General features: G+C 42.5%; 132 protein-coding genes, 1 pseudogene, 1 riboswitch and 1 other annotated feature (2 of these 135 running past the window's edge). Of the genes and pseudogenes, 100 read left to right on the forward strand and 33 right to left on the reverse strand.

Annotation, left to right across the window (positions count from 1 at the left end; translation table 11 throughout):
* Positions 1-585, reverse strand: the 5' portion of a protein-coding gene (locus ERX40_RS06955) for a TerC family protein (RefSeq protein ID WP_133417778.1). It extends 201 nt beyond the left edge of the window; 585 of the gene's 786 nt are visible here — the first part of the coding sequence; its start codon is at positions 583-585; its stop codon lies off the left edge, out of view.
* 323 nt (positions 586-908) lie between these two features.
* On the opposite strand from ERX40_RS06955, the gene ERX40_RS06960 reads away from it, so the two are divergent.
* The gene (locus ERX40_RS06960) at positions 909-2,909 is read left to right on the forward strand and encodes a catalase (RefSeq protein ID WP_133417779.1); all 2,001 of its coding nucleotides are present in this window, start codon (positions 909-911) and stop codon (positions 2,907-2,909) included.
* A gap of 37 nt (positions 2,910-2,946) precedes the next feature.
* Here ERX40_RS06960 and ERX40_RS06965 read toward each other — a convergent pair whose 3' ends face one another.
* The 3 genes from ERX40_RS06965 to ERX40_RS06975 all read right to left on the reverse strand — a co-directional run bounded on the left by ERX40_RS06965 (position 2,947) and on the right by ERX40_RS06975 (position 5,963).
* A complete protein-coding gene (locus ERX40_RS06965) occupies positions 2,947-4,032 on the reverse strand; it encodes a hypothetical protein (protein WP_133417780.1) in 1,086 nt (361 codons plus the stop codon).
* A 132-nt stretch (positions 4,033-4,164) separates the two neighbouring features.
* The gene (locus tag ERX40_RS06970) at positions 4,165-5,346 is read right to left on the reverse strand and encodes an NAD(P)/FAD-dependent oxidoreductase (RefSeq protein ID WP_133417781.1); all 1,182 of its coding nucleotides are present in this window, start codon (positions 5,344-5,346) and stop codon (positions 4,165-4,167) included.
* The gene (locus ERX40_RS06975) at positions 5,343-5,963 is read right to left on the reverse strand and encodes a DedA family protein (protein ID WP_133417782.1); all 621 of its coding nucleotides are present in this window, start codon (positions 5,961-5,963) and stop codon (positions 5,343-5,345) included. Before ERX40_RS06975 ends, ERX40_RS06970 begins: the two co-directional genes overlap by 4 nt.
* Before the next feature lie 162 nt (positions 5,964-6,125).
* Here ERX40_RS06975 and ERX40_RS06980 point away from each other — a divergent pair, with 162 nt between their 5' ends.
* Positions 6,126-6,458 carry a hypothetical protein gene (locus tag ERX40_RS06980; protein ID WP_165980696.1) on the forward strand — a complete coding sequence of 111 codons (333 nt, stop codon included), beginning with the start codon at positions 6,126-6,128 and terminating at the stop codon, positions 6,456-6,458.
* Between the two features lie 22 nt (positions 6,459-6,480).
* Here the strand turns inward: ERX40_RS06980 and deoD are convergent, their stop codons facing one another.
* A complete protein-coding gene (deoD, locus tag ERX40_RS06985; RefSeq protein WP_133417784.1) occupies positions 6,481-7,197 on the reverse strand; it encodes a purine-nucleoside phosphorylase in 717 nt (238 codons plus the stop codon).
* A gap of 131 nt (positions 7,198-7,328) precedes the next feature.
* On the opposite strand from deoD, the gene ERX40_RS06990 reads away from it, so the two are divergent.
* Positions 7,329-8,210 carry an SDR family oxidoreductase gene (locus tag ERX40_RS06990; protein WP_133417785.1) on the forward strand — a complete coding sequence of 294 codons (882 nt, stop codon included), beginning with the start codon at positions 7,329-7,331 and terminating at the stop codon, positions 8,208-8,210.
* A 28-nt stretch (positions 8,211-8,238) separates the two neighbouring features.
* On the opposite strand, the gene modB is transcribed toward ERX40_RS06990, so the two are convergent.
* Both modB and modA read right to left on the reverse strand, forming a co-directional pair.
* Positions 8,239-8,895, reverse strand: a complete 657-nt coding sequence (gene modB / locus ERX40_RS06995; RefSeq protein WP_133417786.1) for a molybdate ABC transporter permease subunit — start codon at positions 8,893-8,895, stop codon at positions 8,239-8,241.
* The gene (gene modA / locus ERX40_RS07000; protein WP_133417787.1) at positions 8,876-9,607 is read right to left on the reverse strand and encodes a molybdate ABC transporter substrate-binding protein; all 732 of its coding nucleotides are present in this window, start codon (positions 9,605-9,607) and stop codon (positions 8,876-8,878) included. Before modA ends, modB begins: the two co-directional genes overlap by 20 nt.
* A 145-nt stretch (positions 9,608-9,752) precedes the next feature.
* On the opposite strand from modA, the gene ERX40_RS07005 reads away from it, so the two are divergent.
* The 5 genes from ERX40_RS07005 (at position 9,753) to ERX40_RS07025 (ending at position 13,946) form a co-directional block, all read left to right on the forward strand.
* Positions 9,753-10,901, forward strand: a complete 1,149-nt coding sequence (locus ERX40_RS07005; RefSeq protein ID WP_133417788.1) for a zinc-dependent alcohol dehydrogenase — start codon at positions 9,753-9,755, stop codon at positions 10,899-10,901.
* Between the two features lie 80 nt (positions 10,902-10,981).
* Positions 10,982-12,121, forward strand: coding sequence for an acyl-CoA dehydrogenase family protein (locus tag ERX40_RS07010; RefSeq protein WP_133417789.1), 1,140 nt, complete (start codon positions 10,982-10,984; stop codon positions 12,119-12,121).
* Between the two features lie 7 nt (positions 12,122-12,128).
* Positions 12,129-12,407 carry a TroA family protein gene (locus tag ERX40_RS07015; protein WP_133417790.1) on the forward strand — a complete coding sequence of 93 codons (279 nt, stop codon included), beginning with the start codon at positions 12,129-12,131 and terminating at the stop codon, positions 12,405-12,407.
* 216 nt (positions 12,408-12,623) lie between these two features.
* Entirely contained in the window at positions 12,624-13,175 is a 552-nt protein-coding gene (locus ERX40_RS07020) for a biotin transporter BioY (RefSeq protein WP_133417791.1), read from the forward strand.
* Between the two features lie 24 nt (positions 13,176-13,199).
* Positions 13,200-13,946, forward strand: a complete 747-nt coding sequence (locus ERX40_RS07025; protein WP_133417792.1) for a GNAT family N-acetyltransferase — start codon at positions 13,200-13,202, stop codon at positions 13,944-13,946.
* A 12-nt stretch (positions 13,947-13,958) separates the two neighbouring features.
* Here the strand turns inward: ERX40_RS07025 and fdhD are convergent, their stop codons facing one another.
* Positions 13,959-14,744: a formate dehydrogenase accessory sulfurtransferase FdhD gene (gene fdhD / locus ERX40_RS07030; RefSeq protein ID WP_133417793.1), complete on the reverse strand. Its 786-nt coding sequence runs from the start codon at positions 14,742-14,744 to the stop codon at positions 13,959-13,961.
* Between the two features lie 284 nt (positions 14,745-15,028).
* On the opposite strand from fdhD, the pseudogene ERX40_RS07035 reads away from it, so the two are divergent.
* The 3 genes and pseudogenes from ERX40_RS07035 to ERX40_RS07045 all read left to right on the forward strand — a co-directional run.
* Positions 15,029-15,289, forward strand: a pseudogene (locus ERX40_RS07035) (MFS transporter); the annotation flags it as partial.
* Positions 15,289-16,287 carry a ThiF family adenylyltransferase gene (locus ERX40_RS07040; protein ID WP_133417794.1) on the forward strand — a complete coding sequence of 333 codons (999 nt, stop codon included), beginning with the start codon at positions 15,289-15,291 and terminating at the stop codon, positions 16,285-16,287. The pseudogene ERX40_RS07035 and the gene ERX40_RS07040, both read left to right, overlap by 1 nt.
* Entirely contained in the window at positions 16,284-16,781 is a 498-nt protein-coding gene (locus tag ERX40_RS07045; protein WP_243713015.1) for a MogA/MoaB family molybdenum cofactor biosynthesis protein, read from the forward strand. Before ERX40_RS07040 ends, ERX40_RS07045 begins: the two co-directional genes overlap by 4 nt.
* Here ERX40_RS07045 and moaC read toward each other — a convergent pair whose 3' ends face one another.
* Entirely contained in the window at positions 16,782-17,261 is a 480-nt protein-coding gene (gene moaC / locus ERX40_RS07050; protein ID WP_133417796.1) for a cyclic pyranopterin monophosphate synthase MoaC, read from the reverse strand.
* Positions 17,262-17,320: 59 nt separating this feature from the next.
* Between moaC and ERX40_RS07055 the strand changes: the two genes are divergently transcribed.
* From ERX40_RS07055 to desA, 7 genes are all read left to right on the forward strand, one after another.
* The gene (locus ERX40_RS07055; protein ID WP_133417797.1) at positions 17,321-18,565 is read left to right on the forward strand and encodes a molybdopterin molybdotransferase MoeA; all 1,245 of its coding nucleotides are present in this window, start codon (positions 17,321-17,323) and stop codon (positions 18,563-18,565) included.
* On the forward strand, positions 18,559-18,999 hold the full coding sequence (gene mobB / locus ERX40_RS07060) for a molybdopterin-guanine dinucleotide biosynthesis protein B (protein ID WP_133417798.1): 441 nt from the start codon (positions 18,559-18,561) through the stop codon (positions 18,997-18,999). Before ERX40_RS07055 ends, mobB begins: the two co-directional genes overlap by 7 nt.
* 14 nt (positions 19,000-19,013) lie before the next feature.
* Positions 19,014-19,460: a molybdenum cofactor biosynthesis protein MoaE gene (locus tag ERX40_RS07065; RefSeq protein WP_133417799.1), complete on the forward strand. Its 447-nt coding sequence runs from the start codon at positions 19,014-19,016 to the stop codon at positions 19,458-19,460.
* Complete coding sequence (locus ERX40_RS07070) at positions 19,460-19,693, forward strand: MoaD/ThiS family protein (protein WP_133417800.1); 234 nt, start codon at positions 19,460-19,462, stop codon at positions 19,691-19,693. Before ERX40_RS07065 ends, ERX40_RS07070 begins: the two co-directional genes overlap by 1 nt.
* On the forward strand, positions 19,690-20,241 hold the full coding sequence (mobA, locus tag ERX40_RS07075; protein ID WP_133417801.1) for a molybdenum cofactor guanylyltransferase: 552 nt from the start codon (positions 19,690-19,692) through the stop codon (positions 20,239-20,241). The genes ERX40_RS07070 and mobA overlap by 4 nt, the downstream gene beginning before the upstream one ends.
* Before the next feature lie 4 nt (positions 20,242-20,245).
* Entirely contained in the window at positions 20,246-21,259 is a 1,014-nt protein-coding gene (moaA, locus tag ERX40_RS07080; protein WP_133417802.1) for a GTP 3',8-cyclase MoaA, read from the forward strand.
* A gap of 241 nt (positions 21,260-21,500) precedes the next feature.
* Positions 21,501-22,499 (forward strand): Delta(5) desaturase DesA, encoded by a 999-nt coding sequence (desA, locus tag ERX40_RS07085; RefSeq protein WP_133417803.1) that lies wholly within the window; start codon positions 21,501-21,503, stop codon positions 22,497-22,499.
* 39 nt (positions 22,500-22,538) lie between these two features.
* Here the strand turns inward: desA and ERX40_RS07090 are convergent, their stop codons facing one another.
* The 5 genes from ERX40_RS07090 to ERX40_RS07110 form a co-directional block, all read right to left on the reverse strand.
* Complete coding sequence (locus tag ERX40_RS07090; RefSeq protein WP_243712989.1) at positions 22,539-23,726, reverse strand: MFS transporter; 1,188 nt, start codon at positions 23,724-23,726, stop codon at positions 22,539-22,541.
* Positions 23,710-24,153, reverse strand: coding sequence for a MarR family winged helix-turn-helix transcriptional regulator (locus ERX40_RS11440; RefSeq protein WP_133417805.1), 444 nt, complete (start codon positions 24,151-24,153; stop codon positions 23,710-23,712). The genes ERX40_RS07090 and ERX40_RS11440 overlap by 17 nt, the downstream gene beginning before the upstream one ends.
* A 102-nt stretch (positions 24,154-24,255) precedes the next feature.
* Positions 24,256-25,716 carry an NAD-dependent succinate-semialdehyde dehydrogenase gene (locus tag ERX40_RS07100; RefSeq protein WP_424960724.1) on the reverse strand — a complete coding sequence of 487 codons (1,461 nt, stop codon included), beginning with the start codon at positions 25,714-25,716 and terminating at the stop codon, positions 24,256-24,258.
* 237 nt (positions 25,717-25,953) lie between these two features.
* Positions 25,954-26,676 carry a M50 family metallopeptidase gene (locus tag ERX40_RS07105; protein WP_165980697.1) on the reverse strand — a complete coding sequence of 241 codons (723 nt, stop codon included), beginning with the start codon at positions 26,674-26,676 and terminating at the stop codon, positions 25,954-25,956.
* A gap of 69 nt (positions 26,677-26,745) precedes the next feature.
* Entirely contained in the window at positions 26,746-28,008 is a 1,263-nt protein-coding gene (locus tag ERX40_RS07110) for a DUF1958 domain-containing protein (RefSeq protein ID WP_165980698.1), read from the reverse strand.
* Between the two features lie 288 nt (positions 28,009-28,296).
* On the opposite strand from ERX40_RS07110, the gene ERX40_RS07115 reads away from it, so the two are divergent.
* The 12 genes from ERX40_RS07115 to ERX40_RS07165 all read left to right on the forward strand — a co-directional run bounded on the left by ERX40_RS07115 (position 28,297) and on the right by ERX40_RS07165 (position 41,967).
* Positions 28,297-29,514: a NupC/NupG family nucleoside CNT transporter gene (locus tag ERX40_RS07115; protein WP_133417809.1), complete on the forward strand. Its 1,218-nt coding sequence runs from the start codon at positions 28,297-28,299 to the stop codon at positions 29,512-29,514.
* Between the two features lie 366 nt (positions 29,515-29,880).
* Entirely contained in the window at positions 29,881-30,111 is a 231-nt protein-coding gene (locus ERX40_RS11445) for an L-lactate permease (RefSeq protein ID WP_243712991.1), read from the forward strand.
* Between the two features lie 162 nt (positions 30,112-30,273).
* Complete coding sequence (locus ERX40_RS07125; RefSeq protein ID WP_133417810.1) at positions 30,274-31,224, forward strand: L-lactate dehydrogenase; 951 nt, start codon at positions 30,274-30,276, stop codon at positions 31,222-31,224.
* A 133-nt stretch (positions 31,225-31,357) separates the two neighbouring features.
* Positions 31,358-32,191: a YitT family protein gene (locus ERX40_RS07130; protein ID WP_133417811.1), complete on the forward strand. Its 834-nt coding sequence runs from the start codon at positions 31,358-31,360 to the stop codon at positions 32,189-32,191.
* Between the two features lie 9 nt (positions 32,192-32,200).
* Positions 32,201-32,938 carry a glucosamine-6-phosphate deaminase gene (locus ERX40_RS07135; protein WP_133417812.1) on the forward strand — a complete coding sequence of 246 codons (738 nt, stop codon included), beginning with the start codon at positions 32,201-32,203 and terminating at the stop codon, positions 32,936-32,938.
* 440 nt (positions 32,939-33,378) lie between these two features.
* Positions 33,379-34,182, forward strand: a complete 804-nt coding sequence (locus ERX40_RS07140) for an ABC transporter ATP-binding protein (protein ID WP_133417813.1) — start codon at positions 33,379-33,381, stop codon at positions 34,180-34,182.
* Between the two features lie 87 nt (positions 34,183-34,269).
* The gene (locus ERX40_RS11275) at positions 34,270-34,416 is read left to right on the forward strand and encodes a hypothetical protein (protein WP_165980699.1); all 147 of its coding nucleotides are present in this window, start codon (positions 34,270-34,272) and stop codon (positions 34,414-34,416) included.
* A gap of 83 nt (positions 34,417-34,499) precedes the next feature.
* The gene (locus ERX40_RS07145) at positions 34,500-35,540 is read left to right on the forward strand and encodes a GTPase domain-containing protein (protein WP_165980700.1); all 1,041 of its coding nucleotides are present in this window, start codon (positions 34,500-34,502) and stop codon (positions 35,538-35,540) included.
* Between the two features lie 41 nt (positions 35,541-35,581).
* The gene (locus ERX40_RS07150) at positions 35,582-36,718 is read left to right on the forward strand and encodes an ABC transporter ATP-binding protein (RefSeq protein ID WP_133417815.1); all 1,137 of its coding nucleotides are present in this window, start codon (positions 35,582-35,584) and stop codon (positions 36,716-36,718) included.
* 95 nt (positions 36,719-36,813) lie between these two features.
* A complete protein-coding gene (locus tag ERX40_RS07155; RefSeq protein ID WP_133417816.1) occupies positions 36,814-38,484 on the forward strand; it encodes a glycoside hydrolase family 13 protein in 1,671 nt (556 codons plus the stop codon).
* Positions 38,485-38,643: 159 nt separating this feature from the next.
* Positions 38,644-41,163, forward strand: a complete 2,520-nt coding sequence (locus ERX40_RS07160) for a thermonuclease family protein (RefSeq protein WP_133417817.1) — start codon at positions 38,644-38,646, stop codon at positions 41,161-41,163.
* A 78-nt stretch (positions 41,164-41,241) separates the two neighbouring features.
* Complete coding sequence (locus tag ERX40_RS07165) at positions 41,242-41,967, forward strand: VOC family protein (RefSeq protein WP_165980701.1); 726 nt, start codon at positions 41,242-41,244, stop codon at positions 41,965-41,967.
* On the opposite strand, the gene ERX40_RS07170 is transcribed toward ERX40_RS07165, so the two are convergent.
* Entirely contained in the window at positions 41,958-42,212 is a 255-nt protein-coding gene (locus tag ERX40_RS07170; RefSeq protein ID WP_133417819.1) for a hypothetical protein, read from the reverse strand. The two genes, ERX40_RS07165 and ERX40_RS07170, sit on opposite strands and share 10 nt — an antisense overlap.
* Before the next feature lie 80 nt (positions 42,213-42,292).
* Between ERX40_RS07170 and ERX40_RS07175 the strand changes: the two genes are divergently transcribed.
* A complete protein-coding gene (locus ERX40_RS07175; RefSeq protein WP_133417820.1) occupies positions 42,293-43,537 on the forward strand; it encodes a lipid II:glycine glycyltransferase FemX in 1,245 nt (414 codons plus the stop codon).
* A gap of 30 nt (positions 43,538-43,567) precedes the next feature.
* Here ERX40_RS07175 and ERX40_RS07180 read toward each other — a convergent pair whose 3' ends face one another.
* Entirely contained in the window at positions 43,568-43,855 is a 288-nt protein-coding gene (locus tag ERX40_RS07180) for a hypothetical protein (protein WP_133417821.1), read from the reverse strand.
* A gap of 172 nt (positions 43,856-44,027) precedes the next feature.
* On the opposite strand from ERX40_RS07180, the gene ERX40_RS07185 reads away from it, so the two are divergent.
* The gene (locus ERX40_RS07185) at positions 44,028-47,183 is read left to right on the forward strand and encodes an efflux RND transporter permease subunit (protein WP_133417822.1); all 3,156 of its coding nucleotides are present in this window, start codon (positions 44,028-44,030) and stop codon (positions 47,181-47,183) included.
* A 47-nt stretch (positions 47,184-47,230) separates the two neighbouring features.
* Positions 47,231-47,329, forward strand: a riboswitch (SAM riboswitch).
* 55 nt (positions 47,330-47,384) lie between these two features.
* Positions 47,385-48,542, forward strand: a complete 1,158-nt coding sequence (locus ERX40_RS07190) for an aminotransferase class I/II-fold pyridoxal phosphate-dependent enzyme (RefSeq protein ID WP_133417823.1) — start codon at positions 47,385-47,387, stop codon at positions 48,540-48,542.
* A gap of 36 nt (positions 48,543-48,578) precedes the next feature.
* Here ERX40_RS07190 and mspA read toward each other — a convergent pair whose 3' ends face one another.
* The 3 genes from mspA to ERX40_RS11280 are packed head-to-tail and all read right to left on the reverse strand — an operon-like array spanning position 48,579 to position 50,189.
* Positions 48,579-48,896 (reverse strand): membrane stabilizing protein MspA, encoded by a 318-nt coding sequence (mspA, locus tag ERX40_RS07195; RefSeq protein ID WP_133417824.1) that lies wholly within the window; start codon positions 48,894-48,896, stop codon positions 48,579-48,581.
* A complete protein-coding gene (locus ERX40_RS07200) occupies positions 48,893-50,074 on the reverse strand; it encodes an MFS transporter (RefSeq protein ID WP_243712993.1) in 1,182 nt (393 codons plus the stop codon). Before ERX40_RS07200 ends, mspA begins: the two co-directional genes overlap by 4 nt.
* A complete protein-coding gene (locus tag ERX40_RS11280) occupies positions 50,028-50,189 on the reverse strand; it encodes an SE1832 family protein (protein ID WP_165980702.1) in 162 nt (53 codons plus the stop codon). The genes ERX40_RS07200 and ERX40_RS11280 overlap by 47 nt, the downstream gene beginning before the upstream one ends.
* A 177-nt stretch (positions 50,190-50,366) precedes the next feature.
* Here ERX40_RS11280 and ERX40_RS07205 point away from each other — a divergent pair, with 177 nt between their 5' ends.
* A complete protein-coding gene (locus tag ERX40_RS07205; RefSeq protein WP_165980703.1) occupies positions 50,367-51,473 on the forward strand; it encodes a metallophosphoesterase in 1,107 nt (368 codons plus the stop codon).
* Here ERX40_RS07205 and ERX40_RS07210 read toward each other — a convergent pair.
* From ERX40_RS07210 to ERX40_RS07230, 5 genes are all read right to left on the reverse strand, one after another.
* Positions 51,439-51,843: a hypothetical protein gene (locus tag ERX40_RS07210; RefSeq protein ID WP_133417826.1), complete on the reverse strand. Its 405-nt coding sequence runs from the start codon at positions 51,841-51,843 to the stop codon at positions 51,439-51,441. The two genes, ERX40_RS07205 and ERX40_RS07210, sit on opposite strands and share 35 nt — an antisense overlap.
* 76 nt (positions 51,844-51,919) lie before the next feature.
* A complete protein-coding gene (locus ERX40_RS07215) occupies positions 51,920-52,705 on the reverse strand; it encodes a glucose 1-dehydrogenase (protein WP_133417827.1) in 786 nt (261 codons plus the stop codon).
* A 16-nt stretch (positions 52,706-52,721) separates the two neighbouring features.
* Entirely contained in the window at positions 52,722-53,579 is an 858-nt protein-coding gene (locus ERX40_RS07220; protein ID WP_133417828.1) for a GRP family sugar transporter, read from the reverse strand.
* Positions 53,580-53,688: 109 nt separating this feature from the next.
* The gene (locus ERX40_RS07225) at positions 53,689-54,507 is read right to left on the reverse strand and encodes a GNAT family N-acetyltransferase (RefSeq protein ID WP_165980704.1); all 819 of its coding nucleotides are present in this window, start codon (positions 54,505-54,507) and stop codon (positions 53,689-53,691) included.
* Between the two features lie 2 nt (positions 54,508-54,509).
* Positions 54,510-55,301, reverse strand: a complete 792-nt coding sequence (locus tag ERX40_RS07230; protein WP_133417830.1) for an HAD-IIB family hydrolase — start codon at positions 55,299-55,301, stop codon at positions 54,510-54,512.
* 103 nt (positions 55,302-55,404) lie between these two features.
* Between ERX40_RS07230 and ERX40_RS07235 the strand changes: the two genes are divergently transcribed.
* Complete coding sequence (locus ERX40_RS07235) at positions 55,405-57,522, forward strand: DNA topoisomerase III (protein WP_133417831.1); 2,118 nt, start codon at positions 55,405-55,407, stop codon at positions 57,520-57,522.
* Positions 57,523-57,676: 154 nt separating this feature from the next.
* Positions 57,677-59,014, forward strand: coding sequence for an NCS2 family permease (locus tag ERX40_RS07240; RefSeq protein ID WP_133417832.1), 1,338 nt, complete (start codon positions 57,677-57,679; stop codon positions 59,012-59,014).
* Positions 59,015-59,219: 205 nt separating this feature from the next.
* On the opposite strand, the gene ERX40_RS07245 is transcribed toward ERX40_RS07240, so the two are convergent.
* Positions 59,220-59,609, reverse strand: coding sequence for an MFS transporter (locus ERX40_RS07245; RefSeq protein ID WP_133417833.1), 390 nt, complete (start codon positions 59,607-59,609; stop codon positions 59,220-59,222).
* 346 nt (positions 59,610-59,955) lie between these two features.
* Here ERX40_RS07245 and rpsJ point away from each other — a divergent pair, with 346 nt between their 5' ends.
* The 38 genes from rpsJ (at position 59,956) to ERX40_RS07435 (ending at position 80,757) form a co-directional block, all read left to right on the forward strand.
* Positions 59,956-60,264 carry a 30S ribosomal protein S10 gene (gene rpsJ, locus ERX40_RS07250; protein ID WP_133417834.1) on the forward strand — a complete coding sequence of 103 codons (309 nt, stop codon included), beginning with the start codon at positions 59,956-59,958 and terminating at the stop codon, positions 60,262-60,264.
* Between the two features lie 25 nt (positions 60,265-60,289).
* Entirely contained in the window at positions 60,290-60,952 is a 663-nt protein-coding gene (gene rplC / locus ERX40_RS07255; protein ID WP_133417835.1) for a 50S ribosomal protein L3, read from the forward strand.
* Positions 60,953-60,976: 24 nt separating this feature from the next.
* Positions 60,977-61,600 carry a 50S ribosomal protein L4 gene (gene rplD / locus ERX40_RS07260; protein WP_133417836.1) on the forward strand — a complete coding sequence of 208 codons (624 nt, stop codon included), beginning with the start codon at positions 60,977-60,979 and terminating at the stop codon, positions 61,598-61,600.
* On the forward strand, positions 61,600-61,875 hold the full coding sequence (rplW, locus tag ERX40_RS07265; RefSeq protein ID WP_133417837.1) for a 50S ribosomal protein L23: 276 nt from the start codon (positions 61,600-61,602) through the stop codon (positions 61,873-61,875). The genes rplD and rplW overlap by 1 nt, the downstream gene beginning before the upstream one ends.
* Positions 61,876-61,910: 35 nt before the next feature.
* Entirely contained in the window at positions 61,911-62,741 is an 831-nt protein-coding gene (gene rplB, locus ERX40_RS07270; RefSeq protein ID WP_133417838.1) for a 50S ribosomal protein L2, read from the forward strand.
* Positions 62,742-62,806: 65 nt separating this feature from the next.
* Positions 62,807-63,085, forward strand: coding sequence for a 30S ribosomal protein S19 (gene rpsS, locus ERX40_RS07275; protein WP_133417839.1), 279 nt, complete (start codon positions 62,807-62,809; stop codon positions 63,083-63,085).
* Between the two features lie 24 nt (positions 63,086-63,109).
* Positions 63,110-63,451 carry a 50S ribosomal protein L22 gene (rplV, locus tag ERX40_RS07280; protein ID WP_133417840.1) on the forward strand — a complete coding sequence of 114 codons (342 nt, stop codon included), beginning with the start codon at positions 63,110-63,112 and terminating at the stop codon, positions 63,449-63,451.
* Positions 63,452-63,478: 27 nt separating this feature from the next.
* Complete coding sequence (gene rpsC / locus ERX40_RS07285) at positions 63,479-64,132, forward strand: 30S ribosomal protein S3 (protein ID WP_133417841.1); 654 nt, start codon at positions 63,479-63,481, stop codon at positions 64,130-64,132.
* A 2-nt stretch (positions 64,133-64,134) separates the two neighbouring features.
* Positions 64,135-64,569: a 50S ribosomal protein L16 gene (gene rplP, locus ERX40_RS07290; RefSeq protein WP_133417842.1), complete on the forward strand. Its 435-nt coding sequence runs from the start codon at positions 64,135-64,137 to the stop codon at positions 64,567-64,569.
* On the forward strand, positions 64,559-64,771 hold the full coding sequence (rpmC, locus tag ERX40_RS07295; protein ID WP_133417843.1) for a 50S ribosomal protein L29: 213 nt from the start codon (positions 64,559-64,561) through the stop codon (positions 64,769-64,771). Before rplP ends, rpmC begins: the two co-directional genes overlap by 11 nt.
* Before the next feature lie 22 nt (positions 64,772-64,793).
* The gene (gene rpsQ / locus ERX40_RS07300) at positions 64,794-65,057 is read left to right on the forward strand and encodes a 30S ribosomal protein S17 (protein ID WP_133417844.1); all 264 of its coding nucleotides are present in this window, start codon (positions 64,794-64,796) and stop codon (positions 65,055-65,057) included.
* 29 nt (positions 65,058-65,086) lie between these two features.
* Entirely contained in the window at positions 65,087-65,455 is a 369-nt protein-coding gene (rplN, locus tag ERX40_RS07305; protein WP_000615921.1) for a 50S ribosomal protein L14, read from the forward strand.
* Positions 65,456-65,481: 26 nt separating this feature from the next.
* On the forward strand, positions 65,482-65,787 hold the full coding sequence (gene rplX / locus ERX40_RS07310) for a 50S ribosomal protein L24 (RefSeq protein ID WP_133417845.1): 306 nt from the start codon (positions 65,482-65,484) through the stop codon (positions 65,785-65,787).
* Positions 65,788-65,811: 24 nt separating this feature from the next.
* Complete coding sequence (rplE, locus tag ERX40_RS07315; RefSeq protein ID WP_133417846.1) at positions 65,812-66,351, forward strand: 50S ribosomal protein L5; 540 nt, start codon at positions 65,812-65,814, stop codon at positions 66,349-66,351.
* Between the two features lie 29 nt (positions 66,352-66,380).
* A complete protein-coding gene (gene rpsN, locus ERX40_RS07320; protein ID WP_133417847.1) occupies positions 66,381-66,566 on the forward strand; it encodes a 30S ribosomal protein S14 in 186 nt (61 codons plus the stop codon).
* Positions 66,567-66,596: 30 nt separating this feature from the next.
* Positions 66,597-66,995: a 30S ribosomal protein S8 gene (gene rpsH / locus ERX40_RS07325; protein ID WP_096077492.1), complete on the forward strand. Its 399-nt coding sequence runs from the start codon at positions 66,597-66,599 to the stop codon at positions 66,993-66,995.
* A 29-nt stretch (positions 66,996-67,024) separates the two neighbouring features.
* Positions 67,025-67,561, forward strand: a complete 537-nt coding sequence (gene rplF / locus ERX40_RS07330) for a 50S ribosomal protein L6 (protein WP_133417848.1) — start codon at positions 67,025-67,027, stop codon at positions 67,559-67,561.
* A gap of 27 nt (positions 67,562-67,588) precedes the next feature.
* Complete coding sequence (gene rplR, locus ERX40_RS07335) at positions 67,589-67,945, forward strand: 50S ribosomal protein L18 (protein WP_133417849.1); 357 nt, start codon at positions 67,589-67,591, stop codon at positions 67,943-67,945.
* An 18-nt stretch (positions 67,946-67,963) separates the two neighbouring features.
* The gene (gene rpsE / locus ERX40_RS07340) at positions 67,964-68,461 is read left to right on the forward strand and encodes a 30S ribosomal protein S5 (RefSeq protein ID WP_133417850.1); all 498 of its coding nucleotides are present in this window, start codon (positions 67,964-67,966) and stop codon (positions 68,459-68,461) included.
* Between the two features lie 13 nt (positions 68,462-68,474).
* Entirely contained in the window at positions 68,475-68,654 is a 180-nt protein-coding gene (rpmD, locus tag ERX40_RS07345) for a 50S ribosomal protein L30 (protein ID WP_133417851.1), read from the forward strand.
* Between the two features lie 26 nt (positions 68,655-68,680).
* Complete coding sequence (gene rplO, locus ERX40_RS07350; protein ID WP_133417852.1) at positions 68,681-69,121, forward strand: 50S ribosomal protein L15; 441 nt, start codon at positions 68,681-68,683, stop codon at positions 69,119-69,121.
* Positions 69,121-70,410, forward strand: a complete 1,290-nt coding sequence (gene secY / locus ERX40_RS07355; protein ID WP_133417853.1) for a preprotein translocase subunit SecY — start codon at positions 69,121-69,123, stop codon at positions 70,408-70,410. Before rplO ends, secY begins: the two co-directional genes overlap by 1 nt.
* Before the next feature lie 15 nt (positions 70,411-70,425).
* Positions 70,426-71,073 carry an adenylate kinase gene (locus ERX40_RS07360; RefSeq protein ID WP_133417854.1) on the forward strand — a complete coding sequence of 216 codons (648 nt, stop codon included), beginning with the start codon at positions 70,426-70,428 and terminating at the stop codon, positions 71,071-71,073.
* 181 nt (positions 71,074-71,254) lie between these two features.
* The gene (infA, locus tag ERX40_RS07365) at positions 71,255-71,473 is read left to right on the forward strand and encodes a translation initiation factor IF-1 (RefSeq protein ID WP_133417855.1); all 219 of its coding nucleotides are present in this window, start codon (positions 71,255-71,257) and stop codon (positions 71,471-71,473) included.
* Between the two features lie 32 nt (positions 71,474-71,505).
* On the forward strand, positions 71,506-71,619 hold the full coding sequence (gene rpmJ / locus ERX40_RS07370) for a 50S ribosomal protein L36 (protein ID WP_003720928.1): 114 nt from the start codon (positions 71,506-71,508) through the stop codon (positions 71,617-71,619).
* 19 nt (positions 71,620-71,638) lie between these two features.
* The gene (gene rpsM / locus ERX40_RS07375) at positions 71,639-72,004 is read left to right on the forward strand and encodes a 30S ribosomal protein S13 (protein WP_133417856.1); all 366 of its coding nucleotides are present in this window, start codon (positions 71,639-71,641) and stop codon (positions 72,002-72,004) included.
* A gap of 22 nt (positions 72,005-72,026) precedes the next feature.
* Positions 72,027-72,416, forward strand: coding sequence for a 30S ribosomal protein S11 (gene rpsK / locus ERX40_RS07380; RefSeq protein ID WP_133417857.1), 390 nt, complete (start codon positions 72,027-72,029; stop codon positions 72,414-72,416).
* 79 nt (positions 72,417-72,495) lie between these two features.
* A complete protein-coding gene (locus tag ERX40_RS07385; protein ID WP_133417858.1) occupies positions 72,496-73,440 on the forward strand; it encodes a DNA-directed RNA polymerase subunit alpha in 945 nt (314 codons plus the stop codon).
* Positions 73,441-73,458: 18 nt separating this feature from the next.
* The gene (rplQ, locus tag ERX40_RS07390; protein ID WP_133417859.1) at positions 73,459-73,827 is read left to right on the forward strand and encodes a 50S ribosomal protein L17; all 369 of its coding nucleotides are present in this window, start codon (positions 73,459-73,461) and stop codon (positions 73,825-73,827) included.
* Positions 73,828-74,110: 283 nt separating this feature from the next.
* The gene (locus ERX40_RS07395) at positions 74,111-74,899 is read left to right on the forward strand and encodes an energy-coupling factor transporter ATPase (RefSeq protein ID WP_243712995.1); all 789 of its coding nucleotides are present in this window, start codon (positions 74,111-74,113) and stop codon (positions 74,897-74,899) included.
* Positions 74,896-75,747, forward strand: a complete 852-nt coding sequence (locus tag ERX40_RS07400) for an energy-coupling factor transporter ATPase (protein ID WP_133417861.1) — start codon at positions 74,896-74,898, stop codon at positions 75,745-75,747. The genes ERX40_RS07395 and ERX40_RS07400 overlap by 4 nt, the downstream gene beginning before the upstream one ends.
* Positions 75,740-76,537 carry an energy-coupling factor transporter transmembrane component T family protein gene (locus tag ERX40_RS07405; protein ID WP_133417862.1) on the forward strand — a complete coding sequence of 266 codons (798 nt, stop codon included), beginning with the start codon at positions 75,740-75,742 and terminating at the stop codon, positions 76,535-76,537. The genes ERX40_RS07400 and ERX40_RS07405 overlap by 8 nt, the downstream gene beginning before the upstream one ends.
* A gap of 9 nt (positions 76,538-76,546) precedes the next feature.
* On the forward strand, positions 76,547-77,371 hold the full coding sequence (gene truA, locus ERX40_RS07410; protein ID WP_133417863.1) for a tRNA pseudouridine(38-40) synthase TruA: 825 nt from the start codon (positions 76,547-76,549) through the stop codon (positions 77,369-77,371).
* A gap of 117 nt (positions 77,372-77,488) precedes the next feature.
* Positions 77,489-77,926, forward strand: a complete 438-nt coding sequence (rplM, locus tag ERX40_RS07415) for a 50S ribosomal protein L13 (protein ID WP_133417864.1) — start codon at positions 77,489-77,491, stop codon at positions 77,924-77,926.
* A gap of 19 nt (positions 77,927-77,945) precedes the next feature.
* The gene (gene rpsI / locus ERX40_RS07420; protein WP_133417865.1) at positions 77,946-78,338 is read left to right on the forward strand and encodes a 30S ribosomal protein S9; all 393 of its coding nucleotides are present in this window, start codon (positions 77,946-77,948) and stop codon (positions 78,336-78,338) included.
* A 362-nt stretch (positions 78,339-78,700) separates the two neighbouring features.
* A complete protein-coding gene (locus tag ERX40_RS07425; protein ID WP_133417866.1) occupies positions 78,701-79,213 on the forward strand; it encodes a GrpB family protein in 513 nt (170 codons plus the stop codon).
* A gap of 151 nt (positions 79,214-79,364) precedes the next feature.
* The gene (locus tag ERX40_RS07430; RefSeq protein WP_165980705.1) at positions 79,365-80,222 is read left to right on the forward strand and encodes a metallophosphoesterase family protein; all 858 of its coding nucleotides are present in this window, start codon (positions 79,365-79,367) and stop codon (positions 80,220-80,222) included.
* Between the two features lie 91 nt (positions 80,223-80,313).
* Positions 80,314-80,757: a GNAT family N-acetyltransferase gene (locus ERX40_RS07435; protein WP_133417868.1), complete on the forward strand. Its 444-nt coding sequence runs from the start codon at positions 80,314-80,316 to the stop codon at positions 80,755-80,757.
* Between the two features lie 156 nt (positions 80,758-80,913).
* Here ERX40_RS07435 and ERX40_RS07440 read toward each other — a convergent pair.
* The 4 genes from ERX40_RS07440 to ERX40_RS07455 form a co-directional block, all read right to left on the reverse strand.
* A protein-coding gene (locus ERX40_RS07440) for an IS3 family transposase (RefSeq protein WP_133417869.1) occupies positions 80,914-82,058 on the reverse strand; the annotation gives its coding sequence in 2 pieces (ribosomal slippage) (positions 80,914-81,812 and positions 81,812-82,058; 1,146 coding nt in all).
* Between the two features lie 38 nt (positions 82,059-82,096).
* Positions 82,097-82,762, reverse strand: a complete 666-nt coding sequence (locus ERX40_RS07445) for a hypothetical protein (RefSeq protein ID WP_133417870.1) — start codon at positions 82,760-82,762, stop codon at positions 82,097-82,099.
* A gap of 205 nt (positions 82,763-82,967) precedes the next feature.
* Positions 82,968-83,765: an exonuclease/endonuclease/phosphatase family protein gene (locus ERX40_RS07450; protein WP_133417871.1), complete on the reverse strand. Its 798-nt coding sequence runs from the start codon at positions 83,763-83,765 to the stop codon at positions 82,968-82,970.
* Positions 83,766-84,077: 312 nt separating this feature from the next.
* Positions 84,078-84,278, reverse strand: a complete 201-nt coding sequence (locus tag ERX40_RS07455) for a hypothetical protein (protein ID WP_133417872.1) — start codon at positions 84,276-84,278, stop codon at positions 84,078-84,080.
* A 198-nt stretch (positions 84,279-84,476) separates the two neighbouring features.
* On the opposite strand from ERX40_RS07455, the gene ERX40_RS07460 reads away from it, so the two are divergent.
* The 15 genes from ERX40_RS07460 to ERX40_RS07525 all read left to right on the forward strand — a co-directional run bounded on the left by ERX40_RS07460 (position 84,477) and on the right by ERX40_RS07525 (position 97,895).
* Positions 84,477-85,367 (forward strand): NgoPII family restriction endonuclease, encoded by an 891-nt coding sequence (locus tag ERX40_RS07460; RefSeq protein ID WP_133417873.1) that lies wholly within the window; start codon positions 84,477-84,479, stop codon positions 85,365-85,367.
* Positions 85,364-86,392: a DNA cytosine methyltransferase gene (locus tag ERX40_RS07465; RefSeq protein ID WP_133417874.1), complete on the forward strand. Its 1,029-nt coding sequence runs from the start codon at positions 85,364-85,366 to the stop codon at positions 86,390-86,392. Before ERX40_RS07460 ends, ERX40_RS07465 begins: the two co-directional genes overlap by 4 nt.
* Positions 86,393-86,431: 39 nt before the next feature.
* On the forward strand, positions 86,432-87,850 hold the full coding sequence (locus ERX40_RS07470) for an RNA-binding domain-containing protein (protein ID WP_133417875.1): 1,419 nt from the start codon (positions 86,432-86,434) through the stop codon (positions 87,848-87,850).
* A gap of 632 nt (positions 87,851-88,482) precedes the next feature.
* Complete coding sequence (locus ERX40_RS07475) at positions 88,483-89,658, forward strand: DUF418 domain-containing protein (RefSeq protein WP_133417876.1); 1,176 nt, start codon at positions 88,483-88,485, stop codon at positions 89,656-89,658.
* Between the two features lie 209 nt (positions 89,659-89,867).
* On the forward strand, positions 89,868-90,071 hold the full coding sequence (locus ERX40_RS07480; RefSeq protein WP_133417877.1) for a hypothetical protein: 204 nt from the start codon (positions 89,868-89,870) through the stop codon (positions 90,069-90,071).
* Positions 90,072-90,092: 21 nt separating this feature from the next.
* A complete protein-coding gene (locus tag ERX40_RS07485) occupies positions 90,093-90,734 on the forward strand; it encodes a hypothetical protein (RefSeq protein ID WP_133417878.1) in 642 nt (213 codons plus the stop codon).
* A 124-nt stretch (positions 90,735-90,858) separates the two neighbouring features.
* Positions 90,859-91,073 (forward strand) — a binding site (T-box leader).
* A 41-nt stretch (positions 91,074-91,114) separates the two neighbouring features.
* On the forward strand, positions 91,115-92,788 hold the full coding sequence (gene argS, locus ERX40_RS07490; RefSeq protein WP_133417879.1) for an arginine--tRNA ligase: 1,674 nt from the start codon (positions 91,115-91,117) through the stop codon (positions 92,786-92,788).
* A gap of 38 nt (positions 92,789-92,826) precedes the next feature.
* Positions 92,827-93,840, forward strand: coding sequence for a S66 family peptidase (locus ERX40_RS07495; protein ID WP_341777480.1), 1,014 nt, complete (start codon positions 92,827-92,829; stop codon positions 93,838-93,840).
* 28 nt (positions 93,841-93,868) lie between these two features.
* Complete coding sequence (locus ERX40_RS07500) at positions 93,869-94,249, forward strand: NUDIX hydrolase (protein ID WP_133417881.1); 381 nt, start codon at positions 93,869-93,871, stop codon at positions 94,247-94,249.
* A 6-nt stretch (positions 94,250-94,255) separates the two neighbouring features.
* On the forward strand, positions 94,256-94,756 hold the full coding sequence (locus tag ERX40_RS07505; RefSeq protein WP_165980706.1) for a hypothetical protein: 501 nt from the start codon (positions 94,256-94,258) through the stop codon (positions 94,754-94,756).
* 172 nt (positions 94,757-94,928) lie between these two features.
* Positions 94,929-95,135, forward strand: a complete 207-nt coding sequence (locus ERX40_RS07510; protein WP_133417883.1) for a hypothetical protein — start codon at positions 94,929-94,931, stop codon at positions 95,133-95,135.
* Positions 95,136-95,195: 60 nt separating this feature from the next.
* Positions 95,196-95,333, forward strand: a complete 138-nt coding sequence (locus ERX40_RS11285; protein WP_165980707.1) for a hypothetical protein — start codon at positions 95,196-95,198, stop codon at positions 95,331-95,333.
* A 115-nt stretch (positions 95,334-95,448) separates the two neighbouring features.
* The gene (locus ERX40_RS07515; RefSeq protein ID WP_243712998.1) at positions 95,449-96,366 is read left to right on the forward strand and encodes an ABC transporter ATP-binding protein; all 918 of its coding nucleotides are present in this window, start codon (positions 95,449-95,451) and stop codon (positions 96,364-96,366) included.
* The gene (locus ERX40_RS07520; protein ID WP_133417884.1) at positions 96,359-97,348 is read left to right on the forward strand and encodes an ABC transporter permease; all 990 of its coding nucleotides are present in this window, start codon (positions 96,359-96,361) and stop codon (positions 97,346-97,348) included. Before ERX40_RS07515 ends, ERX40_RS07520 begins: the two co-directional genes overlap by 8 nt.
* 130 nt (positions 97,349-97,478) lie before the next feature.
* Positions 97,479-97,895: a hypothetical protein gene (locus ERX40_RS07525; protein WP_133417885.1), complete on the forward strand. Its 417-nt coding sequence runs from the start codon at positions 97,479-97,481 to the stop codon at positions 97,893-97,895.
* Between the two features lie 280 nt (positions 97,896-98,175).
* Here the strand turns inward: ERX40_RS07525 and ERX40_RS07530 are convergent, their stop codons facing one another.
* Positions 98,176-98,718 (reverse strand): DUF4334 domain-containing protein, encoded by a 543-nt coding sequence (locus tag ERX40_RS07530; RefSeq protein ID WP_133417886.1) that lies wholly within the window; start codon positions 98,716-98,718, stop codon positions 98,176-98,178.
* Between the two features lie 258 nt (positions 98,719-98,976).
* Here ERX40_RS07530 and ERX40_RS07535 point away from each other — a divergent pair, with 258 nt between their 5' ends.
* Positions 98,977-99,327 (forward strand): DoxX family protein, encoded by a 351-nt coding sequence (locus ERX40_RS07535; protein ID WP_133417887.1) that lies wholly within the window; start codon positions 98,977-98,979, stop codon positions 99,325-99,327.
* Positions 99,328-99,396: 69 nt separating this feature from the next.
* On the opposite strand, the gene ERX40_RS07540 is transcribed toward ERX40_RS07535, so the two are convergent.
* The gene (locus ERX40_RS07540; RefSeq protein WP_133417888.1) at positions 99,397-99,792 is read right to left on the reverse strand and encodes a hypothetical protein; all 396 of its coding nucleotides are present in this window, start codon (positions 99,790-99,792) and stop codon (positions 99,397-99,399) included.
* 332 nt (positions 99,793-100,124) lie between these two features.
* Between ERX40_RS07540 and ERX40_RS07545 the strand changes: the two genes are divergently transcribed.
* From ERX40_RS07545 to ERX40_RS07590, 10 genes are all read left to right on the forward strand, one after another.
* Complete coding sequence (locus tag ERX40_RS07545; protein ID WP_133417889.1) at positions 100,125-100,907, forward strand: transglycosylase family protein; 783 nt, start codon at positions 100,125-100,127, stop codon at positions 100,905-100,907.
* 456 nt (positions 100,908-101,363) lie between these two features.
* A complete protein-coding gene (locus ERX40_RS07550; protein ID WP_133417890.1) occupies positions 101,364-102,185 on the forward strand; it encodes a hypothetical protein in 822 nt (273 codons plus the stop codon).
* A 198-nt stretch (positions 102,186-102,383) separates the two neighbouring features.
* Positions 102,384-103,385, forward strand: coding sequence for an alpha/beta fold hydrolase (locus ERX40_RS07555; protein WP_165980708.1), 1,002 nt, complete (start codon positions 102,384-102,386; stop codon positions 103,383-103,385).
* A 183-nt stretch (positions 103,386-103,568) separates the two neighbouring features.
* Positions 103,569-105,053, forward strand: a complete 1,485-nt coding sequence (locus ERX40_RS07560) for an IucA/IucC family protein (protein ID WP_165980709.1) — start codon at positions 103,569-103,571, stop codon at positions 105,051-105,053.
* Positions 105,054-106,658, forward strand: coding sequence for an IucA/IucC family protein (locus tag ERX40_RS07565; RefSeq protein WP_133417893.1), 1,605 nt, complete (start codon positions 105,054-105,056; stop codon positions 106,656-106,658). It begins immediately after the preceding gene.
* Entirely contained in the window at positions 106,645-107,793 is a 1,149-nt protein-coding gene (locus ERX40_RS07570; RefSeq protein ID WP_133417894.1) for an MFS transporter, read from the forward strand. The genes ERX40_RS07565 and ERX40_RS07570 overlap by 14 nt, the downstream gene beginning before the upstream one ends.
* Positions 107,762-108,886 carry an alanine racemase gene (locus ERX40_RS07575; RefSeq protein ID WP_133417895.1) on the forward strand — a complete coding sequence of 375 codons (1,125 nt, stop codon included), beginning with the start codon at positions 107,762-107,764 and terminating at the stop codon, positions 108,884-108,886. The genes ERX40_RS07570 and ERX40_RS07575 overlap by 32 nt, the downstream gene beginning before the upstream one ends.
* A 78-nt stretch (positions 108,887-108,964) precedes the next feature.
* Positions 108,965-109,906, forward strand: coding sequence for an ABC transporter substrate-binding protein (locus tag ERX40_RS07580; RefSeq protein ID WP_133417896.1), 942 nt, complete (start codon positions 108,965-108,967; stop codon positions 109,904-109,906).
* A complete protein-coding gene (locus tag ERX40_RS07585; RefSeq protein WP_243713000.1) occupies positions 109,896-110,864 on the forward strand; it encodes a FecCD family ABC transporter permease in 969 nt (322 codons plus the stop codon). The genes ERX40_RS07580 and ERX40_RS07585 overlap by 11 nt, the downstream gene beginning before the upstream one ends.
* On the forward strand, positions 110,861-111,850 hold the full coding sequence (locus ERX40_RS07590) for a FecCD family ABC transporter permease (protein ID WP_133417897.1): 990 nt from the start codon (positions 110,861-110,863) through the stop codon (positions 111,848-111,850). The genes ERX40_RS07585 and ERX40_RS07590 overlap by 4 nt, the downstream gene beginning before the upstream one ends.
* A 43-nt stretch (positions 111,851-111,893) precedes the next feature.
* Here ERX40_RS07590 and ERX40_RS07595 read toward each other — a convergent pair whose 3' ends face one another.
* A complete protein-coding gene (locus ERX40_RS07595) occupies positions 111,894-112,370 on the reverse strand; it encodes a GNAT family N-acetyltransferase (protein ID WP_133417898.1) in 477 nt (158 codons plus the stop codon).
* A gap of 421 nt (positions 112,371-112,791) precedes the next feature.
* On the reverse strand, positions 112,792-113,126 hold the final stretch of the coding sequence (gene brnQ / locus ERX40_RS07600) for a branched-chain amino acid transport system II carrier protein (RefSeq protein ID WP_133417899.1). Its footprint extends 1,009 nt past the window's final position; 335 of the gene's 1,344 nt are visible here — the last part of the coding sequence; its start codon lies beyond the right edge, outside the window; the stop codon is at positions 112,792-112,794.

Consider the following 113,126-nt stretch of genomic DNA (forward strand, 5'->3'; position numbering starts at 1 on the left):
AAGAGACGGGTATTTAGCAAGAATCGCAACAAAATAATTGGCAGCAAATCGCATCAGAATAACACCGATCATACCGCCCGTGAACATCACGGCAAATTGGCCGACGTTCATACCCATGAAGTCAGGTCCGACCTGCGGGAGAGTTAATGCAATGGCAATCGCTGCAAGCATGGAATCAATCGCAAAAGCGATATCTGCCAGTTCAACTTTAAGGACGGTCATCCAGAAGCCGCTTCCTTTAGTGGCGTTTTCCTGTTGTTCAGCAGCATCAGGAACAGCTGGTTCATCTGAATCTTTATGTTTGAAATAATCAATCAGATTCTTGATGGACATAAAGATCAGATAAGCAGCACCTAACGCCTGGATCTCCCAGTACTGGGCGAGAATTGCAATCATGAAAAGAGAAATCATGCGGAAGATGAACGCGCCGATTAGCCCGTAGAATAAAGCTTTCTTACGTGCTACCGGTTCTAAATGTTTGACCATAACAGCCATTACGATAGCATTATCAGCAGCAAGCAGACCTTCCAGCACGATTAAGACGACGAGTACCCATAGATAAGAAATTAATATACTTGGATCCATTCAAGGAGCCTCCTCAATTGATTTTTAACAATAAAAAAACCTATGCCAAATATGGATGGCAAAGGTCTCACTGAACAAAGTTCTATAATTCCGGAAAGCAGTTGCCTTCGTGCTGACGAAATGATACCAGAAATAAATCCTGAGTTACTCCTCTTTAATATCAGTCTCCGGTTATTGTTTTCTATATAATACCACAATCGAATAACAGAAAAAATATATAAAGCTTATGAAAAAGAATAGAGATGTTATATATCGGGTTTAGTCGGGTATACAAATGAAGTATAAGTAGTTTTAATAAGAAAATTTGAGGAGGAAATGAACAGATGACTAATGAGAAAGACAAACAGTTACAGGCACACACAGTCGATGTTACTCAACCCGCTCCATTAACAACGAATCAAGGATTAAAGATGGCAGAAGATGAGTTCACTTTAAAAGCAGGTGAACGTGGTCCGTCTTTACTGGAGGATTTTCATTTCAGAGAAAAAATGACGCACTTTGACCATGAGCGTATTCCTGAAAGAATCGTCCACGCCCGTGGATTTGGTGCGCATGGTGAGTTTGAATTATATGAGGACTTAAGCAAGTATACAAAAGCTAAATTCCTAAATGATACCTCTAAGAAAACGCCTGTTTTTGTACGGTTCTCTACAGTAGCAGGTTCAAAAGGATCACCGGAAACAGTCCGTGATGCGCGCGGTTTCGCGACTAAATTCTATACTGAAGAAGGGAACTATGACTTAGTCGGCAACAATATCCCCGTCTTCTTCATTCAGGACGCAATCAAATTCCCGGACTTAGTGCATTCATTCAAGCCTGAACCTCATAATGAAATCCCGCAGGCAGGTACAGCGCATGATACGTTCTGGGATTTCTTCGCTCAGAATCCTGAATCTACTCATATGACGATGTGGACGATGAGTGACCGCGGTATTCCTAAGAGCTTCCGTACAATGGAGGGCTTCGGGGTTCATACATTCCGTCTGATCAATAAAGAAGGCCAATCTCATTTCGTTAAATTCCACTGGAAGCCACTCCTCGGGACGCATTCATTAGTATGGGACGAAGCACAGATTATTGCTGGTAAAAACATTGATTTCAACCGTGAAGATTTGTACGAAGCAATCGACAAAGGTGACTATCCTGAATGGGAGCTCGGACTTCAGATCTTACCTGAAGAAGATGAATTTAAATTCGATTTCGATATCCTTGATCCGACTAAAGTATGGCCGGAAGAAGACGTACCGGTTCAACGTATCGGTAAAATGACTTTAAACCGCAACGTTGATAATGTGTTCGCTGAAACAGAACAAGTCATGTTCAGTCCAGCACACGTTGTGCCGGGTATTGATTTCAGTAATGACCCGTTGTTACAAGGCCGTCTCTTCTCTTATACAGATACACAGTTATTGCGTTTAGGGGGTCCGAATTTCCATCAGATTCCGATTAATGCGCCGATCTGTCCGTTTGCGAACAATCAGCGTGATGGCTTACATCAGCACCAGATTCATAAAGGCATGACAAGCTATCATAACAATGCCATCAATAACAATGAACCGCATACAACACCTGTTGAAGAGGGCGGCTTTGAACCTTACTATGAACGCATTGAAGCCCATAAAGTACGTGCAAGAAGTGAAAGTTTCCTTGATCACTGGTCACAGGCTAAAATGTTTCTGAACAGTTTATCAGCACCAGAGCGTCAGCATTTAACTGATGCCTTCAGTTTTGAAATCGGTAAATGTAAGTTAGACTTCGTCAAGCAGAACGCGGTCAATAACTTGAATAAAGTCGACAGAAAACTGGCTGAGGAAGTGGCACTGCGTGTAGGTGCTGAAGTACCGACAGCTGATGAAGAGTCTAAAGAAACACAAGCTTCTAAAGCATTAAGTACTTTGGATACAGTTAAAAAACTGGATACATTATCAGTAGCCGTCTTTGTTACAGCAGATTCAGATCCAAAACAGATTGAAAGCTATGTGAAAGAGTTGGCTGCGAATAAAGTGAATTATAAATTAGTATCCGACCGTGCAATGAAACTAGGGGACCTTAAAGTCACTGAAACATTTGACACAGTCCATTCCACATTATTCGATGGTATCTTAGTTGCAGATGCAGTCGAACCTTTAATGCCGCCAGTGAAAGATTCAATTGAAGCGGCTAATCGTCACTACAAGACAATCGGTTATACACAAAAAGTAGGATCCTTGATCACTCAGACAGCTGTTAAAGAAGGGCAGCCAGGTATTGTCTTAGTAGGTGCAGATTTAAAAGACTACTTAAACAATTTAGTTGAACAACGTCACTGGGCACGAAAGCTTTAAGAGTTCATAGAACGCAAAAAAGGATTAATCATCATGATTAATCCTTTTTTACTGCCTTTATCTCATTGATAGTGACAATTTTGTTCATTTTGATGGAGCGTTTCATCTCTTCTTGCTGTATAGCCATCTCTTCAATTTCCAAGGGCGTGTGACCTGCCAGTATCCATTGTCTGGTGTGATTGAACATATTACGGTAAAGTCTGTTAAACGTCTGTCTTTCTTCGCGTGAAAAAAGCCCTTTAATCAGCTCGCCTATTTCTTGAGAGGCACTCTCAAAGTCAGGTGCACCCATTGTATAAACTTGTATGCCTTCGATCAGGTGATCCCACTCTTCCGGGGATAGAGATGTATTCTTCTTCAGAAAATTCACCAGTATCTTCATCTCCGGTGTCTGCAAGTGATGATCCGGCCCTATGTAATCATATACTTCTCGTGGGTCCTTAAATTCATAGTAAGGAAACTGTTTTAAATCATGGAAATCATTTTTATCCTCGACCCATGAATCCAGTAATGAATCGACGATATAACCTTCATAGACGGACATATCGTAAATAGATAAAAAGAGGTCGATACTATCCGGCTCAAAAGATTGCCGGTAAACTTTCTCATAATGTGATTCAAGATGGTCACGGGACACAAAGCCATAAAGCATCAGATTGCTTGTAATAAACGTCAGATCCTGCTCATATTTTTCTTTTTTATTTTCAATCGTCTGCATGGGTAATTGCAGCAGAGATGTGTAGGTGTCATGAGGAATAACTAATTTTTCGTCAATGTCAAATACGATAAGAGCTGCTGTCATCTGTTCCATATCTTCCGGTGCAAGATTCAGAACATTATGTTTGGCTGATAAAGCATCCTGCAGCAAGCGGAACTCAGATTCATTTTGAATGAGCATCTCATAATAAAGACTGTCTTTCTTATGAAAGCGCTCAGATAATAAGGTGATTAATTCATTCTTGGAGGTTTTCTCATCGAACTCAAGTTGATAGTACAGGGCACTGTCTCGAAGATAGTCGAGAGACAACTTCTGTAAGAGTTGATCGAATGATTGATTATCATACGTTTCTTCATACGCACTTAATATTTTTTTATTAAAAGGGGTCAGGAATTTACGGAACATCAGGCCACTTCCTTTATTTAGTGTATTAATAGTATTGTAACTAATTTCAGGAAATGAATATAGTAGAAATGATATTAAGCGATTTCTCGTATGATACAAAAAAGACGCCTTTTATGGACGTCTCTCTTCTCTTTAGCTTCTTCCTTTCAGCATGCCTTGCCAGTACATCAGTGGAATGCCTCTTTTCTTCAGCTGATAAAGAAGAGGATTTGTTTTAGACTGGTCAATCGGCATGGATTCTTTCGGTTTCATATCGTAACCGAATTCTGCCATAATAGCCTGTCCATATTCAGTTGCAATCGGACAGACAGTCAGCCCGTCATAGCGAGCTTTTAATTTCTTTCCTTTGATCTGAGCAATCAGATTTTTTGCAAGAACAGGTGCCTGCTTGCGAACTGCAGCACCCATTTTAACAGTCGGTAAATTCGTACAGTCACCCAGTGCAAACACATTTTGATGGCGGACATGCTGCAGTGTATACATATCAACGTCCAGCCAGCCGTTCTCATCACTTAAGGAAGACTGCTTCACGACATCTGGTGCACTCATCGGTGGTGTGACAAGCAGCATGTCAAAAGGCATGCTGTATTGTTCGCCTGTTCTCAGATTCTTGAAAGTCGCCATCTGATTCGGACCATCAACCGCGATGAGGTCATGCTGTAAATCATAACTGATCCCCTTTTGTTTTATGTACTGCTCAATCTGTCTTCTATATTTTTCAACAGGAAAGAGTGTATCATGTGCATTCTTCAGTATCAGGTCAGGTCGATTTTTTTTATTCTTCTTGAAGAATTCATCAAATGTGAAGAGAGAGTTTTCTGGTGCCACGCCTCCTTTAATAGGAGTGGCAGGTTTAGTAACAATGACATTGCCTGTTTTCACCTTTTTCAGTGACTGATAAGTATAGTCGACATAGTCATATAGATAATTGGTGCAGACCTGATTTTTGCCGAGTGTTTCAGTCAGACCATCAATCTTATCAAAATCAAGCTGGATACCGAGCGCTACAACCAGATATTCATAGTTGAGCTGACTGTTATTATCCAGACGAATGATTCTTTCAACGGGCTGGATAGCGGTCACTTTCTGCTGAATAAAGTCTGCACCTTTCGGGATGACTTTTTTCATTTTTTTACGTGTATGTTCTTTAGTTTCAGCACCGCTACCGACAAGTGGCCAGGCAGGCTGATAAGCATGATAATCTGCATGGTCAACGATAAGGATATCTTTGATACCTGCCTTAACTAATCGGCTGGCTGTTGAGATACCCCCTGATCCGCCACCTAATATAACGACTTTGTATTGTTTACTCATGATTGTTCCTCCTTCGGTTTTCTGTTGAATAGATAAATGATGAATACGAGCAGACCCAAGCCCATCAATATATAGAAGGATGTTGAATATTTATCAAAGGTATGGACTACCTGTTCCCAGTTCTCTCCGAGTGTCAGACCCAGGTAGATGAGAACAGCATTCCAGATTAATGTACCAGCCGTTGTGTATAGCGTGAATGTCAGTAGATTCATGCGGTTGAGACCTGCTGGAACTGAAATCAGGCTGCGCACAAGTGGGACGAAACGACATAAGAAGACAGCAATTCCGCCGTATTTGTTAAACCAGTTGTCTGCTTTATGCAGATCAGCTTTTGTCAGACGGAGGAATTTACCATAACGTTCAACGATTGTCTCCAGTCGTCTTAAACCCAGCACTCGGCCGAGATAATAAAGTAATAAAGCGCCTGCCACTGCACCCAGTGTGGAGGCGACCAGCATGCCGATGAAACTGAGTTGAGGTGACTGTGTCACCATAAAACCACCGAATGTTAAAATCACTTCTGAAGGGATGGGAGGAAATATATTCTCGAGTAAAATTAAAAGGAATACACCGATGTAACCGAACTGCTCCATTACATTCATAATCCACTGCTGCATAGTAAGCTCCTTTAACTGTATTTATACCCTGAGTGTAACGAATCAGTCATCTGAAAGCTAATATTACGATATTTTACAGCACATATTCAGGATGAAAAATAGATGTGATGGGAAACTTATTAATGGGTATAGATGATAGACAATAAAAGGAGGTCATTTAAAATGGCAGAATTATTCAATGAATCAGAACTCAGTCCGGCAGAGAAAAGAGGACCCGGCGTTGTCGGCATTATCGAATTTGCAGTGGGTGATCAGAAGGAATTCACCGGGGAATATATCCCGACTGATATGCGTTTCTTTATGGTGGCGGATATGAATGGACAGCCTTATCAGCGCGTAATCAGCTATGATGATATCAAAAGTGTTGAAGTGGAAGACAGTGCAGTGACGGTTCATTTTGATATGGGGCCGATCAGAATCCGTGATATCGGCAACGGGACGGCACAGGTTTTTGCGGACTTCGTGGACGAACAGCTGGGAAGACGCAAAAAATAAAAAGCCCCGCGGGGCTTTTTTATTATTCGACGATTTCAAGCGCGATTTCCATCATCTTCGTGAATGAGGTCTGACGTTCTTCTGGCGTTGTTTCTTCGTGAGTGAGTAGGTGGTCACTGACCGTGAAGATGCCGAGCGCACGGACATCACTGCCCGCGTAAGCAGCATTCATATAAAGACCTGCAGATTCCATTTCAACGGCTAAGATACCCATTGAACGCCATTTATCTGTTGCCTGTGCGTTCGCATTGTAGAAAATATCCGATGACAGTACATTACCGACGTGATTCGGTACACCTTTCTCGTCAGCTAACTGCTTGGCACGAGCCAGTAACTCATAGTTTGCAATCGGTGCAAAGTGACCCGGTAAACCATACTGAGCGACATAGTTGGAATCAGTAGAAGCACCTTGAGCGATAATAACATCGTAGACATTGATGCCTTCCTGCATAGCGCCACATGAACCGACACGGATTAAGTTCTTAACGCCGAATGTGTGGATGAGTTCATATGAGTAGATGCCGATAGAAGGAATGCCCATACCAGTACCCATGACAGAGATTTTCTTGCCTTTATATGTTCCAGTGTAACCGAACATATTACGGACTTCATTGAACTGGACGACATCCTCTAAATAAGTGTCTGCAATGAACTTGGCACGAAGTGGGTCTCCTGGTAAGAGGACAGTTTCAGCAATCGGATTATTTTCTGGTTTGATATGCGGTGTAGATTTTGTCATAGCGCATTCTCCTTTATTATGTTGTCTTTAACTTCAGTCTACCGATAGGTCAGTATTTTTTCAAGGAAAGATATCATGTTTAAAATAATGACACGGTGAAATACTAGTACTATAAAAAAGGAGTGATAGGGATGACAAGTGAAAATCCATTGACTAAATATTACGACGGCAAATTCGAAAAACAGGAACAGGAAGCACCAGGTCTACAGCAGAAGATGACACCTGTTCCTGATTGCGGTGAAACTTCATATACAGGGACGGCTAAACTGAGAGGGAAGAAAGCACTTGTAACAGGTGGTGACTCAGGTATCGGACGTGCTGCAGCAATCGCTTACGCGAAAGAAGGTGCAGATGTAGCCATCAATTATCTGCCGGCTGAAGAAGCGGATGCACAGGAAGTGAAAGAAGTCATTGAAGCAGCGGGACAGAAAGCAGTACTGATTCCTGGTGATCTACGTAATGAAGCTTTCAATAAAGAGCTTGTGGAACAAGCCGTTGAAGAACTCGGTGGTCTTGATATCCTTTGTAGTGTCGCTGGTGAACAGACTGCTGTCGAGAAGATAGAAGACCTGTCGACTGAGCAGTTACGTTCTACATTCGAAACAAATGTTTATTCGCTGATCTGGACGATTCAAGCAGCACTGCCTCATTTAAGAGCAGGTGCATCTATCATCACCACTTCATCGGTGCAGTCGTACAATCCAAGCAAGAACTTAGTGGACTATGCCGCGACGAAGAGTGCGATTGTTTCTATTACAAAATCACTTGCAACGCAGCTCGGCGAGAAAGGGATTCGCGTCAATTCAGTAGCGCCAGGTCCTATCTGGACAGCCTTGCAGATTACAGGCGGGCAGCCGCAGGAGAAAATACCTGAGTTCGGTCAGAAAGTGGCGCTGCAGCGTGCAGGTCAGCCAGTTGAACTGTCAGATGTCTATGTCTTCTTAGCATCCGATAATGCAAGTTACGTCACGGGACAAGTATATGGTGTTACTGGCGGTGTACAGATCAACTAAAAAAGAATGGGTGAAGAACCCATTCTTTTTATATGCGTTTTTTTAAGTTCTGGATGAGCAGCATCAGAATAAACGATAAGGCAACCATCAGTATCACCCACGCACCTGCCAGCTGTAATTCATTGTTATCAATTGCAATATAGATTGCGGTCGGCATCGTCTGGGTGACACCGGGAATATTGCCCGCAAAAATCAATGTGGCGCCGAATTCACCGAGCGCGCGCGCGAACGCGAACAGCACGCCGGTTAAAAGTGCATTTCTTGATAACGGCAGTACAATGCGGCTGAAGATAGTCCATGTACCGGCACCATCCACTTTAGCGGCATCTATTATGTCAGTCGTCACATTATCGATGCCGATTTTAAGCGATTGATACATCAGGGGCACGGCGACGACTGTCGCAGCCATCACCGCAGCATATATCGTGAAAACAGGACTGAAACCGAGCACAGTACCAAGTCCCTGCCTGCCGAATGCAAAAAGCAGGAGAAATCCGACGACAGTTGGCGGCAGCACCATCGGCAGCATGATAAGTGTCTCAACGATGGATTTCCCAGGAAAAGAAGCGTCCATCAGGAAGACGAAGAAAATTCCAATGATCAGGCTGATCAAGGTAGCGATAAGAGAAACTTTCAAAGAGATGAGAATAGGGGACAGAAAAGCATCACTTAACAGTAAAGCCATAGGATTCATAGACCTTCTTCGCAGTTTCTGACTGCAGGTATTGATAGAACTGCTGATTCTCAGCGTTTTCCTTGATGAGTGCTAAAGGATAAGTGATAGGTTGATGAAGTTCATCCTTAATTACCAGATCTGCGTTCTTCGTGTCTGTTGAATAGACGATAGCAGCATCAACATTACCCGTCTCAGTATAAGTCAGTGCCTGTCTGACGTCTTTTGTATAGACCAGCTTATCTTTCAGAAGAGACCATAGATGCGATTTCTCTAATGCCTCTTTTGCATATGCGCCTGCCGGGACGGTTTCAGGTGTGCCGATCGCTATTTTTGATATAGTTTTACTTTTTAGGTCAGTGAGCTGCGTCAGGTTTTCTTCGGATACGACAACAAGGTGATTCGCCAGTACTGTTTTCTGCTTATCCTTTTTGATTTCGCCCTCTCTGACAAGATCATCTACTTTGTCCTGAGCGGCTGAGAAGAAAAGGTCGACAGGTGCTCCTGCTTTAATCTGGTTAGCAAGTGAGCCTGAAGCGCCGTAATTGAATTTGATATCAATATTCTGATGCTCTTTCTCATACTTTTCTTCGAGGTCACCGAGTACATCCTGCAGACTCGCAGCTGCAGATACAGTAATTGTCTGTCGATTCTGTTCAGATGTCTGAGAAGCAGCACATCCACTTAGCAGAAGTAATGAAGTTAATAAAAGTGTCTTTTTCATGCTGTCCTCCACACACAAGTTTATCCCTATTATACCGAAGAAAGTGCATTTTGAAATGGAAAAGAAAATGGACTGTTAGCTGTCAGATGAGTTTAAATGTCTGAATACGGGTATAGTATAAAAAACAATAAAGAGGTGTGTGACTATGAAAGCAGTTACGTTCCAAGGTAAGAAGAAGATGGAAGTTCAGCAGGTGAAGGACCCGATTATTGAAGCACCGACTGATGCAATCATCAGAATTACAGCGACAGGTATCTGTGGCTCTGACTTACATCTATATCACCAAGGTGACATGATGATGGAACCAGGATTTGTTATCGGTCATGAACCGATGGGCATCGTGGAGGAAGTCGGCAGTGCCGTCACAAAGCTTAAAAAAGGCGACCGCGTTGTTATTCCGTTCAACATCGGATGCGGAGAATGTTACTACTGTACACATGAGATGGAATCACAATGTGATAACTCAAATGACGAACAGGTGAACTGGAAGATGGATAACGGTGGCTTGTTCGGTTTCGGTAAAATGCATGGTAACCACTGGGGCGGTCAGGCTGAATATCTGAAAGTGCCCTATGCGGACTTCTCTTCATTCATTGTTCCTGACAGCGATATGAAAGATGAGCAGGTACTGTTCTTATCAGACGTAGTACCTACTGCTTACTGGAGCGTTGAGCATGCAGGTGTAAAAGCAGGGGATACTGTTATTGTTCTCGGCTGTGGTCCGATCGGCCTGATGGCGCAGAAATTTGCAAAATTAAAAGGGGCGGGCCGTGTTATCGCAGTGGATAATGTGGAACATCGTTTAGAGCATGCGAAGAAATTCAATCAGGTTGAAGTCTACAACTTCGATAAGGAAAAAGAAATCGGTAAGTTACTTCGTGAAGAGACGAAAGGCGGCGCTGATGTCGTGATCGACTGTGTCGGGATGGATGGACAGGTCAAGCTGACTGAACGCGCGACGAATTTAATCACACCTCAGCGGGGGACAATCAGTCCGATTGAAACAGCTGCAGAAGCAGTCCGTAAGTTTGGTACGATTCAGCTGACGGGCGTCTATGCAACACCCGCAGCCAATTTCCCGCTACCCCTGATTTTCAATCGTAACGTTCAAGTGAAGACAGGTCAGGCACCAGTCATTCACTTAATGCCGAAACTCTATGAGATGATTCGCGATGAAGTCTTTGACCCGACTGAAATCATCACACACAATATGACACTCGATCAGGCTGCAGAAGCGTATGAGATCTTTGATCAGAAGAAAGATAACAACATCAAAGTAGTGCTTAAGCCTTAATCGCTGAAAACCGACTTCTTAAGTCGGTTTTTTTGTTTGCACCTATTTTTCAGTGGTAGTATGTCTATGAGGTGATTATAATGGACCGTGATTTATTTATTGCAACAGATGCCGAGAAGAAGTGGCTGCAGTTATTTGAAGAGAATAAGGAATGGATCAAAGTGTCCGCGAAAGAAGCAGACTTGAAAGGAGAACTGAATCATCAGCTGATTGACTGGCTGACCGACGAAGGTTATAACCGTCTGACCTTACCTGAATCACGCGGTGGCTTCGGCTGTGCTGTCAAGTCGTGTCTGCTCATTCAGGAAGCCCTGGCCTATTATGATGAGGCAACAGCGCTTAGTATCGGCTGGCATTTAGGTGTTGTCGGTGAAGTATTTGAATTCGGCCTGTGGTCGGAAGAGATGATGGACCAGTTTGCAGAAGATATCAGAGCGGGTGGAATGACAAACCGTGTTGTTTCAGAAGCGGCAATGGGCAGTCCGACACGTGGCGGACGACCAGGAACGAATGCTGTTCGGCATGAAGGAGGCTGGCTGCTTAATGGTGTGAAGACTTATGTATCGATGAGCCATCGTCTGACGCATTATCTTGTAGGTGCCTATGTCGAGGAAGAAGAAGGCATGTGTTTCTTCTACGTACCTGCTGACAGAGCGGGCTGCAGCATTGTGGAGACGTGGAATGTCATGGGAATGCGAGCAACAGCAAGTCATGACCTTGTGCTGGAAAATGTTGTTGTTCCGGAAGGCGCGATGGTGGAAGGTAAACGCGAGAAAAAAGAGAATCCTTGGCTCATGCATATACCCGCTGTCTATCTCGGTATCGCCCAAGGTGCAGCAGATGAAGCAGCTGAATTTGCACTGCATCATTCACCTAATTCTATTGAAGGTGTCATTGCTGATATTCCGCATATAGAGACGAAACTCGGACAGATGGAACTGAAATTGATGACTATGCGTCATTTTCTATATCATGCAGCTGAACTTCATTCAGCGGGTAGACAAATGTTGCTGCCTACATTCAGTGCTGCGAAATACAATGCAGTGAATATGGGACTGGAAGTAGTCGATATCGCCATGCGTATCATCGGGGGGCAGAGTCTGGATAAAGAAGGCGTTATTGAGAGACGCTACCGGAGTATGAGAGCGGGTTTGCATAATCCTCCTATGGATGATGCTGTACTTGCGCTGCTGGTACGGACAGTCAAAGAGAAAGGGTGACCCCTGCTTGCATGAAGCCCTAAATTTAGGTGCTGATACGACCTATACAATCTATCAGTTCTTCCGGAAAGATATTGATGCTTATGGCGATAACTGGGGACACGGTTCGGAGATCATCTACCAGGCATTTGATCGGAAAATGCAGGCGGATGTTGAAAAAGATTTTAAGCCTACAGGATGGAAGAAGATTTCCGCTGAAGAAATCAGTAAATATGCAAGTGATGTTGTGCTGTTTTCAAGTGACGCAGGGAAAGATATGAACAGCATTGTAAAATCAAACGTCTAAAAAAATGGACGCTGTTAAGAATAATCGGATAATTCAATGATCCGATTTCACTCGATCATCAGCGTGAAGTATTAAAAGAAGAATTAATGAAATTAAAATAATCCCGACAAGAAGATTCGCTGCGGCGAGTCTTCTCTGAGACAATCGTCAACTTTTTATTTTATTAAGTTAACATTTGAGTTATAATCAGCTTATTGTCTGAAAGGAGAGTTAGATTTGAAAACAAAAGATTTAGTGATTGTTGCCATGTTCACTGCATTGATCGCAGTACTGGGTCTATTGCCCGCCATCAACCTAGGTATCGGGGTACCCTTTACTTTTCAGAATTTAGGCTATATTTTGGCGGGGTGTCTACTGGGTAGTAAACGTGGCGGTTTAAGTGTCCTGTTATTTGTTATTTTAATTGCCATGGGCTTGCCGTTATTATCAGGTGGACGCGGTGGATTCGGCTTATTCTTCGGCCCGACAGGCGGTTATATTCTGTCGTTTCCGATTGTTGCTTATTTAATCGGCCTGCTGACAGAGCGTCGATTCCATGATATGAGTGTCTGGAAAATCTTTCTTATCAATGCACTGATCGGTGCATTGCTCTGCAATCTGATCGGTGGTATATTCATGGCTTTCAACTTACATATGCCGATTCTTAAAGCACTTAAAACAGTTATCGTCTTTATCCCGGGTGACCTGGTGAAGGGCCTCATCGCAGCGATATTAGCTGTGCGACTGCAGAAAGTTCCTTCCATCAGACGTTTCCTTAATACGGTATAATCAATCGTCAGGAGGGGAAGTCACATGGTTTCATTCAAGGATACAAAGCAAGAAGGAGAATTCTATCAGGACTATGGTCGCTTTGTGCACTACCATACGCCGTCCCAGCTGATTCGTTACTATTCGAACTTCTTTCTGTATGACGAGGTCCCGGATTTAGCGACGTTCAAAGCGGATGAAAAACTCCAGTCTGATTTTCACGAAGCAAGAGGGCAGCACCATCTGTTATTTATTTTTCCTGACAATGTTGAACTGCCGCATGATCTGATGCTGTATGCAGAGTCAGCGAGTTATAAGCTTGAGAAGATGGAACTGTACCGGACTGATAACCTGACTTTGAAGAAGCGGTCCGGCGATGTCAAGGTGGTGTCAGAAAACGATGAGATATTTGCTGATTTTCTCAAAGTCTGCCGTGCAGGAGAACTGGAATACGGCGAGGAATTTGCAGATCTGAAAGAAGAGATGCATACAAGAGATCTTGAGGATGATTCGATTATTCAGCTGGTCGCCTATCATGAAGATCAGCCGGTCGGTAAACTTGAGGCGATTATCAACGAAAGTATTATTGAACTGGATGATTTCTATGTACTCGAAGGCTTCAGAGGTCTCGGTATTGGCAGCGCTCTGCAGCAGCAAGTGCTCACATTCGGTAAGTCATTGTTATTGATTGCGGATGGCAACGATACACCGCGGGAAATGTATGAAAGACAAGGTTACCGTAAAATCAGTGAAAGGTACGAATTACTCAAAGTAAAAAGCTCGAGCGACTAAACTCGAGCTTTTTTATATGATGCGTTCTGAGTGACTATATATATTGAAAGACTGATTTCTGATGAAGCCGACTGCCGTGATGTTCAGATCATCAGCAAGCCGGATGGCGAGGTCGGTCGGTGCTGATTTTGACAGAATGATGCCAACGCCTATTTTAGACGCTTTAATCAGAATTTCCGAGGAAATACGGCCTGAGAAAATCAGAACCTTATCGCGGATTGGAATCCGCTGCTGAATGCAGTAACCGAACAGTTTGTCGAGGGCGTTATGACGGCCGATATCGGACCGATGGATATAGAAATCCTTGCCGTCGCTGATAGCTGCATTATGCAGGCCCCCCGTCTGCTTGAAGTCTGTACTTTCTTCCTGCAGTGCTTTCATCATTCTGAAGATTTCGTCTGCTGTTATTTTTGTAGTAGTCATCGATACTTTAGAAGTCGCTGCATCATTCACGAAATAGAACTGCCGGCTTTTACCGCAGCAGGAGCTGATCATGCGTTTTGTATAATGACCGTAGTGCTGCTCAATATCACGATTCAATGTGATATGACAGAACCCTTTGCTGTCGTCCAGATGAATATCCTTTACATCTGCCTGCCTGAAGATGACGCCTTCAGATGCAAGAAAACCGAGGACAAGTTCTTTTAAGTGAGTAGGGCTGCAGACAATAGTCGCAAATTCCTGCTGATTCACGTACAGAGTCAGAGGAAATTCAGTTGCGATATTATCAGTCTGTTCTATGAAGTGGCCGTCATGATACTTAATGATGGGCTGATGGTATGTAATATCTTTCTGCAAAACAAACCTCTCCTTTACCCTTATAAGTATACCCTAACTAGTCAGTGATGAGACAAAAATCTAGGAATATGCTGCTGTAAATCTGAAAGTGTCGTGGTTTTGTCTCAAACTGCGGCATTTTCTTTTTGTATTGATAAGTATCCGTTTTTACTTCACGTGAAACAAAATTTGCTGTCTAAGACGCTGATAACAAAAAGAATCATTCGATAACATTGTTCGTCTGGCATTCGAACTTGCTCTCAAGTTCTGCCAAAGGTCAGGAATACCTCATGAAACACCTGCAGATTTTCTTCTTCACAGCAGGCATCGCAGCATGTGCCGGTCTCGGCAATGGACTCATCTCTTCGTCCTACTCGGATGCAGGAACTGTTAACGGCATCGTTTCGATGATGGGCGGACTGGGCGGCTCCGCTCCGCCGCTCGTGATTGCAGCGATGACAAGTGCTTTCGGTACAAATAAGCTCGCTTTCTTCTTTCTGGTATTGTTTGGTATAATAGCCTTACTCACAATGATGTGGATGGATAAAAAAGAACAGAGGACTTAATGATGAATCGCTATGACAGACAACAGAAATTTAAAGGTATCGGCACTTCTGGTCAACAGCTGATTGAAGAGAAGACGGTCGGTATTATCGGTATCGGTGCACTCGGGACCCATACTGCAGATACACTTGCACGTGCTGGTGTGAAGAAGCTGATTCTGGTTGACCGGGATTACGTGGAAACATCGAACCTGCAGCGTCAGACGCTTTTCAGTGAGCAGCATGCGGATGATATGATGCCGAAAGTCATAGCTGCCCGTAACGAGCTGCAGAAAATCAGAACAGATCTGGAGATAGAGATCTATATTGAACACTGTGATGCGCCGCTTCTTGAAGCGGCGTTTTCGCAATGTGATCTGCTCATTGATGGTTCTGATAACTTTGATGTGCGTCAGGCAGTGAATGACTTCAGCTATAAACATCATATTCCATGGATTTACGGGGCATGTGTGGAGTCGACTTATGTCGCATGCCCTTTTATTCCAGGTGTGACACCTTGTTTCAACTGTGTGATGGGGATGCTGCCGGTGATGAACCGGACATGCGATACAGTCGGCGTCATTGAGCCGGCCGTCAGTCAGGCGACGAGCTATCAGTCGATGTATGCACTGAAGATTCTCACTGAACAGCCGTTCGAACCAAGACTGATCTTCGGCGATATATGGGCGCTGGAACATAGTGCGATGAAGTTCGGCCGCATGTATCAGGAGTCTTGTACAACATGCGGGGCACATCCGACATATCCGCATCTTCAGAACAGAAGCATTCAGACGATGCTCTGTGGGCGTGATACAGTGCAGTTCGTATCACCGGTTACTGAGACAGGGCAGCTGACTGATTTTCTGTCAGGCCTCAACATCAAGTATCAGGAGACTTCTTATTTTGTGAGGTTCTATGTGGCTGACAAACCAGTGATCTGGTTCAAGGGCGGGCGGCTGCTCGTCCATGAGGTGAAGAGCGTCGCAGAAGGACAGAAAGTTTATTATCAATTATTTGGATAGGTGATTATATGCATACGAATGATTATAGAAAGATTAAAGCGGCTGTCATCACAGTAAGTGATACGCGTACGGTTGAGACAGACACAGGCGGCCGAACAGTAAGAGAGCACCTTGCAGAAAACAGGATTGAAGTTTCAGACCACCGTATCGTCAAGGATGACTTCACTCAGATTCAATCAGCTGTAGAAGAGCTGATCGGTCAGGTGGACGTGATCATCACAACGGGAGGGACCGGTGTGGCGCAGCGTGACGTGACCATTGAAGCCGTACGTCCGCTGATGGACAAGGAGATGGAAGGATTCGGTGAGATTTTCCGGTACTTAAGCTACACGGAGGATGTCGGTACAAGAGCGATTCTGTCCCGCGCATTCTGCGGAACGAAGAACAAGACGGTGATTTTCTCTATACCAGGTTCAGTCGGTGCGGTCAATCTTGCAATGAAAAAGCTCATCACACAAGAGGTCTTCCACATTGTGCATGAGCTGAATAAATAACTAGCGACTGAAGTCACCGTTTTTACCGCCGGATTTTGACTGAAGGTAAGTCGGTCCGATGATCATACCTTTATCGACCGCTTTCGTCATATCATAGATGGTCAGTGCAGTGACAGAGGCGCCGGTCAAGGCTTCCATCTCAACGCCTGTCATGCCCTTTGTCTTGACCATGCATTCAATCTGCAGCACGTACTTGTCATCTGCAGTCTGCCAGTGGAAGTGGATATCGATTCCACTTAACTGCAGCGGATGACACATCGGGATGATGCGCGATGTGTCTTTCGCCGCCATGATGCCTGCGACCTGGGCGACAGCGAGGACATCGCCTTTTTTGGCGGTATGATTGATAATCTGGTCGTAGATGATGTCATTGACTTCAATAGAACTGATAGCAGTGGCTGTGCGCGTTGTCACTTCCTTATCTGAGACATCGACCATGCGTGCACGGCCTTCTTCATTGAAGTGTGTTAATTGATTCATTCGCTTCATCCTTTCGTTTATAATTATTATAGCTTATCACTAAAGAAAGTGGGATGACTATGCTGGAAAAAAGAACACTTATTGACGTGCAGGATGCTGTAGAGCGCTGCATGGCAAACGCTGGAGAAATGCCGATCATCTCTGTCGGACTGGAAGAGAGTCTGGGCTATTATCTGGCTGAAGATATAATCGCGACTTATGACATTCCGATGTTCGACAAGTCGCCTTATGATGGTTATGCGATCAGCAGTACCGCAAGCAACGGGGCAAACGGAGAGAACCGTGTTCACTTCAGAACAATTGATCATATTGGTGCTGGGTCAGTCAGTAATAAGATTTTAACTGCTAATGAAGCGGTTCGTATCATGACCGGTGCACCGATTCCTGATGGTGCAGATGCAGTCGTGATGCTCGAACAGACTGTTCAGACAGCTGAGGGCTTTACCCTCCGTAAGACATTTGAGTCAGGAGAAAATATCTCGAAACAGGGCGAGGAATGTAGAGCAGGCGACGTTATTCTGAGCGCTGGAACCTTGATTACACCTGGTGTCATTGCAGTGCTCGCGACTTTCTCATACGCCGAAGTTCCTGTCAGACAGAAACCGTCAGTTGCGCTGATTGCGACGGGGAGTGAACTGGTGTCACTGGGAGAGGAACTCGCACCGGGCAAGATCCGTAATTCAAACGGTCCGATGATTGCCGGACTGCTGAATGAGATGGCTGTTCAAACAGAGAGCTACAAAGTGACTGAAGATAACTATGAGCATCTGCTGGCAATCGTTCAGGAGGCACTGGAGAAACATGATATTGTTATTACAACGGGCGGTGTCTCTGTCGGTGACTTCGACTATATGCCTGCGATTTATAAGGCGCTTGCAGCAGATGTTCTCTTCAATAAGGTGGCCATGCGTCCGGGCAGTGTGACGACTGTAGCGGTTAAAGACAGACAGATGCTCTTCGGTTTGTCAGGCAATCCGAGTGCCTGCTATTCAGGCTTTGAACTTTTCACGAAGCCGGTGATCAAAAAGATGTCGGGTGCAGCACATGCACATGCGCCGGTTATCAAAGCACAGCTCTCTCTGGACTTTAAGAAGGCGAACCCGTTCACGCGCTTTATCCGTGCGGAACTGGATATTGTGAACAATACAGTTAAACCGGCCGGCTTCAATAAAAGCAATGCAGTCGTTGCCATCGCCAAAAGTAACAGCATGATTATTTTACCGGGCGGCACACGTGGATTTGAAGCAGGTGACGAAGTGGATGTCATGCTCACCCGTCTAGCTGATCAGGCGCAGTCATGGTAAGGATCCTGCAGGTTGTCGGTTATAAGAAGAGTGGCAAGACGACGGTCGTCAATCAGCTGATTGCCGCGGCTAAACAGCAAGGCTTGACGGTCAGTGTCATCAAGCACCATGGTGATCAATCAGGGCAGGAGATCGATATCCCGTTGAAACGTGATCACCTCACTTATATGGCGAGCGGTGCTGATGAGAGTATCGTTGAAGGGTATGATTATGTTCATAAGCTGTCCCGGCCGAAATCTCTGGAACGTATCATCGCTGAAGACATCACATCCTCACCTGATCTGATTCTTATTGAAGGTTATAAGCATGCAGACTATGATAAACTGGTCCTGCTGAGAACTGCCGAGGACACAGCGTTACTTGACCTGAAATATATCAGACAGGTCATTCAGACAGAGGATATTCCAGCCATTGATTTCAGTCAATTTATATAGTAAGGATGAAGACGATGAAGCAGTTTGAAGTAGTGGAACATGAATTAATACCAGATGATTATCGTCTGTTTACGGTCAATCCGAAGCAGGGTGCAGTGTGTCTGTTTATTGGAATCGTCCGCGAGTGGACGAAAGGCATCCGGACTGACTATCTCGAATACGAAGCATATAGACCGATGGCGGAGAAAAAACTTGCAGCAATCGGTGATGAGATCAACGCTAGATGGCCGGGAACAGTTGTCAGCATCGGGCATCGTATCGGTGCACTTGATATTTCAGATATCGCAGTGGTCATCGCTGTCTCATCCCCGCACCGTAAGGACAGCTATGCGGCAAACGAATATGCGATTGAGCGGATAAAAGAAGTGGTGCCTATATGGAAGAAAGAAATCTGGGAAGACGGCGAGGAATGGATGGGCGGCCAGCGTGGCTACCATTCTTCCTATCGGGAGGAATCATGATGAAAGTCTTATATTTCGCGCATACGAAAGAAATAGTGGACCGCAGGGAAGATCAGTTCACATTTACGGAACCGGTGACTGTTGAAGCATTTCGTGCTCACCTCTATATGACTTATCCGAAACTTCAAGGAGAGAAGTTCCAGCTGGCGGTCAACGAGGAGTTCGTACGTGAAACAGATATGATCATGCCGCATGATGTGGTGGCATTGATTCCCCCTGTGAGCGGCGGATGATCGGTGTAATCTTAGCGGGCGGTGAATCGAGACGGTTCGGCAGCCAGAAAGCTTTTCATATGCTTGACGGCAAACCGTTCTATCAGCATATTCATGACACCATGGTAAAAAGCGGCTGCTTTGAAGCAGTCGTCATCAATACCAATGAGGTGCTTGCCAGTCGGTTCAGTATGCCGGTTATTGTCGATGACAGCCAATATGCAGGACTGGGACCGCTCACTGGTATATATTCAGTGATGAATGAAGTGCCATACGAAAGTTATTTTGTCATATCGGTTGACACCCCGTTCATCACCACGAGAGCGATTGAGCATCTCATCAGTCATTACCAGGGAAATATAACGGTTTATAGAGATAGTGAACAGATTCATGCCACAATAGGCATCTATCCTGTCACTCTGAAAACCATGATAGAACACCAGCTTAAGACGCGTTGCTTAAGCATACGCCAGCTATTTGATGAGCAGACGAAATATATAGATGTAGGTGATATACCGGGACACTGGTATGCCAATATCAATCACCCGGAAGATTTGAAAGGAGTGTGAAGGTATGACAGAACAGATAACAGATAAGCTCGGACGACCGATCAGAGACCTCAGGATTTCCGTCACTGACCGCTGTAATTTCCGCTGTACTTACTGTATGCCAAAAGAGATATTTGGTGATGATTATGTTTTTATGCCTAAAGATGAATTACTCTCCTTTGAAGAACTGGTCAGAATTGCGACGCAGTATGCAGCACTTGGCGTTAAAAAAATCCGTCTGACAGGTGGAGAACCCTTATTACGACGCGACCTGCCTGATTTAATCCGGCAACTGAACAAGATTCCAGGTATTGAAGATATCGGTCTGACAACGAATGGCTTGCTACTGAAGAAACACGGCCAGGCGTTATATGATGCAGGACTCAGACGACTGAACGTCAGTCTGGATGCACTCGATGAGACGTTTGAACAGGTCAATGGCCGTGGTATCAAGGCAGATACTATTCTGGAGCAGATAGACTATGCGAATACACTCGGATTTGATATCAAGGTCAATATGGTCATCCAAAAAGGGATGAATGAGCATCAGATGGTACCGATGGTGAGCTATTTCAGAGAGAAGAAAATCACGCTCAGATTCATTGAGTTTATGGATGTCGGCAACGATAACGGCTGGAACTTCGATAAAGTCATCACGAAAAGTGAGATGATTGACTATCTGTCAGAAGTATTTGATATCGCACCTGTACCCCCGAAATATTTCGGCGAAGTGGCGAAGTATTATCAGCATGATAATGGGGCCAAGCTCGGCTTTATTACCAGTGTATCCGAGTCATTCTGCTCAAGCTGTACACGTGTACGACTCAGTTCAGACGGCAAGATCTTCGGCTGCCTTTTTGCGACAGGAGGATTCGATTTAAAACGATTGATACGTCGCGGCGTAACAGATGACGAGCTGCGGGGGAAACTTATTCAGTTATGGGCTCGAAGAGAGGACCGTTATTCCGATGAACGCACAGAGGAAACGGTGAAGAACAGACAGAAAAAGAAAATCAATATGAATTATATTGGAGGCTAAGGCCTCTTTTTTTGTTATATTACAATATTGAATATAGAAATGAAAACCATTATCTGTTTAGATTTATTATTTTTAATATATAATACTATAGTAATTAGCATCTGTTATTAGTATCTGGTATAAATTTGCAGTGTTTTTCAAATAAGATGAGTGTATAATAAAGAGGATAACAAAGCTGAGTTTATTTCTTACTTTTCCTTCACAGTAGACCGGTTTCATATTATTTTATTAGAGGTGAATTATGGAAAGAGAAAAAAAGTTACAGCTTAGAAAGTCGATCAAACCTTACGAACGGACAAGCCTGCAGATCAGCATCATTCAGATTCTGAATACGTTAGTTCCTTATGTATTACTGATTGTGCTGGGATTCATCTTATATAGCGTGTCACCATGGCTGTCTATTCTTTGCGGGTCAGTGGGCGCATTCTTCCTGGTCCGCAGCTTTATTATTTTTCACGACTGTACACACGGCTCATTCTTCAAAAGTAAGAAAGCCAATAAAATTCTGGGCAATATCACAGGTTTTCTGACATTATTTCCTTATGAGAAGTGGCGTAGAGAGCATATCACTCATCACGCAACAAGTGGGAACCTTGATAAAAAAGGAACAGGCGATATCTGGATGATGACGATTGAGGAGTATAAAGAAGCTGAACCGATGAAGCGTCTCACTTACCGCATGTACCGCCATCCCTTTGTGATGTTTGTATTAGGACCTATCTACTTGCTTTTCATTACGAATCGTATTAATGTCAAAGATGCAAAGCCTGAAGAAAAGCGTAATACTTATCTTCATAATCTGGCCGTACTTGTTGTTTATGGCCTGCTTATCTATTTGATCGGTCCCGCAAGATTTTTCAGCGTTATGGGTCCTGTTCTCTTTATCGGCGGGATGCTTGGTATCTGGATGTTCTATATCCAGCATACATTTGAAGATTCTTACTTCGAGGATGAGAAGGAATGGGATTATGTTAAAGCAGCTGTAGAAGGTAGTTCGTATTATCATCTGCCGAAACTTTTCCAGTGGCTGACAGGTAACATCGGTTATCACCATGTGCATCATTTAAGTCCGCGAATTCCGAACTATATGCTTGAGAAGGCTCACAATGAAGTGACGCCGCTGCAGCATGCAACGACAATTGGTATCCGTAAAAGCTTTGAATCATTGAAGTATAAACTGTATGATCCAGAGAATAAACGTTTTATCACTTTTGGTGAATATAAACGTTATGCAAAATAAAAATAAGCGTCTCAACCGCAGCGGTTGAGACGCTTATTTTTATTGCTGTTCATATACGTTCGCTTTACGCCCATGCAGGAAATAGTACAGAACTAATCCGATAAGAGCGAGAACACTCATCAGGCGATATAAACCATGCATACCGACTGACGGGATGAGGTAGCCGAGGCCATAAGGGCCAAATCCTAAAGAAAAATCCAGGAAGATGAAATAAGTCGAAGTAGCCAGACCGATTTTATGCGGGTCTGTCACTTTGATGGCCACTGCCTGGGCAATAGACTGAATATTACCATAGCCGAGACCAATAAATATCGCACTGACGAGAAGCAGGGCTGCATGATGTGTGAAGCTGAGGAGCAGTAGACCGATGATAAAGCTGATGAATGCAGGAATGATGACGATGTTTGTACCCTTCGTATCCATTAATCGGCCCGTGATAGGACGTGAGATCAATACAGCAATCGCATAGACCAGGAAGAAGAAGCTGCCTGCTGTCATAAGATGATTCTCTGCAGTGAAGAGTGAAATGAAACTTAGGATACTGGAGTAAGCCATTGCTGCGACGAGCACAACCGCTGCGATAGGTAATGCGTTTTTATCGATAAAGTCACCGAGGCGGAACCCTTTATGCATATTTTCTGCTGGTATTAATTCTTCATCGACTTTGACGAGGAATAACAGCAACAGTGCAACAACCGCAAGTGCCAGACAGACAATGAAAAGCTGCTGAAACGAAATGAACTGAAGTAATGTGAGTCCGAGGAAGGGTCCGACTGCGGTTGAAAGAACAGTGCTCATACTAAAGTAACTGATGCCTTCACCGCGTCTGGTCACAGGTGTGATATATGCGGCGATTGTCCCGGTCGCCGTAGAGGCAACACCGCTACCGACTCCATTGATCAGTCTCATGATCAGCATCAGTGTTAAGTGGTCAGAAATGATATAAAGCCCTGTAGTAACCGTAAAAATCATTGTACCGATCACAAGAATTTTTTTCTGACCGAGAATATCGATGTATTTCCCTGCCCAGAACCGGCCGATTAAGCTGCCTATAATGAAGATTCCGGATACAAGACCGGCGATACTCGTACTGACATGATAGGCTTCAACGGCATAACCGCCGATTGTGACGAGTAATAAATACATTGATAACATGATGATAAAATTGATTAAAGACACGAAGATAAAGTTTTTAGTCCATAAGGGTTGTTTAATGTGTTCGTCCAATACGTTCTTCCTTCCCGGATTCCAGATGTTTATATATTTTCTCAAGCTGTTCGGTAACAACTTGTAATTCTTCAATTTCTCCCGATATATCCTTCTGTTTCTGAATAACATCTTTGAGCATCATCTCATAATGCTGTTTGCCGAAATCAGTGAGATTAAGTATTTTTTCGCGCTTATCCTTTCCTTCTGATGTCTGAATCAGATTCAGTTCAATCAGTTTGTGAATAACTTTTGTGGCAGTGGGTTTTTCGATTTTTCTGCTACGTGCCACTTCAACAAGAGTCGTAGGCTCCTTTTTAGCAATTTCCTTGAAGATCAGCCACTGCGCTGAGGATAACTGATGTGTGGTCAGAAGAGCATTCATATCTTCCACATATAAACGACGTATATCGAGCAGTAAATCGAAGAATTTCTGTGTCTGTTCCAAATCATCACCCCCCTTTTTGTTTAGTTAGTATAACTAACTATATCAGAACGATAAAGATTGTCAATAAAAAAATCGGATACAGAAGTATCCGATGAGAGGTTATTAGATGAAGCGTGTATTGACGAATTTTTCGATGACATATTCTTTCAAGCCCAGATGACTGTTCTCACGGCCGAAGCCGGAGTGCTTCACGCCGCCGAACGGTGTTTCAGGTTGTGAAATCGTTACCGCATTGATGCCGACCATACCATATTCCAGACGTCTGGAAATTTCCTGAATGACTTTTGCGGATGATGCGAACGCATAAGATGCAAGACCGAATTCAGTATCGTTAGCCATTTCAATCGCGTCATCAAGATCTGTATAACTAATAAGCGGGAGAACCGGTCCGAATGTCTCCTGGTAGAAGATGTTCATTGAACGATCAACATGATCAAGTATAGTTGGCGCATAGAATGTCCCTTTGGCGTAATCACCATCCTTCAGACGTTCGCCGCCGAGCAGAATCTCTGCACCTTTTGATTTAGCATCGTCAATCTGCTCCTGGATTTTATCGATTGCATCTTCACGAATCAGTGGACCGATATCATTAGCCGCGTCCATACCGTTACCGACTTTAAGTTGTTTAACTCGTTTGATTAATTGGTCAGTGAACTCTTTTTTAATACTCTCGTGTATGAAGATGCGGTTTGGCGAGACGCAGACCTGACCATTATTACGAAACTTCGCGGAAGTGAGCCCTTCGACTGCCTGTTCGATGTCAGCATCTGCATGAATGATGAACGGTGCGTGGCCTCCCAGTTCAAGCGAGATTTTCTTCAGCGTATCTGCGGACTGTTTGTACAGTTCTTTACCGATTGGCGTTGAACCAGTGAATGTGAGTTTACGGACTGTATCAGAATCAGTCAACGTCTTGCCGATTACTTTTGAGCTGCCCATCACCAAGTTAACGACACCTGCAGGAAGTCCTGCTGCTTCAAACTGTTCAAAGATAGCCAGTGCAGTAAGCGGCGTGTCACCTGAAGGCTTCAGCACCACTGTGTTACCTGCCGCCAGAGCTGGAGCAAGTTTACGGGTCACCATACCTGCCGGGAAATTCCACGGTGTAATCGCGCCGACAACACCAATCGGCTGATAGACGATCTCAAATTTATGATCATTCGGCGCAGGAATCAATTCGCCGTACAGTCGACGGGATTCTTCAGCATTCCATCTGAAGAGGTCGGCACCACCGGCTGATTCTGCCTGTGATTCCTTGAACGGCTTACCTTGTTCAATAGTCATAACTTCTGCGATATAATCTGCATTCTCTTCAAGGAGATCAGCGACTTTGTTGAGCAACTTGACTCTGTCTTTAAGTTCCATATCGCGCCATGCAGGATACGCTTTCTCAGCTGCTTCAATTGCGCGCTTCGTCTCGGCCTCACCCGCCTGTGCGACCTCTGCAATGACTTCTCCAGTCGCCGGATTGGTGACTTCCTTCGTCTCTTTGTCGTCACCATCAACCCATTTTCCATCTATAAATAACTGAGTATGAACCTGTTTAACTGCTTCACTCAATATAAACCCTTCTTTCGTTAAAGTGATGAATTAATAATTCCCGCTTCAAGATATCATAAACGTTGTATAATCCGGATAATATAGTGACGGAGGAAAATATGAAAGAAATAAAAAAACGTGATCCCGTTTGTTATCATGATTACTGTCTGTACTACTGGTTGTGGAACAAAGAGCGATTTACGGGCATTTTACAGAAATAATTTCAAAAAAAATTCTTCTCTTCCAGAACCATGTCCTTCTTTATATGATTAACTGGATAGCCACATATAAAGCACCGAGATGAACTGCTATAAAAAGTAAGTAATAGATAAATACAGGCAGCCGGGTCATCCGTCCTAATAAGGCCCCGTCCCAATCTGGATGATGTTCTTTAAAGTAGACTGCGGTAATGGTCAGGGAGGATAACAGTGTATCTGCCAGCAGCACACTAGTGATCAGCTGATAGATAATATCATTCATCAGCTCATATTGATACTGTGGATGTGCTGTTAAAAAATAAATGAATGTAGCAAGAACAATGGTAATGATCAGTGGCAGCCATTTTCGTGATGTCTTGAGGAAGTAATAACTGAACACAATAATCAGTAGTGTCCAGAAGATGACCGGATAACTGTACTGCAGACACAATATGCCTGCTATCAGCATCAGTGGAGGGAATAAGTAGCCCCCGAGCACCGTCATGAACTGATTGAAGTTTCCTCTGGTTGTAGTGACCGCAAATCCAGTTCGTCTTGTTTCTCTTCTTTCATGTCTGCTCGTCACGATGACTATATCTTCGACCTTGCCGCCCGTCAGCTGACAGAAGAGGGCATGTCCGAATTCATGCAGCAGAGTAGGAATAAAATGAATCCACCGCAGTAGAAAGTGATGTCTGTATCGTAAGTTGATTAAAGCATATATCAAGGCAATGCTGATAATCAGCCAGGGGTTAATCGCTATAGGTGAAACTAGAAAGTCTAACATCTCATCCTCCTTTATAAGAAATTTAGCATAAAATAAGATGCATCTCATCGGTCGTGAGATGCATCTTTGCTATTTCTGATTCTCCTGATTCCACAAATCCCGGAAAAGATGTGGTTTTAGCGCATAGATCATCAGCAGAATACCGCTTAAAATTGATAAAGTGATGCCCCCGATAATCCAGCCGTAGTTATCGTTGATGAACTTGCGCATGGCGTAGCGCTGATAATCCTCGTATTTCACTGTCGGCGGCTGATATCCAGCATCGATGAACTGCCGTTGATAATCGTAATGAACTTCGCCGTTCCGGTATTTAAGCGTCCCTTTCGTCTTGTGATCGACGAGGTCGTATAAATCGTTATAAACGTAGACTTCCCGATCACCGACTTTATGCTTACCTTTCGTCAGCACTTTCTTGAAGGAATAGCGTGCGTAGACATCGTCCATGATGGCATTCGCCATGATGTTGCGGTTGAATTCGGCAGGTGGATCGTACCAGTCCATGACACCCATCATGACCAGAATAATGCGCAGCTCTTTTTTCTTGCCTGTAAGGGTCGTATTGAAGCCGGCTGTGTCACTGGAACCTGTCTTCAGACCATCTACCCCTTTATAACCCAGCTTTGCCCCTTCAAGGGAATGGTTATAAGTATGGAAGGTTTCCTCGTACTCTGTACCTTTTTTCACTGTTACGACTGGTTTACGCGTATAGTGCAGAATATCAGGATGTTTTTTCAGGAGCTGGTGTGTCAGAATAGCGTAATCCTTGGCAGAAGAAATATTATCCTCGTCTTGTGGATAGCCTTTCGCCTTATACTGCAGCATCAGGTTATTAGGAGCGCCGACAGGATTATAAAAATGCGTCTCTGTCATATGAAGTGCTTTAGCCGTCTTGTTCATCAGATCAATGAATTTCGTATCATCCTTATAGACAAGAGAAGAGAGCATATAAGTCGCTGAATTAGAGGAAGCAGTGAGGGCCGTCTGCAGCAGTTCATCCACTGTATAGGTCGCGCCGAGCCTGAAGTGGTTATTACTCAGCATCGGCAGCCGTGAGATATCATAGAACTTCTCATTTACCTTCACTGTCGTCTGCTTCGTAAACTTACCCTGATCCATTGCTTCATAGACGAGATAAATCGTCATTAACTTCGACATAGAAGCGGGCGGCCATTGAGTAGATGGATCATCTGCATAAAGAATCTGCCCGTTCTTCTGAGCAATAACTATCGTGCCGTGAGGTTCGTACTGTTCACCTATCTGTTTGCCCTGTTCATTGGCAATCTCAACAGGTGATCTGGCATCAGCAACTGGACTGACTAGTAAAAAAATCATTAATAGAGACAGCAGTAACTTGGTAGAAATTTGCATCATAAAACCTCGTTTATTAGATGTAGTCATTTTATATTATCATAACTTCAGCAAGTCATTTGTATTTATACGATAACTCGGAAAAGTTTATAGGGGAGGCATCTGTGAGAGTGATGCGAAGTTGATAACATTCGATTTACAAGCGATTTCACCACTTATGTTCATCATATCGTTCGTTTATTTAAAAATATTTATACCCATTAACTCTTAAACAATGCTATAATTTTGCTATCAAATTTAAAGGTGGAAAATATGAATCTCTATTTATTGCTCAACATTTTAGGTCTCTTTGTTTTTATACTTGTTGCTTACCTTTTCTCACGCGATAAAAAGAACATCAACTGGAAAGCAGTTGCCGTCATGCTGGTCGTCAACCTATTCCTGGCATGGTTCTTCACTCAGTTCCCGTGGGGACGTCAAGCTGTCAAAGCGGTAGCTGATGGCTTCAGCTGGATGCTGCAGGCTGCTTATGTCGGTATCGGCATGCCGTTCGGCAGCTGGACTGCTGGTGGTCCTGGGAAAATGGATATGGCTGTATCTGCGTTACTCCCTATCCTCTTCGTTGTCCCGTTATTCGATATCCTGATGTATATCGGTGTACTCCCGCTCATCATCAAATGGGTGGGCTGGGTGATCTCCAAGATTACAGGTCAGCCGAAATTCGAATCATTCTTCTCAGTGGAGATGATGGTTCTTGGTAATACAGAAGCACTTGCCGTCTCAAATGCACAGGTCCGTGAAATGAACGCAGCCCGTGTCCTGACGATTGCATTAATGTCTATGAGCTGTATCTCAGGTTCAATCGTCGGCGCATACGTAACGATGGTGCCAGGTGAACTCGTGTTAACAGCGATTCCGCTGAATATCATCAATGCAATCATCATCAGTACCATCTTAAATCCGGTCCATGTGACGCCTGAAGAAGACTATATCGTTGAAATCAATAACGAAAAACGTCAGCCGTTCTTCTCATTCTTAGGAGACTCAGTTCTTGGAGCAGGGAAGTTAATCCTGATCATCATCGCATTCCTGATCGCATTCGTTGCACTCGCACATTTCGTCGATATGTTATTATCACTGCTTGACCGTTTTACACACGCTCAGATCCGTCTGGCAGATATCCTCGGTTTCTATATGGCTCCATTTGCGATGCTTCTCGGTTTACCTTGGGATGAGGCCAAAGTGGTCGGTGGCCATATGGCAACTAAAATTGTAACGAATGAATTTGTTGTTATGCTTAGTATCCAGGATGCTCTGAAAACAATGCCTGAGCATATGAAAGCCGTTCTTGTGACGTTCCTGATCTCATTTGCCAACTTCTCAACAGTTGGTATGATTATCGGTACACTGAAGGGTATTGTTGATGTGAAGACATCTGACTTTGTCAGCAGATACGTGCCGATGATGTTACTGGCCGGTATTTTAGTATCCCTGCTGTCAGCTGCCTTTGTCGGATTATTTGTCTGGTAATTTTACAACAACTTCATATAGGATCAATAAGAGGTTAATAATTCAGTCGTATACTTAAGGTGTTCAGAGAGAATGAAAAAGGAGGCTTTTTCATGACTAACCGCATGCTGAGAGATTTACGCCGCAGATTAAAACAATCCCTTATTCCGAAGCAGCCGACAGCCGTCTGCTGATAGACTGACCTCCCAGAGGTCAGTCTTTTTTATTACAGTCATTTATGAAATCGCATACTATCGCATAAAACTGAGAACGCTTACTTATAATTATTGTGATTTATATCACAATAAAATATTGAAAATCTTGTAAAGATGCGCTATTATAATATTGTGAAAAAGATAACAAACTGGTCTTATGAATATTTATTAAGTGCAAGAAATTCATATGTTTGTACATTCGTTCGATCCATTCAGTAATATCAGCTTATCCGCTCTTGTAGCAGCAGTGCCTATTCTGTTATTTTTACTCTGTCTGACTCTTTTCAGAATGAAGAGTATCCATGCAGCGATACTGACACTGATTGTGACGCTCATCATTACACTGGGTATCTTCAGGCTGTCGCTGCAGGTGTGTTACAAGGCATTATGCCTATCATTATGATAGCAGTCTGGTTATATCAAGTGACAGAGAAAAGTGGAAAGTGCCAGGTTATTCAGGACAGTATAGCACTGAAATATAGCATCGCTGTTTGTATGTGTCTGGACCTGGATTCTAAGTATGGTATTTTAAAGTTGAGGACACTAATGAAAAGGAGCATAAACCATGAATGAAATTAAAAGGAATAAAGTTGTTCTAGTCGGAAACGGTGCTGTCGGATCAAGTTACGCTTTCTCAGTTCTGAATCAAGGCGTCTGCGATGAACTATTTATGATAGACTTAAATGAAGAACGCGTGCTGGGAGATGTAATGGACCTGAACCATGGTATGTTATACGCCCCAAGTCCCATTAAAATCAAAGCGGGCACTTATAAAGACTGTCGTGATGCTGATATCGTTGTCATCTGTGCGGGAGCTGCGCAGAAACCTGGAGAAACACGTTTAGATCTTGTCGGCAAAAATATTAAAATCTTCAAGTCGATCATTGAAGAAATTATGGCATCGGGCTTTGACGGTATCTTCCTTGTCGCTTCAAACCCAGTTGATATCTTGACGTACGCAACGTGGAAATTCTCTGGTCTTCCAAAAAATCGGGTCATCGGTTCAGGTACTATTTTAGATACTGCTCGCTTCAGATATCTGCTCAGTGAAGAATTTGATGTAGCACCTTCAAGCGTCCATGCAAATATTATCGGAGAGCATGGAGATACGGAACTTGCAGTGTGGAGTGGTGCGAATATCGCAGGCATCTCACTGAAGCATTTACTTGAAAAGCATCCTGAGAAACAGGGTCGTATGGAAGAAATCGATATAGATGTGCGTGATGCGGCTTATAAAATCATTAAAGCTAAGGGTGCTACTTATTACGGAGTAGCAATGGGCTTGATGAGAATCACAAAAGCGATATTAAGCAATCAGGACGTGGTTCTGACAGTGTCTGCTTATCTGGAAGGTGAGTACGGGCAGAGTGATGTCTATATTGGCGTGCCTGCTGTCATCAACCGTAACGGTATCAGACAAATCGTAGAATCCCCGTTATCTGAAGATGAACAGGAGAAGTTTAATCATTCGGTGAAAGTGTTGAAAGAGACACAGAAGCCGTTTTTTGAACAATAATAGATGGTAAGAAGCGCTGATCGATAGACCGGCGCTTTTTTATCAATCAGTATCTAAGTGATCCCGGTTGTTTATAGTCGTGTTTATAAGGTAAAGTAGTCATGGACTACTAAGTAGGAAAGTGAGTGTTAATATGAAGATTTCTCTGAAAACCGTACTGATTGTGATACTCGGTTCTTTTATTTTTTCTCTGGCTGTCAATATGTTTATTATCCCTGCCAATTTAGGTGAAGGGGGTGTCACGGGACTGTCACTGATTTTCTTATATGCCTTTGGCTGGTCGCCCGCCATTTCCACGCTGCTGATGAACCTGATACTTCTGGCGGTGGGTTATAAGTTTCTATCGAAGCGTTCTATGATTCTGACAGTCGTTTCGATTATTTCATTGTCTGTGTTCCTGCATCTGACTGAAACATGGCAGCTCCATCTGGATCAGGTGCTGGTCGCGACGATTTTCGGCGGCTTTATGGTCGGAATCGGTATCGGTCTGATTGTTATGGTCGGCGGTACCACAGCAGGTACAACTATTCTGGCGCGTATTGCCCATAAATACCTGGATGTCAGTACTTCATACGCTTTACTCTTCTTCGACTTGATTGTTGTCGCCATTTCATTGACGGTCATGCCGATTGAAAAAGCGTTGCTCACCACACTCAGCCTTTATATCGGTACGAAAGCGATGGATTTCATCATAGAAGGGACGAATCCTAAAAAGGCGATTACAATCATTTCACAGAATCCGGAACCGATTGCCAAGATGCTGGATGAAGAAATTGGGCGCGGGGTCACTTTACTGAGCGGTAAAGGGTATTATACGAAGCGCGAGACAGACGTGCTGTACTGCGTCATTAATAAACTTCAGCTGACTAAGACAAAACGTAATATCCATAAAATCGATCCCCATGCTTTTGTGGTCGTCCATGATGTAAGAGACGTGCTCGGCAATGGTTTTATTACAGAACACTAGGAGGCAGACATGAAATTCATGAACTTAGGTCATCGGGATCATGCAAGTCGTTACGTCGCAACAGAAATGTTCAAGGAAATTCACTTTAATCAATGTACGTTACTGGGTCTTGCGACAGGTGGCACAATGGAAGAGATGTATAAGGAACTGGTATACCTTCTGAAAGTGAACCGTACAGATATCTCCTGCCTTGAGACTTTTAATCTGGATGAATATTTCAACCTGGACTCAAATGATCCTAACAGTTATATGAGTTACATGAAAAAGCACTTCTTTGAGCCGGTCGGCATGAACGATTCACAGTTTCATCTGCCGGATAATGATCTGACTGATGTTGAGGAAGACAATCTTCGCTATGATCAGGCCATCCGTGAAAAAGGTCCCCTGCACATTCAGCTGCTTGGCATCGGTGTCAACGGTCATATCGGATTCAATGAACCGGGTACACCATTCGACAGTAAAACGAGAGTGGTTGAACTGACAGAAGAGACGATAGAGGCCAATGCCCGCTTCTTTAAGGACAAAGAGGACGTGCCTGCGAAAGCGGTCTCGATGGGTATTGAGACCATTCTGTATTCTAATCGCATTATTATGCTGGCGCTCGGCGAAAAGAAAGCACCGATAATGGCGAAGCTCCATCAGATGACTGAACCTGACATCATGATTCCTGCCAGCAGTCTGTTCAGCCATTCTGATGTTGAGATTGTAATGGATGATGAAGCAGCCAGTCTGATTGAATTGAAATAAAGAAGCCCGTTCATCTTTCGCTTTAGCCACGAAAGATGAACGGGCTTTTATTACGACAGCATATGAGACATCAGTTCTTCATTTTTCTCCTTGAAGACTTCATTATGCCTGGAGACTCCTGTGCAGCTGGGTCCATATAAGTCTTAGCGAGGTTCGCGTGTACGGCAATGATGGATGATAACAGATTCTATCCTCTACCTGCAGGGAATGGATGATTTTCCCGACATCTCTGCCACCCTCTGATATTCGATAATGCGGACTGTCGTGCCGCGAAGGCCTGCATAGAAAGCAGCGTATAGACCAGCACCGATAATAGTTATATCTATTAAATGGTTCAATATAAGAACGCCTTACCTTGTTAAGTTGCGTTGTCCTATATTATCCTATAAAATAAGTGCATTGATAATGATTATCACTTAAATAAGTGAAGGCGGTTTAAAATGGAAAGATTATCTGGAGAAAGAATCACAATCAGCTACGGTGAACGAGATATCGTCAAAGAACTGACAGTCGCAATCCCTGACGGAAAGATTACATCAATTATTGGACCGAATGGCTGCGGTAAGTCAACATTACTGAAGGCATTGGCACGTATTATTCCAGTTAAAGACGGTCAGGTCGTCTTGGACGGCCGGAATATCCACCAGCAGTCCACTAAAGAAGTCGCACGTAAAATAGCGATACTGCCCCAGTCACCTGAAGTGGCGGATGGTCTGACGGCAGGGGAACTGGTCAGTTATGGCCGCTTTCCCTATCAGAGCGGATTTGGACGGCTATCAAAGGAAGATAAAGAGATGATCGACTGGGCGCTTTATGCGACCGGCACATATGAATTCAAACATAGGGCTGTCAATGACCTGAGTGGCGGCCAGCGTCAGCGTGTCTGGATTGCAATGGCGCTTGCGCAGAAGACGGATATCATCTTCCTGGATGAACCGACCACTTATCTTGATATCTCTCATCAGCTGGAGATTCTGGACCTCGTGCAGACATTGAACCGTGAACAGGGCACAACGATTGTTATGGTGCTGCATGACATCAACCAGACCATCCGGTTCTCTGATCACCTGATCACCATGAAAAAAGGGGATATCATCAAGCAGGGGACGCCACTAGAAGTTCTGACCCACGAAGTACTGGAAGAAGTCTTCAATATAGATGCGGAACTGAGCACTGATCCACGCACAGGCAAACCTCTGCTCGTTACCTATGACTTACTCTGTAAACATTACACAAGGATTTAATAATGAGTTCAAGACATTTCACGCCAAGTTTCTCTTTGGCGATAGTCATGATTCTGACGTTGCTGCTGTGGAAGTATGAACTATTAAGTGCAGCAAGGTGCCTTAAGCCCTTGTTACTATCAGAACACTGAAGTTCATAATATCATCCGTGATATCCGCGTACCTCGTAAGCTTATTGTCGGTATGATTGACAGTCTGAGCGGCGCCCCTTATTTCCTTTATTTGATGAACTGAAGGAGTTAGAGCTGATACAACGATGGATTTACTGTTATAGTTATAGGGTACTTAACCGTAAATAGATAATTGGAGTGATGAAAATGATCAATCATCCCTTGGTGAAAGCATATAGAAAGTTTGTAGCAAACCGTACGCCGCATGCTGTCGGTTTTATCGGTCAGCCGGACGCAGGTAAGAGCAGTCTGATTAATAAACTGCTTCCGAATGCAGAAGCATATGCCGGCGTTCACACCGATGCAACGCTGACCGCACAGTCCTATGACTATCCGGTATTCGGGGAATTAGTGGATTTTCCAGGCGTAGGCACAGAAGAGGTCACACTTTCTCAATATAAAAAAATGATCAAGACTAGTGATATTACCACTTTTTACTATGTATTCGGCAGCAAAATCCGCGAAACAGATATGGAGCTGATTAAATACCTCAGTAAAGAGGAGAAGGAAGTTCATTTCATCTATAATAAAGTGGATGCATTGATTGATGTCAATCATGTAGAGTCACTGGAATCGTTGAAACATACGAAGAATACGGAGCTGAAAGTCATGCTGCGCCCTTATATCAAGACGCAGAAAGATTATCTGTTTGTCAGTGCGCTGAGTGGTGAAGGTATCGAAGCGATGCAGGCGCGGGTAAAGACATTATTCGAGAAACAGCATGAGGAGTATGTGGAGAATTATCAGAAAGAGGAAATGAAAGAGAGTTATCTGAATTATAAGGTCAACAGTGTCTTCCCTAAACTCTTTACCCCTGCCTTGAAAGAGGTGATCTCAAGGCAGAGTTATTCTGTCCTAGAACGCACCATACGCAGCCACTTCAAAGTAGAAGCGGATGACGTCTATGATAAATTTAATATGTGGCCATCGATCAAGAAGCATATTAAAGAGCAGAACAACCAGGAAACTACCTTTACACAGATGATGGATTTTGCCAAGATGATACAGGTAATCCGCAGTGCGTTCAAACTTAAATCACTGAATCCTGTACAATCCATTCTAGGCTCACTGCTCGAGATAGGACTGTCGCAGGCCTTTCCGGCAGTTCAAGGGATCATCAATTATACCAATGATATAAAGGAAGTAGCGCGTCATATCCTCGACCGCTCCACCCCTTCCTATCGATAAGAACTCGCTAACATATGTGGTGGGTGTAAGGGGGAAATTAAATGGCAGAACTTATACTGGATCACATCAAAAAAACTTATGACGGCGGCAACACAGTTGTTAAAGACTTCAACTTACACATCCATGATAAAGAGTTTATTGTCTTTGTTGGACCATCAGGTTGTGGTAAATCTACAACGCTACGTATGATTGCGGGACTTGAAGACATTACAGATGGCGAATTTATGATTGACGGTGTGCGCATGAATGACGTACCTCCTAAAAATCGTGACATCGCCATGGTCTTCCAGAACTATGCATTATATCCTCATATGACTGTCTATGATAATATGGCGTTTGGCCTTAAACTCCGTAAAACACCTAAAGATGAAATTAAAAGACGTGTTCATGAAGCAGCTGAAATACTCGGGTTGACTGAATATCTGAACCGCAAGCCGAAAGCATTATCAGGTGGGCAGCGTCAACGAGTGGCATTAGGACGTGCCATCGTACGTGAAGCAAAAGTATTCCTTATGGATGAGCCGCTTTCTAATTTAGATGCAAAGCTTCGTGTACAGATGCGTGCTGAAATATCAAAGCTCCATAACAGACTTCAGACGACGACTATCTATGTCACTCATGACCAGACAGAAGCCTTAACCATGGCTACAAGAATTGTAGTCCTTAATCAAGGTGATATTATGCAGGTAGGGTCACCAAAAGAAGTCTATGATTTCCCGGAAAATATCTTCGTAGCCGAATTCATTGGTTCACCACCGATGAATATCTTCGATGCCAGAATATCAGATAATCAGCTTCACATCGGACAGTATACGTTCGATATCCCTGCCGCTACACTCCGTAGCTTGGAAGCGAAAGGTTATAAGGACAAAGAAGTGAAGTTTGGTATCCGGCCTGAGGATATTAACGACGAACCCGTTTTCATCCAGTCATCTGAAGGCAGCTCATTTGAGACGAAAGTCACAGTAAGTGAATTGCATGGTGCGGAGATAATGGTATACGGAACCTTTGAGAATCAGGAGTTTATTTCTAAGCTGGATGCGCGTAATAATTATCAGCCGGGCGACGTAGTGCGTCTCGCAATGGATATGAACAAGGCACATTTCTTTGATAAGGAAACGGGGAATCGCATTCGTACTGCAGCTGAAGACCGCCGGATTGAAGCAAAGAATATTTAAATAGAAATATAAATCTCAACTTTTTTAATTGAACTGACATTAGAAAGCTGTTAGCATGCAGGTGTTGACAGCTTTTTATTTGGGAGGACCATGAAATGGAACGTATTTGGTGGAAGGAAGCGGTGTGTTATCAAGTCTATCCGCGGAGCTTTAAAGATTCAAATGGAGATGGGATTGGTGACATCAACGGCATTACAGAAAAACTTGATTATCTGCAGGATTTAGGAATAGATGTTATCTGGGTGAGTCCGATATACAAATCTCCTAATGACGATAATGGCTATGACATCAGTGATTATCAGGCTATTATGCATGATTTCGGTACGATGGAGGACTTTGACCGTCTGCTGTTCGAAGTGCATGCGCGTGGAATGAAACTGATTATGGATTTAGTCATCAATCATACCAGTGATGAACATCCATGGTTTGTTGAATCACGTGTAGCGAAAGATAACCCGAAACGTGACTGGTACATCTGGCAGGATGGGAAAGACGGTAAGGAGCCGAATAACTGGGCGAGTATTTTTGAAGGCTCTGCATGGGAGTATGATGCGACAACAGACCAGTACTTCATGCATGTCTTCAGTCGTAAACAGCCGGATTTGAACTGGGAGAATGCTGAGATGCGTGAAACGATCTATAACATGGTCAACTGGTGGCTCGATAAAGGCATCGATGGTTTCCGTGTAGATGCTATCAGTCACATCAAGAAGTCATTTGAGATGGGCGACCTGCCAAACCCTGATAACCTGAACTTTGTTGAGTCATTCGATGCCCATATGAATCAGCCGGGTATTCATAAATATCTGGAAGAGCTGAAAGAGAAGACATTTTCTAAATATGACATTATGACAGTCGGAGAAGCAAATGGCGTGACGACTGACGATGCAGACGTCTGGGTCGGTGAAGAGAATGGCAAGTTCAATATGGTCTTCCAGTTTGAACATCTCAATCTCTGGGACCATAATATCGGAACCAGTTTCGATATACTCGGTTATAAACAGGTGCTTGCGCAATGGCAGAAGGGCCTTGAGAATAAAGGCTGGAATGCACTTTTTATTGAAAATCACGACCGCCCGCGTGTACCATCAACATGGGCTGACGATAAAGTTCACTGGTTTGAAAGTTCAACGAGTCATGCCACTGTCTATATGCTGCTACAAGGTACACCGTTCATCTATCAAGGTCAGGAAATCGGTATGACGAATTATCCGTTCCAGGATATAGTGGAATTCGATGATGTTCATGCCAAGAATATCTACAATAATGAACTGATCAATGGAGCGACAAAAGAAGAGGTTATCGAAATGCTGCAGCGCATCAGCCGTGATAATTCACGGACCCCGATGCAGTGGGATGCGACAGAGAACGCCGGCTTTACGACGGGCCGCCCATGGATGAAAGTCAATCCGAATTATCCTTACTTAAATGTTGCACATCAGATGGAACGGGAAGATTCCATTCTGAATTATTATAAGAAACTGATTGCCTTCAAAAAAGAGAATCTTATCATGACTTACGGTATATTTGATCTTGTTTATCCTGAAGATCCGTCAGTATTTGCTTATACGAGAACGTTGGAGGATGAAAAAGTACTTGTGATCGGTAATCTGACTAATCATCAAGTAGAGCTTGATGATTCTGATGACTTACAGTTTGATCCTTCTCAACTGGTGCTGGCAAACTATGATTATGCATATGATACAGAAGTGACAGACAGCATCCAGCTGCAGCCATACGAAGCAAGGGTATATCGTCTCGCTTAAAGTGAATCAATAACAAACAGTCCTGCAGAAAAATGGCCGGACTGTTTTTGTTAAGCAATTTTTTACATTCTTAATCGTATGTTTACAGCATTTAAATACTATCTCCATATTGGACTGTTAAAATGATGAAGCATTCATTCACAATAAGAGGAGAAAAAAATGAAAACTATCTTTAAAGCCATCTTATCCCTGATGATGGTATTATCATTAGTTCTGTCATTTACCGTTCAAAACGCTCAGGCAGCAGGCAAGTTGATTATCTCAGAATATATCGAAGGCACAGGTTATAACAAAGCAATCGAAATTTACAATCCGACGATAGAAGCAGTCGATTTATCGACGTACTCACTTGTCAGCTTCATCAATGGTGCAAGCGAGACAACAGGTACGGTTTCAGAACTTAAATTAAGCGGCACACTTGCTCCAGGCGAAGTGCATGTTATTGCTAATCAGAATGCAGCAGCAGAAATTCTGGCGCAAGCTGATCTGAAGACAGGTTCAACAGCCATGAACTTCAATGGTGACGATACACTTGTTTTATTTGAAAATTATAACGCGGCAATTAAAACCGGCGAAGTGAGTGATTCTATCGGTCAGGTAGGCGTTGACCCAGGTACAGCATTCGGGTCAGCAGCGTCAACGTCGGATATGACACTCGTGCGCACAGCGGATAATCTTGTGGCCGATACAGATGTCCATAATATATATGACCCGGCAGCGCAGTTCGCTGCGTTACCGAAAGATACATTGACCGAACTCGGAACTTTCAGTGCAGAGGTGACACCACCGGCACCAGAAGTTCCTCAAGCTGAGTATCATGTGAATGTCGTTCGTGTCGTAGACGGTGATACGATCAAGATCACGCCGAACATTATGGGTTCTGATACGATTCGTTTTGTGAACATCGATACACCGGAAACTTATCACTTGTCCTCATACGATCCGGCCCTGATTGATACAGACTTGAACCAGAATCAGAAATATCATGGTGAGCAGGCAAAGAAAGCTTTGAATGATATGTTAGCTGCAGGTACAGCTGTCACTGTGAAAGTTAATCAGGATAATATTACAGATGCTTACGGACGTGTATTAGGTCAAGTCGTCAGAGAAAGCGATAACCTCAATACAAACCTTGAAATGGTTAAACTCGGAATGGCCTCAACTTACTTCATCTGGCCGGTAGCGAATATGGAAGACTACAATATGTTCCAGACTGCAGTGGCAGAAGCACAGGCACAGAACATCGGTATCTGGCAGAAAGAACATCCCCTCCTTGAATTACCGTTTGAATTCAGAGCACGTTACGATCAGAAGGGCTTACAGCGTTATGTAGGTGATTCAGCGACTAAATTATATTATGCACCTCAGGACTTTGCGAAAGTGCCGGTTGAACATAGAATCTTCTTCTCACAAGAAGAAGCCATCGCTCAAGGTTATACAGTAGCTCCGGATACAATAGTACCGGCAGAACCTGTTGATGCAGCAGCTGAAGAGATGACCATCAAAGAAGCGAGAGAGGCGGGTAAAGGCACAAACGCTATCGTAACAGGAACCGTAACGTATATCGATGGCTATAACATCTATATTCAGGACGAAACAAGCGGAATGGTAGTCCGCAGTAAAACAGTTAAACCGGTTATTGGTGAGGTCATCACAGCAACCGGTTCAACGACTGAATATTATGGCCTTTACCAAGTTGAAACTGAAGATATTAAAGTAGCAGCTCAAAAAACGATTCAGCCTGCAGTCACTGCACTTGACCAGATCGGTGAGGAGACAGAAGCTGAATATATCGCAATTGAAAAAGTGAAAGTAGAATCAGTCAACACTTATAATGAATACACGGTGACAGATGCAGCAGGTCATCAGTTCCTCGTCAAGACGACAGAGCCACTTGAAATCGGCGCGACATATGACCGAATCGAAGGTGTCGTCACTTACAGCTTCAATGCTTATAAGTTATTACCTACATCAAGCATCAAAACTGCAGAAGCACCGACGACAGAAGTACCGACGACAGAAGCACCGACAACAGAAGTACCGACGACAGAAGCACCGACAACAGAAGGACCGACGACAGAAGGACCGACAACAGAAGCACCGACAACAGAAGGACCGACAACAGAAGGACCGACGACAGAAGTACCGACAACAGAAGCACCGACGACAGAAGCACCGACAACAGAAGGACCGACGACAGAAGTACCGACAACAGAAGCACCGACAACAGAAGCACCGACAACAGAAGGACCGACAACAGAAGCACCGACAACAGAAGGACCGACAACAGAAGCACCGACAACAGAAGGACCGACAACAGAAGTACCGGCTGTTAAGCACAATGTAAAAGGTTTCGTATTCTTTGATCAGAACAATAACGGTAAATATGACCGACCTGACCGCAAATTATCTGATGTCAGAATCGATGTCTATCAGAATGGGAACCTTGTGGAAACAGTAAAAACTGACAGACAGGGTCGTTATTCAATCACAGCTGCAGAAGGCCGTTACATTCTTGATTTCAATGCGCCTGAACATTTGATTGAAACATTACAGAATGCTGCTGAGGAAGCTATTGACTCTGATATCAACGATGGTAAAGTGACGGTTGATGTAACGAAAGATATGAACGATGTGACAGCCGGCTTTGGCAAAAATGTCGGTAAACTTAGAAAATAATATCGTTTTCCGTGAGAAAACACCTTTTAAGGTGTTTTCTTTTGTTTTCTTAATTACAATATAATGGAGGTGAGGATAATGAAGTTACAATGGGACCATATTATTCACTATATTGACGGTCTGTCGTCTTTTCAGTTTCCGGACGCGCTGCTTCAGCTTGTGGAGGGTGGATGTCATGAACAGCTGGGTACGTTCAACCGTCTGAGTTACACGGATCTCAGCTATATCGAATATATAGATGTGTTTGATAAAGAGGTGCTGAGAAAGGCTGCAGCGATCGATGAGCAGCGGTTAAGTTTTGCAGCCACTTTAGAGAGAACAGATTACGAGGAAGGATGGAAAAGACTTTGTTTCCGGACTGATGATATTGAATCACTCAATGATCATTTTATTTCGTGCGGCTTATCGACAATCGGACCGAGTAAGATGTCTCGTACCAAACCGGACGGTGAAGTGATCAGCTGGCAGTTGCTCTATATCAATGATGACAGAATGGACCGTGAACTGCCGTTCTTCATCCAGTGGGGCGAAGATGATGCTTTCCGAGCTGAACAGCTGCAACCCCACTTTCAGTCGGCGCGTGTAGCAGATATAGCGATCATGACGCAAAATAAAAGCCAGTTCATCCAAAACTGGATGGACTGGTTCAATGCACAATCGAAAGGTAATCAGCTGCTGATTCCTGATGGGCCCACATTCACCCTTCTTGAAGGAGACAGAGAGCGCATAGAATCCATCACACTCTCAGGTATACAACATCCTTCACTGGAAGTGCACGGTGCCATCTATCATTTTCAGACATAGACATAGTGGTAGATATGCAGCACGATAAGTGAAATATGATAAGCAGCAATCAAAAGTGTTATAATAGCGAACGTAAAGTTAAGTTGATCTCTGCGTACAATCAGAAAGAGCACACTGATAATTAATGCAAGAGCTGCAACGATGATATGAACATCAATATGGTCAACCGATTGATGACCTTGCATCAAAAAGATGAACACCAGATTAACCAGAGAAACGACAGCAAGCAGTATATTTTTAAACATAGAGACCTCTTTCTTTATTTAATGAGGTCATTATATCAAATAAGAAGTGAAGATGCTTGATATATGAAAGGAAGAGAACAATGACAGTTGAACGTTTGACAATAACAGACGAAACGCACGATGCTTTTGTAAAGGCACATCCACATGGTGACCTGCTGCAGCTATCGAAATGGGGAGAAGTCAAAAAATCAGCCGGCTGGACCAGCAGACGCATCGCAGTGGGGAGAAACGGTGAAGTGGCCGGGGTCGCACAGCTGCTCTTCAAGAAAGTGCCGAGACTGCCTTATACGCTGTGCTATGCTTCAAGAGGATTTGTCTGTGATTATCGGGACCACGAAGTAGTTGAGGCACTGCTTGCACAGGCGGTTGAAGTGGCACGGTCAGAACGGGCTTATTCTATCAAAATCGATCCGGATGTTGAAGTGACTGAAGTGGCCGGACTGGTTGATTATATGGAGTCCATCGGCTTTAAGCATAAAGGCTTTGAAGATGGTCTCAGCAAAAACTATATTCAGCCGCGTATGACGATGATCACAAATATCGACCAGAATGATGAGGGCCTGATCAAGAGCTTTGAGCGTAACAACCGTTCACGTGTCAAACTCAGTCAGAAAAAAGGGACGAATGCCTATATCGCCGGTCGTGAAGACTTGCAGATTTTTGCAGATCTGATGCAGGAGACCGGATCGAGAGACGGCTTTCTGACACGTGATGTTTCGTATTTCCAGAACATTTATGATGCACTTAATCCGGATGGCGACGCAGAACTGGTGCTGGTGAAACTTGTACCGGGTGAAGTGCTGCCAAAACTGCACGAAGAATATAAAACACGCGCAGAGAAAAAAGAACGACTGGGACAGAAAGAGAAGAGCCAGAAAATTGACAATCAGCTAAAAGATCTTGAAATTCAGATGACTAAGCTGCAGAAGCAGATTGATGAACTGACGGAAATGGAGAAAACAAATCCGGAAGGAAAAGTGCTGTCGGGCGCCATTCTGACATTCTCAGGTCATAAAGCTTATTATCTGTACGGAGCATCAAGCAACGAATACCGTGACTATCTGCCGAACTATAATATGCAGCTCTCAATGATGTGCTATGCACGTGAAAAAGGGGCGAAGACCTATGATTTCGGAGGCACGAGCAATCACCCTGACAAAGATTCAGAGTATTTCGGTCTCTGGCAGTTTAAGAAGATGTGGGGAACGAGACTCAGCGCGAAAATCGGTGAATTTGATTATGTCCTGAATCCTTATGTATATCAGCTGATTGAACAGGTGAAACCACGAGTCATGAACTTCAGAAGAAAATTAGGCCGCAGATAAAAGAGTCACATCCAGCTGGATGAGACTCTTTTAGCGTATATCGAGATAAAGAAACGGATTAAAAAAAGTGGTATAGAGCAGAAAAATCAAACTGACTGAACTGCTGATGGTCAGCAGGATGGTAAGAATACGATAGGGAAGGTCTTTTTCGCTCAGATTTAGTTTGGAGAAATGGTAGCGCAGTCCGATAAACAATGAAATCAGACAGAATATAATCCAGAAGTAGCTGGTGAAGAAAATAATACCGCTATTGATGAAATAACCCGCTACTAATACGATGTGCATTAAGATTGATAATAGCATCAGAACTTTTTGCATCTAATCCCTCCATTCTTATTCATTTTAATGTAAAAATTGAAGAAGTGATAGCGAAATATAGAATTGGACAACAATATGCAAAAGAATGATAAAATCTGGGTTTGATTATTAGTAATGTAAAAATATTTAAGCTATATTACTTATAGAGAACGAATTATTTAGGAGGCAAGTTGTGATAAAGAAAATTATTGATTTCTCGTTACATAACAAACTGGCACTCTGGCTGATGACATTGTTACTTGCAGTGGCGGGTATTTATTCAGCTATGACGATGAAGGAAGAGATGTTACCTAGTATATCTTCACCCGTGCTGACCGTCACGACACCATATCCAGGTGCAACACCGGAAGCAGTGCTTGAGAATGTCACTGACCCGATTGAGAAGAAAGTGAAAAGTATGGAAGGGGTTGACACTGTATCCAGTCAGTCGATGCAGAATGCTTCGGCAATCACCCTGCAGTACGATTTCGGCACAGATATGGATAAAGCCGAAAAAGATGTCCAGGAAGCGATAGATTCACTCGATTTACCCGAGAGCGTTCAGGATACTAAAATCGATCGTATCTCCATGTATACATTCCCGATCATCAGCTACTCATTTTCAAATGATGACAATGATATTAAAGCACTGACTGAAAAGATTAAGGATGATCTGATTCCGCAGCTTGAGGGAGTGGAAGGCGTTTCAAGCGTCTCATTCTCAGGACAGGAAGTAGAACAGGTTGAACTTCAGTTTGATGACAAGAAACTGGCGGACAAAGGTCTGACTGAAGAATCTGTTCTCCAGTTCATTAAAGGTGCAACAGCCAATGCGCCCCTCGGCCTATACACGTTCGGCAACGATCTGAAATCCATTATAGTGGATGGGCAGTTCACCTCAGTTGATGCACTGAGATCACTGAAAATTCCAGCCACAGGCAAACAGACCGGGGCAGGTACTGCAGCCCAGCAGGCACCCGGGCAGGCACAAGCACAGATGACGCCTGAACAGGCTGAAGCAATAGCTGAGAAAATGAGAAATGCTAAAATACCGACAGTTGAACTCAGTGATATCGCAACAATTAAAAAAGTTGAAAGTCGTGAATCCATTTCTAAGACGAACGGTAATGATTCATTAAGTATCCAGCTTGTTAAGTCTGACAATGCCAATACAGTCAGCGTAGCCAATGACGCTAAAGAAATCGTTGATGGTTATGTCAAAGAGAATAAAGACCTCAACGCACTGCTGATGATGGACCAGGCTAAACCGATTCAGGATTCGATCAAGACGATGGTGGAAAAAGCAGTCATCGGTGCCATTTTCGCAGTCATCATGATTCTTATCTTCTTACGTAATATTCGTTCTACCTTTATCGCAGTCGTGTCTATTCCAATGTCCATTCTGATTGCGCTCTTAATTCTTAAGCAGTTAGGCGTCACACTGAATATTATGACGCTCGGTGCTATGACTGTTGCGATCGGTCGTGTGATCGATGACTCTATCGTCGTAATCGAGAATATTTTCCGGAGAATGTCACTTAAGAATGAACGCCTTCAAGGTGCTGCGCTGATTGCTGACGCAACTCGTGAGATGTTCATTCCGATTATGTCATCAACGATGGTGACAATTGCTGTATTCCTCCCGCTTGCGCTCGTATCAGGTTCTATCGGTGAACTGTTCCGTCCGTTCGCACTGACAGTCGTGTTCGCCTTGCTGGCATCACTCCTGATTGCCATCACGATAGTACCCATGCTTGCTCATATATTCTTCCGTAACAGCATCAGAGGCCATCACGACGAAAAACCAGGCCGCATCGCGCACTTCTACCGCAATGTTCTTGAATGGTGTCTCAACCATAAGTGGGTGGTTGCTTTACTGAGTACATTGCTGCTTGCCGGCAGTCTGATGCTTACACCATTTGTAGGAACCTCATTCATCTCAACAGGTGAAGATAAAATGCTTGCACTCACTTATAAACCTGAACCAGGTGAGACGGAGGAAGAAGTGGTCGCACATGGTGATGAAATTCAGAAAGTGCTTGCCAAAAATAAACACGTTAATAATATTCAATACTCAGTTGGTGGTAAAAACCCATTCAGTCCGGTTGCTTCAAATGATATGGCCATGATGGTTGAGTATGATAAAGATACGCCGGACTGGGGTGAGGAACCGGAAAAAGTACTGAATAAGATTGCCACGTTCAATCATCCCGGCTCATGGAAGAATCAGGACTTCGCAACAGGTGGTGCTTCTAATTCGGTATCAGTATCTGTGATAGGGCCTTCAACGAAAGATATCCGTAAAACCGTGCAGGACGTCGAAGAGGTAATGAATGAACAGAAGACATTATCAAATGTCAATTCATCTCTTTCTAAAAGCTACGAAGAGTATACAATCAAGGTGGACCAGAACAAACTGGCTGAAAGAGGTCTGACGGCAGGACAGGTTGCCATGAAACTCAATGAGCATTCACTTGGTACAGTCGTCACTAAGGTCGGAAAAACAGGAAATTCCACAGATGTTATTCTGACGAAAGGTCAGGAGACAAATTGGACCGAAGCCAAACTTGAGAATACGACACTCACATCACCGACAGGTAAAGAGATTAAGCTGAGCGATATTGCTCAAATTGAAAAAGGTGAGTCTTCAGATACAATTATGCGTAAGAATGGAGATATATCTGCTACTGTAGACGGTAAGATCAAAGCGGATGATGTCGGTAAAACGACTGCTGAAGTATCAAAAGCACTTGAAAAAATCGATAAACCTGACAATGTTAGTATCAAGGTTGGGGGCACAAGTGAAGATATCGGTGAAAGTTTCTCACAACTAGGTCTTGCTATGCTTGCTGCTATCGGTATCGTCTACTTGATCCTGGTACTGACCTTCAAGGGCGGACTTGCACCGCTTGCCATCCTGTTTTCGTTACCATTCACAATCACCGGTGTGATCGTCGGTCTGCTGTTATCAGGAGAAACCTTATCTGTACCTTCGATGATTGGTCTGTTGATGCTGATTGGTATCGTTGTAACAAACGCCATTGTACTGGTCGACCGGGTCATCCATATGGAAGATAGAGGTCTGTCGACCCGTGAGGCTTTACTCGAGGCAGCTTCGACCCGTGTCCGTCCGATTCTGATGACGGCACTGGCAACTGTTGGGGCCTTGTCTCCACTGCTTATCGGTGGTGACGGTTCCGTCCTGATCAGTAAGGCGCTTGGTGTAACAGTGATCGGTGGACTGGTTTCATCGACACTGCTGACATTACTGGTTGTACCTGTAGTCTATGAAGTGCTGATGAAAATCAAGAATAGACGTCGTCGTTCTGAAGTGACTGAGGTCAGATAAAATATTGACCCCGGGCTTTAGAAGGATTATAGTAAAAATAATTCAATAACTTATTCAGAGAGATGGAGGGACTGGCCCATTGAAATCTCAGCAACCGGCAGCTGCACGGTGCTAATTCCAGCAAGCGGATGCTTGATAGATAAGTGACAGATGTCATCGCTATTAAGCGGTGACATTTTTTTATGGGGAGGAAGGCGACAGATGAAATATACAGACATACTGAACGAAATTCCTGATAGTTATTTTGGCAAGACGATGGGACGTAAGCTTGAGATAGGAGAAAAGCCGCTGATCAATATGGCGGTCGGTATACCCGATAAACCCGCACCTGTCGAAGTGATAGCAGCCATGCAGCAGGCAATCACAGACCCGACCAACAATAAATACGGGGTATTCCGGGGAAAGGAAGCGTTCAGGTCAGCTATACAGACTTTCTATAAAGAGACATACGGCGTTGAGCTGAATAAGGATGAGGAAATCTGTATACTCTATGGCACGAAGAACGGACTGGTCCATCTGCCGCTCTGTACCATCAATCCGGGTGACGGTGTACTGCTGCCAGACCCGGGCTATACCGATTATCTTGCGGGCGTCATTCTTGCACGCGGCGAGCATTATGACCTCCCGCTATATGAGGAGAAGCATTACCTGCCTGACTTTGATGATGTCGATGCAGCAGAACTGGCCCGTACCAAGCTTATTTATCTGAACTATCCGAGCAATCCAACTGGAGCTGTTGCGACAAGAGCGTTCTTTGATGCGGCAGTTGAGCGCTTCAGAGGAACTGAGACAAAAATTGTCCATGATTTCGCTTATGCAGCGTTCGGATTCAATCAGAAAAATCCAAGTATTCTCCAGTCACCAGGCGCGAAGGAAGTAGCGGTGGAAATCTATTCACTGTCAAAGGGGTTCAATATGTCAGGCTTCCGTGTCGGCTTCGCTGTCGGCAATAAGGAAATGATTGCCGGACTCAATAAGCTGCAGGACCATACACAGGTCGGAATGTGGGGAGCGCTGCAGGATGCAAGTATCGCAGCACTCGAGCTCGGACAACCTTTCCTCGATGAACAGAATGAACTGTTCAGAAAGAGGAGGAATAAAGTGATGGGTATACTGACGGAAAACGCGATACCCTTCAGTCCGCTTGAGGGAGGGATTTTCTTGTGGCTGAAGACCCCGGAAGGCTATGATGGTGAGGCATTCGTTGACTATCTGCTGCAGGAACAGTCATTATTAGTCACGCCTGGTATCCCGTTCGGTGAGAGAGGACGAAATTATGTCAGAGTATCGCTTGCAGTGGAAGACAGTCTGCTGGATACTTTTCTGGAAAGGCTCCTTGAAGAGAAAGATCTGTATTAATCAAGAAACGGTTAGCCCTGAGAAGGACTAACCGTTTTAAATTGACAGTAGAAAGGCCGTTGCGATAATCATCGCCGCCATTGCGACAGTGAAGATATGTAGAATCTGCTGGCCTTTCATATCGTGGATCTTAGCCTTGAAGGCAGTGATCTCGATATTGATGACGAGACAGATGACCAGCAGTATCACCCACAGTGAACCCGGAAGACCGGACAGCCATGTGGAGGCGAAGATGATCAGCGCCATACCGAAGATGAGACGTGCAGCCTGTGTCGGTCTCATATTGAGCTGATAGATGCTTAAATAGGAGACGAGAAGATAAGTGACGATGAATAACGTCAGTAATAGTATCATGCAGTTAGTCCTTTCCTGAAGTAAATCGCAATCATAATAAGGGCGAGAAGGCTCGTCAGGGCACCGATGAAGAAAGGCAGGCTGAGACTATAGGTCATCAGACCGGTGAAGAGCAGAGGTCCGATGATCCGACCGAGACTGTCCAGCGAATAGCTGACGCCTGTCAGTTTGCCCATATTACTTGATGAAGTTGATTTAGTCAAAGTTGATGTCAGAAGCGTGCGGACGAGTGCGTTACCGGACATCAGCAGAACGAGACAGACGCCTGCATAAAAGAGATTCATCGTAAAAGGCAGCATGATGAAGGCGATGCTGGTGATAATCTGCCCGGTGACCATGACACGTTTTTCCTGTCCGTGCTTTACTTTGCGCAGGTAACCCCCTTGGAGAAGGGCATTGACAAGACCGCCGATCATAAAGAGCATGCCCATCTGTGTCGGTGTGATGTCGATTCGTTCAATTTCAAGGAGCTGGAATGAGCTTTCCATGCCGCTCATGGTCATTGTGACAATTAAAGTGCTCGCGAGGAGAATCAGAATAGGTGTCGTATAGCTGAGCTTCGTCCTGTTGTGCTGTCGGGTCTTGTGATGATGCGTCTCAGGCAGAGAGAGCAGGACTGCTATGATGATGACGACCAGTATAACCGTTGTGACAAAGTAAGGGAGCTGATAGGAATAACCGGCAAGGAGACCGCCGACCGCCGGACCAAAAATAAAGCCGAAACCGATCATCATACCCATCAGACCCATATAGCGGTTGCGTTCTTCCGTTGTTGTAACATCTGCGACAATACTGGTCGTCGTCGAGAAGCAGGCACCGGAGAACAGACCGCCGATAATACGGGATACATAGAGCAGTGCGAGATTATCAATAAATAATCCGAATGTCAGAAAGCTGACAGCAAACCCGGTCAGACCAATGACCAGAATCTTTTTACGGCCGAGCTGATCTGACAGCTGTCCCCAGACAGGGGCAGCGATGAATGACGCGATGGAATAGACTGACAGCAGAAGTCCCATATGGAAGGCATTCAGCCCCATACTTTTGACCAGGGCCGGAATGACCGGAATCACGATGCTGAAGCCGAAATAGATGAAGAACTGGATGGCCATCAATATCGTGAAAAATGACTTAATTGAGCTGTTCACGGACCTGTCTGATTTCTTCTTCGAGTTCAATAAGGCGCACCTCCAACTTATCTGCAGCATTGCCAGTGGACTGGACTTTTTCTATATCGCCCTGGATGCGGACGTATTCCTCTTTGAGTTCTGTTAACTGATATTTTAAATCCATATTATTCTCCTTTAACCCTGGTGTATATCTATTATAAGCTATAATGAAGAAGACTTGAAAGAGGTGGCTTTAAATGACAAAGAAAATTAAGATGATTGTCAGTGCCGGTCAGCGTGGTACACAGATGAAATTGAATCCTGCCGACTTGCTGACAGCACAGCTGAAAGAGGTGATCCGGTGAAACTGAAAGATAAGCTGATTCAGCTTGATATCAGAGGCAGACGGACGATTGTCATTTCCGATATTCACGGCGAACTGGCATTATTCAAGCAGCTGCTTAAGAAAACCGGCTGGTCAGACGATGATAGGCTGATCATCAACGGCGACATCCTGGATAAGGGTCAGGATAGTTTAGGGACGATGAAATTTATCCGTGAACTTGCTGAAAGTGACAATGTGTATGTCATTGAAGGTAACTGTGACCGCTTCTTTGATGAGCTGGAGGCCGATTGGCTGTATGCGTATATGGACTGTCGTCACACTGCCGCGCATGAATTCCTGCGGGAGACGGGGACAACACTTGAAGATTATCCTGCACAGAGTGACTTTGCCCGTGCTGTGCTCGAACAGTACGGTGACTTTCAGCAGTGGTTCAGAAACCTGCCGACAGCAATCGAGACAGAGGACTATCTGTTTGTCCATGCGGGAATAGAGGCTGATTACCTTGAGACGCCGAGAGAAGTCGCGCTGACGATGCCTGAATTCTATAGCCGGACCCATCACCTGGACAAGACCGTAGTGGTCGGCCATTATCCCGCAGCCAACTTTGTAGAAGACGGTCTATACAGCCATGAAGTCAAGGTCAATCAGGCGCGTCGCATTATCGCGCTGGATGGTGGCAATCAGGTGAAGGCATCAGGGCAGCTGAACGCGCTGATCATTGAAGCGGACGGCAGCCTGGACACGATGTCGGTGGATGCGCATCCCTCAAGACTCGTCATTCAGGACTTTGAAGTCACGTTACAGGAGCCGCACAGCTTCACATTTCCGGACTATGAGATCAAAGCCTTCGAAGGGGATGCACACTTCACCTTTGCAGAACATCTCTCAAGTCAGACGCAGCTGATGGTGAAGACGGAATGGATCAAGGAGCAGGACGGACGTCATTACCTCAATGATGACTATACGGATCTCTTTCTGGATGTAACGGCGGGAGAAGAAGTGAAAGTAGTTGGAGAGTATGCCGGTTATGTACTGATCAAGCGTAATGGCCTGGTCGGCTGGGTGCCGGAGGAAGTGCTGGACACTTCTACTGATAAGGCGTCTGATATTTCTCATGTTTGATAAAATAGCGGTGACGCGTAATCAGTATAGTGCCTGCTGTAATAAGCAGAATAGGTAGAATGATGGTATAGAGCATCATCAGTCCTGATAGGATAAGCATAACAGCGCTTGCCATGACATAACGCTTCATATAGAGAATACCGAGCAGATTAAGCAGCCATGGAATCAGGATGATAACACCGAATGGCAGCAGTACCTCCTTGAACGCTATAGTTGCTGCTATTGCATCTGTTGATTTATTGCGCAGGAAATCCTGCACGATTGGCTGTTCTGCCACTAAGTAAGCAGCAGTAACGCTGAATAATAATAAAGATAGAACGATCCATGCGAGGATGGCAAGTATCTTTGGGAGTCTCGTGAGATTTTTCATAGTCGCACCTCATTTGTTTTATACATCATAACAAAAAAACTCGCTGACTGTTTAAAGTTCAGCGAGTATTATTTACTTAACCTTTACCACCCATGAAAGATGGATATTTCGTCATACCTCCGTCAACATAAATCGTTTCGCCGGTAATATAGCTCGCATTCTCACTTGCAAGGAAAGTGGCAACTGTCGCGATTTGTTCAGGCTGACCGATCATGCCCATCGGAATCATCTTCTCAGTCTGTGCACGTGTTTCAGGGTCGGTGAATTTTTCACGAGTATGTGCAGACATAATTGCGCCTGGCGAGATATTGTTGACGCGAATACCATTTGGTGCAAATTCCATACTCATCGTTTCCATCATCAGCTTCATGCCGCCTTTACTTGCTGCATAGTTGACGTAGTTCGGCCACGGGATTACATCATGAACACTGGCGATATTGATGATATTTCCTTTGATGTCATGATCAATGAAATATTTTGCTGCTTCACGACTGCCGACAAAAGCACCCGTCAAGTTGGTGTCCATCACACGTCTGAATTCTTCTGCTGACATTTCGACCGTGGCAACAGGTTTCTCTACACCTGCATTATTGATCATGATATCTAATCCCCCGAATGCGTCAATTGCGGTCTGAACTAAAGCTACCACATCTTCTTCTTTTGAGACATCTCCTTGTTTAATGACAGCTTGACCACCATTGTTCTTCACAGCGTCTGCCACTGCCTGCCCCTCTTCTTCACTTGAATAGTAATTGATCACGACTTTACAGCCATTTTTACCAAATTCCTCTGCCATTGCTTTACCGATTCCGCTTGAAGCACCTGTGATCACTACAATTTTGTCTTTTAAATCTGAATACATATTTTCATCCTCCTTTTTATTGTTTTGCGTAGCCGAGTAGAAAGGCTGCTGCAATGATAAGTACAATACCGATTGCGATACCGATATACTGTTTCTTTGTTTTCTGTTCTTTCAGAAGAAAGATCCCGCCGAGTGTGGAGACAACGACCAGCATCTGTGAGAATGAGAAACTTGTTGCGACACCGACACGGGGCTGTGAGTAGAACATGGCCATATTACCGAACGCCCAGATGACACCGGGGAGCATATTCTTCAGGATGGCTTTCTGTCCTGGATTATGTTTGAAGCTCAGGAGAAAGCCACCGATTACCATACCGATTGACTGCGGAAACAGGGCTTCCCACCCTCCGACACCAAAGAACTGACCGATTACCACATAGGTGATATAACCGATACTTGAGATAAGAAGTATTGGAATCGCCTTTGCAAGCGAACTTTTCTTATCCTCTTGATTGTCTTTGCTGCCTTTCAGTGACGTCAGAATAACACCGGCAATAAGCAGGACAAGTGCTGTAATTCCAAGAACAGTTGATGTCATGCTCTTCCATTCATTGAAGAAGAGAACGGATATCAGTGTCGTGCCGACCAGCTGCATCCCTGTTGAAATAGGCATAGTGCGCGAGACACCAATCATCTTGACACTTCTCAGCTGATTGCCCTGACCAAGTGCCCAGAACGCACCGGAAACCATACCGACAAGCAGAATCTTCCAGTTCAGATCCGGCTGAACGATAAGATAAGTGCCGAGACCGATGATGAAGGCACCGATAACCGTCCCCATGATCTGCTCATAAGGGGTACCACCGACTTTGACATTGATAAGCACTACACTTCCCCATAGAAGGGCAGGCAGTAATGCAATGAGAATATCCATTGTATGCTCCTTTATTGTTTAGTTATTTTCAGCATTCCCTTCCTTCCAGATGTCAAACATGATGTATTCTGCATGCAAAAAAAGTGGCGCACTCAAGGCGCCGCTTCTGTTATTCAGCTGTATATTTAAAATGGTGCATTTCATCGGTCTTACGGAATCCGAGCTTCTCGTAAAATTCAATAGAACGCTTGCGTTTGTCTTCAACGACCAGCTGTATAGCTGTCGCATGATACTCATGGAATGCATGATTTGCAGCATGTGCGACGAGTTTATGTCCGATGCCCTGCTGGCGGTAATGTTTGTGGGTTTCAACGTGGTCGATATAACAGACAGCATGCGCATTGACTTCCAGAATGACGTAGCCTTTAACAATCCCTTCACTGAGCAGAATGAAAAGTTCATAGTTATCATTCAGTGTGTCAAGAATCAGTTTTTTCCGGGCGGATACATCGATATAAAGATTTTTCAGCAGTTCACAGAAACTTTTCTTATAGATAGATCGATATTTGATCACCTGTCTTGTGTCAATTTCTTCAGTCAGTGATTCTGCAGTCATTGTATACTGGGTGCCTAAGTATTGAGTCTTAAGTGCCTTCATCACCTGTCGGCCGGATTGATGCCGGTTATCGATATAGAACTCATAGTCCTTAATGACAGAGTGCCGGGAAGTGAGTTCTTTCCACATTTCAGCAATCTGTTTTAAATCTGATTGAGTCGTAAGAGGACCGATGACTTTAGCGTTCGGTCCGTCTTTGATCAATCCGAGAAAAGCGTCTGGTGTGTCGTCACCTGAGACGACATAGTCCTGTTCATTCATACGTTCAAGCAGGGCTTCTATTGCTGAAAGAGAGCGGGGCAGATAACCGATACGGTGTTCCGGGCTTTGGTTCAGGTCATAGATGAACTGGGCAATCTTCCGTTTGTTCAAAATCATTCACTCCTTGTCTGCAGGATAGAGAGGATACCTTTATTATAGGGATGGGCTGCGTGCTTTGAATGAAGGAGCTTCGCTTCTTCAGTTGCATTACTTACTAGATACCCATGTTTCACTGCATTCAGCATCCTGATATCATTTCCACTGTCTCCGAAAGCGTAAGTGTTTTCAAACGGGATATCATATTTCCGGACTAGATAGCGGACGATGGCATCCTTGCCCGTGCTCTCCGGGAAGAGATCGATATCGTAACAATCAGCCGGATCACCGATCAATGGATTGCATCTGCTGATATTGACGCTAAGGTTCTGCGCCTCAGCACGCTTACGGATGATGCTGAATTTCTCCTGGTCCGTTTCATGGCGGGTTTCCCGGTAATAGTAGTTGCGTGAGAACGGTGCATGAATGAACGGCATCTGGATCATAAGAGGAATACCCTCATCCATCAGTTCCTGCTCCAGCTCCATAATAGTCGTTTTGCTGAATCCCTGATTTAGAAGTGATTGTTCATAGTCTGTGTCATAGATTTCTCTGCCGTCTTTATAATAGTAAAGCTCTGTACCGGAATTCGCGGCGATGAAATGAGGATAGGCCATAGCCATCTCTTCCAGGCAGCCCTTGATCATAGTAAGTGTGCTGGCAGAAACGATGCCGAATAACAGCTGGTCCTGCTGGTTCAGATATTCCGTCAGCGCTATGACATCATCCGGATTATTCCGGTCATGGGCGAAGTAAGTTTCATCAAAATCAGAGCAGACAAGCGTGTCGATCATTTCTGGGAAATACATGCGGATTCCTCCTTATTTTCACATAGCATACAGCACTTAAGGTACGAACTCAATAGAAATAATGCTATAATGATGCAATGACTTTACGAGAAGGAATGATACTATGAAATCAGTCGTACTTGCTGAGAAACCATCTGTTGCACGGGATATTGCACGTGTGCTTGGATGCACTCAGAAAAAAGAAGGCTATATAGAGAACAACCGTTACATTGTGACATGGGCACTTGGGCATCTGGTGACGAATGCAGATCCTGAGCAATATGATAATAAATATAAGACATGGGATCTGAACGAGCTGCCGATTCTGCCGAAGTATATGAAGACAGTGGTCATCGGTAAGACGCGCAAGCAATTCAATACAGTGAAACATCAAGTTGAGCGTGATGATGTCAATGAAGTGATCATCGCGACGGATGCAGGTCGTGAGGGGGAACTCGTCGCACGTCTTATTTTAGAGAAGTGTAAAGGCAATAAACCGGTCAAACGTCTCTGGATCAGTTCAGTGACAGATAAAGCGATTAAAGACGGCTTCAGTAGACTGAAAGATGGACAAGCCTATCAAGGTCTCTATGATGCTGCACTTGCCCGCAGTGAAGCGGACTGGATTGTCGGCATCAATGCAACACGCGCACTGACGACTAAGTATGATGCACAGCTGTCGACAGGGCGTGCACAGACGCCGACGCTGCAGATGGTGAAGATGCGTCAAGACGAAATCAATCAGTTCAGAGCACGTAAATATTATGGTACAGAAGCGGTTATCAATGGCACACGGTTCAGTGGGCCCAACCAGATATTCGAAGAAGAGCAGATCAATCAGCTGATAGCAGATCTGCAGGGTAAGGAAGCGATCGTGACATCGGTCGACAGTAACGAGAAAAAGAAATATCCTGATAAACTCTATGATCTGACATCGCTTCAGCAGGATGCTTATAAACGTTATCAATATTCTGCTAAGGAAACTCTCAGCACGATGCAGAACTTATATGAAAGCCATAAGCTTGTCACCTATCCACGTACCGATGCAAACTATCTGACAGAAGATATGGTGCCGACACTTCGTGACCGCGTGGCATCACTCAGCGCAACCCAGTTCCGTCCCGCAGTTCTGGAGCTGATCAAGAGTCAGATTAAGGGCAGCAGACATTTCATCGATGACAGCAAAGTGTCGGACCACCATGCCATCGTACCGACAGAAGTCAAAGCACGTCCGGATGATCTGACATTGCGTGAACGTCATATCTATGAACTGATTGCCGAACGCTTTTTAAGTGTCCTGATGAAGCCTTACCGTTATGAACTGCAGACCATCAAAGTGAAAATTGGCCAGACTGAATTCACAGCGAAGCATGAACGGCCGATTGAACTGGGATTTAAAGCATTATATGAACAACTTACTGAAAAAGCAGCACTGACCTTCAAGCAGGGGGACAGACTGCCCGCTAAACTAGCAAAAACGCGCGGTGAAACAGCACCACCGCCGTATTTCAATGAAGGAACACTGCTGAAAGCGATGGAGAATCCTGCTGCAATCTTCAAGCTGGATAAGGAAAGACGTTCGACCCTTAAAGAGACGGGGGGTATCGGTACAGTCGCAACGCGCGCTGATATTATTGAGAAACTGTACAATCTGAATGCGATTGAATCACATGAAGGTAAACTCCGCGTAACGAATAAAGGGAAGCAGTTACTGGAACTGGCACCTGAAGAGCTGAAGTCACCTGAACTGACCGCTGACTGGGAACATAAGCTCACACTGATTGAACGGGGTAAATACAACAAGAAAGCCTTTATTGATGAGATGCGCGACTTCACGCAGAAGCTGATTCACGGCATTAAGGCAAGTGAAGACAAATTCAAGCATGATAACCTCACATCGACAGAATGTCCGACATGCGGGAAGTTCATGCTGGAGATCAAGACGAAGAATGCGAAGATGCTGGTCTGTCAGGATCCGGCATGTAAGACGAAGAAGAACGTGCAGCGTAAGACAAACGCCCGCTGTCCGAACTGTAAGAAGAAACTGACATTACACGGTAAAGGACCAAAGGCGATGTACAGCTGCAGCTGCGGTTTCCATGAGACGCAGGAACAGATGGACAAACGCTTCAACTCGAAGAAGACAGGCAAAGTATCCCGCAATGATATCAAGAAATATACGCAGAAAGAAGAACCGGTGAACAATCCGTTTGCAGATGCATTAAAAGGACTGAAGTTCTAGCTGAGAAGAGACTGTCATCAGGACAGTCTTTTTTTGTAGGCAAATCACGAACGAAAAACCGTTTTCAATCTTTAATGTTCGATTTATTATTGCTTTTTAAATCAATGCATAATAGAATATACAAGTATTTAAAAAAGAACTTAAGGAGTTATGTATGAAGAATTATTTCAAATTCGATGAACTCGGCACTAATTATAAGCGTGAAATACTCGGTGGTCTTACTACTTTCCTCTCAATGGCTTATATTCTTGCAGTCAACCCTGCGATGCTTTCATTACAAGGGGTGGAAGGCATTCCTGATTCAATGCGCATGGATGCAGGTGCAGTATTCGTCGCAACCATTCTTGCCTCTATCGTCGGCTGTCTGTTCATGGGCCTGATTGCGAATTACCCGATCGCGCTCGCGCCTGGTATGGGACTGAATGCATTCTTCGCGTTCACGGTCGTTCTGACTTACGGTATTCCTTGGCAGATCGGTCTGACAGGCGTGCTTTTCTCAGGGATGATCTTCGCACTCTTAACAATGAGCGGCTGGCGCGAAACAATTATCAATGCGATACCGTTTGAACTGAAAATGGCGGTCTCTGCAGGCATCGGTCTTTTCATCACCTTTGTCGGATTAAAAGGGGCGGGGATTGTTGCGCCAAGTGAAGCGACGTTGGTGACCATCGGTAATATTCATGACCCGCATGTCTTACTTGCAGTGGCCGGTATTCTATTAACTGTCATTCTGATGGCACGTAAGGTACCCGGCAGCATCTTTATCGGCATGGTACTGACGGCTATCTTCGGTATGATCTTCGGTCTGATTGACCCACCGAAACATATTGTCAGCCAGATTCCAAGTGTTGAACCGACATTCGGGAAAGCATTTGAAGCGTTTCAAGATCCAGGTCAGTTATTAACAGGGCATTTCCTTGCAGTCGTTCTGACATTTCTTTTCATTGATTTCTTTGATACAGCAGGCACATTAGTTGCTGTAGCGAACCAAGCTGGATTTGTTAAAGACAACAAACTGCCTCGTGCAGGTCGTGCATTATTTGCCGATTCTCTCGCTACAATGACTGGAGCAGTCTTCGGTACTTCAACAACAACTTCTTATATTGAATCATCAGCAGGTGTAGCAGTCGGTGCACGTACCGGCTTTGCGAGTGTAGTGACAGCCCTTTGCTTTGCATTAGCGTTATTCTTCTCTCCGCTGATGGCTGTCGTGACCAGTGCAGTAACCGCACCGGCGCTTGTCATCGTCGGGGTGCTCATGGTCTCCAACTTAAGTAAAATTGAGTGGGACCGCTTTGAGATTGCTGTACCGGCATTTCTGACGATGATCATGATGCCGCTGACATATTCAATCGCAACAGGTATCGCATGTGGTTTTATCTTCTATCCGATTACCATGATAATGGCCGGCAGAAGAAAAGAGATTCATCCTATTATGTATGTGCTCTTTATCGTCTTCGTCCTTTATTTCATCTTTGTACAACATTCATAGGAATGGCTGCGGCCATTCTTTTTATATGCCTGAAAGGGTGAGTTATGAGCGATAAACGGAAAATATCGTTCATAACTCAAACAAAAGAGGTGCATCAGCAGCGTTATGATCGATAAACGGAAAATATCGCTCATAACTTTCGCATCTATTAACCTATGACAAAAAATCGACTATCCTCTATAAAGGATAGTCGATTTTTTTGTTCTTATCTTCTATTAACGGTTTTGTCGGTATCGCCACCGTAATAGACATGCGTGTTACCTACCTGGTTCGGCAATGACATCACACGAATGATGAAGTAGATCAGAATAAGACTCATCACCCAGTGCAGAATCATCGCCACAAATGGAACGATAGCAATGATGCTGAAGACAATTCCTATCAGCGGCACCCATAAGAGCTCTTTGGAGCGCCCGTAGCGGTCCGCAAGCATCACGGCAAGCATGATGCCATAAATCAGAATACTTATGCCGAGTGGCGCCCAGGCGAGCGATAAAACGTAGGAGCCACCGATGACCGGTAGACCGAAAAATGCTTCACGCATCAATGCAATAATACCTAGAACTAAAAATACAACACGAAATGAGCTTTTCATTCAATAACCTTCTTGTTTATCCTCTTCCATCCACAGTGTCTCTTTCTAATGGAAGATACTTCTATTATACTATGATTTATAAAAATCCTTAATTACAACGACTTGCGCCTGCCCGCCATAATCGGTAGAATATAAAAATACGGTTTGAAAATAATTTCAACATTTATAGTGTAAAGTGTTGATTTTTACAGTGAAGTCCTGTATTATATCTACTGTTGGACTTTTAAAAGCGATGAAGCGAGAGGTTACTGACACACCCGGCCGCTTTGCCATGGCGATGTGTGAGACAATTTTCGTGGAGAAGTCTATCAAACCAAAATAGACGATATTAAGAGGAGGTAAAATAATGGCAAAACAAAAAATTCGTATTCGTTTGAAAGCTTATGATCACCGTGTGATCGATCAATCAGCTGAGAAGATTGTAGAAGTAGCGAAACGTTCAGGTGCTGAAGTATCTGGTCCGATTCCGTTACCAACTGAAAAAACAGTTTATACAATCATTCGTGCCGTGCATAAATACAAAGACTCACGTGAGCAATTTGAGCAGCGCACGCACAAACGTCTTATCGACATTGTTAACCCTACACCTAAAACAGTTGATGCTCTCATGGGCTTAAACTTACCATCAGGCGTAGACATCGAAATCAAATTATAATTTAAAGTAGGAGGTGCGACTTTCGATGACCAAAGGAATCTTAGGAAGAAAAGTGGGAATGACTCAAGTATTCGCTGAAAACGGTGAGTTAATTCCAGTAACTGTAGTAGAAGCAGCACAAAACGTTGTATTACAAAAGAAAACCGAAGAAGTTGATGGTTACTCATCAGTTCAGATCGGTTTTGAAGACAAACAAGCATACAAAAAAGACCGCAAGTCTAATAAATATGCAACTAAGCCAGCTGAAGGCCATGCTAAAAAAGCGGGCACAGCGCCTAAGCGCTTCATTCGTGAATTCAGAAACGTAGACGCTTCTGAATACGAAGTAGGTCAAGAAGTCACTGTGGATGCATTCCAGACTGGTGACATCGTTGACGTGACGGCAACTTCAAAAGGTAAAGGTTTCCAAGGCGCTATTAAACGCCACGGACAGTCACGTGGACCAATGAGTCACGGTTCTCGTTACCACAGACGCCCAGGTTCAATGGGTATGGCATCTGACGCTTCTAAAGTATTTAAAGGTAAAGCATTACCAGGCCGTATGGGCGGTAATACTGTTACAATGCAAAACTTGGAAATCGTTAAAGTTGATGTTGAGAACAACGTTATCTTAGTTAAAGGTAATGTGCCAGGACCTAAAAAAGGATTAGTTAAAATCCAGACTTCAATTAAAAAAGGCAATAAATAATAGCTGAAAGGAGGACATAGCATAATGGCTAATTATGATGTATTAAAAGTAGATGGATCTAAAGCAGGTTCAATCGAATTAAACGATAACGTATTCGGTATCGAACCTAATCAACATGTTTTATTCGAAGCAATCAATCTTCAACGTGCTTCACTTCGTCAAGGGACTCACTCTGTTAAAAACCGTTCAGCGGTAAGCGGTGGTGGACGTAAACCTTGGAAACAAAAAGGAACTGGTCGTGCGCGTCAAGGTACAATCCGTGCGCCACAATGGCGTGGTGGTGGTATCGTATTCGGACCGACACCAAGAAGCTACTCTTACAAAATGCCTAAGAAGATGCGTCGTTTAGCACTTCGCTCAGCATTATCAGCTAAAGTAAGAGACAACGAATTCGCAGTGCTTGATGCATTAACATTCGATGCACCAAAAACAAAAGAATTCAAAGCAATGACAACAACACTTGAATTACCAAGAAAAGTACTTTTCGTTATCGACGCTGAAGATGTCAACGTATTCTTATCAGCTCGTAACATCCCTGGTGTGACAGTTGTTACTACAACTGGCCTGAACGTTCTTGATATCGTTCATGCTAACAAAGTGGTCATGACTCAAGCAGCAGTTCAAAAAGTAGAGGAGGTGCTCGGTTAATGGAAGCTCGCGATATCATTAAGCGCCCCGTTATTACTGAACGTTCATCTGAGCAGATGGCTGACGAGAAATACACATTCGATGTAGACACTCGCGCTAACAAAACTCAAATCAAAATTGCGATCGAAGAAATCTTCGATGTAAAAGTTGATAAAGTGAATGTCATGAACTACAAAGCGAAAAAGAAACGTGTGGGCCGCTACACTGGCTACACAAATAAAAGAAGAAAAGCAATCGTAACATTAAAAGAAGGAACAATCGATTTCTTCAACTAAAATAAACCATTTACCATTAAGGAGGTAAAACGACAATGGCAATTAAACATTATAAGCCAATTACAAACGGTCGTCGTAATATGACAAGTTCAGATTTCGCTGAAATTACGTCAACGTCACCTGAAAAGTCATTACTTGAGCCCCTTCCGAGAAAAGCGGGCCGTAACAACCAAGGTAAACTGACAGTTCGTCACAGAGGTGGCGGTCATAAACGTCAATACCGTATCATTGATTTCAAACGTAACAAAGACGGTATTCCAGGTAAAGTTGCGACGATCGAGTACGATCCAAACCGTTCAGCAAATATCGCATTAATCCACTATCTTGATGGTGAAAAACGTTATATCATCGCGCCTAAAGGCTTAGTTGTAGGTCAAGAAATCAACAACGGTCCAGAAGCAGATATCAAAGTCGGTAACGCATTACCACTTATCAACATCCCAGTCGGTACAGTTATCCACAATATCGAATTAAAACCAGGTAAAGGTGGTCAGCTTGTACGTTCAGCTGGTACATCTGCTCAAGTACTTGGTAAAGAAGGTAAATACGTTCTTGTTCGTCTTAAATCAGGCGAAGTTCGTATGATCCTATCCACTTGCCGTGCGACTATCGGTCAGGTCGGTAACGAACAGCACGAACTGATCAACATCGGTAAAGCCGGTCGTTCTAGATGGCTGGGCAAACGTCCTACAGTCCGTGGTTCTGTAATGAACCCTAACGATCACCCACACGGTGGTGGTGAAGGACGTACTTCAATCGGTCGTAAATCACCAATGTCTCCATGGGGTAAACCAACGCTTGGTAAGAAAACTCGTAAGAAGAAAAACAGTTCTAACAAACTTATCGTTCGTGGACGTAAGAAATAATAAAATCAACTTGCTGACTGCGGCATGAGCCGCAGTGTACAGCAGGATAAGAGGGAGGCGCCACAATGGCTCGTAGTCTTAAAAAAGGACCTTTCGTTGATGATCACTTAATGAAAAAAGTTGAGGCAATGGAAGCAAATTCAAAAAAATCAGTAATTAAAACTTGGTCTCGTCGCTCTACAATTTTCCCTAACTTCATCGGCCACACAATCGCAGTATACGATGGACGTAAACACGTACCTGTATTCGTAACTGAAGATATGGTTGGACACAAATTAGGCGAATTCGCACCTACACGTACTTACAAAGGTCACGGTGCAGACGACAAGAAAACTAAACGCTAATTTCATATTTAAGGAGGAAAAACAATGGAAGCAAAAGCGGTAGCAAGAACAATCCGTATCGCACCTCGTAAAGTGAGATTAGTTTTAGATCTTATCCGAGGTAAAGAAGTTGGCGAAGCAATTGCCATCTTAAAATTAACAAACAAAGCATCTTCACCAGTAGTAGAGAAGTTATTGATGTCAGCTTTAGCAAATGCTGAGCACAACTATGACATGAACATCGACACTTTAGTAGTTAAAGAAGCTTACGCTAACGAAGGACCGACATTAAAACGTTTCCGCCCACGTGCACAAGGCCGTGCGAGCGCGATCAACAAACGTACTAGTCACATCACTCTCGTCGTAGCAGACAAAGAAGCTAAATAATTAATATCTCATTAAGGAGGGAATACAGTGGGTCAAAAAATTAATCCTATCGGACTTCGTGTCGGTATCATCCGCGACTGGGATGCGAAATGGTATGCAGAAAAAGATTTCGCTACTCTGTTACACGAAGACTTAAAAATTCGTAAATATATCGCAGAAAACTTAAAAGACGCTTCTGTTTCTCGTGTAGAAATCGAACGTGCAGCTAATCGCGTCAACATCGCTATCCACACTGGTAAACCAGGTATGGTTATCGGTAAAGGCGGTTCTGAAATCGAAAAATTACGTAACAGCTTAAACTCATTAACGGGTAAACGTGTACACATCAACGTTGTTGAAATCAAGAAGGTTGATATGGATGCAACATTAGTTGCTGAAAACATCGCTCGTCAATTAGAAAACCGTGCGTCATTCCGTCGTACACAGAAACAGGCAATCCAACGCGCGATGAAACTTGGCGCTAAAGGTATCAAAACTCAAGTATCAGGTCGTTTAGGTGGTGCGGATATCGCACGTGCTGAGCAATATTCAGAAGGAACTGTTCCACTTCATACATTACGTGCTGACATCGATTACGCACACGCTGAAGCAGACACTACTTATGGTAAATTAGGTGTTAAAGTATGGATTTACCGTGGAGAAGTTCTTCCTACTAAGAAGTCTAGTGAAGGAGGAAAATAATAATGTTATTACCGAAACGTGTAAAATACCGTCGTCAACATAGACCTAAAACAACAGGACGTTCAAAAGGCGGAAATGAAGTAACATTTGGTGAATATGGTTTACAGGCAACGACAGCTGCTTGGATCACATCACGTCAAATCGAATCTGCCCGTATCGCAATGACTCGTTATATGAAACGTGGCGGAAAAGTCTGGATCAAAATTTTCCCACATACACCATATACTAAAAAACCTTTAGAAGTCCGTATGGGTTCTGGTAAAGGTGCTGTTGAAGGTTGGGTAGCAGTAGTTAAGCCTGGACGTATTATGTTCGAAATCGCTGGTGTTCCAGAAGAAACAGCTCGCGAAGCATTACGTTTAGCATCTCACAAACTTCCAGTGAAAACTAAGTTTGTAAAACGTGAAGAATTGGGTGGTGACACAAATGAAAGCTAAGGAAATTAGAGATTTAACCACTTCTGAAATTGAATCAAAAGTAAAAGCGCTTAAAGAGGAACTTTTCAACCTACGCTTTCAGTTAGCTACAGGTCAACTTGAAAATACAGCACGTATTCGTGAAGTAAAGAAATCAATCGCGCGAATGAAAACTGTTGTACGTGCAAGAGAAATTGAGCAACAAAAAACTGAACAAAAATAATTGAAAAGAGGAGGACACTCGAGTGAGCGAAAGAAATGACCGCAAAGTTTACACTGGTAAAGTTGTATCTGATAAAATGGATAAAACAATTACAGTTTCAGTTGAAACTTACAAAACACATTCTTTATATGGCAAACGTATCAAGTATACAAAAAAATATAAAGCACATGATGAAAACAATACAGCTAAAATGGGCGATATCGTAAGAATTATGGAAACACGTCCTTTATCAGCTACGAAACGCTTCCGATTAGTTGAAGTAGTTGAAGAATCAATCATTATTTAATCATTAATAGATAAAGGAGGTAACTCAGAATGATCCAACAGGAGACACGCTTAAAAGTAGCAGACAACTCTGGTGCTCGTGAAGTATTAACTATTAAAGTATTAGGCGGATCTGGACGTAAAACAGCTAACATTGGTGACGTTATTGTATGTACCGTTAAAAATGCTACACCAGGTGGCGTTGTTAAAAAAGGTGACGTTGTTAAAGCTGTAATCGTTCGTACTAAATCTGGTGTTCGTCGTAACGACGGTTCATACATCAAATTCGATGAGAACGCATGTGTTATCATCCGTGATGATAAAGGTCCTCGTGGAACTCGTATCTTCGGACCAGTTGCTCGTGAATTACGCGAAGGCAACTTCATGAAAATCGTTTCATTAGCACCTGAAGTATTATAATTTTTAGAAAGAGGAGGTGTCCCGGCATGCATGTAAAAAAAGGCGACAAAGTTATCGTTATCACAGGTAAAGATAAAGGTAAAACAGGAACTGTAATTGAAGCACTTCCTAAAAAAGATCGCGTTGTAGTTGAAGGTGTCAACATCATCAAAAAACATCAGAAACCAACACAGATGAATCCTGAAGGCGGAATCGAAGAGCGCGAAGCTGCGATTCACGTATCTAACGTTATGTTACTGGATCCTAAAACGAACCAACCAACACGTGTCGGCTACAAAGTAGAAGACGGTAAGAAAGTCCGTGTTGCTAAAAAGTCTGGAGAAATCATTTAATAATCTTGGAAGGAGGTTCTCACTTTGACTCGTTTAAAAGAAAAGTTCAATAATGAAATTACACCTGAGCTGATGAAGAAGTTCAACTATGCATCAGTGATGGAAGTACCAAAAATCGAAAAAATCGTTGTGAATATGGGTATCGGTGATGCTGTTCAGAACTCTAAAGTATTAGATACTGCGGTTGAAGAACTTCAGGCAATCACTGGTCAGAAACCAATGGTCACTAAAGCTAAAAAATCTATCGCGACATTCCGTCTGCGTGAAGGTATGCCTATCGGTGCGAAAGTAACGTTACGTGGTGAAAGAATGTACGAATTCTTCGACAAATTAGTTAATGTATCTTTACCTCGTGTACGTGACTTCCGTGGTATCTCAAACAAAGCGTTTGATGGCCGTGGTAACTACACACTGGGTGTTAAAGAACAATTAATCTTCCCTGAAATTGACTACGATAAAGTAAGTAAAGTACGAGGAATGGATATCGTTATCGTTACAACGGCTAACACTGACGAGGAAGCTCGTGAATTGTTAACTCAATTCGGTATGCCATTTCAAAAGTAATCTCTAATCTAATAGGAGGCTAAAACTTAATGGCTAAAAAATCAATGATCGTTAAACAACAACGTGAACCTAAATTTAAAGTTCAAGCTTATACACGATGTGAACGTTGTGGACGTCCACACTCAGTTATCCGCAAATTTAAACTTTGCCGTATTTGTTTCCGTGAATTAGCTTACAAAGGTCAGATTCCTGGCGTTAAAAAAGCAAGCTGGTAAAATTAAAGAATTGAAAGGAGGATATTTTCAATGACAATGTCAGATCCAATCGCAGATATGCTAACTCGCGTGCGTAACGCAAACATGGTACGTCACGAGAAATTAGAATTACCTGCATCAAACATCAAAAAAGAAATCGCTGAAATCCTTAAACGTGAAGGTTTCGTTAAAAGCGTAGAATATATCGAAGATGATAAACAAGGTGTTATCCGTATGTTCCTTAAATACGGTTCTAACAACGAACGTGTTATCACTGGTTTAAAACGTATCTCTAAACCTGGTTTACGTGTATACGCAAAAGCTGATGAGCTTCCTAAAGTATTAAACGGTTTAGGTATCGCATTAGTGTCAACTTCTGAAGGTGTATTAACTGATAAAGAAGCGCGTCAACGTAACATCGGTGGAGAAGTATTAGCTTACATCTGGTAAGAATTAATTAAAGAAGGAGGTGCCGACAGATGAGTCGTGTTGGTAAGAAAATCATTGATATCCCTGCTGGTGTAGAAATCAAAATCGATGGACACACAATCACAGTCAAGGGTCCTAAAGGTGAATTAACAAATACATTTAACGAAGAAATGACTTATAACTTAGAAGATAACACTTTAGAAGTTGTTCGTCCTTCTGATTCTAAAGCACACAAAACAATCCATGGTACTACTCGTGCGTTAATCGCAAACATGGTTGAAGGCGTGTCAAAAGGTTTCGAAAAGAAACTTGAATTGATCGGGGTTGGTTACCGTGCGCAAATGCAAGGTAAGAACTTAATTCTTAACGTCGGATACTCTCACCCAGTTGAAATCGTCGCAGAAGACGGTATCACATTATCTGTTGAGAAAAATACGAGCGTTAAAGTTGAAGGTATTTCAAAAGAGCGCGTAGGTGCGATCGCATCAAACATCCGTGCTACTCGTCCACCAGAACCTTATAAAGGTAAAGGTATCCGTTACGAAGGCGAATATGTTCGTCGTAAAGAAGGTAAAACTGGTAAGTAATCACTAACTTAAGAAAGGAGTATTCACATGATCGCTAAAATCGATAAGAACAAAGTACGTTTAAAAAGACATGCGCGTGTACGTAGCAGATTGACTGGTACGACAGAACGCCCTCGTTTAAACGTATATCGTTCTAACAAACATATTTATGCTCAAGTAATTGATGACGCTCAAGGCGTGACAATTGCACAGGCATCTAGTCAACAATTAGGTTTAGATGCTACATCAAACGTAGAAGCAGCTAAAAAAGTAGGCGAAGCAGTAGCGAAAGCAGCCGTAGAAAAAGGCATTACTGCAGTTGTATTTGACCGCGGAGGGTATTTATACCACGGACGTGTTCAAGCATTGGCTGAAGCAGCTCGTGAAAACGGACTTCAATTTTAATAAAAGGAGGGACACTCAATGCGTCGTGAAAGAGAAGCAAAAGAATTTGAAGAACGCGTAGTTACGATTAACCGTGTTTCTAAAGTAGTTAAGGGTGGACGTCGTATGCGTTTCACTGCACTTGTAGTCGTTGGAGATAAAAACGGTCGTGTCGGTTTCGGTACTGGTAAAGCACAAGAAGTACCAGAAGCGATCAAAAAAGCAATCGAAGATGCGAAGAAGAACTTAATCACTGTTCCTCGTGTTGAAGGTACAACACCTCACCAGGTAACAGGTCGTTTCGGTGCGGGTAGCGTATTAATCAAGCCTGCTGCACCTGGTACTGGGGTTATCGCTGGTGGTCCAGTTCGTGCCGTACTTGAACTTGCAGGTATCACTGATATCTTATCTAAATCTTTAGGTTCAAACACACCGATCAACATGGTTCGCGCTACTGTTGAAGGATTAAAAGAACTTAAAGTGGCTGAAGAAGTAGCACAATTACGTGGTAAAACAGTCGAAGAACTATTAAATTAAGGAGGGCATACAAATGGCTAAATTACAAATTTCCCTCACTCGTAGTATCATCGGTCGTCCTGAAACACAACGTAAGACTGTTGCTGCTTTAGGTCTTAAAAAAATGCATCAGACAGTTGAAGTTGATGACAACCCTGCGATTCGTGGGCAAATCAATAAAGTAAGTCACTTAGTGACAGTTAAAGAAGTATAATTATTAACAATTAAGGAGGTGCCGTAATGAAATTACATGAGATGAAACCTGTTGAAGGTGCTCGTAAAGAACGTAACCGTGTAGGCCGTGGTATGGCTTCAGGTAACGGTAAAACAAGTGGCCGTGGTCACGGTGGACAGAACTCTAGATCAGGCGGTGGCGTACGTTTAGGCTTCGAAGGTGGTCAATTACCATTATTCCGTCGTCTTCCAAAACGTGGTTTTACTAACATCAACCGTAAAGAATATGCTATCGTTAACTTAAGCCAATTAGAACGTTTCGAAGAAGGTACTGAAATCACTCCAGCTTTATTGCTTGAAACTGGCGTTGTAAGTGCTGAAAAATCAGGAATCAAAATTCTTGGTAACGGTGAACTGTCTAAGAAGCTTACAGTAAAAGCTCATAAATTCTCAGCTTCAGCTATCGAAGCAATTGAAAGTAAGGGCGGAACTCACGAGGTGATCTAATGTTTGAGACTCTCAGGAATTTCTTCACAACAAAAGAAATTCGTAGCAAGATATTGTTTACACTCGCAATGTTACTAATCTTCAAAATCGGAACCTATATTCCGGTTCCTGGTGTTAACCCTGAAGCTTTTGATTCAAAAGCGAATGCCGGTGTGACTGATTTATTCAACACATTCGGTGGGGGTGCACTGAAGAATTTCTCCATACTAGCGATGGGGATTATGCCTTATATCACGGCATCTATCGTCATGCAGCTTCTGCAGATGGATGTAGTACCTAAACTGACAGAATGGTCCAAGCAAGGGGAAGTGGGTCGTAAGAAAATCACTCAGGTGACACGTTACTTCACCATCGTCCTTGCATTCATTCAAGGTCTAGGAATGAGTTATAGCTTCAACAATATGCTTGGAGGCCAGTTGATCAACAACACATCAATCTGGAGCTTCCTGCTGATTGCCCTTGTTTTAACTGCCGGGACTGCATTTTTGATGTGGTTAGGTGAACAGATTACACAGTACGGTGTCGGTAATGGAATCTCCATTATTATCTTCGCTGGTATCTTATCTTCTATCCCGACAGCACTCGGACAGTTCTATCAGCAGAGTTTCGTTGGTGCAGATGATACAACGATGGCATTCCTTAAAGCAATCGGCTTACTTTTAGGTATGATTTTATTAACAGCGGGTGCGGTATTTGTACTTCAGGCAGTACGTAAAATACCGATTCAATATGCTAAACGTCAAACAGGCAATCGTCTAGCACCTCAAGCGACATTCCTTCCGATGAAGGTCAATGCAGCAGGGGTTATTCCAGTTATCTTCGCAATGGCATTCTTTATGCTGCCGAAGACACTTACTCTGTTCTTTCCTACAAAGGAATGGGCACAGAACGTTGCGACTTATGCAGACCCGACTCACGGTGTCGGCATGGTGATCTATGTCTTACTGATCATCGCATTCTCATATTTCTACGCATTTGTGCAGGTCAATCCTGAACAGATGGCCGAGAACCTGAGAAAGCAAGGCAGTTACGTACCAGGCATCCGTCCTGGGAAATCAACACAAGACTATATCACACGCGTGTTATATCGCTTAACTTTTGTCGGATCATTATTCCTGGCACTGATCTCCATTCTGCCGCTTATTGCGACAGGATTAATGAACCTACCTCAATCCTTGCAGATTGGTGGTACAAGTTTACTGATCGTAATTGGTGTAGCGCTTGAAACAATGGCTCAGTTAAAAGCACAGCTTAACCAACGTGAATATAGAGGATTCAGAAGACGTTAGTAGGAGGGAATATTAATGAACATCATTTTAATGGGTCTACCTGGTGCAGGTAAAGGAACTCAAGCGAGTGAGATTATTAAGAAGTACCCTATCCCACATATTTCGACTGGAGACATGTTCCGCGCTGCTATCAAGAACGGCACGCCGCTCGGTAAGGAAGCGAAGTCGTTCATGGATAAAGGCGAACTTGTTCCGGACGAAGTGACTATTGGTATAGTGAAAGAACGCTTAGCAGAAGAAGATGCTAAAAAAGGATTTTTACTTGATGGTTTCCCGCGTACAGTTGAACAGGCCGCGGCACTGAATCAGATGCTTGAAGAGACAGGTCGTAAGATCGAAGCTGTCATCAACATCGAAGTTCAGGAAGAGGAACTGATGAACCGCTTAACAGGTCGTCGTATCTGTGAGACGTGCGGCACTACTTATCATCTTGTATTCAATCCACCGAAAGTAGAAGGTATTTGTGACCTTGATGGTGGTAAATTATATCAACGTGAGGATGACAATCCAGAAACTGTTGCCAATCGTCTGAGCGTCAATATCAAACAGACACAACCGTTACTCGATTTCTATCGTGAACAGGGTGTCCTGAGAAATATTGATGGTTCCAGAGAGATTCAGGAAGTAACAGGCGACGTTGAAAGTATTTTAACTAACCTTTAATTCATATACCGTTTCGCCTCCGGGTGAAGATACTTTTAATGTTCCAGAGCAATAAATATGACGTTATCCTCACCTAAAGTCCAGACAAGTCCATAGATTTATTGAATAGAATCATTTATAATAGATGAGTTGACAATGTATCTAGACTTTCTTGAAACTTAAAAAAAGGGGGCAAATGATAATGGCTAAACAAGATGTTATTGAATTAGAAGGTACAGTACTCGATACTTTACCGAATGCAATGTTTAAAGTAGAACTTGAGAATGGTCATGAAATCTTAGCACATGTGAGTGGTAAGATTCGTATGAACTATATCCGTATTCTACCTGGCGACAAAGTAACAGTGGAAATGAGTCCATACGATCTGACGCGTGGACGCATCACGTATCGTTTCAAATAAACGAACTCCATCATAAATAGGAGGTTATAAACATGAAAGTAAGACCATCAGTTAAACCTATGTGCGAAAAATGTAAAGTTATTCGTCGTAAAGGTAAAGTAATGGTAATTTGTGAGAACCCAAAACACAAACAAAAACAAGGATAAAAATGGAGGTGCACTATAAATGGCACGTATCGCAGGTGTAGATATCCCTCGTGAGAAACGCGTTGTAATTGCGTTAACTTACATTTATGGTATCGGTAAAACGTCCGCACAACAAATCTTATCAGAAGCTGGAGTTTCTGAAAGTACACGTGTGCGCGATTTAACAGAAGAAGAAACTAACAAAATCCGTGAAGCAGTCGATAGTTACAAAGTTGAAGGTGACCTTCGTCGTGAAAGAAACTTAAACATCAAACGTCTGATGGAAATCGGTTCATACCGTGGTATCCGTCACCGTCGTGGTTTACCTACACGTGGACAGAATACTAAAAACAACGCTCGTACTCGTAAAGGCCCAGTTAAAACTGTAGCTAACAAAAAGAAATAATAAGTAAAGGAGTGAAACATAAATGGCTCGTAAACAAGTATCTCGTAAACGTAGAGTTAAAAAGAATATTGAAAACGGTGTAGCTCACATCCGTTCAACATTCAACAATACAATCGTTACAATCACTGATGAATTCGGTAACGCTTTATCTTGGTCATCAGCTGGTGCGTTAGGTTTCAGAGGTTCTCGTAAATCTACTCCATTCGCAGCACAGATGGCTTCAGAAACTGCTTCTAAAGCAGCGATGGAACACGGTTTAAAAACAGTTGAAGTAACAGTTAAAGGACCAGGTGCAGGTCGTGAAGCCGCAATCCGTGCATTACAATCAGCAGGTCTTGAAATCACTGCGATCAAAGACGTTACACCAGTTCCTCATAACGGTTGTCGTCCACCAAAACGTCGTCGCGTATAATTTTTCTTAGTACTGAAAGTCACTTACAATAGTAGTAGCACTAAAAAATTATTCGACGTTGTTGAAGGAGGATAAATAAATGATTGAAATCGAAAAGCCTAGAATTGAGACAGTTGAAATCAGTGAAGATTCTAAATTCGGTAAATTCGTTGTTGAACCGTTGGAACGTGGTTATGGGACAACTTTAGGAAACTCCTTGCGTCGTATCCTGCTTTCTTCATTACCTGGTGCGGCTGTAAAAAACATCGAAATCGAAGGCGTTCTGCACGAATTCTCTACTGTAGAGAACGTGGTGGAAGACGTTACAACTATGATCATGAACATCAAAGGCCTTGCGCTTAAAATCTATTCAGATGAAGATAAAGTGCTTGAAATTGATGTAAAGGATGAAGGTATTGTAACGGCCAAAGATATCATGCATGACAGCGACGTTGAGATTTTAAACCCAGATTTAAAAATCGCAACAGTATCTAAAGGTGGACACCTGAAAATGCGTTTAATCGCCAATGCAGGTCGTGGCTATGCTTTAGCTGAAGATAACAATGCCAGTGATTTACCAATTGGTGTGATTCCAGTGGATTCACTTTACACACCAGTTGAGCGTGTGAACTACACAGTGGAGAATACACGTGTAGGACAGAGTACGAACTTTGATAAATTAACGATGGATGTCTGGACAGACGGATCATTAACACCTCAAGAAGCGGTATCGCTTGGTGCTAAGATCATGACTGAACACCTGAATATCTTCGTTAACTTAACAGACGAAGCACAGAACGCTGAAATCATGATTGAAAAAGAAGAAGATCACAAAGAAAAAGTACTTGAAATGTCTATCGAAGAATTAGACTTATCAGTACGTTCTTATAACTGTTTAAAACGTGCAGGAATTAACTCTGTACAGGAACTTGCAGATAAATCCGAGGCGGACATGATGAAAGTTCGTAACTTAGGACGCAAGTCACTTGAAGAAGTTAAGTTCAAACTTGAAGACTTAGGTCTTGGATTAAGAAAAGAAGACTAGTAGAAGGAGGTACGATTCATGGGTTACAGAAAATTAGGCCGCACTTCAGATCAACGTAAAGCGATGTTACGCGATTTAGCTACATCTTTAATCGTGAACGAACGTATCGAAACAACTGAAGCTCGCGCGAAAGAATTACGTAAAATCGTTGAGAAATTAATCACTTTAGGTAAACGCGGTGACTTGCATGCTCGTCGTCAGGCAGCACAAGTATTACGTCGTGTTGAAATCACAAATGAAGATGACACTACTCAATTCGCAGTACAGAAATTATTCAATGAAGTAGCACCACGCTATAACGAGCGTCAAGGTGGCTACACGCGTATCATGAAAGTTGGACCACGTCGCGGAGACGGTTCTGAAATGGTTATCATTGAATTAGTATAATCCGGTTTATAGGGATCATTTATCTGACACACACTATAAGCAAATGAGTGCAACGATAATGTTTACCACACATAGATATTGTCTAGCTCAGAGTATTCTGCCACAATTGAACATTCATATGCGTGAACTCCTGTGGCAGAGTGCGCGCTTTTTTCATTCCTAATCCTTTTAGCAGACGCTAAAAGGATTTTTTGTGTTAAAGCCATTAAATAAGCGGCGGGCAGTTGTCTGAGAGTATGAATCATGTATACTAGTGATACATATGCAAAAAGGAGGAGAGCGCATGCTGGAAGTGAAGAATGTCAGCTACAGGTATGAGGAGCAGGAGACGGATGCACTGACAGATGTGTCGTTCTCCATCATGAAGGGAGAATGGGTCTCTATCGTCGGCCATAACGGTTCAGGCAAGTCGACCTTGGTCAAATTACTGGGTGCCATTATGCCGCTGCAGCACGGTCATATCCTCATTGATGGAATAGCCGTGACAGAGAACAGTTACGCCATCCACGGCAAGGTCGGCATGGTGTTTCAGAATCCTGATAATCAGTTCGTCGGTGCGACGGTTGAGGATGATATCGCGTTCGGTCTCGAGAACTACGGCATCGACTATGACGAGATGCATAGACGGGTGGACGAGGTGCTGGAGGCTGTCTCCATGTCCCATATGAAGATGCATGAGCCGCATCATCTGTCAGGCGGTCAGAAGCAGCGTGTGGCGATTGCCGGTGTCATTGCGCTCAGACCGCGTATCATCATCTTGGACGAGGCGACGGCGATGCTGGACCCGGAAGGCCGTCTTGAGGTACTGGACGTCATCAGACAGCTGCAGCGTGACCTGAACCTCACGGTGATAGCAATCACTCACGACCTGGAGGAGACGATAGAGGCAGACAGGTTACTGGTGATGCACCAGGGCAGACTCGTGATGCAGGGGACGCCTGAGACCTTATTTGAGCGCGGAGACGAACTTGAAGCGCTCGGTCTGCCGTTACCGTTCTCGATGCGCATGTATCAGCTGATAACAGGCGCATCCCAATTTATACAGGATGAGGAGCTGCTGGATAACCTATGATTGATTTCCAACACGCAGGCTATGCTTACTCAAAAGGAACGCCGTTTGAAGTGCGCGCATTATATCATATCACGACTGACTTTGAACTCGGCAGATACTATGCCGTCATCGGTCACACTGGATCGGGTAAATCCACATTGATTCAGCATCTTAACGGCCTGCTGAAGCCAACTGAGGGTGCTATCCAGTTTGATGACTTAGCCATTACCCCTAAGACGAAGAACAAATATCTGGCCCCGCTCAGACGTCGTGTGGGCGTAGTCTTTCAGTTCGCGGAGCAGCAGCTCTTTGAGGAGACGGTGCTGAAGGACATCATCTTCGGTCCGCTTAACTACGGTGTAGAGGAAGAAGTAGCGACAGACAGGGCTTATCAATTGATGACACTCCTTGATCTGGATCAGTCGCTGCTCGACCGTTCACCTTTTGATCTGTCAGGCGGCCAGATGCGACGTGTGGCCATTGCCGGCGTCCTCGCTATGGAGCCGGAGATACTGGTCCTGGACGAACCGACAGCAGGTCTCGATCCGAAAGGACAGCAGGAGATCATGGCGCTGTTCGATCAGATTCACCGGGAGACGGGTATGACCATTATCCTCGTGACCCACCAGATGGACCAGGCGGCACGTGCCGACAATATCAAAGTGCTGCATCAGGGCACCATAGTCCTTGAAGGGACACCGGAGGACATCTTCAGACAGGACCTGAGTCCCTATGACCTGCTGCCGCCGAAAGTCGTGCAGCTGCAGCGCGCGGTGGAGGAGAAGCACGGTATTCAGTTCCCATCACTCGCACTGACAGCGGAACAGTTCGCCGCTATGTATAAGGACTGGAGGGCTCACCATGCTTGATAAGATGGTCCTCGGGCGTTACGTCCCCCTCGATTCCTTTGTCCATCACCTGGACCCGCGCATGAAGCTGATCTTCGTCTTTCTGATGACGATTGTCATCTTCTTTGCGAATAATGTTATCACCTATCTCCTGCTGATTGCCGTCATCCTGATTGCGCTCTATGCCTCAGAACTCAGATTATCGTTTCTGATCGGTGGCCTGAAGCCGATCCTGCTGCTGCTCGTCTTCACGTTCTTCATGCATATCTTCTGGACGAAAGGCGGCGGGACAGTATTCAGATTGGGCTTTCTTACAGTAGACCGTAACGGTGTGGAGCAGGGGATATTCATCACGCTGCGATTTGTCTTGATCATCTTCCTGACGACCATCATGACCTTGACGACAAGTCCGATCTCGCTCACGGATGCGATGGAGACCTTGTTCAGACCGCTCAGAAAGCTCAAAATCCCTGTGCATGAACTCGCGCTCATGATGTCCATCGCCCTCAGATTCATTCCGACATTGATGGACGAGACGCAGAAGGTCATGCGCGCACAGATGTCCCGCGGCTCCGATATGACGACAGGGAGCGCGATCAAGCGCCTGAAGGCCATCGTGCCGCTCCTTGTCCCGCTCTTTGTCTCGGCATTCAAACGCGCTGAGGACCTGGCTGTCGCCATGGAAGTCCGCGGCTACCGAGGCGATATCAACCGAACGAAATACCGCCGGCTGAACTGGCGTCTGACCGATACACTGACCTTACTCACCATTATACCGATTACATTACTCATCCTGTATTATAGAAACTAGAGGTGACCGATGCGAATTTTACTACAACTCACTTATAACGGTGCGAACTTCCAGGGCTTTCAGATCCAGAACGAAGGCCGCACCGTCCAGTACGAACTGGAACGCATACTGAAGCGCATGCATAGAGACTTTGTGCGTATTCACCCATCATCCCGGACGGATAAAGGCGTGCATGCCCTCTGCCAGTATGTCCATTTCGACACACATCTGAACCTGACAGCTGACAAATGGCAGCATGCCTTCAACTCAGCACTGCCAGATGACATCTACGTTACAGCAGTCAGACAGATTCCTGAAGACTTCCACAGCCGCTATCATTGTATCGGCAAGGCCTACCGCTACAAGATCTACCAGGCACCTTACCGCGACGTCATGAAGACGGGTATCGAGACCTACTATCCGCATGACCTGAATCTTGAACTGATGAACGAAGCGGCACAAGCCTTCCTCGGCACACACGACTTTACATCCTTCTGCTCAGCGAAGACGGAGATTGAGAACAAGGAACGCACTATCTACAGCTTTCAGGTCGATAAGACAAAAGACGGCTACGACTTCCACGTCATCGGCTCAGGCTTCCTCTACAACATGGTCAGAATCATGGTGCAGCACCTGATGGATATCGGCCAGGGCAAGAAGAACGCAGCAGACATTCCGGCCATCATCGCAGCCCGTGACCGAACAGCTGCAGGCAAGACCGCACCGGCCGAAGGACTCTACCTCGAGAAGATTTATCTGACAGTAGAAGAACTCGCTCAGGACATCCCACCAGGCACGAAAATAATCACTAAAAATAACCGTAAAGCATTGACAACAGACCCCGGAATGTTATAAGATAAACAACGGTATTGTTTAATATCAGCCACTACAATAAGCCCCGGAAACTTATTGTGTTACAGATATATAGACAGAATTCAGAGGGAACTTTTTTTATTTTAGGAGGAAAAACACATGCGTCAAACATTCATGGCAAACGAATCAAACATCGAACGCAAATGGTACGTTGTTGATGCAGAAGGACAGACTTTAGGTCGTCTTTCTTCAGAAGTAGCATCTATCTTACGCGGTAAACACAAGGCAACTTATACACCACACGTTGACTGTGGCGATCACGTCATCATCATCAATGCAGAAAAAATCTACTTATCAGGTAACAAACCAGCAGACAAAGTATACTACCGTCACTCATTACACCCAGGTGGTTTAAAATCAATCACTGCTGGCGAATTACGTGAGAAAAACCCAGTACGTTTACTTGAAACATCAATCAAAGGCATGTTACCAAAAGGTTCACTCGGCGATAAAATGGGTAAAAAATTACACGTTTATGCTGGACCAGAACACAAAAACCAAGCACAACAACCTGTAAACTACGAGTTACGTGGTTAATTAAGAGGAGGACAATACATTGGCACAAGTTGAATACCAAGGCACAGGCCGTCGTAAACATTCAGTAGCGCGTGTACGTTTAGTACCGGGCGAAGGTAACATCACTATCAACAAACGTGACGTACGTGAGTACTTACCATTTGAATCATTAATCTTAGACTTAAACCAACCATTCGATATCACTGAAACTAAAGGCAACTACGACGTATTAGTCAACGTACGTGGCGGCGGTTTCACAGGACAAGCACAAGCAATCCGTCACGGCATCGCACGTGCGTTGCTTGAAGCAGACCCAGAATACCGTGGTGCGTTAAAACGCGAGGGCATGTTAACTCGTGACCCACGTATGAAAGAACGTAAAAAACCAGGTCTTAAAGGCGCTCGTCGTTCACCACAGTTCTCAAAACGTTAATGCTGGAATTGTTGCAAACTTGTTTGCTTACAAGTCCAGTACGCAAACTGGCGTAGACAGTTTGTGTTCCATTGAATATACGTTTACAGCACTCTTTGGATTATTCCACGGAGTGCTTTTTTGTTTTTTTATAGAGGTATTTAGATACCATTTAGTTACCCCAAAGGGTACTTTTTTGTTTGGAAATTATGGAATATTCAATTTCATGAAACTGTATGACACTCTATGAAAGAACTCGATTTTTCTCTGGGATTCATACATTCGTAAACATATTAGTCCTTACAACGATTTGCTAGTATCATTTACCCCTGATATAATTATGAAAGTTTGTGTACTTTATAAATGATAAAGGGATGTTATTTATGAAAGTCAGATTAACAAGTTATGATGATAATTGGAAAAATTCTTTTGAAGATGAGTGTAAGATAATGAGAGAGATCTTTGAGAATGAGATTGTTCGATTTGAACATTTTGGGAGTACATCAGTACCAGGTATGAAAGCTAAGCCTGTTGTAGATATGATGATACTAGTAAAAGATATTAATGAGATAGATAAATTTAACTCTAAATTAGAAATGTTAGGATACGATGTAGCAGGTGAGTGGGGCATCACGGGTAGGAGGTTACTCCGAAAAGGTGGAGAGAACAGAACACATCACATTCATATTTATCAATTTGATCATACTTCAATATACCGTCATCTGGTTGTTAGAGATTACTTGTTAGAACACCCTGAAGAAGTAAAGTCCTATAGTGAGTTTAAGGAGATTTTAGCTAGTAAATATGATGAAACAAGAGAATACAGTAAAGCAAAAAAAGAATTTGTTTCTAAACTAGAACAAAAAGCAATTAAATATTACAGGAATAATAACTAGTATAAAGTTCGCTAGTTTAGTTTTTTAGAGTAATATAACTGAAAATTCTATATAATTAACATAACTAGTGATGCTGAGCTACAATGTTATGAAAATAAAGTCAAAAGATGAATTAATAAGAATAATTAATGAATTATAAGGGGGGATGATTATGAAGAAAATTGGATTGATTTCCGATATCCATGGTAATACCACTGCTGCGGAAGAAGTTATTAAAGATGCTAAGAATCAAGGCGTAGATGAGTTCTGGTTTTTAGGTGATCTTTTTATGCCGGGGGCAGGTAGAAGTGACTTATTGGAATTATTGCTTCAAAATAATACAACAACTTTTGTTAAGGGGAACTGGGATGGTTGTTTTACAAGTGTGATTGAAGAATACTATACCATTAACTATGACGATCCGGAAGAGATCTTTATTTTCAAATTGGTGAAGTATGTGATGACAGATTTATCTGAAGAACAAATTCAGTTTATGTTTGATATACCGATGACGATTGAAAAAGAAATCTATGGCGTGAAGTTTCATCTATCACACAATCTGCCGAATAAGTTTGGTGGTGGTGATTTAGTTGTACAAAGTGCTGGTGAGAACTTTGCGAGGATGTTTGAACATACAGATGCCAAGGTAGCGATTTATGGACATATTCATGAACCAGTATTGAGGCAGGTTGCTATGGGAGATGATAGAAGAGTCATCAATCCAGGTGCAGTTTCAACGACAATGGGCAAACATTCTAATTATGCTATTCTGAAAGTTGAAGAAAACGGCTCATGGTCAGTTGAATATAGATATATCATTCATAGTCATGAAAAAACATTAAAGGATTCAAGAAATAAACAGTTACCTTATTATGATCTATATGAAGATACGATGTTGAACCATGTGCACCATACACATAACGTAGAAGGTATTCATGAAAACAATGTGAAGTATCAATACGGAGAACGAGTAAGAGAATGGTTGGAAGATGAAGAAATGAAGAAAATATTTAAAAAGTATAGAAAATAAAAATATATTAATAGTAAAAGTGAAAATTGATTTATTAACAGAAAGAGAAACAATTATTTAAACGTTAGAGTATGAAAGTGAAAGAGATAATATGATTATTAGAGAAATGAATAATGACGATATAAAAAATGTATCAGTCTTACTAAACGATTATCGAATGTTTTACCATAAACCTAATGAACTTGATAAGTGTGAGATTTTTTTAAAAGAACGTATTGATAATAAGGAGTCACAGGTATTTATAGCGGAGTTAAACGAAGAAATCATAGGATTTGTACAAATATACTCTATATTCTCAACAGTCAGTCTACAACGTGCCTATATACTTAATGATTTATTTGTAAGCGAAAATGCTCGAAAAACTGGTGCAGGTAAGAAATTAATAGAAAAGGCTTTTGAGTTTGCTGAAGAAAACGCTGCCAGATATATTTGTTTGGAAACAGGGAAAGATAATGAAAAAGCACAGAGATTGTATGAGAAAATGGGAATGAGTATCGATGATATGGTCTATCATTACTCAAAGACAATTAATTAGGTGATTACATGATAGAATCTGTATTATTCGATTTAGATGGCACCATTTTAGATAGAGAAAAATCATTAGAAAAATTTATCGAACTCCAGTACCAAAACTTAGTGGCACACCAATATGATATAGATTTTAATCAATATAAAAATCGATTTTGGTCTGTCAACATAATATTGGACAGTTTTTATAGAATATTTCTTTATATTCTTTTGGTGTTAGATCATTCAATGCACCGTGCGGTCTGATATTGTTGTACCAGTTCACATAATCAAAAAGTTCAATATTCAAATGATTGAGAGAAAGAAAATGAAATTGATTAATAAATTCGGTCTTCATCGCTTTAAAGGTTGCTTCAGCGACCGCATTATCATACGGACACCCTTTCATACTCAACGATCTCTGAATACCGAAGGTATCAAGCACTTCATCTATGAGATGATTATCAAACTCTTTTCCCCGGTCGGTATGAAACATCTGTACTTCTCTCAGATTATGTCTGATGGTGCTGAGAGCTGCTGAAACGAGATGACTGTCTTTGCGGGGTCCTGCACTGTAACCAACAATTTCACGGTTAAAGAGATCGATAAACAGACATATATAATGCCATTTTCCAGCCACCTTTACATATGTCAGATCACTCACCAGCACTTCCATCGGTCTTTCTCTATAGAATGCTCTACCCAGACCATTGGTGATATCACGTTCGTTTGGTCGAGCCGGAAAGGCCCTGTAACGCTGGGATGTATAGGTGGAGACAAGATTCTGTTTTTTCATGATGCGGCCAATCCTTCTCCTGGAAACCTTAATTCCCAGTTTATCTAGATGGATCTTGATTCTTCTCGTGCCAAAACAACGCCGGTTTGTATTGAAAATCTGAACGACCTTCTCAGTGACATCTCCATCGTGATGATTTTTTCCTGTGTCATTCAGTTTATTCGCTTCATAATAGTAGGTGCTTCTGGGAATCTGCAGGACTTTACACATTGCTGATACTGAATATTTCTCGGCATTCTCACGAATGACGGCTATCTTCGTCCCATGATCAGCGCTGCTTGCTTTAAAATGTCATTCTCTATCTTCAGCTGCTGATTCTCTTTACGTAATCTTTTCATTTCCTTCTCTTCATCGCTCATATTGTCATTGTGCAGAAATGATCCTGTGGACTGATGTTGTTTGATCCATTTCTCTAATGCCGAAGGCGTCAGGTCATATGCACGTACAATTTCATTTCTAGGTTTACCGTTCTCATAAAGTTTGACCATCTGTAGTTTAAACTCAGGACTGAAACTTCTTCTTTCTCGTGACATAAATAAATCGCCTACTTTCTTAGATTAACAATATCTATTCACATAGCAATTGTCCAACTAAGTGTAGACGATTCAATATGTGGACATTTAGCACTATCATATTTAAAGTTATAGCCAAGATTTATAATATTTGTTTCATTAAGTGTGGTTTTGCGTGAATTATCAATATATAAACGTTTAGGCTTTGCTAATTTAAAGTGATATTCAACTACATCATGTTTAATTATTTTTTCAATCAATGGTAACTTTATAAGTCCTTGAAGTTCCACTTCCATATTTTGCATTTTAGTATCAAACTTATTTCCTACCATAAATGCATAAATAATTAAATCTTCAGGTGTTTTACTGTATGACATAATAGCAGAAGTAAGATTACCATTTGCTTCTTCTTTATATAAATTGTTATCAATTATAAACTGGAGTAAACCGTAGTCAAAATAGTACTTATCTTCATAATATACTTTAATTTTCTTTGTCCACTTAAATTGAATATATAGAAAGTAGAGAATAAGAATCCATGCTAGAATTCTGAAAATAGCATAATTGAGTGCAAAGGAAGAAAAGCCGGCAATCAATAAAATAATAAACAGCGAAATTTGAAGAAAGTCTATGAATTTATGATACGAGAGGAACAATGTATGTTCCTCAAGTATTGAAACTATAGGTTTTTCATTAGGCTTTAATAAATATAATAGCTTCTTCATTTATAGAAAAACCTATTCTTGAACTTTATAAATTCAGTCTTTAAGAAATAGTATGTTGTAATAAATAAAGATATAATCCATAGGGCAGTAACAAACAGGTTTTGATTAAACATATAAACTGCTAAATAGAAAAATAGTAAAGTGATAATGCAAGAGATAATGAATTTAATTTTTAAATGCATTTCATCAATTCCTTTCATTAAACTTAAAAAGCTATTTCTGCAATCAGGATAGCATGATCAGGGTAACCAACAGTTTTTTTATAATCATCTCTTTTAGTAAAGTCCCAGTCATATTTTATATCTGATATTATGATATCCTTTGCAAAGATATGATCTAATTTGTAGTGATTATTCCATTGGTCTTTCCACGAACAAAGTTCTTTAGGAGTATGAACTTCAATTCCATAGTCATTGAAATATTTAAGTATTAAAGGGTAACTATAGTACTGTCTTGCTACCCCAGGATAGCTGTTTATGCTATCTCCGTCTTTATAGCGACCATTATTAAAATCGCCAAGTCCTAAGATACGTCCATCTAACTTACTTGTATAGTTAACGATAGTTTTAAGTTGGTTTTCTCTTTCTAAGAAGTCCTTATCCATACTTTCTTGAGTTTTTAAATTACTTCCGATTTTAATTCTTGCTCCGATAATATTTAAATCCCCTAAGGTTACGTGTATGAAATCAGGTAAAAGATTACATTGAAATTTTGAAAAATCTTTAAAAGAAAATTCATCATTAATTAAATGTTTTTTAACTCCGATAAGAACCTCATTAGATATTCCTTTATGGTCTGAATATTTGATTAAGTAATTGTTTTTCTCCATTTCGTCAATAAATGACTGATAATTCTTAACAAGATAAAATTCTGTAAGAATGAATATATCAACATTTCTTGATAAAATTTCTTCAGAAATTAATTTAGGTAACTCGTGATTCTTTGATTTACCGCAACGTTGATTAATATTCCATCCCAATATATTTAAGTTGTTATTTTTCATTATTTATCTTTCCTTTCAAAGTAGGTTTTTTAAGTTATATATGAACTGTTAACTAAATAAGTAAGGGGGGCATCGTGATTTAAGCATCAGTAAATCATCCTTTCAAGGTATAAGTTAAATAAGATATATAAAGATAATAAATTTCAAAAAGAATATCATTTGTTTAAAAATTTTACAGGACTAGTGCCTGTAATTTTTTTTACATGGATTAGTAATCAAATCATTAATAATGCTCCCTTTCAAAGTATATCCATCAATGAAGAAGTAGATAAATTCCAAAAAGAATATCATTTTCTTAAAAAATTTACAGGATTATTTTCCTGTAATTTTTTTATAGTGTTCAACTAGGAATGTGATTGTTTGACCTTGTGTTGGTATATTACCATCAAATTCTTTTATCAGAGAACCAGCAATGTAAGTAAGATCTTGTTGAGTTGATTTATCAACAACAGCACTAAATTTCACAGGTTCTTTATAACGTTGATTAGCAGGAACAGGTTTTCCTCTCGGCATAAGAAGTTACTCCTTTCATTTATGATATGCTGCAATTAAAGTAAATGATATTCTTTATTTGACTAAATAATACTATCTATATTTTGATATGTCAAACAATAAATAAATTAATATATCAAATAAGTTCATACTTATGTTATGACTCTTTTAAATTGATATAATAATGAGTAGTGTATATTAATAAAAGGGGTGCTGATATTGACTATTATTGATGCTATTTCTAACTTAATTGAAAATCCAATTTATAAATTAAAGGATACATATATTAATGAGCGAAACAGAGCAAATTCTGCTGGAGATGCTTTAGAAGAGTATGTAAAAGATTTATTTGCTGGAACTGTTACGGAACTGGATGAAAGTGAACGAAAAAAAAGATATAGTGAAGTCTTTTCGTATCTAGGGAATAATTCTAATCCACCGGATATTATTTTAAAAAATAGTGATGCTATTGAAGTTAAAAAAATTGAGTCATCTCAGGGAACTATACAACTAAATAGTAGTTATCCCAAGAATAAACTATTAAATAGCAATTCTTCAATAAGCAAAGCATGCAGAGAATGTGAAGTGGATGTAGATACTGGTGAAAATTGGAATGAGAAAGATGTAATATATGCGATAGGCACAATTGATTCAAATTCTAGAAATCTAGTAAATTTAATTTTTATTTATGGTGATGAGTATGCCGCAGACATAGAAATTTATGAAAACATTAAACAAAAGATTAAAGATGGGATAGCAAAAATAGAAGGGATTGAATTTTCTCCTACAAAAGAACTAGGAAAAGTAAAAAAGGTAGACCCTTTAGGAATTACTGATTTAAGAATGAGACCAATGTGGTCAATAGCTAATCCATTAAAAGCCTTTAAAGAAATATTTATAATTAATAAAGAAAAAAGTTTTAACTTTACAGCAATTATTAATAAGAGAAAATGGAATAGTTTTGGAAATAAAGAAAAGTTATTGAAATTAATTAAAACACACGATAATGTATCGTTAACTGAAGCAAAGATACAGGATTCTAATAATCCTGCTAAACTTAAAGAAATCATTGTTATTACAATAAATGCTGATATAGGGGAGAATGAATGAAAATTATTAGTCTTTTTTCAGGGGCTGGCGGAATGGATTTGGGATTTAAAAATGCAGGATTTGAAGTTGTGTTAGCGAATGAATTTGATAAAAAGATATGGGATACATTTGAAAAAAATCACAATACTCCATTAATTAAAGGAGATATTAAAAATATTAAGTTAAATGAGTTACCTTTAGATGTTGACGGCTTAATCGGTGGACCGCCTTGCCAATCGTGGTCTGAAGCAGGATCTAAAAAAGGAATCGAAGATGAAAGAGGACAATTGTTTTTTGAGTACATTAGAATTCTCGAGTATACTAAGCCGATGTTTTTTGTTGCAGAAAATGTATCGGGAATGATGGCTAAAAGACATAATCCAGCAGTTGAGAACATTTTAGATTTATTTGATAAGGCAGGTTACAATGTCAATATTAAATTACTGAATGCTTATGATTATGGTGTTGCTCAGGATAGAAAAAGAGTTTTCTATATCGGCTTTAGAAAAGACTTGGTATTACCTAATTATCATTTTCCAGAACCGATATCTGAGGAAGATAAAATGACTTTAAAAGATGTTATTTGGGACTTAAAGGACAATGCGATACCAGCATTGGAAAAAAATAAAACTAATGGTGAAAAGTGCAATGTTAAAAATCATGAATATTTTATCGGAAGTTACTCTCCTATTTACATGAGTAGAAATAGGGTAAGATCTTGGAACGAACCATCTTTCACAATTCAAGCTAGTGGAAGACAAGCACCTCAACATCCTCAAGCACCTAAGATGATAGCAGTCGAAAAGAATAAAAGGATTTTTGATGAAGAATATTTAGATTTATATAGAAGATTATCGGTCAGAGAAGTTGCGAGAATACAAGGATTTCCTGATGATTTCGATTTTATTTATGAAGATGTGAATAATGGTTACAAAATGATTGGTAATGCTGTTCCAGTATTATTAGCTGAGATAATTGCTAAGACTATAAAAGAACACCTTACAAAGTTAACTATTGAAAATAATAGTCAGTTGGTATTATTTTAAAGTTATAATATATAAAAAACACTTTTTAAGGAGATAACTATGCCCGATGAAATTTTGGAGTTTGAGTTTGAAGATGCCTATCGTTTATTGGATGAAGTGCAAGAATCTCAATTTTTGGATTTTAAATCTAAAGAAATAAAAGGTAAAGGAATACAAAAGATTGTTACAGCTTTTGCAAATGCTGAAGGTGGTGAAGTATATGTTGGCATTAAAGATGAAAAAGAACCTGTCTTAGAGGTTTTAGATAGATGGAATGGTTTTGAAAAAATTGAAGATGCTAATTCTTTAATACAAAATATATATGAACATATTGAGCCTGCTATTTCATTGGAATACGAATTTATCAAAATAAAAGAACATGAATTTAGAGGATTAGTTTTAAAGATAATAGTTTTTAAAAGTAAGGATTTACATTATACCTCTGATCATAGAGTATATATTAGAAGAAGTGCTCAAAATCTAGAATTAAAAAATCAAAAAGAAATTATGGATTTACAACTTTCAAAAGGAATAATTTCATATGAAGATCAACTATTAGGTAATTATTCGAGTGATGAACTTATTGAATCTGAAAGTTTAACACAATTTCTAAATTCTTATTCTCCTAAGACAAATCCTGAAGAATATTTAAAAAAACAACGATTAATTAGAAAGTCTGGTAAAGAATTATTACCAACTATTGCCTCCGTGCTACTATATGCAGATTTACCATCGGCAATTTTATCGAAAAAATGTGCTATAAAAATTACTAGATATAATACAAATGAAGATATCCCGAGAAGAGAGAACTTAGGACAACAATTTACAGTAGAAGGTAATATTTACAATCAAATTTATTTAGCATTGGAATGTGTAAAAACAATAATCAATGAATTGAAAGTTTTAAGTCAAGATGCTCTTATTGGTGCAAATTATCCAATTGAAGCTATCCAAGAAATTTTAGTTAATGCTGTAATACATAGAGATTATAATATATCTGATGATATTCATATTATGGTTTTTGATAATAGGATAGAAGTAAGAAGCCCGGGTTCATTACCGGGATATATAACACCTGATAATATTTTAGAAGAACGTTTCTCTAGAAATCCTACGTTAGTAAGATTACTGAATAAATATCCGAATCCTCCTAACAAGGATATTGGAGAGGGATTAAATACAGCATTTCAAAAAATGCAAGAGATGCGTTTAAAATCACCCAAAATATTTGTAGAACAAAATAAAGTAATTGTTATTCTTCCACATGAAAGACTTGCTGAGCCTGAAGAAACCGTATTAGAATACTTAGAACAAAATATTGAAATCAATAATAGAACAGCAAGAAAATTGTGCGGAATACATTCAGAAAATAAAATGAAAAGAGTTTTCCTGAGATTAAGAGATAGAAATCTGATTGAAATGGTACCAGGAAAGCATGGAGCTTCCACAGCATGGCGTAAAACTAATATCAATAAGTAAATATATTGTTATTAAATACATTATTTAATTCGATTTTTCGAAAAAAATATATTCATTAAAATAAATGATGTAAATTGGTTCAAATATCATTAGTCTCAAAACATTTCCAACTATTTTCATCCAATTTATGATTTATAATATATTAATATAAAGGGAATATCATGTACTTAATGTATTCAAAGTTTATCCGTATAGTTCTCAAAACGTTAATGCTGGAATTGTTGCAAACTTGTTTGCTTACAAGTTCAGTACGCAAACTGGCTTAGACAGTTTGTATTCCATTGAATATACGTTTACAGCACTTCTCGAAATTATTCGAGAGGTGCTTTTTTGTATGAGTTTGTCATGATGTAACCCGCTAAACACCCTTATGAAATTCAGATATTAAATCTTCATTTAAGTCGATATTACATACAAATACGATTATAAAAACTAAGATATTCAGTCTTACTAGTTACTATATATTACTAGATTTCTTATTAAGCAATACAGCCTTTACCTTAAAGTTTCCTTAAATTAGTAACTTCTCTGTTCTATATTTCTCTTCACTTGTGTACATTGAATATAAGGAAATCTGAGTTTCTTAAATTTGTACGAAAATTTTTAATGAGGTATCAAAGAAAAGAGGATTTATGAAAAGACTGACTGTTGTTGATAGTTTAAGAGGGTTTAGTTTGATGGGAATATTATTTGCTAATTTGCTCTTATTCCAGTTCGGCCATTATGGTGCGAATTATCCGGAATTCTATGGGATTGATGCAGCAAATAAGCTTTTTATTTATTGGGTCAAGATCTTCATAGAAGGCAGTTTTATGCCGATATTTGCTGTATTATTTGGTTTCGGTTTAATGAAGATGAGTGAGAGTCTGGAGAAGAAAGGACGTCCTGTGAAGCGGGCAATCATTAGACGAGGATTAATTCTCTTCACTATGGGGATGCTTCATTCTGCTTATCTTTTCAGTGGAGACATTCTTTATCTATACGGCACTGTTACGTTTATAGTGGTATGGGTGTTGAAGTTTAAGATTCGATCACTGATTATTATAGCTGCTCTAGTCATACCTTTAATTGTCGGCATTTTATTGGTTAATCCAGATTTTATGTTTGCGGCTGAACAAAGCTTTGCAACTGGAGGATTAACTGCAGAACAAAGTGAATATCTCGCAGCAGAGAGAGGTATATTTTCAACTGGTACGCTACAAGAGCGAAAGGATTTCTTTATGGAAGAAGATCCATTCATGGCTTTTACCGATGAAGAATTCTTGCTATTAATACCAATTGCCATTCTTTTTAATATACCGCTCTTTTTAATCGGTATGATATTGGCGAAGAATCGCTTTTTTGAAACCGGTCTGACGTTCGTAAAGAAAAATTTTATTTATCTTACACCGATTTTTATTCTGTTTAAAGCATGCATGGTGATCTGGCCGGATAATGATATTCTAGGAACATTAGGTATCATCAGTGTGTATCTACTGATTTTCTCATATATTTCATTATTTTATGCGCTCTATCAGAGGTGGCAGGCACTCAAGCTATTTGAAGCAATCGGCAGACTATCACTCACTAATTATATTGCCCAGTCTGTGTTTCATTCTTTTATCTACTATGGCTACGGCATGCAGCGTTTTGGTGATGACAATTTCTTATTATCACTGCTGATTGCTACTTTATTCTTTATCTTACAAGTGGCTCTAAGTAATCTATACTTCAAGTATTTCAAACAAGGACCACTTGAATATATCGCACGTGTTGTCACGTACTGGTCGTTTTCGCCGAATAAGAAAACCGATAATAAGTTAGTTTAAAGCTGAAAAATATATAGAAATGATTCATGGAAAATAGGCGGAGTAAATTGTGAATGTAGTGCTACTTATTATAGCATTCGGCACACTGATGGGAATTATATTAGCAATAAGTAAAAGAAAAAAGAAATGATGATGAAAATAACAACGGTATGGAGTAGCTTTTAGTCAATCAAATGAGTGCATTACATTTCCTTTCTGGAGGTTTTGATATGAAACAGAATAAAAATATCCTGGCACTTGTCATCCTCGTTACGGTGTTGGCAGTGACCGCTTCATTGCTTATAGCTATACAATCATTATTCAATCTGAAAGAGATTGATAATCTAGTCAATCAAGCCGAGGATAATCATCTGGAATATGAACTCATCATAACCAATGACCTCACTAATGATTATTACTTTAAAGCCAAATAATGACTCATTTGGAGGTATATTATGAAAATTAATCGATTTGAGCACGTGACGGGGACTTTTATAGAGGAGATAGCGGGACAGCGTGCGTACGGCTATAGTCGTGATGAGATGATGGAGCTATATGAAGCGTATGATGCGATTAAAACTGGACCTGTCCCTGGCAATACTCTGACATTCTATGAACGAGCAATAGGTAGAGTCTATATGCCGTTTAGTAAGGAGAAAAATATTGTTTATAGTAGTGTTATATATCATCACGTATATTACTATTTTCTGCAATGTGACTTTAATCAACAAATGGTCTATCTCTATCAGTATGAACCGGGGCAGCAGCCTCAGTTAATGACTGTACTGAGTATGCATGAGATAGATATGAATAATCTCAGTCTCATGGGTGAGAACGTGCATATTACCAGTCAGGGGAGGACTTTCCAATGCTATTACCCTCGATTATTTTCATTAGAACTGGAGAATGCAGAGTCAGTCATCCATATTGAAGATGACAAAGTCTATATATCTCAATGGATTGAAGAGGGCTTAGAAGATATCGATGATTATCATTATTATGAGAAGCTGATCATCAAGGATTTCATGGGTAATACATTAAGTGAAGAAGTCGGGAATTTATTTCAAGATGATCAAGGCGAGTGGTGGTTGAGCTAGAGAATATTGATTTGGTTAAATTTGAGATGAATCTCAATCACTCATCACTTTTCGAATTGATCAATTTTTAATGATAAAACTGTTGCTATATAATCTGTATATGTTACCATAGTAAAAACAAATAGTTAAAACTTTGCACAAGAAAAGTAATAATATATTTTTTCTTAGCGAGCTATTGAGGGTGAGAGTATAGCAGAACATATATTATGAAGCGCATCTTGTGAGTAACGTATTGAACTTAAGTAGGTATGTTCGGTGGCAGCATCGTTAACAATGAGAGTGTATGTCTTTTTGGGCATAAATATGAGTGGTACCGTGGATGTCAAGTTCACCTCTGTTATAGAGGTGGGCTTTTTTTATTTATAAAAGGGGGCTTTGTGATGAAGCAATTATTTGCAAGTATACTATCTGAACACATTGAATTCTTAACTGTAGATGAGATTTTGAATTTGATTGAACAACCTAAACATTACGAGCAGGGGGATCTTTCATTTCCTTGTTTCACTTTAAGTAAGCATTTGCGAAAGAATCCTCGTGTCATTGCAGAAGAGCTGAAGGATAGTATAGAAAGTACAGAAATTAAATTTATTCAGGCAGTTAATGGGTACTTAAATGTCTTCTTCAATCCGCAAGAAGTTGGATTAGATATTGTTAATGATATTTTATTGAAGAGAAGTTCGGTCGGTAATCAAGATATAGGTCAGCAACAAGTAGTGACTATGGATATCTCATCTCCTAATATTGCAAAACCATTTTCAATGGGTCATTTACGGTCGACTGTCATAGGTAACTCTATGGCACTTATAATGGAGAAACTAAATTATCAGCCTATTAAAATCAATCACCTTGGAGATTGGGGCACACAGTTCGGCAAACTGATAGTCGCTTATCAAAAATGGGGCAGTGAAGAAGCGGTTACTCAAAATCCTATTCCTGAATTATTCAAACTCTATGTGAAATTTCACGATGAAGCTGAACATGATGAGACGCTCAATGAAGCAGGACGTCATGCTTTCTTGATGCTGGAACAGGGTGAAGAAAAATATATACAGCTATGGAAGTGGTTCAGAGAAGTCTCATTACAGTCTTTTAACAAATTATATCAACGTCTGAATATCACTTTCGACTCATATAACGGTGAAGCTTTTTACAATGATAAGATGGAGAATGTGGTAGAACTTCTGAAAGAAAAACGCTTATTAGTAACAGATCAGGGCGCGGAAGTAGTGCCACTCCTTGAAATGCCACCAGCGCTTATTAAGAAGAATAATGGGTCCACACTTTATATGACAAGAGATCTGGCTACAGCAATCTATCGTAAAGAAAATTATAACTTTTCTTATTCTTATTATTTCGTGGGTAATGAGCAGTCTCTTCATTTCAAGCAGCTGATGGAAGTGTTGAAGGTGATGGGCTATAACTGGGCAAAAAATATGGAACACATTTCATTTGGTATGATTTTAAAAGATGGCAAGAAAATGTCGACTCGTAAAGGTAAAGTAATTTTTCTGGAAGACGTACTAAATGAAGCAGTCGTACTAGCAAAAAAGAATATCAAAGAAAAATCAATAAGTCTGGTCAATATTGATGAAGTCAGTGAACAAGTAGGTATTGGTGCTGTAATATTCAATGACTTGAAGCATGATCGTCAGAATGATATTGAATTTAATCTGGAGGAAATGTTGAAGCCAGAAGGAAATACTTGTCTTTACTTGCAATATACGAACGCAAGAATACATGCTATCATCCGCAAAGCAAACATAGAAACTGACAGATTAAAAGTGGAAAAGTTAGATGAAGAAGCATGGGATATTATCAAATCATTAGACACATTTGATGAAGTATTAGTATCTGCAATGGAAAGAAAGTCACCTGCTGAACTTGCCAAATATTTATTGCAGCTAGCACGTCATTTTAATGCTTATTATGCAAGAGTGAGAATACTAGATGATCAAGAGATGCTTGAAAACAGAATAGCGATTTTATTAGCGGTTTCAATTATCGTAGAAGAAGGATTGAGATTGCTAGGTATTCAAACGCCGCGTGAACTATAGGAAGATAGAGAATCTTATTTAAATTCTGAAAAGGAGAGATGTTATTGATTAAGTATCCCATATTGGAAGGTAATTTTACAATTGGCGTCACAGCTCCATCTTCTGGTTTAACTGAAACAATGTATGGATATATTCATGATATAAAAAAACGATTTTCTAACCATGAGATTAATATCGCGCCAACCACTTTGATGCAACATAAAGCTAAATCTACCGAGGCTGATGTCCGAGCATCTGAGTTGAATGCTTTTTTTAAAGATCATACTACTAATATCATTATTCCGCCTTTTGGAGGGGAGCTAGCTCTAGAAATTATTAATAAGATAGATTATAGACAATTAAGAACGAAGTGGTTACTTGGTTATTCTGATATCAGTACTATTCTTTTAGCGATTACTTTAAAGACTGGTATTGCAACTGCTCACGGTCCTAATCTTGTTGACCTGAGAGGAGTATATTCAGATTCGACAACTGATATGTGGACAAAAGTCTTAAAAACAAAAACGGATGGAGAAGTCATTCAGTGTTCTTCAGAAAAATATCAAAGCAAATGGGATCACAACAATCCTACTGAGTGTGTATTTAATTTAGATTCACCGACTGAATGGAAGGTTGTCAATGAAGACGAAGTACAGATAGAAGGACGGTTGCTAGGTGGATGCACGGATGTTATTCACCACTTGATAGGAACTCCTTTTGGCGATGTAAATAAATTCAGAGAAACATTTATCAATAATGATGCTGTTATCTGGTACTTAGAGAATTGTGAGGCTAATTCAACAGAGTTCAGAAGAACGTTGCTGCAGATGCAGTTAGCAGGTTGGTTTGATAATTGCAGTGGATTATTATTTGGTAGAACGAGAGTCGTTGATGATGTAGAAGGCTATACAATTGATGATGTCTATAAAGATTTGGCTGAAGAATTAAAGATGCCTGTTATCTATGATATAGATTGTGGACATATGCCACCACAGATGACATTTATTAATGATGCATACGCTATTGTAGAATGCAAAAATGGAAATGGGAAACTGACACAAAGATTTATATAACATTTCTTTAGAAAGGAAATCAGATATTATGATCTGGGATGGTGTATCTGCAATCGTCATTAAAAATTCTAAATTACTAATAGTGAAATCAAAAAGTGAGAATAAATGGTCTATACCTACAGGCGGGATTGAGGCAGGAGAAAGTAAAGAAGAAGCTCTAGTGAGAGAAGTCCACGAGGAGACAGGCTATAAAGTAAATATTATAAGACATGTAAAGCAAATGAAAAAGAAAGTGAAAGAATATGATGTAACAGTCGACTACTTTTACTGTAATATTATAGGTGGGCAGTTAGAAATAATTGATCCAGACAATGAGATTGCACAAGTTAAATGGATTGAGAAGGATGAATATAATAAATTAAATTGGCTCTATCCTGAAGACAAAGAAATGATTTTTAATTATCTATAATACTTATTGAAATGGGAAGTGATAAGTATGCAAGGATTTATTTTGAATGAAAAAGGTTATGTGACTTTTCCTTATGAAATTCTGAAACACATTGAACCCTACGTAAAATCTCTGAAATGGAAAGTGAGATGTGTGGAACATAATAATCCTGATAATGAGTCTTTTCCGTTGAATGAGCCACATGATTATTTTCTGGATGGTGAACAATTGTTTTCGCTTCTGCAGCAGTATGCACATGTTCAATGGATATGGGGCGTATTATCAGGTTTTCCGCGTGAGCTTTCCTGGCAAGAAATAAAGGGAAAATCAAACTGCTATGATATTACAGTGGACCAGCCTTATTTGCAGAATGGATTATGTCATATTGAACCCCAGGCTGTCTTTGAATTAATAGCGTTGGATAGTTCGGAGACGTATGTTTTGATTGATGATGATGCTATTATCTCAAGTCTTTCCAGCCACTTTCCGCACGCTGAACGTCTGGAAAGCGAGTTTAAGAAGCGATGAATTTTTGAGAAGATATTTTTATGTTATAATTATCCAAAATAACGGTTTTATACAGGAGATTGCCATGACTACTTTATCTATCCGATAGGCCGTATTCCTGATCAGCACGTTACGTCAGCAGCTGAACCGTGAGATGCAGAAGTTCCATTATTAATACCGGACGCCTATCGCGGTGAACAGCAAGAGTATTGTAACAGATGAGAAGTCGCAGAAAGTGTTCCATTCTCTGCAGAAGATGGACAAATTAAAACATGATATTGTGACGTTGAAGACAGTGATTCACCTGAAGAATTCAACCTCTGAAATTGAGGCAGGCGTTACGGCTTCTGATATGCTGGAGCAGCTGAAACTTGAACGTAAGATGATAGAGGATTTATAGAACTATACGGCATTCGGCTATAGACAGGAACGTATTAAGACTGTCGCAGGTGTCGACGTAGTGGAGGAAGGTATTATTGAAGACGATAAGGTGAATGCCTGTATCGAGGAGCTGGAAGCGGCAGCAAATGCCAAGTCCATGAAAACTGTTAAATATCAGCCAGCCCTTATGGGCGGGCTTTTTTATCGGGATTTTTAGTTGACCGTAATTGAGTAGGCCTATCTTCTTAACCTTAAAGTTTCCTTAAATTTCTAGTTTTTGGTTTACATCTTATGTTGATTTCATATAAAGTGGAAGAAAAGGGGGTTATGTTGTGGAAGAGAATATCAGTCTTGCTGTTCATCATTTAAAGAAGACCATCGGCAAACGTACAATTATCGATGATGTCAGCTTTACGGTCAGAAAGGGTGAAGTGTTCGGCTTCTTAGGTCCGAATGGTGCCGGTAAAACGACGACGATCAGAATGATTGTAGGATTAACGACACCGACGGCCGGGGATATTTCTATTTTAGGTCATCCTGTATCGACGGAACGTGCACAGGCGATGGAACATGTAGGTGCGATTGTTGAGAATCCTGAATTATATCCCTTTCTCTCAGGGCTTGAAAACTTGAAGCAATTTGCACGTATGCAGAAGGCAGTCACCCGCGAAGATATTCATCGTGTGGTCAAGTTGGTCGGACTTGAACAGAGCATCAATGACAAGGTTAAGAAGTATTCACTCGGCATGCGTCAGCGTCTCGGACTTGCACAGGCGCTTCTGCACAAGCCTTCTCTACTCATTCTGGATGAACCGACGAATGGTCTTGATCCGCAAGGGATTAGGGAGATTCGAGATTATATCCGCAAACTGGCACGTGAGGAAGGGCTGTCTGTTATCGTCTCAAGTCATTTACTTAGTGAGATGGAGATGATGTGTGACCGTATTGGCATCATTCAGCATGGGCAGATGCTCAGTATAGAGGATGTGCATCAGACCAGTACTGTTGAAGATATTGTGACGCACCGCTTTGATGTCTATCCTGTTGAAGTAGCGGAGCGCTATTTTACGTCGCTTGGTATTCGATCTGTACAGGAAAATGGTCTTGTCGTACAGGTCAAACAGAAGACAGTTCCTGATTTAGTCAGAGGACTCGTCAAAGCAGATGTAGATGTCTATAGTGTCGTGATGGATAAGGAGACACTGGAAGAACGATTCCTGAAAATGACGGGAGGTGCGAAGCATGTTTAATCTGATTAAAAATGAATGGATCAAGTACTTTATGCGTCCGGCTACATGGGTGATGCTCTCTCTGATTGTGCTTATCTTCGCTCTTGGCATTGCGCTCGACCATTTTACAACTGGTGACACAACACAGAATAAATCCTACGACACGAACTGGCAAAGAGAAGTGCGGACAGATATTAAGGATTTGAGTGCTAAAGTCGCTGAAATCAGTAAAAAGGATCCAAATAAATTATCATTCAATGAGGCTGTTACGCTTGCGAATAGTGAACATGAACTGACAAGATTGAGTTTTTATCTCGAAAAGAACGTTCAACCGCCAGCGATGAACAACTTCTATGATTATCTGCTTGAGACTTCGCCGCTCATTAACTTAGTTGCACTGATGATCATCGTCATTGCAGGCAGTATGATGAGTCGCGAGCATCAGCAGGGCACGATCAAGTTACTAATGATCCGTCCGGCTTCAAGACTGAAGATATTCTTCTCTAAATATATCTTCATTCTGATGACCGCACTCATTTTTGTAATCTTCACTTATGGCGTCGCTGCTATTATCGGACTTATGACCAGAACATATAATCCGACTTCCAAACTAGCCATCACCAATCCAGAGACAGGTGCATATAAGATGGTTGAGTTCTGGCCGCTGCTCGCTAAAGTCATGGTCAATGACTTGATTATGGTTATTATTCTTGCAACGATTGCGTATGTATTATCAGTTCTTCTGCGCAATACAGCTGCAGCACAAGGTATTGGACTCGGACTATTATTCCTGGGTTCGCTAGTTGTCAATTTCATCGCTTCAAAAACAGAATTGGTTAAATATCTTTGGCCGGCGAACTGGTCATTGAACCGTTATGTCACAGGGCTGCCAGCAGTTAAAGACATGACCTATAACTTTTCCCTTGGCTACAATCTAATCGCGCTCGTCGTTGTCATCGCACTTGCTGCCTACATCTTCAATAAGCGCGATATTGCTAGTTAATTCTACTTCTCGATTTACATCGAAAGGTTTTTAGTTCTTAGTACTGATACTAAGATACAAGGTAACTGATGACAGTATAGAGATAGTGATGTGTACGGCATCTTAAAATCAGAGAGAAGAGGGGACAATAATGAATCAGCAGTTGATTGAAGCAAGAGAAGCGGTGGATGTGGCGTTAGCTCGTATTGCAGAGATTAAAAAAATGACGAGTCATGCGAAGGCATGGAGCTGGGTGGATATTATGGGTAATGGCATACTGGGCAGTTATTTTAAGCGGCAGAGTATCAAGAAAATTAATGACCATGTTACTCTACTGCAGAGTGATCTTCAGATAGTGATCGCTGAACTTGAGGACATTGATTTGTCAGCTGATTTTGCGTTATCTGATACCTCACAGGATGAAATCTTTGATGTATGGTTTGATAACATTTTGACAGATGCAAGGGTCCATCAGGAGCTGGCTGATCTCAGCAACCATATAGAGGATACTGAAGAAAAGCTGCGGGTGATTGCGCAGGTGATTGATACAGAGATGAATAATGTTTAAAAGCAGCTGTAACAGCTGCTTTTTATTATGCCTTAGGTTGTGTGATGACGTCAGTGCGACTGGACTGTGATACTGAATACCTCTCCCGAGATTTCCACTACTTCATGGTCGACAATATTTTCTGTTGTCGCCACTCTTGCATCTTCTTTATTCATTTGATTTTAAACTCGCAATCGAGACTCTGTGTTTCAGTCCCGTTATTTATACTGACTCCAGCCGATTGGGCTGGATGTCTATTATGTGATGACACTGGATAGAGAATAGGCGTAGAAATCACGCATTACTTCTCCCGCACTTTTCTTAACAAGAAGAAATAAGACTTCTCTGATTTAAAGTTTTTCACATCCATCACACCGAGAAGGGTGTCTGCATCGATTTTTCGGAAGATATCGATTATTGCTTTCTGGTCGTAGATCATCGCTGCAGTAACTTGCCCGCGGTACTCAATCATCCGTAATCTGGCTTTGCTTTTGTGCGTCTTGAAGAGAGGGTGTATCAGTCTGATTCCTATTGAGACCAGAAACTTCGGTACATAGGCTATCATTTTGTTCACTGGGACAAGGGCTGGGTTCCCTGCATACCGTTCCTGGTCCGGCGGCTGAAATAAGAGCGGATGCACTTCTTCGCTGCTGATAAATGCTTTGCCGTACCAGTGCGCTGCTTCCAGCAGGCCTTCAAGTGGATGTCCTGTCCTGAGATCTTCACCTTTCCAGAGACCTGTCATCTCATGAGTCAGAACAGGTTCCAGTGAATCAAAGAATTCGAATGCCTCTTGCTGGGTGAGACGTCTGTTAGATAGTTGTGCTTTAGTTATCATGTCCATAACTCCCTCCTATATTCAGTATCTCATTATTTCAAACTAAGGTTATGAATCACTTACCCTGTTAACAGCTGGAATATCAGAGCGTCGGACCGGGAAACGGCTCTCTGATATAGTAGTCTTGATCAATAAATGCAGTGAACCCTTTCAAATCCCCATGTTTTGAAGTCTGGATCACGGTTATAGTAATATGGAAAAGGATCATCTGTCTTCAGGTAATATGAAACAGAAATACAGAGATAGATCAAATAGGAGGACCCTATGCTTAATTATTTAAACAACTTATACATTGCCAAGGAAATGTTCAATGCAGGAAAGCCGAAGCTGCAGGAAGACGAAAACATGGTGAAAATGTTCGAGAATTTTGGTTACTCAAAAGACTTCATGAAACTAACAGGTGCTATGGAAACAACAGGTGCAGCGCTGCTCGCACTTTCACTTTTCAGTAGACGTTTCAATCAGGCAGGGTCTCTGCTGGTGGAAGCAGTCATGATAGGTGCCATTGCTTCTCATTTAAAGGCAGGTCAAGGCTTTGAGGCGACGAAAAATGCCCGCAAGATATTAGCATTGAATACGACTTCTTTACTTGCGAGTTTCAAAGATAAAAAGTAAACGGTGTTATCACTTGTAAACAAACTGTGTAGCAGTACGGTGCTACGCAGTTTGTTTTATAGAGAAGAGTCACAGATTTGTTTCTGTCTGTTCCGTCATATAACTGTCGGTCATAAGATTGTCATTAGTGACGCCGCCGCCGATTACAACATCGTAGTCCGGGGAGACGGCCGTCAGAAAGTGAGGGATATGATGGAGGTGGTTGATGCCTGTCGCAATAATGACGTAACTGGAGTCGTATGTCGCTTGATGGCCGGTCACCATCCAGCGGTTCTCTTCCTGTGACAGACTAAAGGCACGGGCATTGATATGACAGTAATCCAGATTGTTTTCATTTATGACTGATGTAATATGGTCATTGAACATCTCAAGATTGGGACGTTTTTGGGAAGTAAAGTTTCTCCTGATTATCTGATAGTTAGTTTTGACTTCTTTAGAATAATCTTTCTTAACTGTATAGTTCATTGAGCTGGGACTGAACTGTTTCAGCTCCTGGATTCTCTCCTGTATTAACGATATAGGGCGGCTCTCATGATAGTCCTGCTTATGCGGGTGATCGAGCGTTGGCTATAAGAAGAACTATTACTTTCCCGGGAAAATTTTTAAAAAGTAGTAAGAGAGCATACCCTTTTACTGAGTGTTAGAAACGGAAAATCCTATAATTATTTCATTTTGATATGACTGTTATCTCGCTGTAATAATTTGTTATTCTGGCGTAACTCACGTAATAATAAATTGTGTTAAAGTAGTTCTTATAGATAAATCAGACTAAAAATACTTTGGAGGTATTTTATATAATGAATAAAACAGTATTAACAACTACGTTAGCTTTAGGCTTAGGTGTTACTTTAGCAGGACAATCAGCAGACGCATCAGCGTTCACTAAAGAAGATTCAGTGAAAATCGACAAGGCACATCTTGCGGATCTTGCAATGAATCACCAATCACAATTAAACCAGGCACCTATTCAAGAAGGCGCATATGACTACGAATTTGATTATAATGGTTATCACTTCGATTTCGAATCTGACGGTTCAACTTGGACTTGGAAATATCATACAGCAGGTTACACGCCAGTATCAGCACCTGCTCAGAACGTTCAAGCAGTGGCAGCGCCTGTAGCTCAACCTGCAGCAGTCCAAGCACCGGTAAGCTACAAAGCGCCAGTTCAACAGACTTACACAGCGCCAGTTCAACAGACTTACACAGCGCCAGTTCAACAGACTTACACAGCGCCAGTTCAACAACAGACTTACCAAGCGCCAGCAAAAACTTACCAAGCACCAGCTTATACAGCACCTAAAGCAGCAACAACTCAGACAGCTTCATCTAATTCAGGTGTTTATGTCAACGATCATTTACGCGCAATTGCACAACGTGAATCAGGCGGTAATCTTCGTGCCATCAATCCGACTTCAGGAGCAGCAGGTAAATACCAGTTCTTACAAAGTACTTGGGATATAGTAGCTCCAGCTGGCTGGGTAGGTAAATCACCAGCTTCTGCTCCTGAATCAGTACAAGATGCAGCAGCGGTTAAATTATATAATGAATACGGTGCACACCACTGGGTTACGGCATAATTATTAATAAAAACCACTTTTCTGCGGAAAAGTGGTTTTTTTGTGCTTAGCGGCAATCGCTATCACCAGCAGACGAAGTGTGATGATGTGCAGCTTCATAGAGTCTGCAGATACAGAAGAGAATAAGCTCTGGTGTTATAGACATCAGCATCATGAAAACCAAGGGCGTTCATAAACAAGATGCCGATCAGGCTGATACCTCTCTGATGATAATGATAATATACTGCGTGTCATTCAATAGCGTGCCAGTAAAAACCAGGACATTATTTCATTAAAAGTAACTATTGTAATGATTAAAAATAAGTGCGAAATGAATGATTTGGACTATTTTTATATATATACATTTTTTTAATAAGATGATATATTTACAAAAAAATGGGAGGTCAGCCATCATGAAATCATTTAAAAGAGTAAGTATTCTCGCATGTAGCACGATGTTATTTTTCAGTACAGCTTATGAAAGTCAGGCAATCACGAGGCGTCAATGCCAAGGAATATCAGGAGATACAAGGAACGCATTTACTGGTTAACATCACAGGGGTTGATGCAGCCGGCAAGACACTGCTTATACCCCCTTTTATGGAGTTTACGCTGGAGCCCGGGGAACATGTGACCTCATCTGATCTACTTGAGAAAGTTCAGCAGACCATCGATAACCATAGACCATATGAGTATCAGGCAGTGCAGTTCAAACCTGGCTCAAAGGTTGTTGTGGACTATCCGGGCGGTACTGAAGCATTCGCTATTACGGACGAAGGATTTGAAGTGCCTGACCTGACAAAAGTCACAAAAAATCCAGGATTCAAGCTTCTGAATGACGTTGTGCTGAAGCCTGTTGCCAGTAAAGCAGATTCAAAAATCGAGGTCGCTGCGCAGACACCGGTAGCGGCAGAACATTCTATCACATTTATCAAGAAAGGAAATAAGCGACTGATTCCTTTGGCGCAAAAACACATAGAAGACCTGGAAAAAGATCTGCATGTGGGACAGGTCATTTCATCTGAGGAACTACAGACAAGAGCTGAAGAAGTTTTTAAAAAGACGCCTGAGTATCAAGAGGGATACCAACTCATCAGAAGACTGAACACTCATGTCATTGAAAATATAAGCACATACCGCGAAGTATTCAATGTATATGACGGGGATCCGTTCAATTACGTCGTGTCATCTAAACGCCTGCCAGCTGAGGAGCAGACGGAATCAATCGCTGAACAGTACTATATCTCTAAAAATGGTGATGACTTATTCTCACCAGCCTTCACTTCCTACGCCAAATAAGCTTAAGATCTGTCTTTTGAGACTTCTATCAAGATAACCATCCAGAACTGCTGGTTGGTTATTTTTTATGGTGATGGTTATACAGCATAAGGACGAAGATGTGACATCGAAATCAATTTCGACGGTTATCTTTCAATTGCTGAAACAAGGGTATTAGTTACTGACTGATATAACTAAATGAGATTTCAGGTGATTGACGTGAAGTATTTAAAAATGATGATGAAAATAATTCTTCTGCTTGTCACACTGACGGCAGTTCTGCTGGCAGGCTCTTCTGTTTACCATCACTATCAGACGAAGCAGGATAAAGAGGCGCTTCTGAATTATCTCGGCCCTAACCACCACTTTATTAAAACAGAGGCCGGGACATACAGTGTCTATGAGAAAGGGTCCGGCCATGATGTCATTCTGTTCAGGGAGGGGCTTTTGACCGGCTCGACTATCCTGGATTTCATGCCACTGGCAGATGCTTTAAGCAAGCAGTATAAGGTGATCATGATTGACCCGCTCGGCTATGGACTGAGCAGCAGTGCGACAACGAGAAGGACAGATGCGGCTATCAATCAGGAGTATCATGATATTCTGACGAAAGTGACGACTGAAGACGATAAAATTACGCTGATCAGTCATTCCATCAGTGCCGCTTATACAATGGATTATATCCACCGCTATCCGGGTATGATCAGTCAGGTCATCAATATTGACGGTTCAAGACCGTGGCCGGGCTTAAAAGTCACAGCATCGAGTCAGCCGGACCACATGGACTTTGCGCCGGTTCTCAATCAGCTTGGTCTTTTCAGAATCGGACTATCGACAGAATGGGGCAGGTCATGGTCCGGTTATGACAAAGTTCTTGCGGAGATGACACCGTTATATGATAAAGAACTGCAGCAGCAGATCACCACTCTGAATAAATGGGCGTTCCTCTCCGGTGATATGGTTCAATACTCACAGGAATCGAACAACAATATTGCGGCAGTCAGGGGAATGAAGTATCCGCGTGATATGAGAGTACTCTCGGTCGTCGCCTCAGAAACCGTCAAGGAAAGACCAGGCTGGATCAGGATGCAGCGCACAGCATTTTCAAATCCAGGCCTTCAGCACACAGTTGAACTGCGAGGTGATCATTACCTTCATCATTCAGCGGAGGCATTGATCGAGAAGATCACGGAGTTTGATCAGCATATTCAGAAGGACTGACCTGCGTCAGTTCTTTTTTTAATCGATTGATCAGAAGACATTTTACTTTTAAGTATTCAATTTTATCTTTATAAAGAATTTTGTTAATGATACTTATAATTAAAGTCAAGTAAATCATTGACTCTCATTATCAGGTGGTTATAATGATAATGATTCTCAATTAGATATGGAAAGGATGAAATGATGCGAATGAATAAGAAACAGTTAAGCCGTTTTGCAGGTGTTCATTTCCCTGATTTAACCCCCGCCCTGATTGATGAGGCCTATGACCGGGCTGAAGTCAGAATCAGACGACTGCTGTCTGAGGCGCTGTTGAATGAAGCAGTTGATCTTGACGCAGTTTCATTGGAGGCAAGGTCGCGCCTGACTGAAGAGCTGGAAGATTGCATCAATAATCTGACACTCAGTTATCTGCAGTACGAACGTGATTGCTTGCGATACAAGGGACAGTATCAGTCTATATTCGACTATTATCATACAGAAGAACAGGATGCGAGTCTCTTTGAACAGTGCTGTTACGAAGGACATCCTTTTCACCCGATGTCTAAGACGAAACTGGGGTTTACAGCCGGTCAGGTTCTCCAGTTTGCACCTGAATTCAAGCAGCAGACCGCTGTTATGACTGTCTATATACACCAGGATCTGATGAAGTCAGAAGGGCTGCTTAATCTTGCAGCGGCAGAAGCTCCTCCAGGCTACGGTGTTGTTTACGTTCACGACTGGCAGTGGGGGCATGTCATCACTTCGAATTATCAGACCCTGATTGATGAGGGGTTGATCAGACTCGGTGCACCGGTCCAGGCAGCGCCCCTGCTTTCATTCCGCTCCCTTCTCACACCGGAAGCAGTCATTAAGACAGCTGTCAGTGTGCAGGCGACCAGTGCGGTTCGTAATGTCTCGCGTTCATCTATAGAGAATGGCATCAGACTCGGTCGATATGTTGATGATTACTACAGGCGTCATCAGTACAAAGGCTGCTATATCCAGAAGGATGTCTATGGCAGCTGGTTCCATCAAGAGGACAGCGACCCGCAGTTCGCCTGTCTGATCAGAGAACGCATTGCCGAGGATTCTGCTGTTCCAGTCGTTGCGGCGAGTTTGATCAACAGAAGCTTTGTGACGGGTGAGTTGATTATGACGGACTGTATCGGTGCTCGGTCGGCCCATGACTTTATGCGCCGTTACACTCAGCTGCTGATGACAGCGACTTACCGGCTGATGATTGAAACGGGAATCAGTCTTGAAGCACATATGCAGAATACAGTCATCGCAGTGGAGAAAGGTCTGCCGGTCGCTGTATATATCAGAGACTTCGGAGGTATCCGCGTTCTGAATGATGATGTGCCAATCAATGATGCGACTAATATCAGAGCGGCGAATGAAGCGGATTTATTTAATGTCATGAGTCACGCTGTGATCTATAATCACCTGCTGCAGATCTACAGGGCAGCAGCAGACGCAGGTCTCATCGACTACAATAATTGTCTGCTGATTCTAGAAGATGTCGTGACCGATATCCATCAGCAAGCTGAGCCGTCTGAAGCGCTTGATCTGTTCAGACAGCCGACACTGAAGGTCAAGGCACTGCTGAAAATGCGGCTGATGGCTGATGCCAGAGATTATAACTATATCGAAGTGAAAAATCCATTATATAAAGAGGTGCTCTAGATGTGGCAGCAAGTAGTATACAGTGAAGCAGGTCAGTTCAGTGACAGAATGATTGCTGACGGTATCGCTGAAGCGATTGCCATCACGAATGATAAACTCATCCAAGCGATAGCGGGTGAAGAGATTATCGCTCATGACAAGACGCCCTCTGCCTGGCTCTTTCAGCTGTCAGATGGCGCGGAATTCCGTTACCAGCCTGATGAACGGACTATACATACTGATGAGACATTTGATGCCTTGCAGCTCGTGGAATGGCTGAGTGGTCATGACGAGCAGTGGCGGCAGCTCGTACCCGAGATTGAGAATCAGCTGATTAACCAGGCGCTCAGTCTGATTTACTGCAAAGTAACACCAGTAAGTGACAATGGCTTTCTGAAGGGTGAGCAGTTATGTGTCACAGGACATAATATTCATCCATGCGCAAAGATACGTATGGATATGCCGTTCAGTTCTGTAATCCAGTATTCTCCTGAATATAACCAGGCCTATCAGCTGAACTGGCTGCTGGTCGCTGAAGCACTGCTCTACGCGGATCTTGAGCCCGCGTTGTATCAGCAGCTGGTTCAGTTCAGCGGATACAAGGAACATGTTCCGCAAGGTTATGTGCTCGTGCCGGTTCACCCTTACCAGTTCGATCATGTCATTCCTGCTGTCTACAGCGAGGAGATCGCGGCAGGACAAATAGTGCCGCTGAAGAGGAAGGGCGGCTGGGTCAAGAGTACCTCCTCTTTCCGCACAGTCTGTCCGCTCGATTCAAACTATCCGGTTATCAAGCTGCCTATCGATGTCCAGATGACATCGACGAAACGGTCGATCAGCAACCGGACGGTGATGAATGCCAAGAAACTCAGCCGTTATATCGCCGCTATCTATGAGGAGGACAGCGAACTGAATGCCATCAGTCGTCCTGTATATGAACTCGGTGGGATGACCATGCGGAGTCCGTCAGTCGATAAACAGCGTAATCTGTCATTTCTTCTACGTGAAAATATCTCGCCGAGTCTTCTGTCTGAAGAACTGTACTGCGCCAACTGTCTCTTTGAGGAAATCAATGGCCGTGCCAGTATCATCAAGCAGCTCCTTGCTGAGAGTGGCCGTTCACCAATAGACTGGTTCGAACGATATGTCGAACTTCTGAACACGGTCGTTCTGAAGATGATGACCGTTTATGGCATCGGTCTTGAAGCGCACCTTCAGAATATCTCGATGGCCTTTGCAGACGGCTTTCCGTCCAGAATATTCTTCAGAGACTGGGGAGGTATCAGAATCGATCAGTCACGTACGCCTAATCTGTTGCTTGAAGAAGGATTGACGACCGCCGATACTGAAGCGATGTATGAGAAGGTCCAGAATACATGGATCAGCAACCATCTGACAGAACTTGTGCAGTTCTTTATGACGCTAGGTTATTCAGAAGAGAAGCTATGGCATATCGTCCGGCAGAATATAGCTCGCTTCTACAGCACACATCCACATGAGGACTACCGCCACCTCACTTCGCCCTATATCTATGAGAAAGCGCTTCTGCAGATGCGACTATCACCTGAAGAGGGCGATATCTACATCAGGAAAAAGAATCCGCTGAAGGAATATGCCTGCCTTTAATCGCTACCGCCGATTTCTGCTGGCGGTGATGACCGCAAGGACGATTGACTGGATTGATATCATCGTGCTGAACTGGCTTGTCTTTCATTCATTCGATGATGTGATGTACCTGTCCTATATCAATGCTGCCCGGTTACTGCCGGCGCTTATCTTTGCGGCATTGATCGGCAGAATTGTTGATCGTTCTGATATGACGCGGCTGATGTACGGTATACAGAGTGCAGTGATTGTGGTCACTATGCTGATTATGTGGTTCAATGTCAGGTCCATCGTGCTGCTGACGTTCCTCGTCGCCGTCAAATCGGTGTTTGTCAGTCTGGATCAGGTCCAGCGGAATACACTGCTGCCGTCATTTGTGGACAGCAGTAGATTGTCTGAGGCGATCAGCATAAATGCGCTCATCCTGAACCTGGCCCGGCTGGTCGGTCCATTTCTGGCCGGCGTGCTGATGACGATAGCAGATAGCCGGCTGCTGCTGATACTGCCGGCAGCTGGCGCGATAGCGGTGATACTGCTGAATCAGTCGCTTCCTGACAAGGAATGCCGGCCGGCCCGTCAGCGCTGCCTGACAGCCTATCTTAAGCAGGAGCCGCAGCTCTGCGCACTGATTGCAAGCAGCGCGTCAGTGATGTTCTTCGGTCTTTCCATTTCGATCATTCTGCCGGTTATCGCAGAGACGAGCCACCGTTATGCACTCTATACAGCCCTGCTTGCAGCAGGCTCCATTGCAGTGCTGTTGATCATGATGAAAGCAGCATGGTCTACGGTCAGTAAAATGCAGTGGATGCTCGCTGTGACCGTTATCGCTTGTCTGGGCCTGCTCCATCAGTCCGTCTGGCTGACGTTGCTGTCGCTGTTTATCATAGGAGCGGCTACGCAAGGATTTCGCACGATCAACCGGGTGCTGATTCAGGAACGGACAGCAGGGGCTTACCGCGGCTCGGTTATTGCAGTGGCTATGATGGACCGTGGCTTTATTCCGCTCGGCGGAATCTTGCTGACTTTTATCATCAAGCATTATGGTTTGCCGGCTGCCATCTGGACGATGGTGACCGGACTCGGACTGACCTTTATGATCAGCCGATACTACGGGAGGAATCAGTATGATGGAATGGAATCAAATTCTGAAAGATAGAGAAGAGAGTCTCTATATCTATGATCTGTCAGCACTCAAAAAAAGAGCGGCACGTCTCTGCCGGTCAACGAAGCATCAGATCTATTACGCGGTCAAAGCGAATGCCGACCTGCAGATTCTGACGTCACTCCTGCCTTATGTCGCGGGCTTTGAAGTGGCGTCGCCGGGTGAGATCATGAAAGTGCGGTCTATCAGTGAGACCGTGCCTATCATCTACGGCGGACCTGTTAAGACCAGGCGCGATCTGGAGACTGCGCTCAGGCAGGGGGTGGTAGATATCAATATAGAGAGTCTCTATGAACTGGATGAACTGATTGAACTGAGCGACATGCTCGCAGTCAAGGTCAACGTACAGCTCAGAATCAATCTGAAGGATATCAGCAGTGATGCCAAGCTCAAAATGGCGGGAACAGCGACACAGTTCGGTCTGCCGGAAGATGAGATTGATGAAGCGTTAAAGCTCATTCAGTCTGCCAGACTGATTGAACTGCGGGGTTTTCATTTTCATGCGATGAGTAATAACCTTTCTGTTCAGGCGCATCTGGCTTATGTGCAGAAAGCGTTCGCGTTTACCAAGTGTTATCGAGATTTACTACCTGAGGAGCCGGTCATCAATATCGGTGGTGGGTTCGGCATTGACTATGCGCAGGAGCAGGCCTTTCCGCTTGACCGGTTCCTGGAAGGTGTCGAGGGTCTGCCGGTTCTGACACTGGAGATCGGCAGATGGCTGACAGCACCGGTCGGTTACTATGCAGCGAAGGTCTATGATATCAAAACAATGCACGGCCGGAATTTTGTGCTGGTCAACGGCGGCACCTATCATTTCAGATTTCCGAAAGCCTGGTATCATGAGCAGCCCTATGTGATTGTACCGGCCACCAAGAGACGGCAGCGTCAGAAGACACTTACGCAGCAGCGGGCCGTCATCGCAGGTAAGCTCTGTACACCTAATGATGTCTTCGGACCTGAGTATCCGCTTGAGCATGTATCGACAGATGACTACATTGTCTTTAAGTTTGCCGGTGCATATGGACTGGATATCAGTCATATACATTTCCTGAGTCATGCAGCACCTGAAATAATTTATATCTAATTATTAAATGCATGTTGACAATGAAGGAAGACATTGTTAAATTTTTATTGAGAATGATTATCAATTGGAGGAGAAGTAATGAAAAGATTATGGGTTTTAGTATTAGCGTTATGTTTACTGGCTGCATGTCAGAACACAGCATCAGATGAGAAGACATCAAAGAAAGAAGAAACAAAAACACGCACGATTGAACATGCAATGGGCACAACAGAAGTACCTGAAAATCCAAAGCGCGTCGTCGTACTGACAAATGAAGGTACAGAAGCGGTTGTCAGCATGGGCATCAAGCCAGTCGGGGCTGCGAACTCATACGAAGGGGATCCTTGGTATGAACATCTGGCAGATCAATACGAAGGCATCGAACCGGTCGGTATGGAGTCCGAGCTGAACTTAGAACGTATCGCGAAGCTGAAACCAGATCTCATCCTTGGTAACAAGTTCAGACAGGAAGCGCAGTACAAAAAATTAAATGCGATTGCACCGACTGTATTCTCTGAGGAGCTGCGCAGTGACTGGAAAGAGAACTTCAAATTATATGCGAAAGCACTGAACAAAGAAGCAGAAGGCGAGAAAGTACTCGCTGACTATGATAAACATGTGGAAAAAGCGAAGAAAGAGTTTGGCAGTCAGCTGGATAAAGAGATTTCGATGATTCGCTTTATGCCAGGAGACGTGAGAATGTACCAGAAAGACACGTTCTCAGGCAACATCTTGAATCAGCTCGGCTTTAAACGTCCGAAAGCACAGAATGTTGATGACTTCGCAGTCCGCAACATGACGAAAGAGCAAATTCCTGAGATGGATGGTGATTACCTGTTCTACTTCACATTTATGGATGGCACTAAAGAAGTGACTGAACTTGAGAAAGACTGGATCAATGATCCGGCGTTCAAAGAACTGAAAGCTTCTAAAAATAATAAGGTCATGAAAGTGGATGATGGTATCTGGAATACATCAGGCGGTGTATTATCAGCGCACATGATGATTGATGACCTGAAGGACAAGGTCCTTGGCAAATAAAGTCAGCTTCATCATTCTGATGATATTGCTCCCTGTATTGATGCTGCTCAGCTTATCACTCGGCTATATCAATATCCCGTTCAGTGATATCTGCAGTTATCTTATACAAGGTGAACATCATCATATTCTTGAGACGGTCAGACTGCCGCGGATGCTGACGGCATTTATTGTCGGCATGCTGATGGCGGTCAGCGGCTTGCTGATTCAGAGCGTGACCAGAAATCCATTTGCAAGCCCTGGTATACTCGGCATCAACAGTGGCGCGAGTCTAGCTGTTATGCTGAGTATTGCTTTCGGACTGTCAGCGAGTCCTATATTCGCCTTGGTCGGCGCATTGATGGTTGCAGGTATTCTTGTACTTGCAGCCATTTTGCCGCGTAAACCGCTGACGATTATGGAGATCACATTGCTCGGAGCCTGTATCACAGCGTTCTGCGCCGCCATCACGCAAGGACTCCTGATAGTCCATAATCAGGCAATAGAACAGATGATCTTCTGGATGAGCGGTTCGGTCACGCAGAATAAGCTCACCGTCCTGAAATGGGTAGTGCCGCTGATCATCGCAGGTGCTGTCATCAGTATGCTGTCAGCAAGATACCTGGATGTCTTCATCGTTGGTGATGAACTGATGCAGAGTCTCGGCGTCAATATCATAGCACTGAAAGTCGCTGTCATGACGGCAGCCGCCCTGCTTGCTGCGGCAGCTGTGACGCTTGCCGGGCCTATCGGTTTCATCGGGCTGGTGGCACCGCACATCTCAAAGCTGATGTTCAGAGTGAACCATCTGAAACTGATTCCCCTGACTGCACTCATCGGCGCAACTCTGCTGCTGTTAAGTGATATCATCAGCCGTTTTCTGCTTATGCCGCGGGATATTCCGGTCGGTATCACCACTGCACTCATCGGTGTACCGGTCTTCATCTATCTGGTCATCAATAGGCGTGAGGTGACGAAATGAGAATGCTCTATTGTCTTGGCACGCTAATCCTCGCCACTCTCCTGGCGCTCTGTCTGGGTGACAGCTACCTGAATCCTGGGCAGGCGATAACGGGTGCACTAGGCATCAGTGACAGTTATACCAATCTGATTGTTCAGACCCTCAGACTGCCGCGCATTCTGCTCGCGCTGGTGGCAGGTGCTGCTTTTGGCTTAGCAGGATGTCTGCTGCAGACACTGACAAGAAACCCGCTTGCATCGCCTGATGTCATCGGTCTCTCCCAGATGGCCAATGTCGGCGCACTGGTCTTCCTGGTGCTTTTCTCTACAGCAGGCGGAACGTTATGGTTTCCGGTCTATTATCAGCCAGTGCCGGCGATCATCGGTGCATTGCTGGCAGGGAGCACCCTTTATCTGCTCAGCATGCGTAAAACAGTCGATATCTACCGCTTCATCCTGATCGGTATCGGTATCAATGCACTTGCGCAGAGCTTTGTCACTCTTCTGATCATGCTGACGAATAAAAGGGCGGCACAGGCACAGGTGTGGATCACGGGTTCTGTCCATAATGCAGAATACTATCAGGTCGGCATACTCAGCTTGATAGTAGGGCTGATCACACTTATCGTACTGTACAATCAGCGCAACTATGAAGTCTATAAACTTGGGCGTGACAGCTCGGTGGGTCTCGGTTCACCCTATGGTAGAGTCGCGATACTCACACTGCTGTTGATCAGTATCCTGCTCGGCTTCGCGGTCAGTTTCGTCGGTGGCATCCAGTTTGTCGGCCTTATCGCACCGCAGATTGCCGCCAGACTGGTCGGTATGAAATTTAATCGTCAGCTGATTGCCAGCAGTCTTATCGGCAGCACCCTGGTCATCATCAGTGATCTGCTCGGCAGAACCCTGTTCCTGCCTCTTGAAATACCGGCTGGTGTCTTTACAGCGAGCATCGGTGCACCCTTCTTCATGTATCTCATCTTTAAAAGAAGACAGCTGAAATCATAAAAGGCATCGCTCTGTAGCAGAGCGACGCCTTTTTTAATATGAATCAATGAAGACTCTTTATATACCAGGCATCCATCGCAGAATGCTCCGAACCAGGAAGTGGCTGGTCCAGCAGTTTGAAGCCGTACTGTTCATACAGATGGCACGCGGCTCTCAGCTTGAACATTGTCTCAAGATAACACTGCCTGTAGTGCATAGCAGCGAAAGAAAGTGCCGTCTCCATCAGCTGCTTCGAAATCCCCCGGCCCTGTCCTGCCGGTTTCAGATAGAGTTTCTGCAGTTCACATATCCCTGACTCAAGGTTAAAAGGTGCGATGCCGATGCCGCCCAGTACTTCACCATCCTCTTCAGCTATCCAGTAAGCAGCATATTCCAGCTGATGGTAGAACTCGTACAGTTCACCGAGATGTGGATCGAAATAGGCAGAACCGGGTATAGCGAGGTCGTGTGTTTTAAGAGACTGCTGAATAATCGTTTTGATAGAGGAGTTGTCATCTGGCTTGATTTCACGGATATTCATCATAAGACCCCCTTCAGAATAAGTATTAGCTGCATTATACAATGAAAAAGGAGGTCCGTCACTTATAGGTATGAATCAGTTGATATCCCTTAGCATGTCTTACTTGCCTTGAACAACGACTATTCTGTTCAGATCAGAAAATTAATCACGGATAAGTAACTCACCATAGAAAAAACACGCTGATTTCCTATCAGCGTGTTTTTTTACACTTCTTCCATTAATATCGCAATTTCTTTTTCGTTGCTGCCACCTACGATAAATATATCCATGATATCAACATCCTTTCTGATGAGTGCCATTGTATAATTCAGAAAGTGCCGAAACAAATATTTGGATTAATCATTCACAGAACAAGCAGCTGGAAGACAGAATGAATAGCAGGAGAGATCATGATGGTTAAGTTCGTCACCTGCTTGGTTATTCAGTCGTTCTGATACATAATGGGCCGCTGATTCTTAATCAATAAACTAATAAGGTAGCTGATGATGCCGGCAATCAATGCGACGGACAGCCATTCGAGTGAGATGCTGTAGAAGGGCAGTCTCTCAAGTGCCGGTACGTGGAGCAGCTGATTTCTGTGCATAAGGTCAACAACAGAGAAGACCGTTATGCAGATAATCGTTACTTGGTGAACAATCGGTTTCATCGGTATGAATGAAGAAAGCAGGATGAGCAGCATCGTAGTGATTGCAATCGGGTAGATCAGTGATAGTACTGGGACTGACATGCGGATGACCTGATTGAGCCCCAGGTTAG

Source organism: Macrococcus carouselicus, assembly GCF_004359515.1.
Lineage (GTDB): Bacteria > Bacillota > Bacilli > Staphylococcales > Staphylococcaceae > Macrococcus > Macrococcus carouselicus.

What these genes read in the sequence shown, in the direction of transcription:
- ERX40_RS06960 (WP_133417779.1), top strand. Translation starts at nt 909, where the DNA reads ATGACTAATGAGAAAGACAAACAGTTACAGGCACACACAGTCGATGTT.
- ERX40_RS06965 (WP_133417780.1), bottom strand. Translation starts at nt 4,032, where the DNA reads ATGTTCCGTAAATTCCTGACCCCTTTTAATAAAAAAATATTAAGTGCG.
- ERX40_RS06970 (WP_133417781.1), bottom strand. Translation starts at nt 5,346, where the DNA reads ATGAGTAAACAATACAAAGTCGTTATATTAGGTGGCGGATCAGGGGGT.
- ERX40_RS06975 (WP_133417782.1), bottom strand. Translation starts at nt 5,963, where the DNA reads ATGCAGCAGTGGATTATGAATGTAATGGAGCAGTTCGGTTACATCGGT.
- ERX40_RS06980 (WP_165980696.1), top strand. Translation starts at nt 6,126, where the DNA reads ATGGCAGAATTATTCAATGAATCAGAACTCAGTCCGGCAGAGAAAAGA.
- deoD (WP_133417784.1), bottom strand. Translation starts at nt 7,197, where the DNA reads ATGACAAAATCTACACCGCATATCAAACCAGAAAATAATCCGATTGCT.
- ERX40_RS06990 (WP_133417785.1), top strand. Translation starts at nt 7,329, where the DNA reads ATGACAAGTGAAAATCCATTGACTAAATATTACGACGGCAAATTCGAA.
- modB (WP_133417786.1), bottom strand. Translation starts at nt 8,895, where the DNA reads ATGGCTTTACTGTTAAGTGATGCTTTTCTGTCCCCTATTCTCATCTCT.
- modA (WP_133417787.1), bottom strand. Translation starts at nt 9,607, where the DNA reads ATGAAAAAGACACTTTTATTAACTTCATTACTTCTGCTAAGTGGATGT.
- ERX40_RS07005 (WP_133417788.1), top strand. Translation starts at nt 9,753, where the DNA reads ATGAAAGCAGTTACGTTCCAAGGTAAGAAGAAGATGGAAGTTCAGCAG.
- ERX40_RS07010 (WP_133417789.1), top strand. Translation starts at nt 10,982, where the DNA reads ATGGACCGTGATTTATTTATTGCAACAGATGCCGAGAAGAAGTGGCTG.
- ERX40_RS07025 (WP_133417792.1), top strand. Translation starts at nt 13,200, where the DNA reads ATGGTTTCATTCAAGGATACAAAGCAAGAAGGAGAATTCTATCAGGAC.
- ERX40_RS07040 (WP_133417794.1), top strand. Translation starts at nt 15,289, where the DNA reads ATGATGAATCGCTATGACAGACAACAGAAATTTAAAGGTATCGGCACT.
- moaC (WP_133417796.1), bottom strand. Translation starts at nt 17,261, where the DNA reads ATGAATCAATTAACACACTTCAATGAAGAAGGCCGTGCACGCATGGTC.
- ERX40_RS07055 (WP_133417797.1), top strand. Translation starts at nt 17,321, where the DNA reads ATGCTGGAAAAAAGAACACTTATTGACGTGCAGGATGCTGTAGAGCGC.
- mobB (WP_133417798.1), top strand. Translation starts at nt 18,559, where the DNA reads ATGGTAAGGATCCTGCAGGTTGTCGGTTATAAGAAGAGTGGCAAGACG.
- ERX40_RS07065 (WP_133417799.1), top strand. Translation starts at nt 19,014, where the DNA reads ATGAAGCAGTTTGAAGTAGTGGAACATGAATTAATACCAGATGATTAT.
- ERX40_RS07070 (WP_133417800.1), top strand. Translation starts at nt 19,460, where the DNA reads ATGAAAGTCTTATATTTCGCGCATACGAAAGAAATAGTGGACCGCAGG.
- mobA (WP_133417801.1), top strand. Translation starts at nt 19,690, where the DNA reads ATGATCGGTGTAATCTTAGCGGGCGGTGAATCGAGACGGTTCGGCAGC.
- moaA (WP_133417802.1), top strand. Translation starts at nt 20,246, where the DNA reads ATGACAGAACAGATAACAGATAAGCTCGGACGACCGATCAGAGACCTC.
- desA (WP_133417803.1), top strand. Translation starts at nt 21,501, where the DNA reads ATGGAAAGAGAAAAAAAGTTACAGCTTAGAAAGTCGATCAAACCTTAC.
- ERX40_RS07105 (WP_165980697.1), bottom strand. Translation starts at nt 26,676, where the DNA reads ATGTTAGACTTTCTAGTTTCACCTATAGCGATTAACCCCTGGCTGATT.
- ERX40_RS07110 (WP_165980698.1), bottom strand. Translation starts at nt 28,008, where the DNA reads ATGATTTTTTTACTAGTCAGTCCAGTTGCTGATGCCAGATCACCTGTT.
- ERX40_RS07115 (WP_133417809.1), top strand. Translation starts at nt 28,297, where the DNA reads ATGAATCTCTATTTATTGCTCAACATTTTAGGTCTCTTTGTTTTTATA.
- ERX40_RS07125 (WP_133417810.1), top strand. Translation starts at nt 30,274, where the DNA reads ATGAATGAAATTAAAAGGAATAAAGTTGTTCTAGTCGGAAACGGTGCT.
- ERX40_RS07130 (WP_133417811.1), top strand. Translation starts at nt 31,358, where the DNA reads ATGAAGATTTCTCTGAAAACCGTACTGATTGTGATACTCGGTTCTTTT.
- ERX40_RS07135 (WP_133417812.1), top strand. Translation starts at nt 32,201, where the DNA reads ATGAAATTCATGAACTTAGGTCATCGGGATCATGCAAGTCGTTACGTC.
- ERX40_RS07140 (WP_133417813.1), top strand. Translation starts at nt 33,379, where the DNA reads ATGGAAAGATTATCTGGAGAAAGAATCACAATCAGCTACGGTGAACGA.
- ERX40_RS07145 (WP_165980700.1), top strand. Translation starts at nt 34,500, where the DNA reads ATGATCAATCATCCCTTGGTGAAAGCATATAGAAAGTTTGTAGCAAAC.
- ERX40_RS07150 (WP_133417815.1), top strand. Translation starts at nt 35,582, where the DNA reads ATGGCAGAACTTATACTGGATCACATCAAAAAAACTTATGACGGCGGC.
- ERX40_RS07155 (WP_133417816.1), top strand. Translation starts at nt 36,814, where the DNA reads ATGGAACGTATTTGGTGGAAGGAAGCGGTGTGTTATCAAGTCTATCCG.
- ERX40_RS07160 (WP_133417817.1), top strand. Translation starts at nt 38,644, where the DNA reads ATGAAAACTATCTTTAAAGCCATCTTATCCCTGATGATGGTATTATCA.
- ERX40_RS07165 (WP_165980701.1), top strand. Translation starts at nt 41,242, where the DNA reads ATGAAGTTACAATGGGACCATATTATTCACTATATTGACGGTCTGTCG.
- ERX40_RS07170 (WP_133417819.1), bottom strand. Translation starts at nt 42,212, where the DNA reads ATGTTTAAAAATATACTGCTTGCTGTCGTTTCTCTGGTTAATCTGGTG.
- ERX40_RS07175 (WP_133417820.1), top strand. Translation starts at nt 42,293, where the DNA reads ATGACAGTTGAACGTTTGACAATAACAGACGAAACGCACGATGCTTTT.
- ERX40_RS07180 (WP_133417821.1), bottom strand. Translation starts at nt 43,855, where the DNA reads ATGCAAAAAGTTCTGATGCTATTATCAATCTTAATGCACATCGTATTA.
- ERX40_RS07190 (WP_133417823.1), top strand. Translation starts at nt 47,385, where the DNA reads ATGAAATATACAGACATACTGAACGAAATTCCTGATAGTTATTTTGGC.
- mspA (WP_133417824.1), bottom strand. Translation starts at nt 48,896, where the DNA reads ATGATACTATTACTGACGTTATTCATCGTCACTTATCTTCTCGTCTCC.
- ERX40_RS11280 (WP_165980702.1), bottom strand. Translation starts at nt 50,189, where the DNA reads ATGGATTTAAAATATCAGTTAACAGAACTCAAAGAGGAATACGTCCGC.
- ERX40_RS07210 (WP_133417826.1), bottom strand. Translation starts at nt 51,843, where the DNA reads ATGAAAAATCTCACGAGACTCCCAAAGATACTTGCCATCCTCGCATGG.
- ERX40_RS07215 (WP_133417827.1), bottom strand. Translation starts at nt 52,705, where the DNA reads ATGTATTCAGATTTAAAAGACAAAATTGTAGTGATCACAGGTGCTTCA.
- ERX40_RS07220 (WP_133417828.1), bottom strand. Translation starts at nt 53,579, where the DNA reads ATGGATATTCTCATTGCATTACTGCCTGCCCTTCTATGGGGAAGTGTA.
- ERX40_RS07230 (WP_133417830.1), bottom strand. Translation starts at nt 55,301, where the DNA reads ATGTATTTCCCAGAAATGATCGACACGCTTGTCTGCTCTGATTTTGAT.
- ERX40_RS07235 (WP_133417831.1), top strand. Translation starts at nt 55,405, where the DNA reads ATGAAATCAGTCGTACTTGCTGAGAAACCATCTGTTGCACGGGATATT.
- ERX40_RS07240 (WP_133417832.1), top strand. Translation starts at nt 57,677, where the DNA reads ATGAAGAATTATTTCAAATTCGATGAACTCGGCACTAATTATAAGCGT.
- ERX40_RS07245 (WP_133417833.1), bottom strand. Translation starts at nt 59,609, where the DNA reads ATGAAAAGCTCATTTCGTGTTGTATTTTTAGTTCTAGGTATTATTGCA.
- rpsJ (WP_133417834.1), top strand. Translation starts at nt 59,956, where the DNA reads ATGGCAAAACAAAAAATTCGTATTCGTTTGAAAGCTTATGATCACCGT.
- rplC (WP_133417835.1), top strand. Translation starts at nt 60,290, where the DNA reads ATGACCAAAGGAATCTTAGGAAGAAAAGTGGGAATGACTCAAGTATTC.
- rplD (WP_133417836.1), top strand. Translation starts at nt 60,977, where the DNA reads ATGGCTAATTATGATGTATTAAAAGTAGATGGATCTAAAGCAGGTTCA.
- rplW (WP_133417837.1), top strand. Translation starts at nt 61,600, where the DNA reads ATGGAAGCTCGCGATATCATTAAGCGCCCCGTTATTACTGAACGTTCA.
- rplB (WP_133417838.1), top strand. Translation starts at nt 61,911, where the DNA reads ATGGCAATTAAACATTATAAGCCAATTACAAACGGTCGTCGTAATATG.
- rpsS (WP_133417839.1), top strand. Translation starts at nt 62,807, where the DNA reads ATGGCTCGTAGTCTTAAAAAAGGACCTTTCGTTGATGATCACTTAATG.
- rplV (WP_133417840.1), top strand. Translation starts at nt 63,110, where the DNA reads ATGGAAGCAAAAGCGGTAGCAAGAACAATCCGTATCGCACCTCGTAAA.
- rplP (WP_133417842.1), top strand. Translation starts at nt 64,135, where the DNA reads ATGTTATTACCGAAACGTGTAAAATACCGTCGTCAACATAGACCTAAA.
- rpmC (WP_133417843.1), top strand. Translation starts at nt 64,559, where the DNA reads ATGAAAGCTAAGGAAATTAGAGATTTAACCACTTCTGAAATTGAATCA.
- rplN (WP_000615921.1), top strand. Translation starts at nt 65,087, where the DNA reads ATGATCCAACAGGAGACACGCTTAAAAGTAGCAGACAACTCTGGTGCT.
- rplX (WP_133417845.1), top strand. Translation starts at nt 65,482, where the DNA reads ATGCATGTAAAAAAAGGCGACAAAGTTATCGTTATCACAGGTAAAGAT.
- rpsN (WP_133417847.1), top strand. Translation starts at nt 66,381, where the DNA reads ATGGCTAAAAAATCAATGATCGTTAAACAACAACGTGAACCTAAATTT.
- rpsH (WP_096077492.1), top strand. Translation starts at nt 66,597, where the DNA reads ATGACAATGTCAGATCCAATCGCAGATATGCTAACTCGCGTGCGTAAC.
- rplF (WP_133417848.1), top strand. Translation starts at nt 67,025, where the DNA reads ATGAGTCGTGTTGGTAAGAAAATCATTGATATCCCTGCTGGTGTAGAA.
- rplR (WP_133417849.1), top strand. Translation starts at nt 67,589, where the DNA reads ATGATCGCTAAAATCGATAAGAACAAAGTACGTTTAAAAAGACATGCG.
- rpsE (WP_133417850.1), top strand. Translation starts at nt 67,964, where the DNA reads ATGCGTCGTGAAAGAGAAGCAAAAGAATTTGAAGAACGCGTAGTTACG.
- rpmD (WP_133417851.1), top strand. Translation starts at nt 68,475, where the DNA reads ATGGCTAAATTACAAATTTCCCTCACTCGTAGTATCATCGGTCGTCCT.
- rplO (WP_133417852.1), top strand. Translation starts at nt 68,681, where the DNA reads ATGAAATTACATGAGATGAAACCTGTTGAAGGTGCTCGTAAAGAACGT.
- secY (WP_133417853.1), top strand. Translation starts at nt 69,121, where the DNA reads ATGTTTGAGACTCTCAGGAATTTCTTCACAACAAAAGAAATTCGTAGC.
- ERX40_RS07360 (WP_133417854.1), top strand. Translation starts at nt 70,426, where the DNA reads ATGAACATCATTTTAATGGGTCTACCTGGTGCAGGTAAAGGAACTCAA.
- infA (WP_133417855.1), top strand. Translation starts at nt 71,255, where the DNA reads ATGGCTAAACAAGATGTTATTGAATTAGAAGGTACAGTACTCGATACT.
- rpmJ (WP_003720928.1), top strand. Translation starts at nt 71,506, where the DNA reads ATGAAAGTAAGACCATCAGTTAAACCTATGTGCGAAAAATGTAAAGTT.
- rpsM (WP_133417856.1), top strand. Translation starts at nt 71,639, where the DNA reads ATGGCACGTATCGCAGGTGTAGATATCCCTCGTGAGAAACGCGTTGTA.
- rpsK (WP_133417857.1), top strand. Translation starts at nt 72,027, where the DNA reads ATGGCTCGTAAACAAGTATCTCGTAAACGTAGAGTTAAAAAGAATATT.
- ERX40_RS07385 (WP_133417858.1), top strand. Translation starts at nt 72,496, where the DNA reads ATGATTGAAATCGAAAAGCCTAGAATTGAGACAGTTGAAATCAGTGAA.
- rplQ (WP_133417859.1), top strand. Translation starts at nt 73,459, where the DNA reads ATGGGTTACAGAAAATTAGGCCGCACTTCAGATCAACGTAAAGCGATG.
- ERX40_RS07395 (WP_243712995.1), top strand. Translation starts at nt 74,111, where the DNA reads ATGCTGGAAGTGAAGAATGTCAGCTACAGGTATGAGGAGCAGGAGACG.
- ERX40_RS07400 (WP_133417861.1), top strand. Translation starts at nt 74,896, where the DNA reads ATGATTGATTTCCAACACGCAGGCTATGCTTACTCAAAAGGAACGCCG.
- ERX40_RS07405 (WP_133417862.1), top strand. Translation starts at nt 75,740, where the DNA reads ATGCTTGATAAGATGGTCCTCGGGCGTTACGTCCCCCTCGATTCCTTT.
- truA (WP_133417863.1), top strand. Translation starts at nt 76,547, where the DNA reads ATGCGAATTTTACTACAACTCACTTATAACGGTGCGAACTTCCAGGGC.
- rplM (WP_133417864.1), top strand. Translation starts at nt 77,489, where the DNA reads ATGCGTCAAACATTCATGGCAAACGAATCAAACATCGAACGCAAATGG.
- ERX40_RS07425 (WP_133417866.1), top strand. Translation starts at nt 78,701, where the DNA reads ATGAAAGTCAGATTAACAAGTTATGATGATAATTGGAAAAATTCTTTT.
- ERX40_RS07430 (WP_165980705.1), top strand. Translation starts at nt 79,365, where the DNA reads ATGAAGAAAATTGGATTGATTTCCGATATCCATGGTAATACCACTGCT.
- ERX40_RS07435 (WP_133417868.1), top strand. Translation starts at nt 80,314, where the DNA reads ATGATTATTAGAGAAATGAATAATGACGATATAAAAAATGTATCAGTC.
- ERX40_RS07445 (WP_133417870.1), bottom strand. Translation starts at nt 82,762, where the DNA reads ATGAAGAAGCTATTATATTTATTAAAGCCTAATGAAAAACCTATAGTT.
- ERX40_RS07450 (WP_133417871.1), bottom strand. Translation starts at nt 83,765, where the DNA reads ATGAAAAATAACAACTTAAATATATTGGGATGGAATATTAATCAACGT.
- ERX40_RS07455 (WP_133417872.1), bottom strand. Translation starts at nt 84,278, where the DNA reads ATGCCGAGAGGAAAACCTGTTCCTGCTAATCAACGTTATAAAGAACCT.
- ERX40_RS07465 (WP_133417874.1), top strand. Translation starts at nt 85,364, where the DNA reads ATGAAAATTATTAGTCTTTTTTCAGGGGCTGGCGGAATGGATTTGGGA.
- ERX40_RS07470 (WP_133417875.1), top strand. Translation starts at nt 86,432, where the DNA reads ATGCCCGATGAAATTTTGGAGTTTGAGTTTGAAGATGCCTATCGTTTA.
- ERX40_RS07475 (WP_133417876.1), top strand. Translation starts at nt 88,483, where the DNA reads ATGAAAAGACTGACTGTTGTTGATAGTTTAAGAGGGTTTAGTTTGATG.
- ERX40_RS07480 (WP_133417877.1), top strand. Translation starts at nt 89,868, where the DNA reads ATGAAACAGAATAAAAATATCCTGGCACTTGTCATCCTCGTTACGGTG.
- ERX40_RS07485 (WP_133417878.1), top strand. Translation starts at nt 90,093, where the DNA reads ATGAAAATTAATCGATTTGAGCACGTGACGGGGACTTTTATAGAGGAG.
- argS (WP_133417879.1), top strand. Translation starts at nt 91,115, where the DNA reads ATGAAGCAATTATTTGCAAGTATACTATCTGAACACATTGAATTCTTA.
- ERX40_RS07495 (WP_341777480.1), top strand. Translation starts at nt 92,827, where the DNA reads ATGTTATTGATTAAGTATCCCATATTGGAAGGTAATTTTACAATTGGC.
- ERX40_RS07500 (WP_133417881.1), top strand. Translation starts at nt 93,869, where the DNA reads ATGATCTGGGATGGTGTATCTGCAATCGTCATTAAAAATTCTAAATTA.
- ERX40_RS07520 (WP_133417884.1), top strand. Translation starts at nt 96,359, where the DNA reads ATGTTTAATCTGATTAAAAATGAATGGATCAAGTACTTTATGCGTCCG.
- ERX40_RS07525 (WP_133417885.1), top strand. Translation starts at nt 97,479, where the DNA reads ATGAATCAGCAGTTGATTGAAGCAAGAGAAGCGGTGGATGTGGCGTTA.
- ERX40_RS07530 (WP_133417886.1), bottom strand. Translation starts at nt 98,718, where the DNA reads ATGGACATGATAACTAAAGCACAACTATCTAACAGACGTCTCACCCAG.
- ERX40_RS07535 (WP_133417887.1), top strand. Translation starts at nt 98,977, where the DNA reads ATGCTTAATTATTTAAACAACTTATACATTGCCAAGGAAATGTTCAAT.
- ERX40_RS07540 (WP_133417888.1), bottom strand. Translation starts at nt 99,792, where the DNA reads ATGAACTATACAGTTAAGAAAGATTATTCTAAAGAAGTCAAAACTAAC.
- ERX40_RS07545 (WP_133417889.1), top strand. Translation starts at nt 100,125, where the DNA reads ATGAATAAAACAGTATTAACAACTACGTTAGCTTTAGGCTTAGGTGTT.
- ERX40_RS07550 (WP_133417890.1), top strand. Translation starts at nt 101,364, where the DNA reads ATGAAAGTCAGGCAATCACGAGGCGTCAATGCCAAGGAATATCAGGAG.
- ERX40_RS07560 (WP_165980709.1), top strand. Translation starts at nt 103,569, where the DNA reads ATGCGAATGAATAAGAAACAGTTAAGCCGTTTTGCAGGTGTTCATTTC.
- ERX40_RS07565 (WP_133417893.1), top strand. Translation starts at nt 105,054, where the DNA reads ATGTGGCAGCAAGTAGTATACAGTGAAGCAGGTCAGTTCAGTGACAGA.
- ERX40_RS07570 (WP_133417894.1), top strand. Translation starts at nt 106,645, where the DNA reads ATGCCTGCCTTTAATCGCTACCGCCGATTTCTGCTGGCGGTGATGACC.
- ERX40_RS07575 (WP_133417895.1), top strand. Translation starts at nt 107,762, where the DNA reads ATGATGGAATGGAATCAAATTCTGAAAGATAGAGAAGAGAGTCTCTAT.
- ERX40_RS07580 (WP_133417896.1), top strand. Translation starts at nt 108,965, where the DNA reads ATGAAAAGATTATGGGTTTTAGTATTAGCGTTATGTTTACTGGCTGCA.
- ERX40_RS07590 (WP_133417897.1), top strand. Translation starts at nt 110,861, where the DNA reads ATGAGAATGCTCTATTGTCTTGGCACGCTAATCCTCGCCACTCTCCTG.
- ERX40_RS07595 (WP_133417898.1), bottom strand. Translation starts at nt 112,370, where the DNA reads ATGAATATCCGTGAAATCAAGCCAGATGACAACTCCTCTATCAAAACG.